Source organism: Nocardia sp. NPDC057668, from assembly GCF_042799795.1.
In the GTDB taxonomy this organism is placed as follows: Bacteria; Actinomycetota; Actinomycetes; order Mycobacteriales; family Mycobacteriaceae; genus Nocardia.
In genome coordinates, this window is the sequence record NZ_JBHVIC010000006.1 from 1 (window position 1) to 113,266 (window position 113,266).

The window sequence follows — 113,266 nt, forward strand, 5'->3', positions numbered from 1 at the left end:
CACTGACATTCATCGACACACTATTGAGTTCTCAAAGAACACACGCACACGGAACTTCGCGGGCTCTTTGTCCCGGTCGGTCTCCGTGGCTGCTTACATAGCTTAGCTCCTACCTCGCAGCAGAACCAAATCCGCTGGTCAGTTGAGCTAATGTGATCATCAGGCGCTCCTCGTACAACCTCGTTTCCCAGGCCCTTGGGGCTCCGGGTCGGTGTCCGTGTCGCTCTGACTTGGATAAAGTTACGTGTCGCTACGAATGAAGTCAAATCGGCTGGTCAGAGGCGCGTGTCGCGCGAAAACAGGCGGCGGGACACACTCGCCCGGGCCGCGGACCCGGAAAAGTTCGTGCGAATCGTGCAATCCTCGCGAATGGGCTTACCGATGCGCGTGCAGCGCGCACCCTGGGAGATGTGTACGTCTGCGATTCGTCGATCACGAGTGGCATTGTCGGCGAGTTCGCGGAGCGACTGTCCGACTCGGCCGATACGCGCTGGCGGGTGAGCTGGTTGCCCGGGCAAGTTTTCACGCGTGAGCAGGCGATGGCCGCGATCGAGTTGGTCGAACTCCTCTACGACCCCGCCCGGGCGAACGACACCGAACTACAGGCGAGCGTCGCGGCGGCCGCGACGACGCTCGGCATCCGCCCCATAGACGCGGCCGCCACGCTGTCCCAGCGGCACCCCAACCGCTGACGGAACGCACTCGACGGGCCGGCGCGACTCCCGGACGGCGAAGGACCCCCGGTCCGGAAACCGAGGGTCCTCGCGAATGCCGTTCCGGCGGTTGCCGTTTCAGGACATCAGAGCCCGGCGCGCTCGATGAACGTCATGACCGCCGCCTTGTCCTTGAACCCGGTGACGGCGATGTACAGGTTGGTCGAGGGGTTGAAGTACTCCATCGTGCCGCTGACGCTCTTGTCGTTGAAGCGGATCAACTTGCCGCCCTGCTCGGTGAGCCGATCGGGAAACTGCTTACGCCACAGCGCGGGCAGCTTGGACGGATCGGTGCTGATGTGCGCGAGCACCGCACGATCTTTGGAGGCGCCGTCGGTCAGACCGGCGATGAGCGCGTCCTTCTGCCCGATGTTGAAATCGGCGCCGGTGTCGAAGGCGTCGTCGTCGGTGTAGCCGGGCTTGGTGGTGCGGTTGAAGTTCGGGGCCACCGCCGAGCGCAGCGCCGCGGGCATGGCGTCGAGAATCGGCTGCACCTCGGCCGGCACCGCGGCGCCGGCCTTCGTGCTGGTGGTCGTGGTCGACTTCCCGGTGGTGGTCGTCTTCGAGGACTCGGTGGTGGCCGCGGGCGCGGCGGTCGTGGTGGGTTTCGCCGCGGTGGTGTCGGAGTCGTCGCCACCACCGGCTACCACCACGATCACGCCGATCAGAATCGCGAGGACCGCGACGGCGGCCACGCCGATCAGCACCACCGGCGGCTTCCCGCCGGGCGTGCCCTGCGGGTTCGGCGGCGGCTGCTGTCCCCACTGAGGTTGCTGCTGTTGCGGTGGCGCCCACTGCTGACCGTGCGGCTGCTGTGGCTGCCCGCCCGGGCCCGGCTGTCCCTGCCACTGCTGCGGACCACCCGGCCCCTGCGGCGAAAACCCTTGCGGCGGTGGCGATTGCGACGGGAACTGCGGTCGCGGTTGTCCGCCGTGGTTCGGCGGGACCTGCCCGTACGGACCGGAATTGCCCGGGCCGGGGCCCTGCGGTGGATAGGTCATGAGGTCTCCCCTCCTCTGTTCGAGCCAACTCCCCAGGCTCGACGTCCGGCCGGAGCGTACCCGCGTATCCGGCCCGCCACCACGCGGAAAGCCGGTCCACCACACGGTGAACCGGCTTTCGGAACGTGAAACTCGGAAGGTCAGCGCACGTTGTCGGTGCACTGCGAGACGACGAGGATGCCGGGCCCGCCCGAGGCGCTCATCGACGAAGGCCGGTAGGCAGCCTGCAGGGCCGCGCGCTCGGCATCGAAACGGGTCGCGCCGGTCCCCCGGAAGTAGGAGGGGTTCGAACCCGAGCTCTTCGCGATCGCGCCGCACCCGTCGACGAACCGAACCTCTACGGTGCAGTGCGCGTAACCGCACTCGCTCACCGCGTCCCAATCCGACTCCTGCCAGTTGGGGTAGTTGTAGGCGGTGCCCCAGGTCTCGGTGCCGTCGTCCCACTGCCCCAGCGCGATCGAGCCGTAGTAGCGCCCGTCCGGCCCCGGCTCGGCGCTCGCCGTCCCGGCGCCCGTAACCACACCCGCCGTCAACGCGACAGCGGCCATACCCAGGGCAACCTTGCCCATTGCGAACATCGTGAAAACTCCCCATCGAATTGGCTTCGTTTTGAAACCAGTTACAGATCCTGGCGATTCGATGCCCGATTTGTCCAATCAGTTCCCGAACCCCGACAGCAGCAGATCACAGGGCACCGACAACAAATTCCATTGGCGGCGAACACAACTCACGAGTAACCACAACGCCGAAGGCCGGCCCACCTTTCGGTGGACCGGCCTTCGGTCGTGTGCTGCGAGAACCGCGTCGATTCGGCGCGGACTATCGATCCGAGGGGATCAGAAGTCCATGCCGCCCATGCCGCCGGTCGGGTCGCCCGCGGGGGCGGCCTTCTCCGGCTTGTCGGCGACGACGGCCTCGGTGGTGAGGAACAGCGCCGCGATGGAGGCGGCGTTCTGCAGGGCGGAGCGGGTGACCTTGACCGGGTCGGCAACGCCGGCGGCCAGCAGGTCGACGTACTCGCCCGAATCGGCGTTCAGGCCGTGGCCGGCGGGAAGGTTCGAGACCTTCTCGGCGACGACGCCCGGCTCGAGGCCGGCGTTGAACGCGATCTGCTTCAGCGGCGCGGACAGCGCGACGCGAACGATGTTCGCACCGGTGGCCTCGTCGCCGGTCAGGGTCAGCTCGTCCAGGGCCGGGGCGGCCTGCACGAGAGCAACGCCACCACCGGCGACGATGCCCTCTTCGACGGCGGCCTTGGCGTTACGCACGGCATCTTCGATGCGGTGCTTGCGCTCCTTGAGCTCGACCTCGGTGGCGGCGCCGGCCTTGATGACCGCGACGCCGCCGGCCAGCTTGGCCAGCCGCTCCTGCAGCTTCTCACGGTCGTAGTCCGAGTCCGAGTTCTCGATCTCGGAGCGGATCTGCGCCACGCGGCCCTTGATGGCCTCCGGGTCGCCCGCGCCCTCGACGATGGTGGTCTCGTCCTTGGTGATGACGACCTTGCGGGCGGTGCCGAGCAGCTCGATGCCGGCGGTGTCCAGGGACAGGCCGACCTCTTCGCTGATGACCTCGCCACCGGTGAGGATGGCGATATCGGCGAGCATGGCCTTGCGACGGTCACCGAAGCCCGGCGCCTTGACGGCGATGGACTTGAAGGTGCCGCGGATCTTGTTGACCACCAGGGTGGAAAGGGCTTCGCCCTCGACGTCCTCGGCGATGATCAGCAGCGGCTTGCCGGCCTGGATGACCTTCTCCAGCAGCGGCAGCAGGTCCTTGACGGTCGAGATCTTCGAGCCGACGAGCAGGATGTACGGATCCTCGAGGGTCGCTTCCTGACGCTCCGGGTCGGTGACGAAGTAACCCGAGATGTAGCCCTTGTCGAAGCGCATGCCCTCGGTGAGCTCCAGCTGGAGACCGAAGGTGTTGCTCTCCTCGACGGTGATGACGCCTTCCTTGCCGACCTTGTCCATGGCCTCGGCGATCAGATCACCGATGGACGAGTCGCCGGCCGAGATGCCCGCGGTAGCAGCGATCTGCTCCTTGGTCTCGACCTCCTTGGCGGTCTCCAGCAGGCGCGCGGTGATGGCCGCGACGGCCTTCTCGATGCCGCGCTTCAGGCCCAGCGGGTTCGCGCCGGCCGCGACGTTGCGCAGGCCCTCGCGCACCAGCGCCTGGGCGAGCACGGTGGCGGTGGTGGTGCCGTCGCCAGCGACGTCATCCGTCTTCTTGGCAACTTCCTTGACGAGCTCCGCGCCGATCTTCTCGTACGGATCCTCGAGCTCGATTTCCTTGGCGATGGAGACACCATCGTTGGTGATGGTGGGGGCGCCCCACTTCTTCTCCAGCACGACGTTGCGGCCCTTGGGGCCCAGCGTCACCTTGACAGCGTCGGCCAGGGCGTTCAGACCCCGCTCGAGACCGCGGCGAGCCTCTTCGTCGTACGCAATTGTCTTGGCCATTGCGTTGAGATCCTCCAGATCAGGGGATTGACACGATCTGGCCAGGCTCGGTGCCCGCGACGGACGACCACAAGGGGCCTCACCGTCCCGACCTAGCACTCACAGGTCGGGAGTGCCAAAGCCATTTCTAGCACTCTCCCCCGGGGAGTGCAAGGTCGGGGCAGCGCGAAACGAGGTCTCGCTCCAACCTAACCGGGATAGCAGGGGGCCACCCCCGAACCCCGAAACAGACCCGGCGGCCCGGCCCCGGAGGGCGCGGTCCGTGTCTCTACCTGACCAAGCGGTCGTCGACCCGCAGGAGCAGCGCTATCAGAGCATCCGTGCGACGTTCCTCCGGCGTTCGCGGTTCCCCCTGCTCGACGTCGACGAGCTCGGCGTCATTGAGCAGGAGTTCGGCCTCGATTCGCATGATCGCGCGAATGAAGGCCGGTGCGACATCGGGTGGCAGGTCACCGTTCACTATGTAGCCGCCGTCCGGCGTGTCCTCGGTGGAGACATAGGAGAGCGCGCGCAGCAGATCCGCGCGCGTTTCCCCCGCAACCAGGTCGGAACCTTCGTCGTCCGCCATACGGATATCCTATCGGGCGCGCCCCAGGAGTCACGTGAGGCTGCCCCCGCAACTGCTATTTCACTTCCGGCACGCCCCCGGTGATCGAGGACAGCAGCGCCTCGACGTCCGCGGACACCGAGTCCTTGTCCAGGCCGAGCCCGGACAGCACGCCGGTCCCGTCCTCCACGTCGAGCAGCGCCAGCAGCAGATGTTCGGTGCCGACGTAGTTGTGGCCCAGCCGAAGTGCCTCGCGGAAGGTCAGCTCGAGGGTCTTCTTCGCCTGAGAGTCGAAGGGAATCAACGCCGCGATCTTGTCCGCGGCGGCGGGCAGCGCGGCGGTGGCGACCCGGCGCACCGCGTCGATGCTGATGCCCTTGGCGATGATGATCTGCACCGCAAGCGATTCCGGCTCCTTCAGCAGACCCAGGATCAGGTGCTCGGGAGTGATCTCGGCATTGCTCGCGTCGCGCGCCTCCTCCTGCGCGGCCACCACCACGTGCCGGGCGCGCGGGGTGAAGCGGGCGAAGCCCGCCTGCGGGTCGAGGGCGGCGGCCTCGGCGGCGTCACCCGGGCCCTTGGGTACGAAACGCTTCTGGGCGGCCTGTTTGGTGACGCCCATGCTGCCGCCGATGTCGGTCCAGGACGCGCCGGAGCGCCGGGCCTGGTCGACGAAATGGCCGATCAGGTGGTCGGCGAGTTCACCGAGGTGATTGGCCACGACCACGGCGTCCGAGAGCTGGTCCAGGGCGTTGTCGGGGCGGGCCTTCTTGATGCCGTCGATCAGATCGTCGAGGCGGAAAGGATTCGTCATGCGTCAACTGTAGGTTGACCATCTCTCAATGGTCAACCCTTAGTTGACGACGATCGAAAATTTTCCGGTCCTGCCCGTGGGGGCCGTCCGCGCCGCCCGTCAGGGACGAGCCGCCCAGCCCGCGCCGCGCACGATGCCCTCCTTGAACCAGACCGCCGGCCGCCCGGTGACCGCGCGGGCGGTGGGGGTGTCGTCGGGGTTCAGGAACTGGATGACCGCGTCGCGCCGGCCCAGGCTCAGGCACTGGAAGTAGTAGCGGAATTGCCGTGCGGCGGGCTCTTTCCCACGCAGGCGCGCGGTGATGGCCGTGGCCGCGTACTTGCCCGCGGGCAGCGCGGTGGCGCAGGCCATGCGCAGCTCGCGCTCGCCCGGACCCGTGACGACGGCGGCGTCGCCGACCGCGTAGATGTCCGGGTGCGCCACGGCGCGCAGGTCGTCGCCGACGAGGACGCGGCCCCGCGCGTCCACCGCCAGACCGGAGCGGGCGGCCACGTCGGGGACCGCGAAACCGGCGGTCCACAGGACCGTGTCGGCGGGCACGTGCGCGCCGTCGACCAGGTCGAGGCCGGTCGGTGTCACCGCGGCCACCTTCGCCCCGGCGTGCACGCGCACCCCGAGCCGGTCGAGCACCGCCCCGATGTGCCCGCGCGCCTTGGCCGAGAGCCAGGCCCCGGGCTCGTCGGCGCTGATCAGCAGCACCTCGAGGTCCGGCCGGGATTCGGCGAGTTCGGTCGCGACCTCGATGCCGGTGGAGCCGCCGCCCACCACCGCGACACGGCCGGACAGCTCCGGCGCCCGCCGCACATCCTCGGGCGTCGCCACCGTGTGGGCGTGCGCCGCGAGGCCCGGCACGCCGCCGGTGTCGGCCACGCTCCCCAGCGCGTAGACGAGCGAGTCGTAGGGCACCGGTTCGGCATCGGCCAGTTCCACCCGTTTCGCCTCCGGGTCGATCCGGGTCGCCCGTGCCTGTGTGAACTCGATTCCCTTGGGCTCCAGCAGTTCTCGAAGGTTCCAGCGCGGCACCTGCTGCCCCGCCAGCACCTGGTGCAGCCGCACGCGCTCCACGAGCTCGGCCCGGGCGTCGATCACGGTGACCCGCACGCCTTTCGCCCGCGCGGCCTGCCGCGCCGCCGCCAGCCCCGCGTATCCCGCACCCAAGACGACAATCCGATGTTCCCCGGTCATGGCCGACCCCTTTCGCTGGTCCGATACCACTCAGACGGGACAGCCCCGCGATCCCTGACAACCCGGGCCGTGTGCTGCGTCACGCCGACCGGCCCGCCCCGACCGCACGATGCGGCGGCGGGACCGCGTTGGTTCCCGCGAGGCCGACCGCCGACCGATGCCCGTTCCGATCGAACCGTCAGGCCGGGGGCGCGCCGGTTGCCTATTGATCGGTCCGGGTGAAGTACGCGAGTTTGTCGGGGTTCACGACCAGGCGCAGCGACGCGAAGTGGTCGGGGGCGAACTCGGCGGCGAGCACCAGCAGCACGACCCCGGGCGCGCGGGCGACCAGGGCCGGTGTGCCGTTGACGTTCTCGATGTCGACGCGCAGGCCCGGAACCGAGAACCGGAACAGGCCGACCAGGTAGCGGGCGACGCGGTCGGAGCCGACGACCGTGCGGCGGGCGGCGTTGACCTTGTCGCCGCCGTCGGCGACCGAGGTGATGTCGGCCGCGAACAACGCGCCGAGCGATTCCACGTCCCCGGCCTGCGCGGCGATCAGGAACTTCTCGAACAGCGCGCGGGCCTGCTCGGGCGCGGGCTCGAATCGGGGGCGCTCCTGCCGGACGTGCTGTGCCGCGCGGCGATAGAGCTGCTGGGAATTGGATTCGGTGAGGTCCAGCATGTCGGCGATCTCGCGGTGGGCGTACCCGAAGGCCTCGCGCAGGACGAAGACCGCGCGCTCGGCGGGGGTCAGGCGTTCCATCAGGGTCAGCATCGCCAGCGAGACCAGCTCCCGCTGTTCGGCCGACTCCAGCGGGCCCAGTTGGCCGTTGGGGGTCGCGACGGGTTCGGGCAGCCACGGGCCGACGTAGGTCTCGCGGCGGGCACGCGCCGAATCCAACCAGGTACGGCACAGATTGACCAGGATGGTGGTCAACCACGCTTCGGCGGAACGGATGTCGCCACGCTGACTCGCGTCCCAGCGCAGGTAGGTCTCCTGCACCGCGTCCTCGGCCTCGCTCGCCGACCCGAGCATGCGATAGCCCAGCGCGAACAGGCGCGGCCGATGTCGTTCGAATTCGGCCAGCCCCTCGGCATCCATCTGCCCGCCCCTCCTCGCGCTACGCGGTCGTTCGGGGACGATACGCCTGCGCCGAGCCCGGGTTCCGGTGACCATCCACACCTGCACACGGTGGCCCGCGCCGCCAACCACGCACCAACGGGCCACCAACGGCTCCGCCGGATTCGGCTGTCGCGCCGCGCCGTTGGATCATCGCGCCGGTCGGAAAAGCGCACGTGCGGTGCGCCGGGTGGACACGCGACGCTGGGCAGCGGGGCCGGGAATATGCGACTGCCGAGCCGTCTTCTCGGTGGTCCGGCGATGTGCCGGCAGCGCTTCGCGCACCGGCCACACAGCCGGGTCCAGCGCCCGCCGGAGCTGGAACTCCGCCGAGCAGGGGTGTGCCGCGCCGGGTCCCGCGAGGGCGTCCGACGCGCGGCAACACCGGATTATCGAGCGGTCGCGCCGATCGCGTCGGCCATCACCGCACCGGCCGAATTCGCTTCTCCGCACACGAGCTTGGCGGTGCTGAGCGCGACATTGGGGCTGCCCGCGAACTTGGAGCCGGGATTGGCCGCCAGCACCTGCTGGATGACCTGGATCTCGGTGTCGCCGTCGAGCTCACGGAATTCGCCACAGGTTGTCTGGGCGCCGTTGGGCGCGCTGTTCTTCTTGATCACGGTGGTCACCGGGGCGGCGGCCGGCGGCTCCACCGGCGGTGCGGCCGGGGTGGTGACCGCGGTGGCCGTGACCTGGGCCGCGGCGGCGGTGACCGAGGCGCTCTCGGACGTGCTCGCCGCACCCGTGGAAGTGTCCGAACCGCAAGCCGATAGGCCCAGTACCAGCGCGCCCGCCGCGAGGGCACCCACAAAGATCCGCTTCATACCCTGCTTTCCGAACTCTCCGCGATGTCTGCGCGCCGGACCCGCCCGGCGCTCGCAGCAGCGTACCCGGACCCGGAGGTTTCGTGCAGTGGCAGTTCGGAGCCCGCAAATTCCCGGCGATCGGGATCGAGAGCGACCGGAGCGCACCGGATGCCGGCGGCGGGCGACGCCGCCGATGCGCCCGGTCCCGGGGTCAGTTCAGCTGACCCCGCCAATCCGCGGGCACGCGCTCGCGCGGCCCGGGCACGCTCTGCTCCAGCGGATGGTGCTGCGGCGCGACCAGATCCGGGCCGTTGCCGTACATGTCGCCGCTCTCGTAGTTGTAGAACCAGCTCTCCCCCGGCTCGTAACTCTGCGCGAACGGGTGACCCGCGTCCTTGAAGTGCTTGGACGCGTGCTGCGAGGGTGAGCTGTCGCAGCACCCCACGTGCCCGCACTGCGCGCAACGACGCAGATGCAGCCACCAGCCCTGCGCGGCTTCGCATTCCACACACCCCGGGCCGCTGGGCGGGACCGTGGTATCGATGCCCTCGATCTGTTCCGACATCACTGACCTCCTGTTTCGGTGAGCGGCGGTGCCATGTCCTCGGACGCTTCCAGCGGCAGTCGCACGATGAACCGGGTGTCACCCGGCACGGACTGCACCCGGATGTCGCCGTGATGCTTGTTGACCACGATGCGGAACGAGATGTCCAGGCCCAGGCCCGTGCCCTCGCCGACCGGTTTGGTGGTGAAGAACGGTTCGAAGATGCGGGTCCGGATCTCCTCCGGCACACCGGGACCGGTGTCGCCGATCTCCACCGCGACGCATTCGCCGTCGCGGTAGGTGCGCACGGTCAGCGTGCCGCGGCCCGCCATGGCGCCGATCGCGTTGTCGATCAGGTTGGTCCACACCTGATTGAGCTCGGCGGCGTAGCAGGGCACCGGCGGCAGGGCCAGGTCGTACTCCTTGACGACCTCGATGTCGTCACCGAGCTTGCGGCCCAGCATGACCAGCGTGCTGTCGAGGAGTTCGTGGATGTCCACGACCTGGAACGGCGCGCGGTCCATCTGCGAGTACTGCTTGGCCGCGTTCACCAGCGTGGAGATCCGCGTGGTGGAGTCGGCGATCTCGTTCATGAGCAGTTCGGTCTCGACCGTGTAGTTGAGCCAGCGGATCGCGCCCTCGAAAACCGGTCCGTCACAGGCGGACAGGGTGCCCTTGACCTTCTCCAGCCAGTCGATGTCGAACCCGGCCTGCACGAAGTTGGCCGCGATGTCCCAGCCGAAGCTGATGCCATGGTTCTCCAGCCAGTCGCCGAGTTCGTCCTCGCGGTCGGCGGCTTCCAGCGGTGTCAGGATCGGGGCCTTGGCGACCTGGGCGGCGGCCTCCTCCTGCAGCTGCACCAGGTTTTCCAGGGTGGCCGAATCGAATTTGCCGTGCGCCATCATCTTCAGCTTGTGCCGCATCCCGGCGACGCGTTCGCGCAGCGAGGAGGTGGCGCGCACCGCGGCGGCGGCCGGGTTGTTCAGCTCGTGGGTCAGGCCCGCGGACAGCGAGCCCAGGGCGAGCAGCCGTTCCCGTTGCCCGATGCGCTCATTGGCGTTGCGGTTGCCGAAGAACACTCCTTCGAGCAGGTGGACCGCCATCGGGAACCAGTCCTGCATCATGGCGGAGAAGATCCCGGCGTCGAGCACGAAGAACCGCGACGGCCGGGTGACGTAGAACGAGCCCGAGTAGTGCTGATCGACCTTGTCGCCCATGTACGCCATCCACGCGCCCGAGTAGACGCCGCGGTGGTCGGTGCGAACGAGTTCGATCTCCTCTCCGCCCGACATCTTGGTCAGCCGGACCTCACCGTCCATTAGCACGTAGAAACAGGTGCCCGGATCACCCTCGCGGAAGACCAGACCCGGTTCGAAGCGCTCGACCCGGCCGTCCCGGCACAGCCATGCCAGCTGTTCGTCGTTCAGCTTCTCGAACAGGAACAGTTCGCGTAGTTCGTTCGGATCGCAGATCAGATTCGTTCCCACGGCACTCCTACTGTTTCGCCAGGTAGCGGTGGACCAGCATGACGGCCATCGCGCCTTCACCCACGGCCGAGGCCACCCGCTTGGCCGATTCCGAGCGGACGTCGCCCGCCACGAAGACCCCGGGCACGCTGGATTCCAGATGGTGCGGCGGGCGCGGCAGCTCCCAGCCCGCCGGGCGCGCGCCGTCGACCATGAGGTCGGGGCCGGCGAGCACGTAGCCCTTGTCGTCGCGGAAGACCACGCCGTCGAGCCAGTCCGTTTCCGGGGCCGCGCCGATGAACAGGAACAGCCGTTCCGCGTCCACCTTCTCCTCGGCCCCGGACGCGTTGTCCCGCACCACCAGGTGCTCGAGGTGATCGTCGCCGTGCGCGGAGACCACCTCGGTCCGGGCGCGCAGTTTGATGTTGGGGATCTGCTCGATCTGCTGGATCAGGTAGTGCGACATCGAATCCACCAGCGATTCCGCCCGCACCAGAATGTGCACCGTGCGCGCGTGCCGGGACAGGTACACCGCCGCCTGTCCCGCGGAGTTCGCGCCGCCGACGATGTAGACGTCCTTGTCCGCGCAGTCCGACGCCGCGGTCATGGCCGAGCCGTAATAGACGCCGCGACCGGTGAATTCGTCCACACCGGGCGCCGGATGATGCCGGTAGTTCACGCCGGTGGCGATGAGCACGCTGTGCGCGGCGATGCTGCCGCCGTCGGCGAACTTCACCACGCGCGCCGAACCGCACGCCTCCAGCGAGACGACTTCGCGTGCGGTGATGAGCTCGGCGCCGAATTTCACCGCCTGCCGCCTGGCACGGTCGGCCAGCTGCGCGCCGGAGACGCCGTCCGGGAAGCCGAGGTAGTTCTCGATGCGCGAGCTCTGACCGGCTTGACCGCCGGTCGCGGTGCGCTCAACCAGCACCGTGCGCAGGCCCTCGGAGGCGCCGTACAGCGCGGCGCCCAGCCCGGCCGGTCCGCCGCCGACCACGATGAGGTCGTAGAAGTCGCCGGAAGGATCGATGTTCAGCCCGACCGCGGCGGCCAGTTCCGAGTCCGACGGCATCGCCAGGACCTTGCCGTCGGAGTTGATGATGAGCGGGCACTGATCCTCGGTGGCGTCCGCGGCGGCGAGCAGGCGCGCGCCCTCGGGCTCGTCGACCTGGTACCAGCGATACGGCAATTGGTTGCGGGCCAGGAACTCCCGGACCTGCGAGCAGCGGGCGGACCAGCGATGGCCCACGACCTTGGTTTCGGTGACCGGCCGGTGCTCGTCCCCGCGCCACGCCTCGAGCAGGGCGTCGATGACCGGGTAGAGCTTCTCCTCCGGCGGATCCCACGGCTTGAGCAGGTAGTGATCGAGGTCGACGACATTGATGGCCTCGATGGCCGCGTCGGTGTCCGCGTAGGCGGTCAGCAGCACGCGCCGGGCGTAGGGGTGCAGGTCCATGGCCTGCTCGAGGAATTCGACGCCGTTCATGTTCGGCATCCGGTAGTCGGCGATCAATACCGCGACCGGCTGGCCGCGCAGTTTCAGTTCCCGCAGTACCTCGAGGGCATCGGCGCCGGATTCCGCGCGCAGGATGCGATAGTCGGCGCCGTAGCGGCGGCGCAGATCGCGAACCACGGCCCGGGAAACGCCCGGATCGTCGTCCACGCTGAGGATGGCCGGTTTGGCGGCAGCTGGTGAGGTCACCTAACGATTATGCGGCGGGGTGGCAAATTGGCCGGTCGCGACGCCGCCACCGGCTCAGATGCGATGGTGTTGAACAATATCGAGCTCGCTCGGGGTGAGTAGACGTTCCAGCTGTTCCTCGAGGGCCCCGTTGGTCTTGGAACGGCCCAGGCGGCCGTGGCGCTGCGGGGCGCCGGCGCGGGCTTCGGCGGGGAGGATCGGGACCGTCTTGGTCTTGCGGTGCAGGAGCGAGCGCAGTTTCACGGCCGATCACCTCACGTTTCCGTCGGAAGCAGGTGGCTGTGGTCTGTATTCAGGTCTATCCGACATTCTGCTCCGGCCATTACATTCGGCAGATCGGCAGCACCGGAATGTAATGCACTTGATCTTCAGTGTTCGGATCGCTGTTCGAATCCGCGATCTTGTTCGAAACCTGTTCGATTGCCGCGTGCCACATCGGCCGAACTAGGATGAGCGGTACTGATCGTCACACTCTCGGAGGCAGCGTTGCCGAACAAGTTGGAAGCCACCATCGATATCGCGGCAACGCCCGAGCAGGTGTGGAGCGTCATCTCGGATCTGAAGCGGATGCCCGAGTTCAGCCCGCAGTGCATTCGGATGCAGCCGCTGGGCAAGGTCAAGACCGGCACCTGGACCGTCAACCTGAACAAGGACGGCGCCAAGGTGTGGCCGACCACCTCGCGCATCGTGCGCTTCGAGCCGAATCGGGCGCTGGCGTTCCGCATGACCGAGAACCGCACGATCTGGAGCTACACCCTCGAGCCCACCGCCGAGGGCACCCGCGTGACCCAGCGCCGCGACGTGCCCAATGGCGTCACCTGGATCGTCCGCAAGGTCATCGACACCGCCCTCGGCGGTGAAGCGTCGTTCGAGGCGGCCCTGGTCTCGGGCATGAACGAAACCCTCGGCAAGATCAAGAAGTCGGTCGAGAAGTAGTTCTCGATGCGCCCGGCCGCGTGTGTTTTCCCGACCGGCCGGGTCCGGGTGCCCTAGGTTCGGCCTCATGCGACGACGACTTCTGGGTATCTGCGGCGCGGCCACCGGTCTCGCGCTGGTGTTGACCGGCTGTGGCAGTTCGGGTTCCGACGGTGATCGCACGGTCACCGTGGTCGGGAACGGCAAGGTGCAGGGCGTGCCCGATGTGCTCAACGCCGATCTCGGGGCCGAGGTGTCCGCGGCCGATGTGTCCAGCGCCGTGGACGGGGTGAACGCCAAGGCCGCCGCCATGAGCGCGGCCATGGTCACCGCCGGGGCCAAGAAAGAGGACATTCAGACCAGCGAGCTGTCGGTGCAACCCACCTACGGCCCGGAGGGCCGGACCATCACCGGCTACAAGGCCACCAACAACGTGCACATCGCGGTCCGGGATCTACCCAAGGCGTCAGCGATCCTGGACGCGGCGGTCAAGGCCGGCGGCAACGACACCCGCATCAGCTCGGTGGCCTTCGGCCTGGAGGACAACACCAAACTGCTGTCCGATGCCCGCGCCCGCGCCTTCGACGACGCCAAATCCCGCGCCCAGCAGTACGCGGACCTGGCCGGCGCGAAGCTGAAGGACGTCCGGACCATCAACGAGGGCGGCTCGGGCGGCGACTTCCCGGTCATGCGCGATGCCGCGCCCTCCGCCTCGGGTTTCAGTCTGGAACCGGGCCAGCAGACGGTGACGTTCACCGTCACCGTCGTCTGGGACCTCGGCTGACCCCGCGAAAGGGCAAGCGCTACTTCCAGTTCGGCATCGTCACGACCTGCGCCGCGTAGGACAGGCCCGCGCCGAAGGCGATGAGCAGGGCGGTGCCTCCGGGTTTGGCGTCGCCGTTGCGCAGCAGCGCTTCCATGGCCAGCGGAACCGAGGCGGCCGAGGTGTTGCCGGTCTCCTCGATGTCGTTGGCCAGCGCGCAGTGCTCGGGCAGTTTCAGCACCCGGGCCATGATCTCGATGATCCGGCCGTTGGCCTGGTGCGGGACCATCGCGTCCAGATCGTCCGGCGTCAGGCCCGCCCGCTCGATGGCGTCGCGGCACACCTTCTCCAAAGAGTGCGCGGCCCAGCGGAATACGGCCGTGCCCTCCATGGCGAGATACGGGCGCACGGCGTCGAGGCCCTGCTCGTCGATCTCGCGGAAGAATTCCATCCAGTCCTTGGTCTGGCGGATGGCGTGATGCTGGGTGCCGTCCGAACCCCAGACGGTCGGGCCGATGCCCGGTTCGTCGGAGGCGCCGACCACGACCGCGCCGGCGCCGTCGGCGAACAGGAACGCGGTGCTGCGATCGGCCGGATTGACAGCGTCGGTCAGCCTTTCGACGCCGATGACCAGCACGTTGCGCGCGGTGCCGCCCTTGACCAGATCCGAGGCCACCGCCAGCGCGTGGCAGAAGCCGGCGCAGCCCGCGGAGATGTCGAAGGCCGCGGCGGCCTCGAGTCCCAGCTCGGTGGCGATCTGCGGCGCGGCGGCCGGGGTGAGCAGCAGCCAGGTCGAGGTGGCGACGATGACGGCGTCGATCTCCCCGGCCGCTATCTCGGCGGCTTCGATGGCATCGCGGGCGGCCGCGCTGCTCATGCTGATGATCGTCTCGTCCGCGGACGCGAAGCGGCGGGTGCGGATGCCGGAGCGCGTCCGGATCCATTCGTCGCTGGAGTCGATCGGTCCGGCGACCTCTTCGTTGGTCACCACCCGGGCCGGGCGGTAGACGCCGAGGCCGAGTATCGCGGTGTGCTCTACCCCGCTGATCGAGGCAATTCGAGCAGCCATGGTGCTTCTCCTATGTACTGCGGGTCGATCATGACCTTCATCGGGCCCCCACCCGTGCGGAACGCCGTACACAGCCGGCGCGTAACTGAAACCGCAGACATGAGGCTCCCTCATATTAATCGTGAAAGACTCTCATGGGTGTGGGTTCGATCACAATTCGGACTAGGAGCTGCCCCGGTCACCCCCCGATCGCCCACGGAGGACACGAGTGGTGGACCACCTTCACGTAGTGTGTGAGCGCGGTGCTTTCCGCACCTACCCGCGCATGAAAGAGGAGCTTGTGGCCCGCCGTCCCACCCCGCCCGGCACTCCCGAAACCACCGGACTCGGCCATGTCGCCGATCTCGTCCGCCACGCCATCCCGCCGCTGCACCCGGCCGGTCTGCCCTTCGTGGCGGCCCCGCTGGCGGTAGCCGTGCTGGGTTTCCGGCGTAAGTGGGTGCGCCGCACGGGTCTGTTCGCCGCCGCCGCGACCGCCACGTTCTTCCGGCACCCGCATCGTGTTCCGCCGAACCGGCCCGGTGTCGTGGTCGCGCCCGCCGACGGCGAGGTCGCACTGGTCGACACGGCCGTTCCCCCCGCGGAATTGAACCTCGGTGATCAGCCGCTGCCCCGGGTGAGCATCTTCCTGTCCGTGCTCGATGTGCACGTGCAGCGCGCGCCCATCGCCGGCAGCGTGGAGAACATCGTCTACAAGAAGGGCCAGTTCCTCTCGGCGGACCTGCCCGAGGCCAGCGATGCCAACGAGCGCAACAGCCTGGTGCTGGTGACCGAGGGCGGTCAGCGCCTGGCGGTCATCCAGATCGCCGGTCTGCTGGCGCGGCGCATCATCTGCGAGCCCAAGGTCGGCGACAAGCTCACCATCGGCGACACCTACGGTCTCATCCGGTTCGGTTCGCGCGTGGACACCTACTTCCCGGCCGGTACGAAACTGCTGGTGGTGCCGGGACAGCGGACCATCGGCGCGGAAACGGTGCTGGCCGAACTGGTTTCGTGATGGAACAACTCGCGCCTGCGCCGATCGAGCGCCGCCGCAATCGCACCGTGCGCCTGCTCCCGAGCATGGTGACCATTCTCGGGCTCTGCTCGGGACTGTCCGCGGTCAAGTTCGCCATGGAGAACAACCTCGCGTTCGCGCTGGCGCTGATCGGCGCGGCCGCGATCTTCGACATGCTGGACGGCCGCATCGCCCGCATGCTCGACGCGACCACCAAGATGGGCGCGGAGCTGGACTCGCTGTCCGACGCGATCGCCTTCGGCGTCGCGCCCGCGCTGGTGCTGTACGTGGCCTTCCTCGAGGCCGACAGCGTCGGCTGGATCGTCGCGCTCATGTTCGCGGTCTGCATGGTGCTGCGCCTGGCCCGGTTCAACACCCTGATGGACGACGACTCCCGGCCCGATTGGCAGCGGGAGTATTTCGTCGGTGTGCCCGCCCCCGCGGGCGCGCTGATCGCGCTGCTGCCCATCGCGCTGTCGGTGCAGTTCGGCGACGGCTGGTGGGACAGCTTCCCGGTGGTCGCGGTCTGGGTCGTGCTGACCGGCCTGCTGTGCGTGAGCACGCTGCCGACGCTGGCGATCAAGTCGGTGTCGGTGGCTCCGCGCACCGCGCCGCTGCTGCTGGTGCTGGTGGCCCTGGCCGCCGCGCTGCTGGTGACCTACCCGCTGATCCTGATGATGGCGCTGGTGGTGCTGTACCTCGGGCACATCCCGTTCGCCGTGCACTCCGCCCGCTGGGTGGCCGCGCGCCCGGAGACCTGGGATCACAAGCCCGCCGAACGCCGCGCGCAGCGCCGGGCACAGCGCCGCCGCCCGATCGCGAGCATGTCCTCGGCGCGCCTGCGCCTGCGCCGCCCCGGCGGAAAGTTGTAGTCCCGAACCCGTTCGGACGCCCACGGTTTCGTGCCCTGTGCAGGGCTCGAACCGTGGGCGTTCGGTTTTCCGGGGCCGACACCCGACGGTGGCGCGCATATTTCCAGCACAATGGGTGCCGTGCCCGAACTCGCGCTGACCGCCCGGCTCAATTCCGCGCCCACCGACTCCCGACGGGGCCTGGTCCGACTGCATCCGGAGGCGCTGGCCGCGCTGGGCCTGCGGGAGTGGGACGGCATCGCGCTGGTCGGGGCGCGGCGCACCGCGGCCGTGGTGGCGGTCGCGCCGGCCGGGACCGCGCCCGGCACCGCCCTGCTCGATGACGTGACACTGTCCAACGCGGGTGTGCGCGAGGACGCCACGGTGGTCGTCTCGCCCGTGACCGTCTACGGCGCCCGCCAGATCTCGGTGACGGGTTCGACGCTGGCGACCGCGAGCATCCCGGAGCCGACCCTGCGCCAGGCCCTGCTCGGCAAGGTGGTCACCGTCGGCGACACGGTCTCGCTGGCCCCGCGCGATCTGGGCCCGGGTACCAGCAATTCCGCTGCCACCCAAGCACTCTCGAAGCTGTTCGGTTATGCCTGGACCTCGGAGCTGCTGACCGTGACCGCCACCGATCCCGCCACCGGGCCGGTGAGCGTGCAGCCCAACAGCGCGGTGGTGTGGGGACCGGGTGTGGCGGCCACCGATTCCCCGCGCGCGCTCATGGGCGACGACCAGTCCCAGGCGCCCGACCGCCTCGATCGGCCCGCCGCCGGTCCGCGCGCGGCCTCCCCCGCGCCGGTGTCGGCGGTCGCGGTGGCGGATCTGGCGGGGGTGCAGGCCCAGGCCGCCAAGCTGACCGAATGGCTGAATCTGGCCCTGGACGAGCCGGAGCTGCTCCGGACGCTGGGCGCGTCCTCGCAGCTGGGTGTGCTGGTGACCGGCCCGGCCGGGGTCGGCAAGACCACGCTGGCGCGCGCGGTGACGGGTGCGCGGCGGCTGGTGGAACTGGACGGCCCCTCGGTCGGGGCGACCGAGAGCGGCACCCGGCTGCGCGAGGTCGGCATGGCGGTGAGCGAGATCTGTTCGGGCGCGGGCGGGGTGCTGCTCATCACCGACATCGACGCGCTGCTGCCGGCCGAGCCCGAACCGGTGGCCACCCTCATTCTCGATCAGCTGCGCGCGGCGGTGGCCGCGCCCGCGGTCGCGCTGCTGGCCACGACGGCGCATCCGGCCCGGGTCGACGCCCGGCTGCGGGCCCCGGATCTGTGCGATCGCGAGGTGTCGCTGCCGCTGCCGAACGCGGCGGTGCGCGCCGCGCTGCTGGAGCAGTTGCTGCGCCCGATTCCGGCGGGGGAGCTGAAGCCCGCGGAGATCGCCGCGCGCACACCCGGTTTCGTCGCCTCGGATCTGGCCGCGCTGGTGCGCGAGGCGGCGCTGCGGGCGGCCGCGCGGGCCAGCCGGGAGCAGTCCGAGCCGATGCTGCGGCAGGAGGATCTGACCGGGGCGCTGGAGGTCATCCGCCCGCTGTCGCGGTCCGGGACCGAGGAATTGGCCATCGGCAGTCTGGGTTTGGACGACGTCGGCGACATGGTGGAGACCAAGCAGGCGCTCACCGAGGCGGTGCTGTGGCCGCTGCGGCATCCCGATTCCTTCGCCCGGCTCGGCATCGAGCCGCCGCGCGGGGTGCTGCTGTACGGCCCGCCCGGCTGCGGCAAGACGTTCCTGGTGCGCGCGCTGGCCAGTACCGGTCAGTTGAGCGTGCACGTGGTCAAGGGCGCGGAGCTGATGGACAAGTGGGTCGGCTCCTCCGAGCGCGCGGTGCGGGAATTGTTCCAGCGCGCACGCGATTCCGCGCCGTCGCTGGTGTTCCTGGACGAGGTGGACGCACTCGCGCCGCGGCGCGGGCAGAGCAGTGATTCGGGGGTGACCGACCGTGTGGTGGCGGCGCTGCTGACCGAACTCGACGGGGTGGAGCCGCTGCGCGACGTGGTCGTGGTCGCCGCGACGAACCGCCCGGATCTCATCGATCCCGCGCTGACCCGGCCGGGCCGGCTGGAACGGCTGGTGTTCGTGCCGCCGCCCGATGCCGCGGCGCGGGCCGAAATCCTGCGCACGGCGGCCAAATCCGTGCCGCTGGCCGAGGAGGTCGATCTCAAGAAGCTGGCGGTGGAGCTGGAGGGCTACTCGGCGGCCGATTGCGCGGCGCTGTTGCGCGAGGCGGCGCTGTCGGCGATGCGCCGCGATGTGGACGCCTGCGATGTGACGGCCGCGGACATGGCCGCGGCGCGGGCGGCGGTGCGGCCGTCGCTGGATCCGGTTCAGGTGGAATCACTGCGCGCGTTCGCGGCGCAGCGGGCGGCCTCCGGTTAAATTCGCGAGGTGCCCGGAATAGCGGCCGAATTGTCTGCCGGTCGTGCGGGAATTCGGCCCGCGGGGTTATTCGCGGGGCCGGAGAATCCGATCGGCAAACTAAATAGTTGGGGCGAGTCGGACCGATCGGTACGCCGTGTCACGGTATTTTCTCCCAGGTGAGACCGTATCAGGTAGCCACCGAGACGATCACGGTATTGGTCGCCACCACGGTCGCCGGCCTTTCACTCGCATTGCCGATCGACTTCGGCTGGACGTCGGAGTCTTCGGCGTTGCAACTGGATTTGATGGCCTACAGCCTGCCCAGAGCGGTAGGCGCCGGGGTGTTGGTCGGCATGATCGCCGCGGTGCTCATCACCACGCTCGGCAGCATCGTCACCGCGTGGGGTACCGCCCTCGCGGGGCTGGTGGTGCTGACCGCGAATCACCTCTACGGGCAGGCCGGGGAAGTCACCGCCTCCCTGTCCACGATGAACTTCATCGATTCGCTCGCGGGTGGTCTGGTCCTGGGCGCGCTCGGTTCGGCGGTGCTGCATCATCGTCTGCCCGCGTACGGCTGGACCTTGGGCGTATTGATCAGCGTGCTGCTCGGTTCGGTGAATCCGATGCCTTTCGCGGGCGAGGTGCTGGGCCGGAACTTCCCCAGCGCCTGGGAATCGCTGGATATGCCGCCGCTGTGGATGATCGAGGTGGCGCTGGTGCTGGTCGCCATCGGCACCCTGGCCAATCGCAATCGCGAACCCGCCGAACGGCCTTCGATCGAACTGCCGCTGGCGCCGGTGCTGGCGGCCGTGGTGCTGGTGCTGGTCACCGTGGCGAGCGCGGAATGGCTGTCGCGGCACGGTGACTCCCTCGCCTCGGTCGGGCTGGCGGTGGTCACCACCATGACCACCGCCGTCATCGCGGCCATGCTGCTGCCCGGCCGGGACGGCGAGATCGTGCTGGCGGCGGTGGCATTGAGCGCGGTGGGCTCGGCGGCGCTGGCCGCCGAACTGCCCGGGTGGGCCATCCCGACCGCGGTCGCGGTCGCGGTGCTGGGCATGTGGTACGGCAGCCGCAAGGGTTCGCTCATGATCCTGCTGCTGCTCCTGGTGGTGCTGGGGATGTTCACCGCGATCACCGCGGGCAGCCATCGCGCGTTCTTCACCGTCGGCGGCACCCTGGCCCTGTCCTGGCTGGTCGGGTACGGACTGACCGCGGCGACACCGCGTTACGTGCCGAGCCGGGTGCTGGGCACGCTCGTGCTGTTCATCCCCTCGGCGGTGCTGGGCCTGCGCGACTATTCCGCGCGCGGTCACTACGCCATGCAGGATTCGAGTCAGGCGGTGGTGTGCACGGTGACCCCGCAGGACGCCTCGGTTCCGGCGTGGACCGGCGTGCTGGTCGCGATCGGCTGCATCGTCGGATTGCAGGTGCTGCGCCGCGGCCGCCCGCTCACCGAGAAGCCGGAGTCCGCCGAGGGCGCAGCGGTTTCCACCGACGAGGAGTGAGCCCGCGCGCCGATCAGGCGCGCACTGCCGCCGGCGCGGCGGCGGGGACGGGTGTCTCGGCGAACCAGGCGCGGTAGAACGCCCAGACGTACGCGCCGAACACCCCGAGGATCACGATGCCCGCGGACACCGGGTTCTCGGCGATCGGCACCGACAGGTAGCGGTAGGCGATCAGCAGGGCCGCGAACAGCGCCGCGCCGCCGCCGACCAGATTGATCCGGGTCCGGTCCCAGCCGCGTTCGGGCGCGCGCAGCGCCGATTCCACCGCGAGCAGCAGCACCGCGCCCGCCACCAGATCGGCGCCGTAGTGGTAGCCGAAGCCGAGGGTCGCGCCGAGGGTGGCCAGCAGCCAGAAGGTGCCGCCCCAGCGCAGCCAGTTCGGGGCGCGCGAACCGTCGGCGTCGCGGCGGGAGTGGATGAAGATCGACAGCGCCCAGGCGGTGTGCAGCGAGGGCATGCAGTTGCGCGGGGTGATGGTGTCGAAGGGCAGCGCGCCCGGCGTGAAGTCGATGGGCGGCACCACATTCGGCCAGTAGTCGCCGAGGGAGAAGGCCTTGCCGTCGACGCCGTACACGAACATGGGCCCGACGACGGGGAAGATCACGTACACGATCGGGCCGACGAGCCCGATCACCAGGAACGTGCGCACCAGGTAGTGCGAGGGCCAGACGCCGGTGCGCTGTACCCGGCGCAGCTGCCAGATGGTCACGATCATGGCGGCGACCGGAAGTTCGATGTAGACCCAGTGCAGTACCGCGTAGAGCACGGGACCGGCCCATTCCACGAACTGCCCGACCACCCAGGAGGGGTTGCCCAGCGCGTGGTCGACGAGCACCACGTGCTCGTCCAGCACGTCGGGTCCGGCGATCATGGTGAAGTACAGCCAGACCTCGGCGACCTTGCTGGACAACGTGAGCAGGATGCCCAGCGCCGCGGCGTGCAGGGCGTTGGCGCGCTCGACGCCGTGCCAGCGCCAGAACGCCAGCGCCACGATGGCGGTGAGCACGATCACAGGACCGTTGCCCAGGGCCAGCGGTCCGCCGGTGAGGGTGCGCACGGCCTGGTAGGCCAGATCGATGCCGAGGGCCGCGCCGAGCGCGATGCCGCGGCGGCGCCACGAGAGCCCGACCAGCGCGAGGCCGAGTCCGGCCCAGGGCACGGTCACCGAGCGCGGGGTGCCGACGTAGTCGTAGAGCAGGCTCTGCAGGGGGCCGACGAAATCGTTGCGGGATGCGACGACCTGAAGTGCGATGAGCAGCAACAGGATCGCGGTCAGGCCGACGACGATCCGGACACGCCTCGACGGCACCCACATCCGGCCCCCGCCCACCCCACCGCCCGATTCGGGGCGCGGATCGTCGAGCAACACCAAGCCATAGTAAACGTCGCATGAACGGTGCGTTCCATCTGCCCGGGTGCCCGGCGAACGTTCGCGACCGGCCGGGCCGCGAACGCCGGGTGGCGGATCCGGGCCGGGCCGCCGGGGTGGAGCGGCCGCTAGGTGTTCAGTTCCTTGACCAAGGAGTCGACGACCGCGACCAGATCGCCCTGGGCGGCCGCGGCCACCCGGCGCTGGCGCTGGTAGGAGGCCCCGCGCTTGGGAATGTCCGCGACCATGGCGAGTTCGTTCTCACAGCCGAGGCTCTTGGCGGTGGGTTCGAGCCGGTTGAGCAGTTCCATCAGGTCGTCGGTGACCAGGCGCTCGTTGCTCGCGGCGTCGGTGATGATGATCGCGTCCAGACCGTATCGGGCGGCGCGCCACTTGTTCTCCTGCACGTGCCACGGCGGAATGGTCGGCATGGTCTCGCCGGCTTCGACGCGGCGGTCGAGATCGACCACCAGGCAGTGGATCAGCGCGACCAGGGCCGCGAGTTCGGTGCGGCTCGGGGTGCCGTCGCAGACCCGGACCTCGATGGTGCCCCACTTGGGCGCGGGGCGGATGTCCCAGTGCATGCCGCCGATCTGTTCGAACACACCCGTTTTCATCTGGTCGTGTGCGAAACCCTCGAACTGGGACCAGTTTTCGAACTGGAACGGCAGTCCGGCGGTGGGCAACTGCTGGAACATGAGCGCGCGATTGCTGGCGTAGCCGGTGTCCACCCCCGCCCACATGGGCGAGGAGGCCGAGAGCGCGAGCAGATGCGGGTAGGACAGCAGCAGGCTGTTGAGGATCGGGAAGACCTTCTCCGGATGCGAGATCCCGACGTGCACGTGCACGCCCCAGATCAGCATCTGGCGGCCCCACCACTGGGTGCGCTCGATGAGTTCGTCGTAATGCGCACTGCGCGTGAGCTGTTGGGTCGACCACTGGGCGAACGGGTGGGTGCCCGCGCAGAACAGGTCCACGCCGAGTTCGTCGGCGGCCCGGCGCACCACGTCCATGGTGCCGGACAGCTCGTCGACGATCTCGCCCACGGTGTCGTGCTTGCCGGTGACGAGTTCGACGGTGTTCTTCAGCAGCTCCTTGGTGATCTGCGGATGACCGTCCCAGGCCCGCAGGTCACCGCAGGCCTCGAAAACCGCTGCGGCGGTGTTGGACAGATCACGCGTCTGCTTGTCGACGAGTGCGACTTCCCACTCCACGCCGAGCGTGGGCCGGGGCGAACTATTGAAGTGGACCTTCGAACTGCCTGCCCCGGCCATATCTCACCTTGCGTTATGCGATGACGCCGCAAGCGGCCCGTGCACCCGCGTCCCCGGTCGCCTGAGTCTCGGCGTCGGGTCCGGTGGCACCGCCGGGCTGCGTGTAGCGGCTCGGAATATTGCCGAAGTTGTCCGCGCTCGCGTGGATGATCAGGGCCTTGCCCTTGAGCTCCTCCAGCGTGACGGAATCGGTGGTGGTGGTCAGTTTCGCCGTGCCGTCCGACCGCACCGAGAGAGAGGTGAGGTCGCCGCTGGCGGGCTTGGCGTTCTGGTCACCGACCTGCAGGTGGCCGCCCGCGGAGAGGAAATCGCCCGCAGGGCCGCCGGTGGGCGCGACGGAGTTCGCCTCGCACTTGCCGATCTGGTGGAAGTGCACGCCGTGGAAACCGGGCTTGAGGCCGCGGGCCTCGACGGTGATCTCCAGGTGCCCGCCGACCTTGCCGATGGTGACGGTGCCGACGGCCTGGCCGTTGGAGTCCTTCAGCGTGGAGCTGACGGATTCGGTGGCAGGCGCGCCGCCGTGGTCACCGCCGCCGCCGTGTCCGCCGGTGTCGCCGGCGGGCGCGGGGGAACTGGTGAAGACCGGCGGGGTCGTCCCCTTGACGTCACTCGATTCCTGGCTGGCGGTGCAGCCTGCGAGAGCGAACGCCGCGACCGCGAGCACGGGGGTCACAGTCCGCCAGGACGGGCGACGAGTTGTGGACGGGGCCATCGGGGGAACTCCTTTACGAGTCCGAGTTTACGGAAAGCTGGGTGAACATGATTGCCACTCGGTCAAGATGATGCCAGAGGCGTGACCTCTGCCCGCGCAGGGGCTGGCCGGGTGTTCACTCGGTCGCCGTGCGCGCGTGCCGTCTCCCGCGAGAGCTGCTCAGTTGCCCGTGACGATGATGATGATTCCCGTGGGCGACGCCGACAAACCCGGAATGCGCGGTTCGGCGGTCGCGCCGATCTCGCTCGCGATGGCCAGCGCGGTGGCCTTCTCGGCGGGCGAACTCCCGTAGTACACCGTGGTATTGGGGATGGAACCGGCGCCGTAGTTGCCGGTCTCGGCGACGTTCCAGCCGCCCGCGGTGAGCTGGTTCGCGGTCTTGGCGGCCAGTCCGGCGACCATGCTGTTGTTGTAAACCCGTACGGGGATCGACTTGTCGACCGCGCCGCCCGCGGGCGCGGTGGTGGTGACCGGCGGCGGGGTGGTCACCGGCGCAGTGGTCTCCGGGGTGGTCGCCGGCGCCGGCGGCGTGATCGTGACCGGCGGCACCGCGGACGAAAGATTAGGCGCCACAGTGGCACTCGGCACGACCGTGGTGGTCTCGGGTGCGGCGTCGGTGGTCTCGGAGTCCGAACTCGACAACGACATCGCGCCCAGTCCGGCGAACACAATGGCCAGCGCGATCAGCACCATGGCCAGAGCCCGCAGCGGCGGACCGCCGGCCGGCGTATTCGGATTGCTCACGATGTGGAGCCTAATCGTTGGGGGCGCTCATCGCCGGTATCGGGCAAGCCTGTATCGGGACCGACCGTAGCGGCACCGCCTGCGCCGGCGGCGGTGAAATCCGAATCCCGGTTCACACCTGGAATCCGAGACGGCGTGCGGCTCTGGTCTTCTGGCGACTCGCGCGCAACCGCCGCAGTCGCTTCACCAGCATGGGGTCCGCGGCGATGGCCTCGGGCTTGTCGACGACCGCGTTCAGCACCTGGTAGTAGCGGGTGGGCGAGAGATCGAAGAGTTCGCGGATCGCTTCCTCTTTGGCCCCCGCGTACTTCCACCATTTGCGCTCGAAATCCAGGATGTCGAGCTCGCGTCGCGAGAGGCCGTGCGCGCCATCCGCTTCGGGGGCGATACCGCTGGCCGCGATGTCCGCGCTGACGGAAGGGCCTTCCCCGCTAGCGGAAATGTCCCGTGCCGCTGCGCTGTCCATAGTGCTCCCTCGCCGAGTGGTCACCAGACGAATATGGTGCTTGTACGTCGCCGCCCATTCAACCACGCGGCCGGGGGTTCCCAGCGCGTACTGCTCGGCGTGTTTCTGTGATTCAACCCCGGCGTGTCGCTCCCGGAATCGATCCGTCTGGTTTGCCGGAAAGCATCCCCCGAGCCACCGACAACAGGTCCCGAACGCGGCGCGGCAACCACCCAGTACTGTGTGTGACATGGCTATTCTCCCGATCGTCATCGTCGGCGACCCGGTTCTGCACAACCCGACCGAGAAGGTCACGCAGACCCCCGAGGAACTGGCCGAGCTGATCGCGGACATGTTCGACACCCTCGATGCCGCGCACGGCGTCGGCCTGGCCGCGAATCAGGTCGGGGTGCCGCTGCGACTGTTCGTCTACGACTGCCCCGACGAGGGCCCGGACGGGGCCATGGTGCGCCGCCGCGGCGTGGTCGTGAATCCGGTGCTGGAGACCTCCGAGATTCCCGAGACCATGCCCGATCCCGATGACGACGAGGAGGGCTGTCTCTCGGTACCGGGCAAGCAGTTCCCCACCGGCCGCGCCACCTGGGCCAAGGTCACCGGCACGGACGAGCGCGGTGAGCCGGTCGAGATCGAGGGCTCGGGTTTCTTCGCCCGCATGCTGCAGCACGAGGTCGGTCACCTCGACGGCTTCCTGTACGTCGACGTGCTCATCGGCCGTCATGCCCGCGCCGCCAAGAAAGTGATCAAGCGCGCGGGCTGGGGCAAGCCCGGCGACAGCTGGGTGCCTGGCACCGTGCCGGACCCCTTCGGGCATGACGACTGATTCCGGGCCGTCCGCCGGGGAGCATCCCGCCGACGCACCGCTGCCACCACTCGGACGCCGGGTGGTGGTGCGCTATCGGCTGCCCGAGGGGTACCCCCAGCCGCTCACCGATGTGATCGGCGAGCTGACCGCGACCGATCCGCTGACCGTGCGCACCGCCGACGGCCAGGTGGTCTCGGTCGCCCGGGACCGGGTCGTGGCCTGGAAGGAACTGGGCCCCAGGCCCATTCGGACGAGTGAGATCCGCGCACTGGAGGCCGCCGCCGCCGACGGCTGGCCCGGATCGCAGCGCGCCTGGATCGACGGCTGGCTGCTGCGCGGCGGGCAGGGCTACACCGCCCGCGCCAATTCCGCTGTGCCGCTGGGCAGTTCCGGTAATCCGGCGCTGGCTTCGGCGGAGACGCTGCACCGCATCGGCGAGTGGTACACCGCGCACGGGCTGCCGCTGCAACTGGTGCTGCCCGATCGGCTGGCCCCGGTGCCCCTGGACTGGCGGAGCTGGGGCGAGACGGTGGTGCTGGCCCTGGACATCGAGACGTTCGTGCTGCCGCCGGGCGTGCCCATGGTGCGCATCGCCGCCGAGCCCGACGGCGGCTGGCTCTCGGTGCACCGGCATCGCGGCGGGGACGCCGGCATCGGCAGGCCCCCGGTGGTGGAGGTGCTGACCGCGGTGCGCGACGGTGAATTGGGTTTCGCCACCCTGGGTCTGCCCACGCCCCTGGCCATCGGCCGGGCGGCGGTGACCACCGCCCCGGACGGGCGGCGCTGGGTCGGGCTGAGCTGCGTGGCGGTCGCGGACGGGCATCGCAGGCACGGGCTCGGTTCGCTGGTGTGCGCCGAGCTCATCCGGTGGGGTCATGCGCGGGGGGCGACCCACGCCTATGTTCAGGTGGCGGCGGAGAACACGGCCGGGCTGGCGCTGTACCGCGAGATGGGGTTCCTGGACCACCATCGCTACCGGTACGCCGCGCCCTGATCCCGGGCGCACTCCCCCGCCGGGCCGCGGCCCGGTGTGAACCGGCGTTTTCCGAAAGACACCCGTATCGAAAGGCTTTGCTGTGCGGCTCGCGACCTGGAACGTGAATTCGATTCGCTCCCGGCAGGATCGGGTGCTGGCCTGGCTCGATCGCAACGACATCGACGTGCTCGCCATGCAGGAGACCAAGTGCAAGGACGAGCAGTTCCCGTTCGAGGCGTTCGAGGCGGCCGGGTACGAGGTCGCGCACGTGGGGCACAGCCAGTGGAACGGGGTGGCGATCGCCTCGCGGATCGGGCTGGACGACGTGGAGATCAATTTCCCGGAGCAGCCCGGCTTCGACAAGGACGCGGGTGAGTCGCTGCTGAGCACGCCGGTCGTCGAGGCGCGGGCGCTCGGCGCGACCTGCGGCGGGGTGCGGGTGTGGAGCCTGTACGTGCCGAACGGGCGCGCCCTGGCCGATCCGCACTACGAGTACAAGCTGGAATGGCTGGCGGCGCTGCGTGCTTCGGGCGCGCGCTGGCTGGCGGAGCGGCCGGACGCGCAGATCGCGCTGGTCGGTGATTGGAACATCGCCCCGACCGATGCCGACGTGTGGTCGCCGGAGTTCTTCGAGGGCAAGACCCACACCTCCGCGCCGGAGCGGGCGGCGTTCGAGGCCATGGTCGAGACCGGCTACCGCGATGTCATGCGGCCGCTGCACCCGGGTCCCGGCATCTACACCTACTGGGATTACACCCAGCTGCGCTTCCCCCGCAAGGAGGGGATGCGCATCGATTTCATCCTCGGCTCCCCAGCCTTCGCCGCTCGCGTCACCGACGCGAACGTGGACCGCGAGGAGCGAAAGGGCAAGGGCGCCAGCGATCACGCGCCGGTCTTCGCCGACCTCGCGGACTGACACCACTCCGCATCAGACCGGACGCGCCTTGATCGCGTCGCGCGAGATGAACACGTCGTACGTCCCGTGCACCGCGATCACCGCATTGCCGTTGGCGGACTTGACGAACGGCCTGGTGTACCAGGTCTCGTCCTTCATGTCCTCGAAGAAGTCGCGGTCGCCGCCGTTGAGGAAGATGTGGTTCTGCTTGGTGGCGACGCCGTCCAGGCGCTGCCCGTACAGCCGGGTGACCTTGTAGCCGGCGTTGAAGCCCAGCGCGTTCACCCACGGCTCGAGTTCGACGATGTTGGCCTGCAGCACCCACATGTCGCCCTCGACTTGATATTTCAGCCGCTGCTCGTCGTGCTCCTTGTCCCCGAACAGGGTCAGATCGACGTCGAGCAGATGCTCCTGCCCGGCCACCGGTGTCACCACGATGTGCGCGGCCTTCACCTCCCCCGTGAGTCCGAGGAACATCTGCAGCAGCGTGGTGACCCAAAGGATCACCGCGGCAACGAGAAGCAGCGAGACCGCGCCCATGCCGCGCCCGAGCAGAACTCGGAACCCGACCTGGCGAGCCTTGACGAGCGCGGTACCGATGAGGGCGATCGCCGCGACGACGAGCACCAGCAGCAGGATCTGAATCCAGCCGAATGTCACGGGAAAGACCATGCGGTAGTTGTACCCCGTCAGCGGGGCCCAACACAGCTGGTCACCAACAGAAACAGCGTGTCCCCCGGCAAGCCCCCGGACACGCCGAACTGACACGCACCCGGTAATGAGAAACCCGGATAAGTCACCCCCGAATCCCCCCTCCCCCTACACATTCCGCCCCGTCCCCGGACGACTTCCACTCCACGGGCGTCATTCCCCCACTACGCAATCCGGCCCCGCACCAAAGGTGCGGGGCCGGGAGACCACAGAGAGCTAGAACGCAGCCTCGTCGAGCTTCATGATGTCGTTGTCGACGTTCTCGACGATCGTGCGGACGCCGGCGAGCAGCGGGAGCTTGTTCTTCGCGAACCAGGACGCCACCGCGACCTTGCCGGTGTAGAAGTTCCGATCCTTCTCCGCCGCACCGGCGTCCAGCGCCGCCGCGGCGATGGCGGCCTGCTCCAGCAGTCGCCAGCCGATGACGAGATCGCCCACCGCGTACAGGAACCGGACCGAGCCCAGGCCGACCTTGTACAGTTCCTCCGGGTTCTGCTGCGAAGCCATGAGGAAGCCGGTCAGCGCCGCCGCCATGGCCTGCACGTCGGCCAGGGCCGCGCCCAGCAGCCCGCGCTCGACCTTGAAGCGGTCCGGGCCGCTCTCGGCGAAGGTGTTGATCAGGCCCGCGACGTGCCCGAGGGCGACGCCGTTGTCGCGAATGATCTTGCGGAAGAAGAAGTCCTGCGCCTGGATGGCGGTGGTGCCCTCGTACAGCGAGTCGATCTTGCAGTCGCGGATGTACTGCTCGATCGGGTAGTCCTGCAGGTAGCCCGAGCCGCCCAGGGTCTGCAGCGATTCGGTCAGCATCTCGTAGGCGCGGTCGGAGCCGCAGCCCTTGACCAGCGGCAGCAGCAGATCGTTGACCCGCTCGGCGGTTTCGGCGTCGACGCCGTAATTCGCCTGTGCCACATCGGCGTTCTGGTACGAGGCGCAGTACATGTAGAGCGCGCGCAGGCCCTCCGCGTACGCCTTCTGGGTGGCCAGCGACCGGCGCACGTCGGGGTGGTGGGTGATGGTCACGCGCGGCGCGGCCTTGTCGGTCATCTGGGTCAGATCCGCGCCCTGCACGCGCTGCTTGGCGTACTCGAGGGCGTTCAGGTATCCGGTGGACAGCGCGCCGGTGGCCTTGGTGCCCACCATCATCCGCGCGTTCTCGATGACCTTGAACATCTGCGCGATGCCGTTGTGGATGTCGCCGACCAGGTAGCCCACGGCGGGCAGATCCTTGCTGCCGCCGAAGGTGATCTCACAGGTGGGCGAGGACTTGATGCCCATCTTGTGCTCGACGCCGGTGACCAGCGCGCCGTTGCGCGCGCCCAGGGCCATGGTCTGGGGGTCGAACAGGAACTTGGGCACGATGAACAGCGACAGGCCCTTGGTGCCGGGCCCGGCGCCCTCGGGGCGGGCCAGCACCAGGTGCAGGATGTTGTCGGCGGTGTCGCCGACGTCGCCGCCGGAGATGAAGCGCTTGACGCCCTCGATGTGCCAGGTGCCGTCGGGCTGCTGCACGGCCTTGGTGCGGCCCATGCCGACGTCGGAGCCGGCGTCGGGTTCGGTGAGCACCATGGTGCCGCCCCAGCGGTTCTCCCAGGCGTGCGCGCCCCAGCGCTTCTGCTCGTCGGTGCCCTCGTCGAAGATCACCTTGTGCATGAGCGGGCCCATGTTGAAGAAGGAGGCCGAGTTGTTGGCGGCCACGATCATTTCCTGGATGCCCCAGATGAGGGCGTTGGGCGCGGGCACGCCACCCATCTCCTCGGACATGCCGAGCCCGGAGTACCCGGCGTCGTTGACCGCGGCGACGGTCTTGCGCAGCAGGTCGGGAACGGTGATCTCGTACTTGGCCGGGTCGAATTCGACGGGGGTGCGGTCGCCCTCCACGAAGGATTCGGCGACCGGGCCCTCGGCGAGGCGCAGCGCCTCGGTGAGCATGTCGCGGGCGGTCTCGCTGTCGAGATCGCCGTAGGCGCCCTGATCCAGCAGCGCACCGATTCCCAGTACCTCGAACAGATTGAACTCAATGTCTCTCAAGTTCGCCTTGTAATGGGACACGGACTGGCCTCCTAGCCGAAGTTCGAGTTGTCGAAAGAAGGCTGCCGTACGTTCGTTCCGCTACGCAACCGTAGGTAGCAGTACCCCAGGTCACACCGGGTGGCTACCGCACAGCGAACGAACCCCGGTTAACCGGGAACCGACCCGAGCAGCCTCGATAGCCGATCGGCCCGACGATTCACGGTTACCGGGCACGGCGGCTCAGGCGGTCGGTTGCGCGGCCCTGCCGTAGCGCTGTTTGGCCTCGGCGGGGGTGACCGTGACCGGATTCACGGGCACGCCCGCGCTCAGGTGCTGACCCAGCAGCCTGCCCGTCATCGGCCCGATGAAATTCTTGGCGACCTTGAGTTCGAGCTTGTCGTTCGCCAGCGCCCGCATGGCCGTGCGCACCGCGGGCGGATATGCCTTGTCCACCACGCCGGGCTGATCGAAACCGCCGGTGCGGCGCATCCACTCGGGCAGCGTGGCGATGGCCGCGGGCGCGACCAGGCGGCTGCCCGACCACAGCTTGAAGCCCTTGTCGCGCGGGGTGAAGAGCAGGTAGTGCATGCCCTCCCAGGCCCGCTCGGAGCAGGACAGCTTGGGCCGCACGCGCGCGAAGTATTCGCGCACCTCGGCGCGCGAGGTGGGCACGTCGGCGGGTCTGCAGGTCTGCAACTCGGCCGCGACGACGCATTCGGCCCAGTACCGCCGCTCCTCGTCCTCGCTCAGCGGCCCCGGCCCGTACATCTCGTAGCACTTGAGCACCGAATGCCAGCCGGTGACGTGGATCCACAGCTGCGAGTCGGGATTGTTTGCGCTGTAGCGCTTTCCGCCGATCGGCTCGATGCCGGTGGCCTTGGCGTGCACCCGCATGAGGTGATCGGAGGCCTCGACCGCCATGCGGCTGTCGCCGACGGCGGCGATGAGGAAGTAGGCGAAGGTGTGGTCCAGGCGCCCGCGCGGATCGCTGTAGATGCCGCCCACGTCGGCCACCGCCGCGGTCAGATCCGGATCGAAGTGCTCGAGCACCACCGAGCGCTGGAAGCCGATGAGCGCGGTGGGCGCGGTCCAGACCTTCCAGGTCGGCGAATCCGGGCCGAAGAACCCGTAGTCCACCTCGCGGACGGTGCGCGCGGGGGCGTCGAACTGCGGACGAGAGATCGCTGCCTTCATTGTCGGCCTGCTCCTTTGCAGTATTCCCCGGTGCACTGGGCGAACAGCGCACCGGGAAGCCGTGTTTCATTCATCAACGTAGAATTTGCTGTGTCGGATTTGTCGGGTTAGCGAGTTTGCTTGCGAGTCTCGCAGGGCCGATCAGGGATTCATGGCGTACACGCCCGAAAGACCCCTGACCAGCTTCACGACCGCCTCGAAACGGGCCGGTGACGGCACCGGACGCCGCACGAGATCCAGGGCGCGGGTCTGCTGCGCCTTGGTCGCGGAGGGTTTGCCGTGCAGGGTCACCGCGTGCCCGGAGACATCGCGCACGAACAGATCGAAGAGCTGATCCAGCACCGCCGGATCGGTGCCCTCGATCTCGGCCTGCTCGAGGATCAGCTGGGCGTAGGGGATCACCGTGAAGAGCTCGCCGAGCCCGAACAGGAAGTCCACGTCGGCCTGTTGCGCGGCGGTCGGGGTGGCCACCGCGAGCAGGGTCTGCAGCGCCTGCGCCTGCTCCAGGAACACCGCCACGTTCGGGACGTGGGCGAAGCGGCGGAAGATCGGCCGCCAGTCCTGGAATCGGATCCGGCCCAGACCGCTGCTCGGGCCCTGCCGGAACAGGAACTCGTCATCGGCGGAGTCGCGGCGGGTCGGTACGGGAGCGTATGCGGCGCTGTCGAATTCGGACTTCAGCCGCGGCACGGCCTTGCTCGCGGGCCCGGTCGCGCGGCGGCTGGTCCAGCTCAGCGCGTCGGATACGCCGCGCACCAGTCCCTTCGGCGCCGCGCCCGCGCCAGGCAGGTAGCGCAGCGCGGCCAATCCGGCGTCGGCGGGGTGGAACATGTAGTTGGGCATGAACTTCAGCGACAGGGCCATGTTCACGTGCACCGTGCCCTCCAGGCGCGGCAGTCCGAACATGGGCGGCAGCGCCATGGAGAAGTAGGTGTCGTTCTCGAAGCCGCGCGCGGCGATGACGTCGGCGAGATCCTCGAACAGCTGCTGGCCGTTGCGGGTGACCGACATCTTCTCGATGGCGTTGAACAGCAGGTAACGGCGGTCGCCGGGACCCGCGGAGCGCATGTAGTCGATGGCGCGCTCGCTGTAGAGCTTCATGCCGATCAGCCGGGCGTAGTTGTCCGCCAGCAGCGCCTTCACCTGGGGGAACTCGGTCACGTTGTGGCCGAACAGCATTCGGTTCTCGGCGTGCGTGACGCCCTCGTACATCGCGTGCTCGCAGGCGCCGACCGCGCCGAAGCCGAGGTTGAACTTGCCGACGTTGACGGTGTTCATGGCGGCGTCGAAGGCGCCGCGGCCGGTGTGCAGGATGTCGGACTCGGCGACCGGGTATTTGTCGAGATCGAAAGCGGCCACGTACATCTGGGAGTCGACGACGTTCTTGCGGAGCTTGTAGTTCTTGTGCCGGGAGTCCGCGGCGAAGAACAGGTAGCCCGAGTACTCCTCGTCGGTCATCTTCCGCAGGAAGTCCGAGCTGTCGATGATGGGTTTGTCCGAGCGCCGGCCGAAGACCGACACCATGCTCGCCTGGTTGCCGTTGCCGATGTAGTACTTGCCTCCGGTGGCGGTGTAGCCCCCGCGCGCCTTGGGCTCGAGCACCATGTCGGTGGAGTAGACGTCCGCGCCGTGGTCCTGCTCGGACAGCCCGAACGCGAAGATCTCCCCGGAGTCCAGATCGGCGGCGGCGCGCGCCTTGGCCTGCGCGTTCGCGCTCTGCCAGATCGGCCCGAGGCCCAGGATGGTGACCTGCCAGACGTACCAGTACTGCATTCCGTAGAAGCCCAGGATCTTGCTCATCATGGCGATGCGCGCGGTGTCCCAGCGCTTGTTCGGGTCGCCGTTCGCCTCGGCCGCCGGGGTCAGGAAGGTGGCGAAGACCCGCTCCCGCTTGATGAAGTCGAGGAACTCCGAGTACCAGACGCGATCGCGCGCGTCCGCCAGCAGACGCGCCTTGCCCCGGGCCTCGAACCACTCGACCGTGGCGCGCAGCAGCCGGCGGGTCTCGGCGTCGAATTCCGCGAACTCGTGGGTCTTGGGATTGAACAAGGTCTGCGTCATCTCTCGTCTTTCCTCCGGCCGGGGCGTCCGGTGCGCCGCCTCTTTCCTTCGTGAATGTAGCATTTTTATTCGCGCGTGTAGGAAATGATCTCGCAACGCGACGGGCATCCGAAGGCCACATACCGGACGGCCTGCTCGGGACCGCTCCCGACCTGCTGATCCGTCCCCCGGATTCGCTGCTATGGTCGGTGCTCATGGGCACCGAATCGGCTGTACGACCCCGCCAGCGTGCACGGCATCTGGGGCCCGAACGCCGCCGTCCGCAGGTGCTCGACACCGCGCTCGAGATAGCGGCCGGGGACGGCATCGCCGCGGTCACCATCGCCGCGGTGGCCGATCGGATGAAGGTCACCCGCCCCGTGGTCTACGCCTGCTTCGCCGATCGCGTCGAGCTCATCGAGGCGCTCATCCAGCGCGAGGAATCGCTCATGCTGGCCGGGGTGCTGCAAGCCCTGCCGCGCCGGCGGGTCGAGGCCGACGAGGCGGTGTTCGTCGAGGGCTTCCGCGCGCTGCTGCACGTGGCCACCGCGCGCCCCGACGGCTGGCGGCTGCTCTACGGCAATCCCGATCCGGCCGTGGTCAAGTCGTTCGGCCGCGGCCGCGATCTGGCGGTGGAGCGCTGCACCCGGCGCCTGCGCCCGACGCTGCGGGCCTGGGGCACCAGCGACGCCGAGCAGAAGCTGCCCGCCCTGGTGGAGCTGTGGGTGTCGGCCGGTGAGGGCGCGGTGCGCACCATGCTCGGCGATCCCGGCGACTGGACCCCCGACACCCTGGGCGAGTTCGTGGGCGCCGCGGTGTTCCGGGCGCTGCGGCACGCCTGAAACGCGGCCCGGCCGGCAATCCGGTGGCTACGATGGGGATCGACCATCAGTCAGCGGGAGACGGCGATGACGTTCTATCGGCAGGTGGGGGTGGTGCCGCCCAAGCGGCATACCCAGCATCGTGATGAGCAGGGCAGGCTCTTCTACGAGGAGCTGATGGGTGAAGAGGGCTTCTCCGGCGACTCCTCGCTGCTCTATCACCGCGGATTGCCGACCGCCATCGTCGATTCCACCGTCTGGGCGCTGCCCGATCAGCGCACGTTCCCCAATCATCCACTGCGACACCGGCATTTGAAGCTGCACGAGCTGTTCCCCGCCGCCGCGATTGCCGAGACCGACGTGGTGACCGGCCGCCGCCTGATTCTCGGCAATGCCGACGTCCGCATCTCCTACGTGGCCGCCCTGCGCGAATCGCCGCTGTACCGAAACGCCATCGGCGACGAACTGGTCTACATCGAAGCCGGGACCGGCGTGGTGGAGACGGTCTTCGGTGCGCTGCGCGTGCATCCCGGGCACCACGTGCTGCTCCCGCGCGCCACCACCCACCGATGGCTGCCCGACGGACCGGAACCCTTGCGCGCCTACCTGATCGAGGGCGCGGGCCACATCACCCCGCCCCAGCGCTACCTGTCCAGATACGGTCAGCTGCTGGAGCACGCCCCCTACTGCGAACGCGACCTGCACGGCCCCGCCGCACCGCTGCTGGCGACCGGGGACGACGTCGAGGTGTTCGTCAAGCATCGCCCGGCCGGTGAAGTCGTCGGGACCCGAATGGTCTACGCGCAGCATCCTTTCGACGTCACCGGCTGGGACGGCTGCCTGTACCCGTTCACCTTCGACATCGCCGATTTCGAGCCCATCACCGGCCGCGTGCACCAGCCGCCGCCCGCGCATCAGGCGTTCGCCGGGCAGAACTTCGTGGTCTGCGACTTCGTCCCCCGCAAGGTGGATTACCACCCGCTCTCGATCCCGGTGCCCTACTACCACTCGAACGTGGACTCCGACGAGATCATGTTCTACTGCGGCGGAAATTACGAGGCGCGCAAGGGTTCCGGGATCGGCCAGGGTTCGGTGTCGGTGCATCCCGGCGGCTACGCGCACGGCCCGCAGCCCGGGGCCTACGAGCGCAGCATCGGCCTGGAGTTCTTCGACGAACTGGCCGTCATGGTGGACACGTTCCATCCGCTGCAATTGGGCGCGGCGGCCCTGGCCTGCGAGGACCCGGGCTACGCGTGGACCTGGTCGGGGCGCGGCCCCGACTCGGCGTGGATCTGACAGCTCGGATTTCGACGGCAACACAATCGGTGGATCGACAGCGGCGAGTGGGTGGGAAGGTGCAGGGGTCATGAGCAGTCGCGTACGTATCGAGGTGCCCGAGGACTCGGGTTTCGGCCTCGCCCATCTGCCCTACTGCGTCTTCCGCCCGCTCGGTGGCGAGCCGCGGGTGGGCGCGCGGCTGGATGATTCGGTCATCGATCTCGCGGTGGCGCTGGACGATCCCATGTTCGCCCGCTCCAGCCTGAACGCCTTCATGACGCAGGGACCGCAGTGCTGGCGCGAGGTCCGCGAGCGGGTGCGCACGGCGGCCGAGGCCGAATTGCCCGCGGCGGCCGTGCATTCGGTGTCCGCGGTGCGCCTGGAACTACCCGTGGAGATCGGCGACTACGTCGACTTCTACGCCAGTCTCGACCACGCCACCACCATGGGCGAACTGCTGCGCCCGAATGGCGAAGCGCTGCTGCCGAATTGGCGGCATCTCCCGGTCGGCTACCACGGCCGCGCCGGCACCGTGGTGGTGTCCGGCACCGAGATCACGCGCCCCAGCGGGCAGTACCGGACCGATTCCGGCGCACCGGATTTCGGCCCGAGCCGGCGGCTGGACATCGAGGCCGAACTGGGATTCCTGGTCGGCGCGGGCTCGCCGCTGGGCAGCCCGGTGCGCACCGCCGATTTCGACGCGCACGTCTTCGGGGTCGCGCTGGTCAACGACTGGTCCGCGCGCGACATCCAGGGCTGGGAGGGGCAGCCGCTGGGCCCCTTCCTGGGCAAGTCGTTCGCGACCACGCTCTCGGCCTGGGTGACCCCGCTGGACGCGTTGAGCGCGGCGCGGATTCCGCTGCCCGCGCAGGAGCCGCGCCCGCTGCCCTATCTCGGCGGTGACCTCTGGGGCCTGGACATCGAGGTCCGGATCGACTGGAACGGGCAGCGCGTGTCCGCTCCCCCGTTCGACCGCATGTACTGGTCCCCCGCGCAGTTGCTGGCCCATATGACGGTGAACGGGGCTTCCACCCGCACCGGCGATCTGTTCGCCTCGGGCACCGTCTCGGGGCCGGCGCGCGAGCAGCGCGGCTCGCTCATGGAGATGAGCCGGGGCGGCAGCGAACCCATCGATCTGAACGGGGTGCGGCGCACGTTCCTGGAGGACGGCGACGAGGTGAGCATCTCCGCCGTCGCCCCGGCGGCGGGCGGCGGCACGCTGAGCCTCGGTGAGGTGCGCGGCCGAATCGCCGGGTGATAGCGGCCCGGCATGGGCATGACCATGGTCACTGGGGATCGCTAGAGCCAGAAGTTGAACGCTACCGTTCCGAAGTCAGAAGACCTCGGAGGGTGCGCGTCAATGTTGACCAGTCTTGCCCGGATCGCCATGGCACGGCCGCGCGCCGTCCTGGTGGCCGCACTGTTGCTGATGATTCTTTGCGGCGGCTTCGGCGCCACCGCGAAGTCGCATATGGTCGGCGGCGGCTACCTCACCGGTGAGCTGGAAGCGGTGCAGGCCAATCAGTTCATGGCCGACAGCTTCCCGGACGGCAACCCGAACATCATCGTGATGATCACCTCCGAGGGCGGGGTGAACAGCCCCGAGTCGCGCGCCGAGGCGCAGCGCATCACCGATCTGCTCACCGCGGACCCCGAAGTGACAGGCGTGCAGTCCTATTGGACCAGCACCGCCGCGCGGCCCGATCTGGCCGCGGGACTGCGCAGCAAGGACAGCAAGCGCGGCCTGATCATGGCCACCCTCGAGGGCACCGACAACGAGGTGCAGATCGCCGCGAACGCCCTGAGCGCCGAGCTCAACGGCGACCGGGACGGCGTGCAGGTCCGCACCGGCGGCATGGCCGGCACCTTCGCCGACATCAACCGCCAGGTGGAGAAGGATCTGCTGGTCTCTGAGGCCATCGCCATCCCGATCACGGCGGTGCTGCTGGTGCTGGTGTTCGGCAGCGTCGTCGCGGCCATGCTGCCGCTGGCGGTGGGACTGTTCGCGATCGCGGCCACGCTCGGCATCCTGCGCCTGCTCACCATGGTCATGGACGTGTCGCTGTTCGCGCTGAACATGACCAGCGCGCTGGGTTTCGCCCTGGCCATCGACTACAGCCTGTTCATCGTGAGCCGGTATCGCGAGGAGATCGCCGCGGGCCGGGATCCCAAGGCCGCCATCGCGCGGGCGGTTCAGACGGCCGGGCGCACCGTGGTGTTCTCCGGTCTGACCGTGGCGCTGGCGCTGGCCGCGCTGGCGGTCTTCCCGCAGCCGTTCTTCAAGTCCTTCGCCTACGCCGGGGTCGCGGTGGTGCTGGCGGCGGTCGCGGCGTCGGTGGTGCTGCTGCCCGCCGCGCTCATGCTGCTCGGCGATCGGATCAACGCGTGGGATCTGCGAAAGCCGGTGCGCCGCCTGCTCGGTCGCGGCGAGAGCGCGCCGAAGGCTCCGCAGGACAGCTTCTGGTACCGCCTGGTGAGCGGGGTCATGCGCCGGGCACTGCCGGTCTCGCTCGTCACCGGCGCGCTGCTGCTGTTCGTCGGATCCCCGTTCCTGTCGGTGCATTTCGGCACCCCCGACGATCGGATGATCGGCACCTTCGCCTCCAGCCGCCAGGTCGGGGACGCGCTGCGCTCGGACTTCAACGCCGACATGGCCTCCAGCGCGGTCGTGGTGCTGCCCGAGTTCCACGGCTCGGCCGAGCAGATCGGCGCGTACGCCAAGGCGCTGTCCGCGGTGCCGGGCGTGCCCGCGGTGCTCTCCAGCGACGGCGTGTACATGAATTCGGCCAAGATGGCCCCCGGCATCGCCGCGATGGCCGGGCCGCACGGGGCCTACCTGTCGGTGGGCACCACCGTCGCGCCGTATTCGCAGGAGGGCGAGGATCAGCTCGCGGCGCTGCGCGCGGTGCAGGCGCCGGGACCGGTGCTCTTCGGCGGCGCGGCCGCGCTGAACGAGGACACCATGGACTCGGTGATCGATCGGCTGCCGCTGGCGGGCGCGATCATCGCGATCATCACCCTGATTCTGCTGTTCCTGTTCACCGGCAGCGTGGTGCTGCCGTTCAAGGCGCTCATCCTCAACGCGCTGTCGCTGACCGCCACCTTCGGCGCGATGATCTGGATCTTCGAGGACGGGCACCTGTCCGGGGTGCTCGGGTTCACCCCCACGGGCAGCACCGATCTGTTCATGCCGGTGCTGATGTTCTGCATCGCCTTCGGGATGTCCATGGACTACGAGGTCTTCCTGCTCTCGCGCATTCGCGAGGAGTGGCTGGCCTCGGACCGCACCAGCGCCGCCAACACCCATTCGGTGGCGATGGGCGTGGCCCGCACCGGCCGGATCTTCACCGCGGCAGCGGGTTTGATGGCCGTGGTGCTGCTCGCGGTGGCCACCTCCGAGGTGACCGCGATGAAGCTGTTCGGCATCGGCCTGGCCCTGGCGGTCATCGCCGACGCCACGGTGATCCGCGGTCTGCTGGTCCCGGCCCTGATGCGCCTGATGAGCACCGGCAACTGGTGGGCCCCCAAACCCCTGGCCGCGCTGCACAAGCGGATCGGCCTGGAGGAGGAGGCCCCAGAAGCTGCTGCCGCGCAGCCGGTTCCGGAGCCGGCTCTCGCAAAATAGGCCCCCGGGCGGGCAGCCCGCGCACCGGCCCGCGCCGGATCGCGGGCCGCGGCAGTGCACCCGGTGACCCGATAATCCGGGGCAGCGCGGCGAGGGTTCGAAACGATACCTTTCAACTTCATCTCGGCTCCGCCCGACCGAACCGAAGACACCGAGGTCTCGAATGAACAAGCGCATTGCCGGCATCGCCCTCGCGGGCGCCCTGCTCGTTCCCGCCCAGCTGGCCGCGTCCGCGGCGGCGACCGCCGCCGCACCGCAGGCCGCGAGCCCGATCGGCTCGTCGGACTACGGCTGCACCTCGTCCCAGCCGCCCTCGTGCAACCCGGCGTTCCTGTCGCTGCTGTACTCGCTGCTGTCCGGATCGGGCAGCCTGTCGTCCCAGGGTGTCCCCGCCAAGTAGCAGCGCCCCGGCGCGAAGGACGCGGCCCCGGCGCCTCACGCCCCCGAATACGCGGGCCGATCCGAAAGGATCGGCCCGCGTTGCGTTTTCCGGTGCTAGCGCGCGGCCTGCCGGCCGACGTCCACCACGATGACGAAGCGGGTCAGATCCGCCGTGAGGGTGTCCACGCTGTCCGGATCGCCGCCGTCGTCGTGATGGTTCAGCCAGTCGGTGACGAGTTCGAACATGCCGCCGATGGTGGCCAGGCTCAGCGCCAGATCCTGCCGTTCGGTGAGCGCCGCCTGCCGCGGCCACTGGCTCGCCAGGAAGGCCGCCGACCAGCGCCGGTTGCTGCGGCGCTGCGCCTCCACCGCGGGCGAGATGCCGCCCGCCTCCCCGAAAGTCACCTTGGCCAGCCGTGAATCGTCGGCGATGGCGTGCACGAAAGCCTCGACCACCAGCGGTAACCGGTCGCGCCACGCCAGCTCCGCGGTCTCGGCGGCGGCCCGCGCGACGCGCTCCTGGATGTCGTGCGTGATCTGCAACAGCAGCGCGGTGTAGCAGGATTCCTTGCTGTCGAAGTGGTCGTAGAAGCCTTTGGTCCCGACGTACGCCGCCTGACAGATCTGCTCGATCGAGGTGCCCGAATAGCTTTGCCTGGCAAAGAGTTCGGTGGCGGCGGTGAGCAATTGGCGGCGGCGCTGGGCGCTGCGCTCCTCGGCGTCGAGGCCGCGGATACGGCGCCGCACGGGTACCCGGTCCGGTGCCGCGGCTGGGTTGCTGCGGGTCATGCCCACAGATTAGCGGCGAGCGTTTCAGAAAGACATCTAGTTGGCAACCGGTCACCGCACCGCACCGCGCGGGCGGGCGCGTCCCGGCGCGGACTCCACGAAACCGCACTTCGGCGGCCGTGCCCGGGGGATTCCCGGGCACGGCCGTCCGGTTTGCGCGGGTATCGGCCGGTCCTCGCGGGTAGGTCTCGCGGGTTCCGGACGCCCGGTAAGGTCGGCTGCGGTAATCACTGCCAACGGGGGCTCGCACCAGCGGGCTGAGAGGACGGCTAGCCGCAAGGCGTCAGGGCCGTCGACCGTATGAACCTGACCGGGTAATGCCGGCGTAGGGAGGATTCTTTTTCATGTCGAATCGTGCCACCGGGACGTCCGCGCCCGTAGACACCGTGACCACCGGCCCCATCCAGGGCAGCGTCAAGCACTACGAACTCGTCGAGTCCGACGGGGTGACGCTGCGCATTCCGGTGCGCCGGGTCAATCTGACCAATGGCGAGCATTTCGACCTGTACGACACCTCGGGCCCGTACACCGACGACAACGCGGTGATCGATCTCGAGGCCGGGCTGCCGCGCACCCGCGACGCCTGGACCAAGCCCGACGTGCCGGGCCCGCGCACGCAGCTGGCGTGGGCGCGCGAAGGGATCGTCACCGCGGAGATGCGTTTCATCGCCGCGCGCGAGGGCGTCGAGCCCGAGGTGGTGCGCGAGGAGGTCGCGGCCGGTCGCGCCGTGATCCCGGCGAATCACAATCACCCCGAGTGCGAGCCGATGATCATCGGCAAGAAGTTCCTGGTGAAGATCAACGCCAATATCGGCAACTCGGCCGTGAGCTCCTCGATCTCCGAGGAGGTCGAGAAGATGGTGTGGGCGACCCGCTGGGGCGCGGACAACATCATGGATCTGTCCACCGGCAAGAACATTCACGAGACCCGCGAGTGGATCCTGCGCAACTCCCCCGTCCCGGTCGGGACCGTGCCGATCTACCAGGCGCTGGAGAAGGTGAACGGCGATCCCACCAAGCTGACCTGGGAGATCTACCGCGACACCGTGATCGAGCAGGCCGAGCAGGGCGTGGACTACATGACCGTGCACGCGGGCGTGCTGCTGCGCTACGTGCCGCTCACGGCCAAGCGCGTCACCGGCATCGTCTCGCGCGGCGGGTCGATCATGGCCGCGTGGTGTCTGGCGCATCATCAGGAATCGTTCCTGTACACGAACTTCCGTGAACTCTGCGAGATCCTGGCGAAGTACGACATCACCTTCTCCCTGGGTGACGGTCTGCGGCCGGGGTCCATCGCGGACGCCAACGACGAGGCTCAGTTCGCCGAACTGCGCACCCTCGGCGAGCTCACGAAGATCGCCAAATCCTATGGCGTGCAGGTGATGATCGAGGGTCCCGGTCACGTGCCCATGCACAAGATCGTGGAGAACGTGCGGCTCGAGGAGGAGCTGTGCGAGGAGGCGCCGTTCTACACCCTGGGCCCGCTCGCGACCGACATCGCGCCCGCCTACGACCACATCACCTCGGCCATCGGCGCGGCCATCATCGCGCAGGCCGGCACCGCCATGCTCTGCTACGTCACGCCCAAGGAGCACCTGGGCCTGCCGAACCGCGACGACGTGAAGGTCGGCGTCATCACCTACAAGATCGCCGCGCACTCCGCGGATCTGGCCAAGGGCCACCCGCACGCCCAGGACCGCGACGACGCGCTCTCCAAGGCGCGCTTCGAATTCCGCTGGCACGACCAGTTCAACCTGTCGCTGGACCCCGACACCGCCCGGGAGTACCACGACGAGACCATGCCGGCCGAGCCGGCCAAGACCGCGCACTTCTGCTCGATGTGCGGTCCGAAGTTCTGCTCGATGCGGATCTCCGCCGACGTGCGCGAGTACGCCGAGAAGCAGGGGCTCACCGACGTGGCCGCCATCGAGGCGGGCATGGCGGAGAAGTCGGCCGAGTTCGCCTCGACCGGCGGCAAGGTGTACCTGCCCGTCGTCTCCTGATCGGCGACATCGATATCGACCGCGGCCCATCGGATTTCACCGGTGGGCCGTTGTCGTTGCCACCGGCCGTGCGCCCACCGGCACGATCCGGCTCAGCGCCGCTGCCAGCGGTGGGCGAACTCGTCCGGGGCGGGTGGCGGGCCGGGCAGGTCGCCGGTGGTGGCGAGTCCGTCCACGAGCAGCGCCAGCACGCGCCGGCGGAGCTGGGCGGTGCGCTCGGGATCGGGCAGGGTGATGGCGGCGCAGGATTCGAGGATCAGGCCCACGTCGGCGACCGTCGCGGCGGGACGCAGCCGGCCCGATTCGTGTGCGCGGCGCAGGATTTCGGAATTGAGCGCGCCGGCTCGCTGGATGTCCGGCAGGATCGAGTCGTCCGGGGTGAAGGTCCCCGCGAGGTGCGTGGTCAGCGAGTGCACGTCCGCGTCCACGACCCGCTCGAGGAAGCCCACGAACCCCCGCCAGCCGTCGGAGTCTTCCAGCGCCGCTTCGGCTTCGGTGTTGTAGCGGCGCAATCCGTCATAGCAGAGGGTGCGCAGTAGATCCTCCTTCCCCGGATAGCGGCGGTACAGGGCGCTGATGCCCACCCCCGCGCGTTCGGCGACCGCGGAGATGGGGGCCTTGGGATCGGCCAGGAACACCTCGCGCGCGGCGGCCAGGATGAGTTCGTCGTTGCGGGCGGCCTGCGCCTTGCGACCGGGCAGTCCGCGCTGAACTGGGGTTTCGGAAACTTTCGGCATGAATCCACAATAGCACTTGAACGGAACGATCTGTTCCGCTATCGTTGGAAACAGAACGAAACATTCCGTTCCAACCGAGGAGATCGACATGAGCAACACCGCCGCCATCAAGCCCTTCCGCATCGACGTCCCCCAGGCCCGGCTGGACGATCTGGCCGATCGGCTGCGCCGGACGGTGTGGCCGCAGGAACTCCCCGGTGTCGCCGACGCCTACGGCGTGCCGAACCAGCGGGTGCGCGAGCTCGCCGAGTACTGGCTGGAGTCCTTCGATTGGCGGGCGCTCGAGGCGAAGCTGAACTCGTACCCGCAGTTCACCACCGAGATCGAGGGCGAGGACATCCACTTCCTGCACATCCGCTCCGAGCGCGCCGACGCGACGCCGGTGATCCTGACCCACGGCTGGCCGGGCTCGATCCTCGAATACCTCGACGTGATCGAACCGCTCACCGCGCCGGCCTCGGACGCCGATCCCGCCTTCCACCTGGTCATCCCGTCGGTGCCCGGCTTCGGGTTCTCCGGCCCCACCCGCAGCACCGGCTGGAGCCGCTACCGCACCGCCCACGCCTGGGTCGAGCTCATGGACCGTCTCGGCTACGAGCAGTACGGCGCGATCGGGAACGACGGCGGCTCGATGATCTCCCCGGAGATGGGCCGCATCGCCCCGGACAAGGTGATCGGAGTCCATGTGACGCAGCTGTTCTCGTTCCCGTCCGGCGATCCGGCCGAGATGGCGGACCTGTCCGAGGAGGACATGGCCGGGCTGGCGATCCTGCAGTGGTTCCACGAGAACAAGATGGCGTTCAACATGCTGCACAGCCAGCAGCCGCAGACCCTGGCCTTCGCGCTCACCGATTCCCCGGTCGGCCTGCTGGGCTGGAACTCCCAGCTCTTCGGCGAATCCCTGGACGCCGACTTCATCATCGGCAACGTCGCGATCTACTGGCTGACCGGCACCGCGGGTTCCTCGATCCGCTTCTACTACGAGGACGCCCACACCGCCGAGCACCCGCAGGGACCGACCACCGTGCCGACCGCGCTGGCCATGTTCAAGGGTGATTTCCAGTCGATCCGCCGCTTCGCCGAGCGGGATCACAAGAACATCGTGCGCTGGAATTCCTACGACGCGACCTCGGTGCACGGCGGCGGCGCGAACGACGCGGCGGGGCACTACGCCGCGCACGAGGCGCCGGAGGTGCTGATCGCCGACATCCGCGAGTTCTTCGCCCAGCTCGGCTGAGCTGTCCGCATTTCACGAGACCCGCAACCCTCCGGGGGCGCGGGTCTCGCGCGTTCTCCCCCTCGTTCGTGCGCGAGCGTCTCCCGTATGTCCGCGAGACGCACGGCGATGGTTCCGCGCGGGCTCCGTTGGTGTACTGGATTCAGCGAGTTACCAACGGATTTCACCAGGAGAACACAATGCGTATCGCACTTTTCGGAGCCACCGGCACCCTCGGCCGCGTCGTCCTGACCAAGGCTCTCGAGGCCGGTCACGAGGTCACCGCGCTCACCCGCAACGCGGACAACATCACCGTCTCCCACGAGCGGTTGCGCGTGGTGGTCGGCGACGTACTGGATCCGGCGGCGGTGGAGCGGACGGTGCTCGGCCAGGAGGCCGTGCTGGTCTGCCTCGGCGCCGGGCGCAAGGGCGTGGTTCGCGCCGAGGGTACGCGAATCATCATGGCCGCCATGGAGCGCGCGGGCGTGAAGCGGCTCGTCTGCCAGTCCACCCTGGGCGCGGGCGACAGCCACGGCAACCTGAACTTCCTGTGGAAGTACATCCTGTTCGGCCTGCTGCTGCGGCCGGCGATGGCCGACCACAACGTGCAGGAGGACTACGTGCGGGCGTCGAATCTGGACTGGACCATCGTGCGCCCCAGCGCTTTCACCGATGGACCGGCCGAGGGCGCCTACCGCCGGAATTTCGGGCCGGACGAGAAGGGGCTGACGCTGAAGATCTCTCGCGCCGACATCGCGGATTTCCTCGTCGAACAGCTCACCGACACCACCTACGTGCGCCGCACGCCCGCCATCTCGAATTGAGTTCGAGATCGGCGATGTGGCCGAGCCGGGGTATCGACCCCCGGCATCGGCGATGGGCAGTGCCGGTCTCCGCTCACGCGCGGCGACCGGCGCGTCCCGCCCCGGGTCAGGCGTGGTCGTGCGCCGCGCCCCAGGACGGGAACGGGTCGGCGTATCCGGCCCAAACCATCGGCCCCGCGGCCATTTCCGCGTCGGTGAGCAGGGCGGAGTTCAGCAGATCGCGCACGTGCGGGCGATCCAGCTTCACCCCGATGAACACGATCTCCTGCCCCGGCGGCATATCCAGCGCCGACCAGTACGCGCCCGCCTCGAAGGTCAGGTTCGGCCCGGCCTGCGACCAGATGGCGGCCAGGTCGGCGCGGGTCGCGAGCCAGAAGAAGCCCTTGCTGCGCAGCAGCCGCTGCATCTGGGCGAGTGCGGTTTCCAGTCGTTCGGGATGGAAGGGCCGGTCGGCGGTGAAGGTGATGCTGCTGATGCCGTATTCCTCGGTCTCGGGCGTATGACTGCCCGCGAGCTCCTCGTCCCAGCCCTCGTACTGCGCCGCGATGTCGGGGTTGTAGCGGCCGGTGCCGAGCACCTCGGACAGCTCGACGACCCCGTGCGCGGCGTGCACGATGCGCGCCTGTGGATTGAGCCTGCGCAGCATGGCTTCCACGGTGCCCACCGCGTTGCGGCTCACCAGGTCGGTCTTGTTGAGCACCAGCACATTCGCGAACTCGACCTGATCGACGAGCAGGTCCGCGATGGTCCGCGCGTCACCCTCCCCCGCCTGCATGGCCCGGTCCGCGAGGGCCTGTCCCTTGACGACCTCGGCCAGGAACGTCGAGGCATCGACCACGGTCACCATGGTGTCCAGCCGCGCCAGCTCCCCCAGGGTGAAGCCGTCCTCGAACTCCCACTCGAAGGTCGCCGCCACCGGCATGGGCTCGGAGATCCCGGTCGATTCGATGACGAGCTGGTCGAACCGCCCCTCCCGCGCGAGCTTCCCCACCGACTCGAGCAGATCCTCCCGCAGCGTGCAGCAGATGCACCCGTTGGTCAGCTCGACCAGCTTCTCCTCGGTCCGATCGAGATGCCCCTGCCCCGCGACGAGCGCGGCGTCGATGTTCACCTCGCTCATGTCGTTGACGATGACGGCGACCCGCCGCCCCTCCCGGTTGGCCAGGATGTGGTTGAGCAGGGTGGTCTTACCCGCCCCGAGAAAGCCGGAAAGCACGGTCACGGGCAGCGGGGCGGGGGCGGGGGCTGAAGTCATCTTTACATGATAATGATTTTCATTAGCGTTAGAGAGTCGGGGGTGCTCATCGATCCCGCAGCGGTTCACGACACCTCACCTCCCCCGCGCCGCTCACGCAGTTCCAACAGGTAGCGCCGCAGTAGACAGCGCCCGCCCCAGCAGTCCGGCGGGTGCCGGTCCAGCAGATCGTCGATGTCGCGATCGGACATGGCCGCGTACGCACCCGGGCGCGCATGCCAGGCCGGATGACCGTCCGGTGATTGCGCCGAATCCTGCTGCGGCAGAGCCGTTTCACGGCGTGGATACGGCGATCGAGCGAAATAGGGGTTCGTCACAGCCGATCACACCCCCCGCACGATTCCGGCCCGATGCCTTCCTCGATGCCACCGTCCCCCACCCCCGGCCGCGGGGACGTAGAGATGTCCCCCGCCGCCGATGCTGTCGAGTCGGAGGAGTCTGACCTCGCCGCCGGCCCGGATCCCCAGAAACCCCCAGACGGTAACGGCAACGCACAACATAACGAGCCCTACGAGCACGCAAGTCTCCCAAGACATATCGAATCACCCCATTCGAATTCCGCTGCTGCGATATCGGGACGAAGTCGGCGGTTCAGATGCAACTCCACCGCCCGCCGCCTACTCCAGTAGACACCCGAACCAGCTTTTCTGAACCGTTCACAGCGTGATGCAGAACGAATATGATGGGCGCACAGTTTGAACATGCACGTTCTGTGCACTCACGAAATGTGCACGCACACACTGCACCTGAACAGTTCGAAGCACACGCAGATAGCGAGGCTAACGAAATGACAGGATCGACAGTCTCTCGAAGGGCCTTCGGAAACCTCATTCGCGAACTGAGAGACCGCGCCGGAAAGACGCTGCTGGCAGCGGGTTTGGAGGCCGAGGTGTCACGCATGACCATCCAGCGCATGGAGGACGGTTGGGCAACAAAGATCAGCACCATGCAGCTCGGAAGCCTGCTCGACTTCTATGGAGCCGACGCCGGTAGTCGCAGCGAGGCTCTCGCCCTCTGGGGTGAGGTCAGGGAACAGGCGAAAGTCGAAAGGCTGCAAGGAAATTCCAAGGGATTTTGGAAGTCTTACACCGATCAGATCGCTCCGAACTTCCCAAAGTTTCTTCGTCTGGAGTCCATCGCCGAGTCTGTAATCACGTACCAGCCGACCATGATCCCCGGCTTACTGCAAACACCCGGGTACCGCCGCGCCATCATCTCCATCAACGAACCCGGTTTGTCCGCAGTCGATATGGAGCGCCGCCTCGAGCTAACCGAGAAGCGAAAGCTCGTCCTCGACACAGGATTTCAGCTGGAAGCGTTTATTTCCGAGGCGGTTCTCTGCCATCTGCCGGGCGACTTGGCCGTGATGGCTGACCAGCTCCGAAATCTGGCGGAGATAGGAGGAACGGTGCGGCTCAGGGTGGTTCCGTTCCGAGCCGGGCCTCATCGCGGGCTGACGATGCAAGGCTTCTCCCTGCTGCAGTTCCCCGACAGTACACACGGCATGCCACTGCCCCCGGTCGTATTCGCCGAAGGAGCGCTCGGCAGCACGTTCCATGAGCATGAGGAGGAGCTCTCCGAATATCGCGAGGCGATCGAGAACCTCCGGACGGTAGCGTTGTCCGAGGAGGGTTCCAGAGACCTCATGCTTCGAGTTGCGAAGGAGTACGCGGCGTGAACAAGCCGAATACAGGCGACTGGTACAAGTCCAGCAGGTCCGAAGGCGGCAAGCAGTGCGTGGAGGTCTGCCACGCCGAGGGCCGCACCGGCGTACGCGACAGCAAGGACCCCGGTGGCCCCGAGCTGTGGTTCACGCCCGGCGAGTGGACCGCGTTCGTGGACGGAACCACGAACAGCGAGTTCGACTGCCGCTGAACAGCTTCGGTGGGATCCGGCTGCATCACTCCGCTCGATACCGTGTGCCCCGCTACCGCCGGTTCGGGCGTCTGCGCTCGAGTTTGGTCCAGCCGGTCCAGCCGCGGTCGGCCAGCAGCTCGACCAGCCGGCGGGCAGGTGGGGCGGCGTCGAACGCCAGGGTGTCGAGGAGGCTCGCCAGGGACGGCTCGATCTCACCGCCGACGTAGTCCTCGCCCTGTTCGTCGGCCAGCACCGTGAGGTAGGCGGCCATCTTGTCGACCAGGGCGACCAGCGTCCGGTCGTCGCCGGGGCGGTCGAGAGCATCGCTCAGGGTCAGGTAGAAGTCGACGAGCGGTGTCTCGGCGATCTGCTCGCGCTTGCGGGCGATCAGGACCGGGACCCGCTCGGGAGCGCAGGCGGCCAACGGAATCCAGCCGTCGCGTTCGATCCGGATGATCCGCTCGTCGACGCCCAGCGCCCGCAACCGGTCGAGGAACTCGACCACGTCCGTCGGCAGCACCAGGCTGTCACCGGCCGCCAGGCGGGCGATCCGCTCGCGATGCCGCTGCCGCTGCCGGATCTCGGCCCGCAGCCGCGCGTCGATCTCCGCGATGGCCGCGGTGAACTCCTCCGGGCCGGCCCGCAGCAGCTCTTTCACGCGCGCGAGCGGTACCCCGGCCACGGCGAGAGTCCGGATCTTGATCAGTTCGACGACGGCTTCCGCACCGTACCGGCGGTAGCCCGAGTGGTCTCGTTCCGGTTCCGGCAGCAGCCCTTTGGCGTGGTAGTGCCGCACCGCGCGCACCGTCACCCCGGCGTACGACGCGAGCTCGCCGATCGTCAGCATCGGGCCAGTCTCCCCGAGACGGGAACCGCTCGGGGCTGTCACCCGGTTGGCTGAGTACGCGTATTCCGGATGATCCGGGCGATGTCCGTGGCGTGGGTGACGACCAGCGCGTGCGTGGCATCGAGCCACGACGTGGAAATATCCGGCCGCTCGCGCACGAGCCGCTCGACGCCGGCCCGCCACAGCCGATTGTGCCGCGGTACCCGCCCCGCACCGCTGCCACCGGCCATCGAGGTCGACATGATCATGTGGATCGGGCGGTCGATCCTGCGATACCGGTCGAGGATTCCGGGCCCGGCCACATCGATGTCCAGATCGATCCCGGACCGGAGCACGTCCAGCTCGAGATTGAGATCGAGGATCTCCCGCGCTGTGAGTCGCACCTGACGCGATGTGCCGCAGGCGGTCTCGCGCTCCGCCGCCAGGTGTTCCCACATCGTGCGCAACTCCGGCAGGTCGGCCGCGGTGATGAACGGTGCGGGTATCGGGTTGGCCCCGTCGATGAGGACCAGCTCCCCGACGGCGTCGGGATGCTCGGCGGCATAGTGCACGATCAGGTCCGCGCCGTACGAGTGGCCCGCGAGCACGGGCGTCTCGGTCAGACCCAGATGTCCCACCTCCGCCATCACGGCGGCGAAATCGCCGAGGAAAGCCTCGAAACAAGGCCGGTCGACCGCCGGGGAAAGGCCGTGGCCCCGCAGGTCGAAGGTCATGACATCGAAGTCACGCCGCAACAGCTCGATGAGTTCGCCCAGCTCGCCCTGTGTCGAGCTCAGACCGGGACAAAAAATGAGGGGTCGCCCGTCGCCCCCGCGCGACACCGGGATCGCGACCCCGTCGCGCCGGACCATGAATTGATCGGTTTCCGTAGTCATGCCGACCATGCTGAATCGTTGACCCAGCGTCAGGGTCAACCATCGGGTCGACATCGAACCACCGCTGATTTCCACTGCCCGGCAACGATGAATGTGCCTCTGCGCCAGCGGATCTCGCGGGCGTCACCAGATCACGACGTGAGGCTCCGCACAGACGCCCGACCCGATCGGACCAACTCTTCGGTAGATTCTGGTCGTGAGCAAGCTGCGAGAACTGCAATTCAGTGCGGTGACGACATTTCAGCGCTACATCGGCAACCCGGTCGCGGGGCGGCTACCGATTCAGACCTTGCTCGAGACAACGGGGCGCAAGAGCGGTCAGCCCAGGATCACGCCGATCGGGGGCCGCCGAGACGGCAGCTCGTTCTGGCTCGTTTCCGAGTTCGGCGAGAAATCCCAGTACATCCGAAACATTCAGGTGGACAACCGTGTTCGGCTGCGCCTGCGTGGCCGGTGGTACTCCGGCACCGCGCACGTGGTGCCCGGCGACGACGCCCGGGCGCGGCTGCGTGAGCTGCCGCGCGCCAACAGCACGGTCGTCCGAGCACTCGGCACCGATCTGCTGTCCGTCCGCATCGATCTGGACTGATCCGCCCACCGCGGCCGGCCCGTCGCTCAGTAGGCCGCGATGGCCGCGTCGAGAGCGGTCTGCAACTCCTCGCGGACCAGGGCGGTGATGTCGGCGGGCTCGGCGGGCAGTTCGCCGACCGGCCTGCGGAAGTAGAAGCTGGCCGACCGGACATCCGCCGTGCTCAGGTGAACGGCGGGATCCGCCCGGGGTCCGTAGCTGAGCCCGAGATTGACCAGCACCGGGTTCGCGCCGAGTTCGCGGGCCCGGCCGACGACGTGGCCGATGCCGCCGCCCAGTTCCTGCACCCGCGTGTGGTCGACGTAGTTGCAGGTCCCCTCGGGAAACAGGGCGATGCTGTCGCCGCGTGCCAGGACCTCCGCGCAGGTGTCGATCAGCCGCCCCGACGCGGCGTTGACCGGGGAGTTGTCATGGTCCCTGCTGCGAAACACGGGCATGGCGCCCATCATGTCGAGCTTGCCCCGCATCTTGGGGTCGGCGAAGACCTCGTGTTTGGCCAGCACCCGGGTGTGGCCGATGACGGGCCGCAGCGGACTGCGCCAGGCCGCCGCGCTCACCGTGTAGGGGTCCTTCTCCGACAGGTGATTGATCGAGATGATCAGCGGCCGCCCCGCGGAGATGAAGTCCCGCAACTCTTTCCGCGCCCCGTCCGCGTAGCTCACCCGCGGCTGGAAGCGACGCCCGAGCAACCAGTACGCGGCTTTCGCTCCCAACAGATTCTGCCGGTGATCGCGGTAGTAGTCGTACACGGCGTCGAAATTTTCCAGGGCGACCTCGGGCGGTTCCATGCCCACAGCGTATCTCCGGCATACCCCGGCCGGGGATGCCACGGCTACCGCGCCCACGGCACCCACCAGCGCAAAGGCTACCGGCCTACAGCCCCAGGGCCTCTTTGCACGCGGCGATGAACGGATCGATTCCGAGCGGCGCTTCGTTCGCCGGGCCCGGGTTGCCACCGATGAAGGCCGCGCACCCACCGGCCTGCCGCACCTCGGGCCGGAGTTCGGCCGCGTTCTCGGCCAGCCAGTCCACATACGCCCCGTAGGTCATGGTGATGGCCCCGTCCCCGGAATCCACGATTACCGTGTCCCGGTCATACGCGCGCGCCTGCGCGCCCCCGGCTCCGGCGACAACCGCGACGGCCGCGAGCACTCCGGTGACAACCAGCTTCATGAGAATCTCCCCCTTCGATGCCGATCCGGTCGAGAGCGACCGGGTCGGCGGCAAACGACGAATCCGCTTGCGGTACAGAAGCTAACAGCACGCACCGACACCCGGACCCTTGGTCGTCGCCGAATTACGCGCGAGGGCCCCAGATCGCAACCACCCTGCCCTCATAGGGCACCCACTGCACACGGGTCGGAGCTTCGCCGCCGAACGCCGAAGGGGCGACGAAGGCCTTACACCCTTCCAGACTCTGTCCCTGACTCAATGCCCTGAACTCGTCCGGCCGCACCGCCGGACATTCCTTTTCCACACCGGATTGCGTGCCGAACCCGGAGTACAGCGGCGGGTTGATGGTCACTTCCCCCAGGCGATTCCGGCCCGCCTCGACAACGAAATGGGTGCCCACGTCGGCGCCGGCAGAAGTACGGGTCAGGCGGTAGCGAACGTAGTAGGGCGTGCCGCTGGTAACCGGGGAATTCGACATCGTGTAAACGAGCCCGTCGAGATCCGAGGTCGTACCCCGCTCGATGCTCAGGACCGCGATTCCCACCGTGCCGTCGATCAGTGACACCGTCACCGATTCCCCGAATTTCAGCTTCTCCGTGACTTCCTGTTCGCACCCCGACAATACGAACGCACACCCCGCGACGACAACCGCGGCGCCACAACGCAACCCACTCATGGTCGGCCATTCTGCCAGCCGAGCGCCGCCTTCCAGCCGAGGCCGGGAAACGCTCGCCATTGCCCGCGGCTCGGGCGGTTCTCGCAGCCGGCGCGACTGCCCGATGCCCCACCCGCAACCTGAAAAATGGGGGCTCGGAACTCACTCGACGGGGTTCGGTGACCTCATTTACGATCTTGATGGCGATCACCGGGTCGCGCTGTTATCCCATGATTGGAATTCCCTTGCTCGTCACGAAGATCGCCGCGGGGCTCGCCACCGCGGTCGCCGCTGTTCTGTTCGCCGCCCCCGCTTCGGCATTGCCGTCGGCAGAGCTCGCACCCATCGCGGGGCCCCACAATTACGGCCCGCTGCAGGACGCGCATTTCGGGTTCCTGATCGTCCAGCACGATGGAATTCAGGTGCTTCCCGACCTCATCTCGGATTTCGCGGGCATCGCCGAGGGCGGCCATGCCGTCTGCGAACTACTCACCGACGGCGTGACGAAGCACGATCTGGCCGACTTTCTGAGCGATGGGCCCGGCGATTTCGGCTCGGCGCTGGCGTTCGTGAACGCCGCCGAGACCGCCTATTGCCCCGGCTGATACCGGCGAAAACAACCACGCGGCGGGCCGCAGATCAAACCCGAGCCGATCCAAGGCCCGGCCGAAACGCATCGACATACCGAATTGCGCGCGACCCTACTTATCGGGCACTATCGCGCCGAGTCGGCGTGCACACACCCGCCCGCGTCGAGCCGTCCCCCAACCCACAGCCCACCCACGAGCCGACGAAGCAGAAGACTACGGTGCGCGGCCGGCCGCAGTGCTCGCGTGGACGACGCACTCCCTCGACTACCGACCGGCGGCCAGCACCGCCGCGAGCCCCCGGCGCAGATCCTCGACGAAATAGCCGGGGACCTCCAGGGACGGGAAATGCCCGCCGGTATCGGGTGCGTTCCAGTGGACTATCCGGCGGAAGCGTTCCTGCGCCCAAGGGCGCGGGCACTTTTCGATATCGTGCGGATACACGCTGAGCGCGGACGGGACCTCGACCCGGAGGCCGGGATCGAACGTGTTTATGCCGCCGTGGCTTTCGTAATAGATGCGGGCGGCGGACGCGCCGGTCCGCGTCAGCCAGTACAGGGTCACGTTATCGAGGAAGCGATCCATCGAGATCGTCTCGAACGGGCTGTCTTCGGTGTCGGTCCACTCGGCGAACTTGTCGAGGATGAAGGCGAGCAGGCCGACCGGCGAATCGACGAGCGAATAGCCGATCGTCTGTGGCCGATCCGCCTGCAACTTCGCGAACGCCGCACGCGGGCCGGTCCAGAATTCACGGGTCGTCTCGACCCAGGCGCGCTCGGCCGTCGTCAGCCCGTCCATTGTGAGACCGGGCGGCGCCTGCGGGGTCAGCGTATGGATGCCGAGCACGCGCTCCGGGAACCTCGCGCCGAGGACCGTGGTGATCACGCCGCCCCAATCGCCCCCGTGGGCGAGGAACTCGGGGTAGCGGAGCCTGTCCATCAGCTCCACCCAGGCCGACGCGATCTTTCCGATCCCCCACCCGGTGGCGGCCGGTCTGTCGCTGTACCCGAAGCCCGGCAGCGACGGGATCACGACGTGGAACGCCGGTGCGCCCGCATCCGCCGGATCAGCCAATTCGTCTGCCACATCTACGAATTCAGCGATGCTCCCCGGCCACCCGTGCGTCACGATCAGCGGAACGGCGTCGGCGCGCGGCGACCGTCGATGCAGGAAGTGGATACCCACACCGTCTATGACCGTGCGGAATTGGCCGATTCGGCCGAGGCGGTCTTCGAAGGATCGCCAGTCGTACTCGGTACGCCAGTAGTGCACGACATCGACGAGATCGGCGAGCGGAACGCCCTGCGCCCACCGACCGGGACCGGCACCGCGCACCGTCTCGGCCTCCGGCAACCGCGCCGCCGCCAATCGAATTCGCAGATCGTCGAGGTCGGCGTCGGTCGCGCGGGTGTCGAATGGTTGCACGCCGATATGGCCGAGTGCGGGCATGAGACCTCCAGATTCTCGCGGCAATACGTGCGAAGTCGAATCCGGACCGCACTACCCGGCTTTCGCGCCGCTAACGCGCCAATGACAAGCATCACTCCCCGCCGAGCGGATCTCGGGCGGGCCATCTGCCCGATCCGGTGAGGTGTCGAGACCACGAAACCGGGGGCCATCGAACAGCAATGAAACAACAGCGTTTCTTTTAGTCTCACTGCTCATGTTCACCATTGCCCGAGCGGCCGCCTCCGGGCTCGCGCCGCTTGCCGTGCTCGCCGCGCCGCTGTTTCTGTCCCCCGACGCCGCCGCCGAAGTCAGCGCCATCGACATCGAGACGCTCGTGAGCGATATGGGCCGGTGCGGCCATGCGAACACGGCCTGCAGCATCTCGGTCACAACCGTCGGCGCGGATCGAGAAGCCCCGGTGACCCTGTCGATCAACGGCGTCGCCCTCGGCCAGCGGACCCCGGCCGTTCACGATCCCAAGGATGGCAGGACCTGGGCGTCGTTCAACTGGGTGCCCGACCGCGCGGGCGTCTACGAGGTGACCGCCACCCAGGGCCCCTCGACCCTGACCAGGACCTTCGACGTCTGCCCCACCTACCGAGGCAGCGGCTCCGCGGCGTCCTACACCTGCGATCTGGTGAACACCGGATCCGACAGCGGCTCTTCACCTCTCGCCGTGGCCCTGATCACCGGCTCCGCGAGCCGGTGATCAGCTGACCGTCCGCCGAGATCGACCGCGGGCCTGCCACCGCGTTCGCGTCGCCCTCACGACACGTCGAGTCCCGGATTCGCGGCGATCGACTCGAGCAGCGCCCACGACACCGGCTCGTCGGCCGCGGCGACGGTGGAGGTGACCTCGATCTGCGTCCCGGACGGCCGGGTGACGGTCACGGTGCGCGACCCACGCATCGTGAGCGCCGACGACGCCGGCCCCGATACCCCGTAGCGCGACTCCCGGCTCGCGAGCACCGCACCGTCCGCGAGCCGCCGCGAGGTCATGCCGTCGTCGGGCGAATCCTGCTGCGGGAGCGACTGTCCGGTCGTGATCTGGATGCTCAGCAGCGCGTCTTCGCCGGGTTCCCCCGTCCGGACCACCTGGCACAGCCCGCCCCAGTCGGCGGGCAGCAGCGCACCCAGCGGTCGGTCGACGCGCAAGCCGTCGAGCGGAATCGCGGCCAGCACGGCGTTCATGCGGCGCGCCCGGGCCTCGTCGATCTCCGGGGAACGATCCGGTCCGGTGATGCACCTGCCGGGCGGATCGGGTGTGCCGGGCGGAATCGGAACGGTCACGCGCAGCCCCGGGGTCGTGACGATCGTGACGAGTTCGTCGACGGTGAGCGGGACGGCCGCCGCGCGGCCGGCGGCCTCGTCGGTGGCATTCGCGCTCGCGACCGTCCCGTCCGGCAGGTAGGCGGTGGCGGTCCGGGACAGAGTGCGAACACGATTCATCTCGTACCAGGTGTCCTGGACATCGACGACCGTGCCGTCGGCCAGGGCGCGCCGCTCGTCGAGAGCGCCCGCGACGCACGGCGGCACCGGCCGGGCGGACTGCCGCACGGCCACCCGCAGCGCGCCCGCGCGGTCGCCGCGCAGCACCGTGGCGCGCGCGTCGGTTTCGCTGCCGAACTCGTCCCGCCGCGAGTCGTCGCCGAGGATCGGCTGGAACACCAGCGAAGCCCGCGGCGAGGCGAAGGCGATCTCGGCATCGGCGGGCAGCGCCGCGCGCAGAGCGTCGGTCATGGCCATCGCCCTGCGCCCGGAGAACCACGGATAGGCCGGGTTGTCGTAGCCCTCCTGGACGCCGAAGACCACGCCGGACAACCCTCCGTCCCGAGGCGGCTCGACGATGTCACACCCTGGAATCCGCACCGGAAACTGCACCGGCGGAGTGACATAGGAGTTGTCGGCGGCCTGCGGCGCACTCTCCGGCGTCGGGCCGAACAACAGCCCCGCAACCCCGTAGGCGGCCGCGACGACCACCACACATGTCAGCACCACCTTCCGATGGCTGACGGTCCCGTCCGGGTCTTTTCCCACGTCACGCACTCTGCTACCCGTTCGAGATCGAAGTAAGGTCCGGCCCGCGCTCCTGCGCAGAACCGTCCAGCGCCTTGCCCGGCCACCGCTCCTGCGGATGGCAGGCAAACCACAGCAAACTGTCGAACTCGCACCCCGGCCCGTTACACCGGAGCCCTCCCACCGGAACGGCGAGCCCCGGCCGCCTAGGTAATCGCCGGGGCCTCGGCCTGCAAGGCATCGGGAATGGCGGCGAACGCCGCGTGGAGACCGGTGACGAGCGCGGATCGCCCGCCGGCGCCGTCGGCGGCGACCCAGCCGCGCCCGGCGATGCTCCAGGCGGTGGTGGTCAGCTCGGCGAGGATGCGGGGGCGCAGATCACCGGCGGCGAGCGCGAGCTTCGCCGAAAGCTGCTCTGTCACTTCTGTTTCCACACCCGAGCGCGCGTAGTCGACATAGCCGAGCAGGCTGGGAGCGGTCAGGATCAGGCCGCGGGTGGCGATGTAGCGCTCATCCCAGTCGTCGGGGAGCGCGGTAGCCGCGTCGGTGAGGACGTCGCGTAGGGCGGTCAGGATCGGACCGGCGAGTTCCCGCGCGGCCAGGAGCTGGAGATACCCGGCCCACAGCTCGGTCTCGGCCTCGACCGCCACCGCCTCCTTGGTCGGGAACTGCCGGAAGAACGTGCTGCGCGAGACCTCCGCCGCCTCGACGAGTTCCTCCACCGTGGTTGCGGCGAAACCCTTCTCGGTGAACAGCGTCAGTGCGGCGTCCGCCAGGGCGCGGCGGGTGCGGATCCGCTTGCGCTCACGCAGCGGCAGGGCGCGGTCGTCCGAAGGCATGACGCGATCCTAGCGCGAGAAGGATCTCAGGCCCGAAAGAAACTCGGTCCAAATAGATACTTGCGCACTTTTGAGACTCAGTGTCAGAATCATTCACGACAGCGAGCACCAACTCGAAAAGCAGGAGATCGCCATGAGCACCACCACCGCCCCGACCACCCTGAACCCCGCGGTCATCGGCCAGGCCGAGAAACACCACACCGCGGTTCTGGCCCGCGCACTGGCGGGCACCACCCTCGACGAGAAGCGGTGGATCGTGCTGAACCAGGCCCTCGCCGCAGGTGAACCGGTCGAGCGGGACGCCCACATCGCCCGGGTCGCCGCGATGACCCGGTGGGCAGGCGCCGACGTCGAGACCGCCGTGAACGCATTGCTGGCCGACGCCCTGCTGACCACCGCACCCGGCGGACTGCTCGAGCCCACCGACACCGGCAAGGCCGTGGTGGGCAAGGTTCGCGCCGAATCCGGCGCGATCGTCAACGCCGCCTACGGCGCGGTCGCACCCGAAGATCTGGCCACCGCGGCCCGCGTCCTGGCCACCATCACCGCCCGCATGGCCGAGGAATTGGCCCGCGCATGAGTCGAATTCGCCACCGGCCCAGCGCTTTCACGAGCACGGGCCGACGGCGCATGACCACCGCGCCGGGGTTCGCCCGTTCGCGGAGAGAAGGTTTCACGAGATGAACAGCAGAACAACCGCCGTCGGCGCAGCGGTCTCGGTCATCGGTGCGGCATTGCTGCTCGCCGGTTGCGGTGGAACCCCTGCCGAGGACGGGTCGCCCACGAGCAGCATCGCGGCAACCCAATTCGCTTCGGCCCCCGCTACTTTGACGCCATCGATCATCGGCCAGGCCGAGAAACACCACACCGCGGTTCTGGCCCGCGCACTGACAGGCACCACCCTGGACGAGAAGCGGTGGATAGTGCTGAATCAGGTCGGCGAGCCGGTCGAGCGGGCCGCCCACATCAACCGGGTCGCCGGATTGACGCGATGGTCGCCCGCCGAAGTCGAAACGGCCCTGGACGCGCTGCTCGCCAAGGCTCTACTGACGAACACACCCGACGGCAGACTCGAACCCACCGCGGCCGGCACGGCCGTGGTGAGCAAGGTTCGCGCCGAATCCGGCGCGATCGTGAACGCCGCCTACAGCGCCGTCGCACCCGAAGACCTGGCCACCGCGGCCCGGGTTCTCACGGCCATCACCGCCCGCATGGGCCAGGAATTGGCTCACGGGTGAACCGAAACGCCATCGTGCGTCCACGGCCGAGGTCGGCGCTCGGGCGCAGGATCGCCGGACCCCGCGCTCACATCGGCGGAGTTCCGACACTCCACCCGCGGCGTCCGGCCGGCTGCCGACGGAGCCGGAGCCGGTGGACCTCGGGGCCGTCAGCCCGCCACACGCACGGGTCAGAAGCTGCCCGTGCTGGGCTCTTCGACATAGGGGTTGCCGGTGTCGTTGCAGCCGTTGGTATTCGGATCCCCAGGCGGGGGCGGCGGGGTGCCGGGCGCGGCGGCGACGGTATTCACCGTGAGGGTTACCGATGCCTCGTTCGCGGTCGCGACGATGGTGTGCGTACCCACGGTCGCCGGAACCCATCGGATCACCTTGTCCACAGCCGGAAACGCCCTGCTCGAGCCGGTCGAGTCCTTGTTACCCGCCCGCCAGTAGGCGGCGAAGCACTGACCGTTGTCGGTGAACACGACCCGGTTGGCGGCGTCCGCACCGCCCTGCCCCGGCATGGGGTTGATGTGATACTCGACCCCGGTCACATAGCCGCCGGGCGGGGGCGACTCCAGGTTCAGGGCGAGCTGGGTGGCGGCGGTCGCGGACGGGGCCATCGCGACCACCATCGTCGCCATGAAAGCCCCTGCGCCCCAAACAATCCGTCGCCTCGGCATACTGTTCGAACTCATCTCTCACTCCGGTTTCCCCCCTGAGATCAGGGTCGCCGAACGCTAACACCCGCAGCTAGTGAAACGTTGCGATTTCAAAAAGCCGCGAGTGTGCGGGCCCGATGTCGCGCCGATCCGCGACCACCGCCGGGAGATGCCCGGTAACTCCTGTTTCGCCTGCGCGTAGGGTCGCAGGCGTGAATCTCTTGCCACTCACACCCGACGGGCAGACGCCGGTGCGCGCGCTCACCATCGCCGGCACCGACTCCGGCGGCGGGGCCGGCATCCAGGCCGACTCGCGGACCATGGCGCTGTGCGGCGTGCACGCGTGCGTGGCGGTGGCCGCGGTGACCGTGCAGAACACGGTGGGGGTCAGCGGTTTTCACGAGATCCCGCCGGAGATCGTGGCCGCGCAGGTGCGGACAGTGGTGAGCGACATCGGGATCGGCGCGACCAAGACCGGGATGCTCGCCTCGACCGGGATCATCGAGGCCGTCGCCGCGGTCTGCCAGGAGGTGGGCATCGGGCAGGCCGGTGAGATTCCGCTGGTAGTGGACCCGGTCGCGGCCTCCATGCACGGGGATCCGCTGCTGCACGCCTCCGCGCTGGACGCCCTGCGCGACACCCTGATCCCGCTCGCGACCGTCATCACCCCGAACCTCGACGAGGTGCGCCTGCTCACCGGCATCGAGGTCGTCGACGACCCGACCGCGCGCAAGGCCGCCGTCGCGCTGCACGCGCTCGGCCCGCGATGGGCCATCGTCAAGGGCGGGCACCTGCGCACCTCCGCGGTCAGCACCGATCTGCTCTTCGACGGCGACACCTTCCACGAACTCACCGCCCCGCGCATCGCCACCGGCAACGACCACGGCGGCGGCGACACCCTGGCGGCCGCCATGACCTGCGCTCTCGCCCACGGCTATTCGGTCCCCGAAGCCTTCGCCTTCGCCAAGGAGTGGACCCGCCGCAGCCTGGCCGCGTCCTACGACCTCGGCGCGGGCCACGGCCCGGTCTCCCCGCTGTGGCGCCTGCACACCGACCCGCAAGGCAACGAGATCTAGCCGGCGTCACCTACGCCCGGACCGCCCGCACAGCCGTGAACACCCGGGCTCCCAGGAACCTCCCAGCTGTGACGCAGGGTCGGCCCAGTGTGGTCCACCAGGTTGGTGATCATGACCGACACAGCGACCGCCGTCCGGGCGGCGGAACCAGCAGGGGCAGTGACCGCGCCCGTCGTGGACGTGGTCGTGCCCGTGTACAACGAAGAGCGCGATCTCGGGCCGTGCGTGCGCAGGCTGCGCGAATTCCTGGACCGCAGCTTCCCGTTCACGGCGCGAATCACCATCGCGGACAACGCGTCCACCGACTCCACCCTCCAGGTGGCCGCGCATCTCGCGCGGGAACTGGCCGGCGTGCGCGTGGTGCACCTGGACCGCAAGGGGCGCGGCCGGGCGCTGCGCCAGGTGTGGCTGGACTCGGACGCACAGGTCGTCGCCTACATGGACGTCGACCTCTCCACGGATCTGAATGCCCTGCTGCCGCTGGTCGCGCCGCTGGTCTCCGGACATTCGGACGTCGCGATCGGCACCCGGCTGGCGTCCTCGTCGCGGGTGGTGCGCGGGCACAAGCGCGAATTCATCTCGCGCTGCTACAACCTGATCCTGCGCACCTCGCTGCAGGCCAAGTTCTCCGACGCCCAGTGCGGGTTCAAGGCCATGCGCGCCCCCGTCGCCCGGGTGGTGCTGCCGCTGGTCGAGGACGGTGAGTGGTTCTTCGACACCGAGCTGCTGGTCCTGGCCGAACGCATCGGGCTGCGCATTCACGAGGTGCCGGTGGACTGGATCGACGATCCGGACAGCCGCGTGGACATCGTCGACACCGCGCGCAAGGATCTGCTCGGCATCTGGCGGGTGGGTCGCGCCCTGGCCGCCGGGCGACTGCCCATCAACGAACTGCGCGCCGCCGTCGGCCGCGAACCGCTGGTCGAGGGCGTCCCCCTGGGAATGGTCGGCCAGCTGGTGCGCTTCGGCATCGTCGGCGTCGCCTCCACCCTGGCCTACCTGCTGCTCTACCTGCTGCTGCAATCGTTCACCGGCGCCCAGGCCGCCAACTTCCTGGCCCTGCTCATCACCGCCGTCGGCAACACCGCCGCCAACCGCGCCTTCACCTTCGGCGTGCGCGGCGCGACCCGCGCGGTCTCCCACCAACTCCAGGGCCTGGCCATCTTCGGCGTCGGCCTCCTGCTCACCAGCGGATCCCTGTTCGCCCTGCACCATTGGGCCCCGAACGCCTCGATCCACCTCGAACTCCTGGTCCTGATCGCCGCCAACCTGCTGGCGACACTGACCCGCTTCGTCGGCCTGCGCTGGGTGTTCCGCCAGGCGGACAACCGCGCGACGGCGGTCACCCGATGACGGCCCGGCGAGATGACCGCGCCGAAATCCTCGGCACCACGATCAACTCGCTGCCGGCCTCCCGCCGGCCCCGCACCTTCGCGGCCGTCGGCCACGGGATTCTGCCCGCCTGGGCGACACGCGGCACCGAGTCGCGAATCCCCACTGCCGCACCCCCGTCGCGCACGGGTTCGTCCACGTCGACAGCCCGCCCGGCCGCACTTGCCCCCGGGGCGAAAGCACCGCAGCCACCGGGCACGGCCGAACCCGAGCCACCCGCCGCTACCCCGCCGACCGCGATCCCCGCGAGCACCACCGGACACGCCGAGGAGGCGAACGATGACAACACTTCTCGCTGAACGAGCGCCGACCGCGGCGACCGACCTCGAGCGGCGGACGCCCCGCTGGGAGTACCCGGCGCTGGCGGTACTGCTGATCGGAACGGCGGTCGCCTACCTGTGGAATCTTTCCGCCAACGGCTGGGCCAACTCGTTCTACGCCGCCGCGGTGCAGGCGGGGTCGGTGTCGTGGAAGGCGTTCTTCTTCGGCTCCTCCGACGCCGCCAACTCGATCACGGTGGACAAGACGCCGCTGTCGCTGTGGCCGATGGAGCTCTCGGTTCGAGTGTTCGGACTGTCGAGCTGGAGCATGCTGCTGCCACAGGTGCTGATCGGCGTGGCGTCGGTGGCGCTGCTGTGGGCGACGGTGCGGCGGAACTTCGGCGCGAGCGCGGGACTGCTGTCCGGGCTCGCACTGGCGCTGACTCCCGTTGCGGCGCTGATGTTCCGGTTCAACAATCCCGACGCGCTGCTGGTGCTGTTCATGGTCGCCGCGGCCTGGGCCATGACCCGCGCGGTCGCGGACGGCCGCTGGCGGTGGCTGCTGCTGACCGGCGGCTTCATCGGACTGGGCTTCCTGACCAAGCAGCTCCAGGTCCTGCTGGTGGTGCCCGCACTGGCGCTCACCTACCTGATCGCCGGCCCGCCGAAGCTGGGTAAGCGCATCGCGCAGCTGTTCGCCGCGGGCGGCGCGATGCTTGCCGGCGCGGGCTGGTGGGTACTCATCGCCGAGCTGTGGCCCGCCGACGACCGGCCGTACTTCGGTGGCTCGCAAAACAATTCGATCATCGAACTGACCCTCGGCTACAACGGCCTGGGCAGGCTCAACGGCGAGGAGTCCGGCAGCGTCGGCCCCGGCGGGGAACTGCCCGCGGGCGGGAACGGCATGTGGGGCAGCACCGGCATCGGGCGGCTGTTCGAGCCCGCGCAGGGCGGTCAGATCGCCTGGCTCATCCCGGCGGCGCTCCTGCTGCTCGTCGCGGGACTCGTCCTGCGCGGCCGGTCCGCCCGGACCGATCCGCAGCGCGCGGCCCTGATCCTGTGGGGCGGCTGGCTGCTGGTGACCGGACTGGTCTTCAGCTTCATGAAGGGCATCTTCCACCAGTACTACACGGTGGCCCTGGCCCCGGCGACGGCCGTGCTGGCCGGCGCGGGCGCGGTCCTGCTCTGGCGTGAACGCGAACGGCTGTGGGTCCGCGCGACCCTGGCCCTGACGGTCGGCGCGACCGTCGCGACGGCGTGGATGCTGTTGTCCCGCAGCAGCTCCTTCCAGCCCTGGCTGCGCTGGACGCTGCTCGCGGCCGGGACCGTCACCGCCCTGGCGCTGCTGGTCCGCCTGCCCCACAGGCTCGAACTGGTCGCGGCCGCGGCGGCGGTGCTGATCGGCCTGGCCGGCCCCCTGGCCTACACCGCCGACACCCTCGCCACCGGCCACGCCGGGCCGATCCCGTCGGCGGGACCGAATGCCAAGGGCGGCTTCGGCTTCGGACCCGGCGGCGGACACGGTCCGGGCGGTGGCAACCGCGGCGACGGCGGCAACGGTCCGGGCATGCCGCCCGGCAACGCCCGCGGCACGATGCCCGGCGGCCCGATGGACGGCAACGGGAACGCCACGCCCAACGGCACGACGAGCGACGCGCCGACCAGCGCGAACCGTTCGGAGAACCGGATGGGCGGCGCGGCAGGCGGTCTCATGTCCGCCAGCACCCCGGGCGCAACCCTGACGGCCCTGCTGACCGCCGAGGGCGACGAGTACACCTGGGTCGCCGCGACCGTCGGCTCGAACAGCGCCGCCGGCTACCAGCTCGCCACCGAACTCCCGGTCATGCCGATCGGCGGGTTCAACGGCAGCGACCCCTCCCCCACTCTGGCGCAGTTCCAGCGGTACGTCGCCGACGGCGAGATCCACTACTTCCTCGGCAGCGGGGAGAACGGGATGCGCGGCGGCCAGTCGAACACCAGCTCCGAGATAACCGCCTGGGTAACAGAGCATTTCACCGCGCAGGAGGTCGACGGCGTCACCGTCTACGACCTCACCGCACCGAAGAGCTGACCCGCTCACGAACGCGCCCGCTTCCCCTCGGGAGGCGGGCGCGGCGGGCCGTGGAAATCAGTTGTAGACGCTGCCGGTGCCGGGGCTCTCCCACGCCGGGCCGATACTCCCGGAATCGAAGCTGCCGACGTTCACACTCCCGGTATCGATACCGCAGCCGTCCGATTTCGGCTGCTCGACGGGGGTGACGCCGTCGGGCGTCGGGGCGACGGTCACGGTGATCGACACCGAGTCCGACCCGCGGCGCGCCAGCAGCGTGTGGGTTCCCGCGGTGGACGGGACCCAGAAGATGCCGGCCCCGGCGGGGGCCTGGCCGCCGTACGAGTTGATGAGACCGCTTCCGACGCAACGGCCGTTGTCATAGAAGCTCACGTGCCGGCCCGCGCTGTCGCCGGGCGTGGGAGACACCCCGATGCTGTACTTGCCACCGACGTACAGGGCCTGCCCGGGGTCGGTGACGGACCGGACGGCCAGGTTGGCCAGCCCAGCCGACGCCGGGGCCGAGGTCACCGCGACGGCCACCGATGCCATGACGAATACCGCCGTCCCCCAGCCGATTCGACTCGAACCATTGCTTACTCGCATCCACCCACTCCTGCCAGAACTACGTCGGGTCGCCGTGGACGATAGTTCTCCACCCCTCCGAAATTCTGGTGTTTCAAACATGCTGGGGGACACCACTTCTCGGGGCAGTCGAATCGGGGGCGCCGGTCCGCCGGGCGCTGCCGGAACGCACGAACCCGCCCGAATCGACCACGCGAAAACGAGCGTGCCCGCCTCCGTTCGGAGGCGGGCACGCTCGCGGTGACAACCGAGTCAGGCCAGGCCCCACGCCTGCAGCAGGTAGGTGATGTTCGCGGCCAGGGCGGTGACCGAGTTCGCGAGGTTCAGGGCGGCAGAGCCGAGGTCGATAATGGGCACAGCGGATCCTTCGTTCGATACGTACTGGGATTCGTTACCCAACGTAAGTTCCTGGGCAACGGTCCAGCAATGTGACGGATCACCTATAACGGCCGGTCAGGGGCGATTCTCGCCACTCCAAAACCGCGCTATGACGGGCGTCACTCTCTTACCCTGGTAGACGGCAACACCGGACGATCCGATCCAGGGACTGTCGTCATGAACGAATTTCTTCTGCCCCTCACCGATGAACGCCGCGAAGCCTTCTGGCGTCGCGTCGGCTGGAGCCCGGACCTCCCGGAGCGCGAACGCAAGAGCATCGAGCTGCGCTGGGATGACGAATACATAGAGATGGCAGAGGTTTACGGCTGGTAGGAACCCTCGAACACCGCCCGCGCGGCAGCACCGCCCGCGCGGTAGCGGACCCGCCGGATCAGCGCTGCGCCTCCAGCGCGGTATGCAGGGTGGCCGCCCACTGCTGCACGATCTCCTTGCGGCGCAGGGAGTCATCGGTCAGCACGTCGGCCAGACCGAGTCCGCGCGCGAGGTCCATGGTCGCCTGAACCAGGTGGTGCGCAACGGGGTTCGCGTCGTCGACGCCGAGCGCCTCCACCGCCATCCGATGCGAGACGCGACCGAATCGCGCTTCCATCGGCAGGATTCGCTCGCGCAGCGCCGGGTCGGCGGCGGCATGCGTCCACACCTGGAGCGCGGCCTTGAAGAACGGAGTCGTGTAGCCCTCGACCAGGGCGGTGACCACGGCCTCGGTGCGGCCCACGCCCTCGGCCACCTCGCCCAGGGCCAGGGCGTCGGCCTTGGACTGGTCCATGCGGGTGTCGAACATGAAGTCCAGGGCGGCGGTGATCAGATCCTCGCGGGTGGGGAAATGATGCTGCGCCGCACCCCGGGACACCCCGGCCCGCTCGGCCACCACGGCGACCGTCGCCGCCGCCCAGCCCGTCTCGGCCAGGCAGTCGATGGTCGCCTCCAGCAGCCGCTGCCGGGTGGCCCGGCTGCGGTCCTGCTTGGGTTCGTGGGGTGTGGCCATGGTGGCTATTCTGCCCAGCTCGGTGGACGCTTCTGAAAGAAGGCCGTCATGCCCTCGATCACATCGGCGGTGCCGAAGAAGCTGCCCGAGCGCTTGGCCAGGGTGTCGGCCTGGCGATCGAACTCCGCGAGAATGGGCGCGGAGGTGAGGCGCTTGCTCTCGGCGAGCCCCTGCGGCGAACCTTTGCGCAGGTCGGAACGCAACCGCTGAACCGTGGCGGCCGGATCATCGGCCGCCACGGTGATGAGCCCGGTGCGCTCGGCCTCGGCGGCGTCGAAGGTTTCGCCGGTCTGGAAGTAGCGCGCCGCCGAACGCGGGGTCATGCGCGGCAGCAGGGTCAGCGAGATGACGAACGGGGCCAGGCCCAGGCGGGCCTCGGTGAGCGCGAAGCTGCTGCCCCGGCCGGCCACGACGATGTCGCACCCGGCGACCAGGCCCATGCCGCCGGCCCGGACGTTGCCGTCGACCTGCGCCACCACGGGCTTCGGGAGCTCGAGGATGCGGCGCAGCACCGCGACCATCCAGCCGGTCCGGATGTCCGCCGCGGCGGCCGGATCGGCGTCGATGGCCTCGCGCAGATCCGCACCGGCGCAGAAGGTGTTGCCGGTGTGGGTGAGCACCACCCCGCGCACCGCGCTATCGGCGGCGGCTTTTTCCAGGCCCGCCAGCAACTCCGTCACCAGCCGGGACGAGAGCGCGTTGCGATTGTGCGGGGAGTCCAGGGTCAGCACGGCGAAGCCGTCGTCCTGGACCTCGTAACGCACGAACGGCGCGTCGGGGGTGGTCTCACTCATTCAGCTCTCCTGAATCTCGTTGTCGCGCAGAACTATTGCCCGGGTATCAGTACGACCGGGGCAGGCCGAGCGAATGCTGCGCCACGAAGTTGAGCACCATCTCCCGGCTGACCGGGGCCACCCGGCCGATGCGCGCGGCCGCGAGCATGCCCGCCAGGCCGACGTCGGAGGTCAGGCCCGCGCCGCCGTGGGTCTGGATCGCCTGGTCGAGCGCTTTGATACTCGCTTCTGCCGCAGCGTATTTCGCCATGTTGGCGGCCTCGGCGGCGCCGAAGTCGTCACCCGAGTCGTACAGGTGCGCGGCCTTCTGCATCATCAGCTTGGCCAGCTCCAGCTCGATCTTCACCTGCGCCAGCGGGTGCGAAATGCCCTGGTGCGCACCGATCGGCGTCTTCCAGACCGTGCGCTCCTTGGCGTAGGCCACGGCCTGATCGATGGCGTAGCGGCCCATGCCGACCGCCATCGCCGCACCCATGATGCGCTCGGGATTCAGACCCGCGAACAGCTGCCCCAGCGCGGCGTCGGCCTCGCCGACCAGCGCGGTCGCGGGCAGGCGCACATCGTCGAGGAAGAGCGTGAACTGGTTGTCCGGCTCGATGATGTCCATCTCCTGCTTCGTCTTCACGAAGCCGGGGGCGTCCACCGGGACGATGAACAGCGCGGGCTGCAGCTTGCCGGTCTTGGCGTTCTCGGTGCGCGCCACGATGAGCACCGCATCGGCTTGATCGACACCGGAGATGTAGATCTTGCGGCCGGTGAGCAGCCAGTCCTCGCCGTCGCGGCGGGCGGTGGTGGTGATCTGGTGCGAGTTCGAGCCCGCGTCCGGCTCGGTGATGCCGAAGACCATCTTGGCCGAGCCGTCGGCCAGCTTGGTCAGCCAGTGCTGCTTCTGCGCGTCGGTGCCGTACTTGCTGATGATGGTGCCGCAGATGGCGGGCGAGACCACCATGAGCAGCAGACCGCAGCCCCGAGCGGACAGCTCTTCCTGCACCAGCGCGAGCTCGTAGATGCCCGCGCCACCGCCGCCGTACTCCTCGGGCAGGTTGACGCCCAGGAAGCCGAGCTTGCCCGCCTCGTTCCACAGCTCGTCGAACGGTTCGTTGCGACGGGCCTTGGGTCCGGCGTAGTCGCGGAAGTTGTACTTGGCGGCCAGCTTGGACACCGCGTCGCGCAGCGCCTTCTGTTCCTCGGTTTCGACGAAGCTCATTGCCTACTCCTGGTTTTCGCTGTCTTCGGATTCCGCCTGGACCACGGCGAGTACCGCGCCCACTTCGACCTGCTGCCCCGCGGTCACGTTGAGTTCGGTGAGAATGCCCGCGGCGGGCGCGGCGATGGTGTGCTCCATCTTCATCGCCTCCAGCCACAGAATGGGCTGGCCCTTCTCGACCCGGTCGCCGACCGCCGCCGCGACACGGATGACCGCGCCCGGCATGGGAGCCAGCAGCGAGCCCTCGGCGACCTGATCGGCCGGATCCTCGAAGCGCGGGAGCCGGCGCGCCGACACCGGGCCGAGCGGGGAGTCCACCGCCACCAGATCGCCGTAGCGGGCCACGGCGAAGCGGCGGCGCACCGGCCCGCGCTCCCCCGGAACCAGCAGGGTCACCGAATCCGGTGTGGCCTCGATCAATTCGAGCCCGTCGAAGCCGTCGACCGCGAGCCCGGTCCGGGTGATGCGGTATCGGACCTCGTGCTTACCGCTGATGCGGCTCTCATACGACTTGGACTGCGGCTGCGAGGGCAGATTGCGCCAGCCGCTGGGCACCCCGGACCCGGCCCGGGCGGCCCGGCGATTGGCCGCGGCGTCCGCGAGCGCGGCCGCCACGATGGACAGCGCCTCATCGCCTTCCGAGGCCAGCGGCGCGGCGAGCGCGTCCAGGCCGTGGGTGGCGAAGAACGCGGTGTCGGTGTCACCCGCCAGGAACGCGGGATGCCGCAGCACCCGCACCAGCAGATCGCGGTTGGTGACCAGACCGTGAATCTTGGCCCGCTGCAACGCCGATGCCAGCAGGTGCGCGGCCTCGTCCCGGGTCTCGGCGAAGGAGATGACCTTGGACAGCATGGGGTCGTAGTGCACGCCCACCAGCGAACCGTCCACCACGCCGGTGTCCAGGCGTACGCCCGGCTCGGTCAGCACGGTGAATTCGCCGATGGTGCCCGGGATCTCGAGCTTGTGCACGGGACCGCTCTGCGGCTGCCAGTCGTGCGCGGGGTCCTCCGCGTACAGGCGCACCTCGATGGAGTGCCCGCGCATGGCCGGCTGGGTGGCGGGCAGCGGGCGACCGGCGGCGACCTGCAGCTGCAGGCGCACCAGATCCAGGCCGGTGACCTGCTCGGTGACCGGATGCTCCACCTGCAGGCGGGTATTCATCTCCAGGAAGAAGAAGTCGCCCTTCTCGTCGGCCAGGAATTCGACGGTGCCCGCACCCTCGTAGCCGATGGCCTCCGAGGCCAGCCGGGCCGCCTCGAACAGCCGCGCCCGCATGCCGTCGATCTTCTCGACCAGCGGGGACGGGGCCTCTTCGACGACCTTCTGGTGGCGGCGCTGGATCGAGCACTCGCGCTCGCCGACCGACCACACGGTGCCGTGCTGATCGGCCATGACCTGGACCTCGATGTGACGTCCGGTCTCGAGGTAGCGCTCGCAGAACACCGTCGGATCGCCGAACGCGGAGGCGGCCTCGCGGGCCGCGCCCTCGATCTGTTCGGTCAGCTCCGAGAGCTCGCGCACCACGCGCATGCCGCGCCCGCCGCCGCCCGAGGACGCCTTGATCAGCACCGGCAGCATGTCGGCGGTGACCTCGGCCGGATCCAGCTGCTTGAGCACCGGGACACCGGCGGCGTCCATCATCTTCTTGGACTCGACCTTGGAGCCCATCTGCTCGATGGCCTGGACCGGCGGGCCGATCCACACGAGCCCCGCCGCGATGACGGCCTTGGCGAATTCGGCGTTCTCGGAGAGGAATCCGTAGCCGGGGTGGATGGCGTCGGCGCCCGCGGCCAGCGCGGCCTCGATGATCAGTTCACCGCGCAGGTAGGTCTCGGCCGGGGTATTGCCCGGCAGCCGGATGGCGGCGTCGGCCTCGGCCACGTGCGGGGCGGCGGCATCGGCGTCGGAGTAGACCGCCGTCGTGCCGATACCCATGCGGCGACAGGTCGCGAACACCCGCCGCGCGATTTCGCCGCGGTTCGCGACGAGAACGTTCGTGATCTCCATACCGGCACTCACATTCGGAAGACGCCGAAGCCCTCGGCGCCCTTGATCGGGGCATTGTGGATGGCGGACAACGCCATTCCCAATACCGTGCGGGTGTCGCGCGGGTCGATGACGCCGTCGTCGTACAGGCGGCCCGACATGAACATGGGCAGCGACTCGGCCTCGATCTGCGCCTCGATCATGGCGCGGATACCGGCGTCGGCCTCGGCGTCGAAGGGAATGCCCCGGGCCTCGTTGGCCGCGCGGCCCACGATGGAGATGACACCGGCCAGCTGCGCACCGCCCATGACGGCGGATTTCGCACTGGGCCAGGCGAACACGAAGCGCGGGTCGTACGCGCGACCGCACATGCCGTAGTGGCCCGCGCCGTAGGACGCGCCCATGAGCAGCGAGATGTGCGGCACCTTGGAGTTGGAGACCGCGTTGATCATCATCGCGCCGTGCTTGATGATGCCGTTCTCCTCGTATTCCTTGCCCACCATGTAGCCGGTGGTGTTGTGCAGGAACAGCAGCGGGGTGTTCTTCTGATTGGCCAGCTGAATGAACTGGGCCGCCTTCTGCGCCTCTTCACTGAAGAGCACGCCGCGCGCGTTGGCCAGAATGCCGACCGGATAGCCGTGCAACTCGGCCCAGCCGGTGACGAGGCTGGAACCGTACAGCGGCTTGAACTCGTCGAAATCCGAGCCGTCGACCACGCGGGCGATGACCTCGCGCGGATCGAAGGGGATCTTGAGATCGGCCGGGACGATGCCCGACAGCTCGTCCTGGTCGTACAGCGGTTCGATGATCTCGGTGACCGGACGCGCGGCCGGGCCCTGCTTCTTCCAATTCAAGCGGCGAATGATGGAGCGTCCCAGGCGAATCGCGTCCTGCTCGTCGACCGCGAGGTAGTCGGCCAGGCCCGATACGCGCGCGTGCATCTCGGCCCCGCCGAGGGATTCGTCATCGGTTTCCTCGCCCGTCGCCATCTTCACCAGCGGCGGACCGGCCAGGAAGACCTTGGAGCGCTCCTTGATCATGACCGTGTAGTCGGACATGCCGGGGATGTACGCGCCGCCGGCGGTCGAGTTACCGAAAACCAGGGCCACCGTGGGGATTCCGGCCGCGGACAGGCGAGTCAGGTCCCGGAACATGCGCCCGCCCGGGACGAAGACCTCCTTCTGCGTGGGCAGGTCGGCGCCGCCGGACTCGACCAGGCTGATGCAGGGCAGCCGGTTCTCCATGGCGATATCGTTCATGCGCAGCGTCTTGCGCAGCGTCCACGGATTCGACGTGCCACCGCGCACGGTCGGATCCGGCGCCACGATCATGCACTCGACGCCCTCGACGATGCCGATGCCCGCGATGACGCTCGCGCCGACGTGGAAGTCACTGCCCCAGGCCGCCAGCGGGGCCAGCTCCAGGAACGGGGAATCCTCGTCGATGAGCAGCTCGATGCGCTCGCGCGCGGTCAGCTTGCCGCGCTTGCGATGCCGCGCCACCTTTTCCGGGCCGCCGCCCCCGATGTTCTTGGCGTACTCGGCCTCGACCTCGCCGAGCTTGATCGCCATCGCATCGGCGGCGGCCTGATACTCCGCCGAGGCCGGGTCTACGTTCGTGCGCAGAATACTCAAGACTGGAACCCCAATCGCTTTGCCGCCAGGGCGGTCAGGATCTCGTTGGTGCCGCCGCCGATACCGAGGATGCGCACATCCCGGTACTGCCGCTCCACCTCGGACTCGCGCATGTAACCGAGGCCGCCGAACAGCTGCACGGCCTGGTGCGCCACCCATTCGGCCGTCTCCACCGCGGTGTTCTTGGCGAAGCACACCTCGGCGATCAGATCGGTCTCCCCGCCGGCCGCGCGCTCGGCGATGTGGCGGGTGTAGACGCGGGCGACATCGATGCGGCGCGCCATCTCCGACAGCGTGTTCTGCACGGACTGGCGGCTGATGAGCGGACGGCCGAACGTCTCGCGGTCGCGGGTCCAGGCCAGGGTCAGGTCCAGGCAGCGCTGGGCCTGCGCGTAGGCCTGCACGGCCAGGCCGACCCGCTCGCTCACGAAAGCATTGGCAATCTGCGCGAATCCGGAGTTCTCCGGGCCGACCAGGTTCGAGACCGGCACGCGCACATCGACATAGGACAGTTCGGCGGTGTCCGAGGCCAGCCAGCCCATCTTGTCCAGCTTGCGGCTGACCGTGAAGCCGGGCGTGCCCTTCTCCACCACGAGCAGCGAAACCCCGCCCGCGCCATCGCCGCCCGTGCGGACCGCGGTGACCACGTAGTCCGCGCGCACGCCGGAGGTGATGTAGGTCTTGGCGCCGTTGACGATGTACTCGTCGCCGTCGCGAACGGCTTTGGTGGTGAGGTGACCGACGTCGGAACCACCGCCGGGTTCGGTGATGGCGAGCGAGCCGATCTTCTCCCCTGCCAGGGTCGGCTTGACCCAGCGCTCGATGTGCTCGGCGTTGCCGGTGGCGGCGATATGCGGGACCGCGATGCCGCAGGTGAACAGCGAGGCGAAGAGCCCGCCGGAACCGCCCGCGTAATGCAGTTCCTCGCACACGATGGCGGCGTCGATGGCGTCGCCGTCCGAACCGCCGACGGCCTCGGGGAACTGCACCCCGAGCAGGCCCAGCGCACCGGCCTTCTTGTGCAGCTCACGCGGGATCTCCCCGTCGCGCTCCCAGTCGGCGAGGTACGGGAGCACCTCGCGCTCGGCGAATCCGCGCACGGTGGCGCGCAATTCGCGACGCTCGGGGCTTTCCCACAGATTGACGTAGCTCACAGCAGCTCCACGGGGATCTCGATGTGGCGAGCCCGGAGCCATTCCCCGAGCCCCTTGGCCTGCGGATCGAAACGGGCCTGATAGGCCACGCCCGCCCCGAGCAGACCCTCGACGATGAAGTTCACGGCGCGCAGGTTCGGCAGCACGTGCCGGGTGACGGGCAGGTCGGCCGCCTCGGGCAGCAGGGTCCGCAGCGTGTCCACGGTCAGGGCGCCGACCAGCCAGCGCCACTGCTCGTCGGTGCGGACCCAGACGCCGATATTGGCGTTGCCGCCCTTGTCGCCGCTGCGCGCCAGGGCGATCGTGCCCAGCGGGACGCGCCTGGTCTCGCCTGCCGGAAGCGGTTCGGGCAGTGCGGGTTCGGGCACGTCGGCCAGTTCGAGGGTCTCGCCCGCGGGCGCGATGTCGACCGTGCGGCCGTCGGCGAGCACCGCGGTGTGCGGAACTTCCTTGGAGTCCACGTAGCCCGGGGTGAACACCCCGTAAGGACCGCCGTTGCCGGGCAGTGAGGTCAGCGAGAAGCCCGCGTAGCTGGCGAGCGCCAATTCCACGGCGACACTGGAGAATCCGCGGCCGACCTTGTTCGGATCCGGGTCGCGCACCACGCAGCGCAGCAGCGCGCTGGCCTGCTCCTCGGTCTCGGCGTCGGGACGATCCAGCCGGGCCAGGGTCCAGTCCAGCTCGGCCGGGCGCACCGGCAGCCACGACTCCAGCTGCCGTTGCGCCAGTTCGGCTTTGGCCTCGATGTCCAGGCCGGTGAGAATGAACTCCATCTCGTTGCGGAAGCCGCCGATGGTGTTGATCGAGACCTTGGTGGTGGGCGGCGGCGCTTCGCCGGTCACCCCGCTGATCAGCACCCGGTCCGGGCCGTCCTGGGTGAGCGCGATGCTGTCCAGGCGGGTCGTCACATCGGGTCCGGCGTAGCGCGCGCTCTGGATCTCGTACATGAGCTGGGCCTCGACCGTGTCGACGGTGACCGCGCCGCCGGTGCCGGCGTGCTTGGTGATCACGGTGCCGCCGTCGCGGCGGACCTCGGCGATCGGGAAGCCGGGGCGGTTCAGGTCGGCGATCTCGGTGAAGAACGCGAAGTTGCCGCCGGTGGCCTGGGTGCCGCATTCGATGACGTGCCCGGCGACCACCGCGCCCGCGAGCGCGTCGTAATCGGTTCGGCCCCAGCCGAAGTGGGCCGCGGCCGGTCCGACCACCAGCGCGGCGTCGGTGACGCGGCCGGTGACCACGATGTCGGCGCCGGAGTTCAGGCATTCGGCGATGCCCCACGCGCCCAGGTAGGCATTGGCGGTGAGCGGGGCCCCGAGCCCGAGTTCGCTCGCGCGCGGCAGCAGATCATCGCCGGTGACGTACGCGATCTTCGGTGCGAGACCGAGCTTCTCCGCCAGTTCGCCGACGCGCTGCGCCAGGCCGGCGGGGTTGAGGCCGCCCGCGTTGACCACGATGCGCACGCCCCGGTCCAGGGCGACACCGAGATTGTTCTCGAGCTGGCGCACGAAGGTCTTGGCGTAGCCGAGGTTCGCGTCCTTCATGCGGTCGCGGCCCAGGATGAGCATGGTGAGCTCGGCAAGGTAGTCGCCGGTGAGCACGTCGAGCTGCCCGCCCTCGAGCATCTCCCCCATGGCGCTCATCCGGTCACCGTAGAAACCGGAACAGTTGCCGATCCGAATGAGCTCCGGGTCGTCGGCGAGCTGACTCATGACTGGGCCTCCCTGTGCACCCGCGCGCGGCGCGGCGTCATCGCCGCGTTCCGAACAAGGGTCACATCGGCCCGGAAAAAAATCAAGCCTGCGTGCTTGTTAATTGCCGAAGGGCCGAGCCTGGCCGCCGATCTCCCCCGGTCGGGGACATAACGGAGATTTCCGGCACCAATCCGCCCGGCCCGCGGCGGTCGCGCCCGAGCGAGCAGGCAGACTCATCCCGTGACGATTCTGATGCTGGCCCTGGCCGGATTCCTGCTCGGCGGCGCCTACTCGCTGTGGAAGACCTCGCGGCCGCTGGCCTTCGGACTGGTGAGCCTCGCGGTGCTCGCGGCCCTGGGCGCGTTCCTCTGGCGCTGACGGGCGTTCCGGGGCACAGGACGGCGGCACGGGAATCCGAGCCGCCCACCTCGCCGAAGTCCGGCTACTCGGCTTCCAGGCGATAGATGCGCAGGTCTTCCGGCACGCCGCTGAGCGGGGCCGCGAAGAAGCTGCGGCGATAGAGCTTCACGCCGAACCCGAGCTGTTCGAGGGTCTCGGCCGAGAGCTTCTCCAGGGTGACCGCCGACAACATCGTGTTGCCGTTGCCGCCCGCCGCCATGACCCGGGCCGCGATGGTGACGTCCACGCCCAGCCAGTCACCGCCGATCTCGCGCGGGGAGCCGGTGTGCAGACCCATCCGCATCTGCGGGCGGTAGCCGTCGATGGAGACGCCGGCCAGGTTCTCCTTGGCCGCGACCGCCGCCTGCAACGCGCGATCGGCCGAGGGGAACACGGCCATCAGGCCGTCGCCCATGCGCTTGATGACCTGGCCGCCGCGCTCGGCGACCGGCGGCTCGATGGCCTTGGCGACCCGGCGCAGCAGTTCCAGGGTGGCCTCGTCGCCCGCGGCGAGCGACCAGCTCGAGAACGCCACCAGGTCGGTGAACATGATGGTGACGTCCTGCGGGCCGCGGCCCTTGCCGACCCGTTCCAGCATGGCCTGCCACACCTGCAGCGCGCCCAGGCCCAATTCCTTGGCCGCGCTCGGCGAATCACCGAGCGCTTTGTCCGCGGCGCGGGCCACCGCTCGCGCGCCGCCCGGGCCCGAGACCGAGAGCGGATCGCCGAACGCCGGATCGCCGGGCAGATTCTCCCGGGCCTTGCGAATGACGCCGATCAGATCGCCGCGCTGATTCGCGGCGTTGACCAGGGCCGAGAGCTGACCCGGGAAGCGCGCGCCCGACCTGCGGCGGCCGGCTTCGGAGCCGTCTTCCAGCACGTCGTCGGCCAGTTCGGCCGGGGTGAGCGGGATGACCACATCGCGGTCGATCTTGCGGGGCTCGCGCCCGCGCGCGCCGTTGAAACCGCGCGACCGGCTGCGATCGGTCCCCAGTCCCTCCGTGCGGGACGCGTCGGACGCGTCGTCGCCACCTTCGGAGGGTCGTTCGCTCACGCGGAGAGCGTATCTCAGCCCTTGATCGCCGGATGGATGAATGACCGCCACCTGACACCTCCCGATCGGTTCGAGCGGCCACATCTTTGGACCCGCCGATTGTTTGAGTGCTTTGGTTGCTGTTGCGATGCTACCCATGCCCAATTGGCGGGGCCAGAAACTACGCGCCCCCTGCGACGGTATTCACATCCTGTTCATCCGGCGGGATGGGCGGCCCGGAACGGCACCGGCCCGATGCGAGATTTCGCATCGGGCCGATGTGCCGCCGATCCGGGCAGTGGCCGGCGGCTCCCTGGGCAGGGTCTCTACGCGTCGCGCTTGTTCACCATGAACAGCGCGGCGCCGAACACGATCGCCACGAAAGCGGCGAAGTACACCAGGCTGCCCCATGGGCCCCAGTGCCAGTTGATACCGGTGATGTCCTCGGTCTGGCCGACCGTGTAGAAGCGCGAGGCGTTCTGGAAAGGCATGAACGCGCCCACATTTCGGCCGAAGCTGCCGAAGACGCTGAGCAGCGTCTCGAGCACGGTCGGCAGCAGGATGACGATGGACACCGCGGCCGCGGTCTGCCGGACGAGCACTCCGACGCCGATCGCGAACAACACCGCGAGGAAAGCGTAGACGGGTACGCCGTAGAGCCCGCGAACGGTGTCCGCGTTCAGCACGAGCAGGTCGGCGTCCGAGCCCGCGATCACCTTTGCCAGGCCGAAGGCGAGCAGGCTCAGCACCCCGATGAGCACCGCGCCGAAGACTCCGATGAGCACAGCCTTGGTGACCAGAACCTTATCCCTGGCAGGGGTTGCCAGAAATGTGCTGCGGATGGTTCCGAAGCGGTATTCACTGGTGACCGCGAGCGCCGCCATGATCATCAGCACCAGGACGCCGAAGCCGCTGACACCGCCCAGGGCATTCGTCAGGGTCAGCGAGTCCTTGCCGAAGATCGCGCCGAGCGCGGCGAAGCCCAGGCCGAGCACCACGATCACCGCGGTGCACCACCACGGCGAACGGGTCGAGGTGAGCTTGATACGTTCCGCTGCGAGCACGCCCATCAGAGCGCACCTCCCATCACCTGGTCGAAGCCTGCACCGTGGTACTCCACCGCACCACCGGTCATCCGCATGAACGCTTCCTCGAGCGAGGCCCGCTGCGGGGACAGCTCGAACAGCGTGATGTCGTGCGCGCCTGCGAGTTTGCCGACCACGTCGCTGGTCACCCCGGCCACCACCAGCGCCGCGCCCTCGGCGTCCGCGCCGTCCTCGCGCACGGTCATCCCGTTCGAGGTGAGCAGGCTGCGCAGCTGGTCCAATTGCGGACTGCGCACGCGCACAGACTGTTCCGAGGAGCGCTCGATGAATTCCTTTGTGCTGACATCGGCCATGAGCTGCCCGCGGCCGATGACGACGAGATGCTCGGCGGTCTGCGCCATCTCCGAGAGCAGATGGCTCGAGACCAGCACCGTGCGGCCCTCGGCGGCCAGGCGCTGCATGAAGCGGCGGATCCACAGGATGCCCTCGGGATCGAGGCCGTTCACCGGCTCGTCGAACAGCAGCACCTTCGGGTCGCCGAGCAGCGCGCCGGCCAGGCCCAGGCGCTGGGACATGCCGAGTGAGAAGCCGCCCGCGTTCCGGTTGGCGACCTCGGCGAGGCCGACCAGGCGCAGCACCTCCTCCACGCGCGCCACCGGAATGTCGTTGGACGCGGCCAGCCAGCGCAGATGCGCCCGGGCCGAACGGTTCGGATGCACCCACTTGGCATCCAGCAGCGCGCCCACCGATTCGAGCGGGCGCAGCAGATCGCGATACGGCTTACCGTCGATGAGCGCGGTGCCGGAGGTCGGCTCGTCCAGACCCAGAATCATGCGCATGGTGGTCGACTTGCCCGCCCCGTTCGGGCCGAGAAAGCCGGTCACCTGCCCCGGGCGGACCGTGAACGACAGATCCGACACAGCGACGGTTTGCCCGTAGTGTTTGGTCAGGCCCCTCAGTTCGATCATGGGGACCAGTCTTCCCCAACTCTCGTGCTCGCACTATCGACCCGAGGTCGCGCTTCGGATACGCCTCGAGGATGACCCGGGCGGGGAAAGCCCCCGGACCGACCCCCGGAAGAACCCGGAGCCGAACCGAGAACGGCGCTGACGAGTCAATGGTCACGGCGACAGGCTGGTGCGCCGGCTGTTCACTCCGGGCTGACGACACGGAAACCTGGCTAGCGCAGGTGGACCCGACTCGCGGCGGAACGTAGCAGCAATCGAGACCGCACCGGTGTGACCACCCGGCCGGGGTCGCGTGCTCGCCCGGACGCCGCGTGAATGTCCTGCGCGCCGCCCAGACGGGAGTCAGAGCTCGGGCGACGACGCCTGGGCCCAGAAGCGTTTCGGAATGCGGCCCGCCGCGCGAGCCAGGCGGCCCGCCTCCACGGCGTGCGCCATGGCCTTCGCCATCGCGGCGGGTTGGCGGGCGCGGGTCACCGCGGTCGCGAGCAGGACCGCCGAGCAGCCCAGTTCCATCGCCAGGGCCGCGTCGCTGGCGGTGCCGATGCCGGCGTCCAGGATGACCGGGACGTTCGCGGCGGCCACGATCATTTCGATGTTGTGCGGATTGCCGATGCCCAGGCCGGTGCCGATGGGCGAGCCCAGCGGCATCACCGCGGCGCAGCCGATGTCCTCCAGGCGGCGCGCGAGCACCGGATCGTCGTTGGTGTACGGCAGCACGATGAAGCCATCGTCCACCAGTTGCTCTGCGGCGGCGACCAATTCGATGGCGTCGGGCAGCAGGGTGCGCTCGTCGGCGATGACCTCGAGTTTGACCCATTCGGTGCCTAGGGCCTCGCGCGCGAGCTGGGCCGTGAGCACTGCCTCGGCGGCGGTGCGACAGCCCGCGGTGTTGGGCAGCGGGGCGATCTCGAGCTTCTTCAACAGGTCGAGCACGCCGGTGCCGCCGGCGGCGTCCACCCGGCGCATGGCGACCGTGGTCAGCTCGGTGCCCGAGGCGACCAGGGCCTCCTCCAGCACCGAAAGGCTTTCCGCGCCACCGGTGCCCATGATCAGCCGGGAACCGAACTCGCGGCCCGCGATGACCAGCGGATCACCGGCGCTAGCCACCCTGCACCGCCGTGAGCACCTCGAGCTCCCAGCCGCGCTCGACCGGCTCGTCCCACCGCGACTTCGGGAACAGCGCGCCGTCCACCGCAACCGCCACGCCCTGGCAGGGCAGGTTCAGCGCCTCCAGCACCGCGCGCACCGACGGCGCTTGCGCGAATTCGTGCTCCTCACCGTTGACGGTGATGGCGACCGGGATAGCGGTCATCGGGTTCCTCCTGGGTGGATCGGGGCGGACGGGACGGACCGTGGGGATTGCGTGCCGGACCGGGTGAAGCGTCCCGGGTCCGCGGCACGCGCGGCGGGCAGGACGGATCCGGCGAGCAGCTCGACCACCGCGTCGGCGGTGACCGGGACGCCGAGAATCCCGTTGCGGCCGTGTCCGGTCGCGGCGATCACGCGCTCGTCGAGATACCCGATGAGCGGCAGGTTGTCCGGCGAGCCGGGCCGCGAACCCGCTGTGGCCTCGGCGAATTCGTACTCGCCGATGCCGGGGAAGATCGCTTCCGCGTCGGTGATGAGGTCGCGCACGCCCGCCACGGTGACGGCGGTGTCGAAGCCCGCCTCGTACTGCGTTGCGCCCAGCACGATTCCGTCACCGCGCGGCACCAGGTAGATGGGCCTGCCGTGCACCCGCGCCCGAATCACGTGCCGCGGCTGCGGCGGCGCGCTCGGCCGCCGCCGCAATCGGAGTATCTCCCCCTTGACCGGTCGCACGGGCAGGCCCGGCCACAGGTCTGCCGAGGCGGCCCCGGCCGCGAGCACGATGCGATCGTGGGGAAGCTCGCGCAGCACCAGAGCACCCGGCGTTACCCCGGCACCGGCAGCGTCCGGGCCACGGGCGAAGTCGACCCCCCTTGCAGAGTTTTCGGCGGTGGCGGTTGCCCTGCCCCCGGCGAGGTTCACGTCACCGGCAACCGGCTCGGCCACGATGCGTTCGGTCCGGAACTCAACCCCCGCCCGCGCACACGCGCTGCGCAGGGCGGCGACCAGGGCGCGGTTGTCCACCGCGGGTTCGTCGGCGGCCAGCAGTCCGGCGCGGACCGTCCGGCCCAGCCCCGGTTCCGCCGCGCGGATTCCCGCGCGATCCAGCAGGCGCAGGCGCTCGGTTCCGGGCGTGCCGATCGCGGCCGGCGCACCGTCCCGGGTCGGTGGGTTCGCTTCCGCGGATGGCCCGGGCTGCCCCGTCGTGGCGGCCGAGATCGCTCCGGGCGCGGGTCGCGGGCCGGTTCCCGAGGTGGCCGCCGACGCTGTCGCCGCTGCGGGCGAAGAAGGGATCACGTCGCCGCCGGACAACGAAACCCCTTCCGTCACAGCCGAATCGGGTGCGGCCGCGACGGTGGCGTCCGGGAAGCCGGGCAGCTCGTGCGCGTTGACCCAGTCGGCGACGGTGCGCAGGTCGGCGGCGTCTGCGCTGTCCAGGGCCACGGTCAGGGTTTCGCGGGCGGTGAAGAGTTCGATGCCGGTGACCGCGGTCAGGCGGGCGGCGAAGGCGGGCCAGCGGGCCAGGGAGGCCGCGCCGAACTCCAGGGCCGCGTCCTCACCGGGCCAGCCCTCGGACAGGGGTGCGAGCATGCCGCCCGCGACCCAGGACGCCCCGGCGCCGATCGCGGGATCGAACAGCGTGACCGTCCAGCCCGATTCGGCGGCCCGCCATGCGATCGAGAGACCGATCACACCGCCGCCGACGACGGCCAGAGTCCGCATCCGCTTCCACCTCACCAATGCCCGGGGAACAGCCCCGGGGCCTGCACTGACAGCGAACACGAGCGCTCAGGTCGCGTTCTTCGAACGACCGCATCACGCATCAGACGCGGCTGCGTTTCGTTTCGCCCCACCAAGGTATCGCGACTAGCGTCGAGCCCGTGCAACCCTCCCACCCGAACAGGCCCGCATCGCCGCGGGAACGCCTGGCCGCGGCCCGGCTGTACCTGTGCACCGACGCCCGTCGGGAGCACGGTGACCTGGCCGCCTTCGCCGAAGCCGCGCTCGCAGGCGGCGTCGACATCATTCAGCTCCGGGACAAGGGTTCGCCGGGCGAGCAGCAGTTCGGCTCGCTCGAGGCCAAGGCCGAACTCGGGGCCCTGGCCGAACTGAAGGCCGCCGCCCGCAGACACGGGGCGCTGGTCGCCGTCAACGACCGCGCCGACATCGCCCTTGCCGCGGGCGCCGACGTCCTGCACCTGGGCCAGGGCGACCTACCGCCCTGGTACGCCCGCCGCATCCTGGGCCCGGACGTGGTCATCGGCCGCTCCACGCACAATCGCGCGCAGGCCGGACTGGCCGCGATCGACGAGCACATCGACTACTTCTGCACCGGCCCGGTCTTCGCCACCCCGACCAAACCCGGCCGCCAGGCCGCCGGCATCGATCTGGTGCGCTCCACGGCCGATTCCCACACGAGACGCCCGTGGTTCGCCATCGGCGGCATCGACGACGAACGCCTGCCCGAGGTCCTGAACGCCGGTGCGACCCGAATAGTGGTGGTACGCGCGATCACTCACGCCCGCGACCCCGAGGCCGCCGCCCGCGCCCTGAAGCAGCGCGTCCTGGACAACACCGGCTACTGAGCGCCCGAGACCAGGACCGCACACGACTCCGAGCTGACAACGGGCGCCAACGACCGCTCCCGTCGCGTCAGTGCACTCGACAGCGCTCCGGGCGATCGCCGGTCAGGGCACCGGGTCCAGGCGGATCGGGACGCCGTTCAGGTGCGACATCCCGGCCAGGCGTTCGACATCCGGGAGGGCGCTGGACATCAGGTCGTTCACGTTCGCGCCGCCCGCGGCATTTGCCCGCTGCCAGCCTCCGCGGTGACCCCAGCCGTGCGGGATGGCCACCGTGCCCTCGGTCATGTCCTCGGTACAGCGGGCGACGAGCTCGATCGAGCCGTGCGGCGAGGTGACCCGGCAGCGGTCGCCGTCGGAAATCCCGGCCACCGCCGCGTCTTTGGGGTTCACCCGGGCCGCGTGCTCGCGATCACCGCGCATGAGCGGTTCCACGTTGTGCATCCAGGAGTTGTGCGACTTGATCTCGCGCAGGCCGATCACGCGCAGCGGAAAGGCCGGATCGACCGGCTCCGGGGTGAGCTCGCTCAGCTCGGCGCGAATCTCCGGCGGCGCGAGATGCACTCGCCGATCCCGGTGCCGGACCACGTGCCCGAGCACGCCGGTGGTGATGTGATCGGCCAGCACCACCCCGTGCGGATGACGGCGCAGCATCTTCAGGCTCAACCCGTTGCGGCGCAGGCCGAATCGATCACCGTAGGGCCCGACGCGCAGGGCCAGATCCACCAGCAGCCGCGGCGTCGGGCGGGCAGAACCGCCGCCCGGTAGCCGACGCCGCAGCGCGCTCCACAGGCGGCCGGTGGCCTCGGGCCCGATGACGAAGGGCTGCACCCCGATTCGGGTGGCTATGTCGTCGATGATGCGCCATTCCTCGCGGGCCTCGCCGTCCGGTTCCAGCACCCGCTCGGTGTACTGCGTGTACGGCGTCGGCGCGAGCGCGGTGAAGGGCAGCGGAATGTCGTCGCGTTCCAGGAAGGTCGTCGCGGGCAGGATGTAATCGGCGGTGCGATTGGTCTCGTTGACGTACAGGTCGATCGATACGAAGAGGTCGAGATGCGGTAGGGCGTCGGCCAATTCGCGGCCGTTGGGCAGCGAGGACACCGGATTGCCCGCGGAGGTGAACAGCGCCCGCAGCTGCCCCGGCCCCGGTGTGGTGATCTCCTTGGCCATGATGGCGGCGGGGAAGGTGCCGAGCACATCCGGGAAATCGCCGATCCGCGACCTCGATTTTCCGTATCTGATCAGGCCGAGCCGGGCGTTGAGCTCGGACACCGCCACCAGCTCGCGGCCGAACACCGAACCGCCCGGCACGTCGAGATTGCCGGTGACCAGCGCCAGCGCGTCGATGAGGAAGGCCACCAGGGTCGCGTGCCGTCCCAGGCAGGTGCCGGTGCGCCCGTAGACGGCGGCGGTGGTGGCCCCGGCCAGGTCCCGGGCCAGCGTCCGCACCCGATCCGGGTCCAGGCCGGTGATCGCGGCGGTCGATTCGGGAGTGAAGCGGGCCACCGCGTCCCGCAGTTCGGCGACCTGGGCGGCCTGTTTCCGCAGCGCGCGCTCGTCCGCCAGGCCCTCCGCGAAGATGACCTGCAGCAGGGCCGCCAGCAGCCAGGCATCGCTGTCCGGGCGCACCCCGACGTGTTCGAAGAGCCGGGCGGTCTCGGTCCGGCGCGGATCCACGACCACCACGCGCCCACCGCGTTTGGTGATGGCGGTGAGCCGGTCCCGGATGCGCGGAGCGCTCATGGCGGAGCCGTGCGAGACGAGCGGATTCGCGCCGAGCATGAGCAGGAAGTCGGTGCGATCCAGATCCGGCACCGGCACCGTGGTGAGCGAGCCGTAGAGCAGATGGCTCGCGACGAAGCGGTTGTTGATGTCCTGGGAGCCCGCCGAATACACGTGCCGCAGCCCGGCGGCCAGCTGAAAACCGACCAGCCACAGCGTATGCGAGTAGGAGAACGAGGACGGATTGCCGAAATACCAACCGAGGCTTTCGCGCCCGTGCTCGCCGATGACGGCGCGCAGCCGACCGCCGATGTCCTCCAGGGCCGCGTCCCAGCTCACCCGTTCGAAGCCGTTCTCGGTGCGGCGCAGGGGATATCGCACCCGATCCGGATCGTTCTGCACCTCGGTGAACGCGATCCCCTTGGGACAGGCGTTGCCACGCGAGAGCGGGTGCTCCTTGTCCGCGCGCAGCCGCACCAGCTTTCCGTCCTCGACGGTGGCGATCAGGCCGCAGAGCGGCTCGCAGATCCGGCAGTAGGTGGGAACCTCGCGCGTGCTCACGCCCTCAAGACAACACCTGCGCGAGAGTGAGGAACAACACATTTCCGGCCAGATCGGCGGCGGCCGCCGCGCCGGACGCGGGCTCGGCGGCCCCGATCCGGGCGGTGCGCGCCGCACCGTCGCCACCGCGCCCGTTGCCGCCGGGCAGCAACCACAGGAAACCGCCGTCGGCCAGGTCCAGGGTCCGGGGCAGGGCCGCGGCCACCGCGCCGGGATCGTCCACCCCGTCCAGGCTCACCTGGGTCGGGATCGCCCGCAGCGCCGGCCACGCGGCCGCGAACCCCGGGTGCAGCAGGCGCGCCTCGACCTGGTCCTCCGGGATCCACGCCAGTTCGCGACTCTCGATATTGCCGCGCAGCTTCAATCGCTGCGCGCTGTCGGCGACGACCGTCGTATAGGTCCAGCCGCTGGGGGCGGTCGAGGTCACCCGGGACCCGCGCACCCGGATCGCGCCCGCGGTGATGCCCGCTTCCTCCTCGGCCTCACGGACCGCGGCGTGCACACTGGTCTCGTGACTGTCCCGAGCTCCGCCGGGCAGCGCCCAGGTGCCGCCCTGATGACTCCACGCCGCGCGATGCTGCAACAGCACCGCCGATCCGCCGTCGGCGAGCGGGGCGCGCAGCAACAGTCCAGCGGCGCCGAAACGACCCCAGTGGCGGGTGCCATCGGGGCTCTTCGACCAACCGTCGCCGTCACCACGCATACGTCAAATCCCATCGTCGGTCCCCGTCGCGCACGCCGCCGGGTCTTCCCGCGTCACGGCACGGGTACATCCACAATAAGCTCATCCGACAGCAAGTAGTCGTTCGTACGAATTCGGTCAGTGGGAGGTGAGCATGGCTCGCACCGAGCAGCTACGGCTGGACGAGCTGTCCCCGCGCGCCGCGGCCGCCGCCGTCCGGAAACGATTCGCCGCCACCGAGTTGCGGTTCTTCGTCCGGTCCTCGCCCGCCAAACTGCTCGCCGTCGGGTTGCTGCTGCTCGGTTTGTGCGTGACGGCGGGCGCGGTCACCGCGACCGCGGTGACCGACCGGCAACACGCACTGGACGTGCTGCTCGACGAATCCGAAATAGACGCGAATTCCGCGCAGCGGCTCTACACCTCGCTCTCGGTCGCCGACGCCTCGGCCGGCACCGCCTTCATCTCCGGCGGGCTCGAACCCAAACCGGTGCGCGACCGCTACAACCAGGCCCTGGGCGAGGCGGCCGCGGAATTAGTGACGCAGTCCAATCGCAGTGGGGACGACGCGGATTCGTACCTGCGCACCGGGATCGCGACCGGGCTGCCGGTGTACAGCGGGCTCGTCGAGACCGCGCGCGCCAACAATCGCAGTGAGCTCCCCGTCGGCGCGGCGTACCTGAGCGAGGCGTCCAATCTCATGCAGGCGACGCTGCTGCCGATGGCCGCCGAACTGCAGGCGCATCGCGCCGCCGCCATCACCTCCACCCAGCGCAGTCACGTGCGCCCGCCCTGGCCGGCCATCGTGCTGCCGCTGCTGGTGGTCGCCGCCCTGCTGGCCGCGCAGTGGTTCCTGTTCCGGCACTGGCGCCGGGTGCTCAACCCCGGATTGCTGCTGGCCACGACGACCATGGTGGCGCTGCTGTCCTGGACGGTCGTCGCGGGCGTGTTCTCCGCGGTGGCGACCACGCATTCGCGCGACGACGGCAGTGTGCCGACCGCGGCGCTCACCCAGAGCCGCATCCTGGCCCAGCAGGCGCGCACCGCCGAGACCCTGAAACTGGTGCGGCGCGACGCGGGCACCGAATACGACCGCACCTACGACGCCGCCATCACCCGGTTGAGCTCGATTCTGTCCGGCTACGCCGACGACCGGCCCGGCGCGGCGCAGGTGCGGACCGCGAACGACGCCCTGGGTCGCTGGCGCGCCGCACACCAGCGCATGAACGAGGCCCTGTCCAAGGGCGATTTCATCGGGGCGGGCGCGGTGGCCACCGGACCGGGCACGAACGACGCGGCGGCCCAGGTGGACGCGCTGGACCGGGCCCTGGCCGACGGAATCGGTGATGCCCGGGACACGCTGCGGGACAACACCTCCCAGGCAGCCCGTGCCCTGGACCTGCTCGGACCCGGCGCGCTGGTGCTGAGCACCGCTGCCGCCGTCTTCGTGGCGGCGGGTCTGTGGCCGCGACTACGGGAGTACCGATGAGCCGAAGACGACTACGCCGGAACGAGATTCCCGGCTCGGGGCCGGACACGGACACCCGCCCGGCCGTGCTCGCCGGACCTCCCGCCGCCCCCAAGCCGCGGACGGTGGCGACCATGGTGGCCGCGGCGGCCGCGGTGACGCTCGTCGCCGGGTGCGGATCGGACTCCGCTCCCCCGCCGCAGAGCACCCGCGTGCCCAGCTACGTGGAGCCGCCGCTGCCCTCGGGCGCCATTGCCGCGCAGACGCATTCGGCGCTGCCGCCGGTGAACGAGACCTGCGCCGACCCGACCGCGAGCCTGCGCCCGTCCTTCGCCAAGGACGGCGCCAACGTCAGCGCCATCCGGGCCCGCGGCCGGCTGCTGGTCGGGCTCGATCCGGGCAGCAATCTGTTCAGCTTCCGCGATCCGACGACCGGCGCGCTGGACGGCTTCGACGTCGACATCGCCCGGGAACTGGCCCGCGATCTGCTCGGTGATCCCGAGCTCATCGAGTACCGCATCCTCGGCTCGGCCGACCGCGAACGCGCGCTGCAGGAGCGCACCGTCGACGTCGTGGTCAAGACCATGACCATCACCTGCGACCGCGCCGAGCACGTGTCGTTCTCCACCTCGTACCTGCAGGCGCACCAGCGCGTGCTCACCGCCAAGACCTCCGGCATCTCCGGCCTCGGCGATCTGGCGGGCAAGCGGGTGTGCGTCGTGCGCGGCACCACGTCGCTGGACCGCATCCGGCGCGAACAGCCCGCCGCCTCGATCCTGACCGTACCCAGCTGGGCGGACTGCCTGGTCGTGCTGCAGCAGCGCCAGGTGGACGCCATCAGCACCGACGACACGCTCCTGGCCGGGCTCGCGGTCCAGGATCCGATCACCCACGTAGTCGGCCCCGACCTGAGCACCGAGCAGTACGGCATCGGCATGCCCAAGGGCGCGGACGATCTGGTCCGCCACGTCAACGCGACCCTGGAACGCATTCGCTCCGACGGCACCTGGACCCGCGTCTACGAACGCTGGCTGGCAGCCCCCCTCGGCGACGCCGCGGTCCCCCCGCCACCCCGCTACCGGGACAACGCATGAACGGCACCGAACCCCACACCCCCGACCCCGCCGAGCACGAGACCGCGGCCGCCCCCGCAACCAGCCGCTCCGAGGACCCCGGTCCCGCAACCCAATTCACCGAGCGCACGAACGAAGCGCCGGACACGGGTGGCACGCCGGTGTCCGATCCCGCCTCCGCCGGGCCGGCGATACAGGCGACCCCGCGCACAACGCAACGCCCCGGGCAGGACGCACCGCCCCCGGCCACGCGGGCAACCCAACGATCCTCGAACAGCGAACCCGACGCGGTATCACCGCCCAACCACGAAACCGCCCCTGCACCAGACGATTCCGCCCCAACCTCCGGCGGCACAGCGGGAGAGACGACCCCGGGCACAGCGAAACGGCAGGAGCAGTACGCACCTGGCCCGGCCACCCGGGCGACACAGCGATCCATGGACGACGAAGCCGAGGCAGTGTCACCGCCGAACCAGCAAGACGTGACCGCGCGGGACGATTCCGCATCGGCCTCCGGTGGCCCGGCAACACAGGCCACCTCGCGCGGGGCCGAGCTGCCGGACGGGGACGCAGCCGGTCCTGCCACCGGGGCCGCACAGCGACTCACGGACGGCGAAACCGAGGCGGCAGTACCGAACCGGGGTGGGGCGGCCGCGGCAGGCGACGCCGCTCCCGCAGCCGGTGGACCGGCGACCCGGGCCACCACGCGCGCGGCGGAGCTTCCGGACCTGAACGTATCCGGCCCCGCCGCCGAGAACGCTCCGCCCGGGGGCGGGCTGCCGGGATTCCGGTGGCCCGCCGAGGGCGAGAGCGCGGACTCCGGGGGCGGCGAGAACACCGGGCGGGGAACGGCTCCGGACAGCGGGGGGCGGTCCGAGGGGGAGGCGCGGACACCTACCCGGCCGTCGCAGCGCACCGCGCGGCTGGCGCGGCCGCGGCCGCTGGTGCGGCGGCTGGGGGCGGGGCTGGTGCCCATCCCGGCGGTGGAGCCGGTCGAGCCCGAGCAGGCGGTGCTGGCCGATCCGGTCGTGTCGCAGGGTCGCCGATTCTGCTGGCGCTGCGGGAAACCCGTGGGCCGGGCGATGGCCGGGCAGCCGGCGAAGACCGCGGGCACCTGTGACACCTGCGGCGCCGCTTACGATTTCCGGCCGTCGCTGTACCCGGGCGATCGGGTGGCCGGGCAGTACGAGATCCAGGGCTGTATCGCGCACGGCGGGCTGGGCTGGATCTACCTGGCCATCGACCGCAATGTGAGCGACCGGTGGGTGGTGCTCAAGGGCCTGCTGCACTCGGGCGACGCCGAGGCGCAGGCGGTGGCGCTGGCCGAACGGCAGTTCCTGGCCGAGGTGGCGCACCCCAGCATCGTCAAGATCCACAACTTCGTGGAGCACCCCGGACCGGACGGCTCCCCCGTCGGCTACATCGTCATGGAATACGTCGGCGGGCATTCGCTGCGCGATCTGCTCGACCAGTACAGGCGCCCGCAGCGCATGCCGATCGCCGAGGCCATCGCCTACGTGCTGGAAGTCCTGCCGGCCCTGGACTACCTGCATTCGGTGGGCCTGGCCTACAACGACCTCAAACCGGACAACGTCATGATCACCAGCGACCGGGTGGAACTCATCGACCTGGGCGCGGTCGCGCAGTTCGAGGCGTACGGAAACCTGTACGGCACCAGGGGTTTCCAAGCGCCGGAGATCGCCCGCACCGGACCGACCGTGGCCTCGGACATCTACACCGTCGGCCGCACCCTGGCGGTGCTGACCCTCGATCTGCCCATGGAGAAGGGCGCCTACGTCGAGGGCATCCCCGAGCCCGAGTCCCAGCCGGTGCTCGCCCGGCACGAGTTCTTCCACCGGCTGCTGCTGCGCGCCACCGATCCCGACCCGGATCGGCGCTTCGGCACCGCGCGGCTGCTGAGCAGTCAGCTCATGGGCGTGCTGCGCGAGATCCTGGCGCTGGAGACCGGGAACGAACACCCGCAGCTGTCCACGCTGTTCAGCCCCCCGCGTACCAGCTTCGGCACCGCTGAGGTCATCGCCCAGACCGACGGCATCATCGACGGCGTCCACCGCGACACCCTGCTGCGCCCGCGCGAGGTGATGGCCGCGCTGCCCGTCCCGATCATCGATCCGGCCGACCCGTCCGCGCCGCTGCTGGCCGGTGCGGCGCACCCCGAACCCCGGCACGCCCTGGACGAACTCCGCCACGCCCGCCAGCGCACGGCGGCCGAACCCGGCGGCGCGCCCGCCACTTTCGACCTGGAGGTCACCCTCGCCGAAGCCCGGGCCCACCTCGACCTGGACGAACCCGCGGCCGCCCGGGTACTGGTGGACCGGCTCGGGGCCGAAACGCAGGAGCCCGGCGACTGGCGGGTGGACTGGTACCTGGGCATGACCGAACTGCTGGAACAGGAGTACGAACGCGCCTTCGAGCACTTCGACGCCGTCCTGCAGGCCCTGCCCGGTGAGATCGCGCCCAAACTCGCGCTCGCCGCCACCGCGGAACTCGTTCTCCAGCACTGGGATTCCCCCGATCCCGAGGAATGGCGGGCCTACGCGGAGAACTACTACGCCACCGTCTGGCGGACCGATCGCGGGGTGGTCAGCGCGGCGTTCGGCCTGGCGCGGCAACTGGCCGCCGCCGATGACGTCGCCGGCGCGGTGCGCGCCCTGGACGAGGTGCCCCCGGCCTCCCGGCACTACTTCGAGGCCCGCATGACGGCCGTGCACATGCTGCTGACCAGCGCGCCGGTCGCCGACCTCGAGGAGTCCACCCTGCACGTGGCCGCCGCCCGGGTCAAAGCGCTGCCGACGGGCGAGAGCCGCACCGCGCAGTTGCGCGTCATCGTGCTCGGCACGGCGCTGGGCTGGTTGCAGGCGGGCCGCACGCCGCGCACCGCGGACGCCACCCTGCTGGGCGCGCCGTTCGGCGAACGAGAACTGCGGCGCGGCATCGAGATCGGCCTGCGCGGACTGGCTCGGTCGGCGCCCGGCCGCGGCCACCGCTACGCGCTGGTGGATCTGGCCAACGCGGTGCGCGCGAAGTCCTGGTTCTGACGAACAGGTAATGGCGCGGGCACTGTTCGCCTGCCCGCGCCATTACCGGCTCGTTGACCGGATACCCGTACGGCGCACCGCGGTGGACCCCGGGGGCAGCCGGGGTCCGGCGGGACCGACGAGGGCGGGTCCCTGCCGCGGGGGTGCTACACGGAATCCGGGGGACCGGCTGACGCCGGCCCGGGACCTACTGTGCCAGAGCGATTGCGAGCAATTGGTGAAGGGGGTTCACCACACTCATCCGACCAGGTCGGCGGCCGCCCGGGCGATGGCGAGTTCTTCGTTGGTCGGCACCACGAGCACGGCCGTCTCCGCGCCCGCGGGCGAGATGTAGCGGGCCGAGCGGTCTTTCGCCGCGTTGCGCTCGGGGTCGACCGCGATGCCGAACCGCTCCAGACCGGCCAGCGCGGCGGCGCGCACCGCGGGGGCGTTCTCCCCCACCCCGGCGGTGAAGGTGATGGCGTCCACCCGGCCCAGCTCGACCAGGTAGGCGCCGATGTAACGGCGCAGCCGGTGGATGTAGACCTCGAACGCGAGTCGCGCTGCGGCGTCCCCGGATTCGATGAGGCCGCCCAGCTCCCGGAAGTCGTTGACGCCGGACAGTCCCTTGAGCCCGGACTGCCGATTCAGCAGCGCGTCCACGTCGTCCACGTCCATGCCCGCGGTGCGGATCAGGTGAAAGATGATGCCGGGGTCCAGATCACCCGAGCGGGTGCCCATGACCAGACCCTCCAGCGGGGTCAGGCCCATGGTGGTGTCCACGGCCCGGCCGCCCCGGATCGCCGAGGCCGAGGCCCCGTTACCCAGGTGCAGCACAATCTGATTCAGCTCGCCGGGCTCCCGGCCCAGGAACTCGGCGACCCGCCCGGAGACGTATTCGTGCGAGGTGCCGTGGAAACCGTAGCGCCGCACCCCGTGCGCGGCGGCGACCTTCGCGTCGATGGCGTAGGTCTTGGCGGCCGGGGGCAGACCGTGGAAGAAGGCCGTGTCGAACACCGCGACCTGCGGGACGTCGGGCAGCAGGGCGCGGGCGCTCTCGATGCCGACCACGTTGGCCGGATTGTGCAGCGGGGCAAGGGCGGACAGTTCGGTGATGGCCGCGACGACGTCGTCCGTGACGAGCGTCGGCTCGTAGAAGACCTCGCCGCCGTGCACCACGCGGTGCCCGACCGCGCCCAGCCCCTCGTCGGCCAGATCATGCCCGCTCTCGGCGAACAGGCCGAAGACCAGGCGCAGCCCGGCGGCGTGATCCGGGACTTCGCCGTCGTGCTCGAAAGTCCGGCCGTCGCTGCGGTGTTCGATCGTCGGCGACCCCTCGGCCACCGGCTCACCGATCCGCTGCACCATGCCGGAGGCGATCACCTCGGCCGAAGCCGCGTCCAGCAGTTGGTACTTGATGGACGAGGACCCGGAATTGATCACCAGAACCTTCACAGCGACTCCCTCTCGACCGGCTCCCGCACAACTGTTTCCCGTATTTCCCGCACAACCGTTCCCCGCGTGAGTTTCTTCCGCGCTATCCGCCGGGTCCTACGACGCGGATTCCTGCTGCGCCTGAATGGCGGTGATCGCAACGGTATTGACGATGTCGGCGACCAGCGCGCCGCGCGAGAGGTCGTTGACCGGCTTGCGCAGACCCTGCAGCACCGGCCCGATCGCCACCGCGCCCGCGCTGCGCTGCACGGCCTTGTACGTGTTGTTGCCGGTGTTGAGGTCCGGGAAGATGAAGACCGTGGCCTGCCCGGCCACCGCGGAATCGGGCAGCTTGGTGCGCGCCACGGTCGGCTCGATCGCGGCGTCGTACTGAATCGGGCCCTCCACCAGCAGTTCCGGGGCCCGCTGCTGCACGAGCTTGGTGCCCTCGCGCACCTTCTCCACATCGGCGCCCGAACCGGATTCGCCGGTCGAGTAGGACAGCATCGCGATCCGCGGATCGATGCCGAACTGGGCGGCGGTGCGCGCGGAGGAGATGGCGATGTCGGCCAGCTGATCGGCGGTCGGATCCGGCACGACGGCGCAGTCGCCGTAGGCCAGCACCCGGTCGGCCAGGCACATCAGGAACACGCTCGACACCGTGGAGACGCCGGGCGTGGTCTTGATGATCTCGAAGGAGGGGCGGATGGTGTGCGCGGTGGTGTGCGCCGCGCCGGACACCATGCCGTCGGCGACCCCCATGTGCACCATCATGGTGCCGAAATACGAGATGTCGCCCATGGTTTCGCGGGCGCGGTCGACCGTCATGCCCTTGTGGGCGCGCAGGCGCGCGTATTCCTCGGCGAACTCGTCGCGCAGCGGGCAGGTACGCGGATCCAGCACCTCGGCGGCCTCGATGTCCACGCCGAGTTCCGCGGCCCGGCCGCGCACGGCGGCCTCGTCACCCAGGATGGTGAGATCGGCGATCTTGCGCTGCAGCACCCGCCCGGCGGCCCGCAGGATGCGATCGTCGTCGCCCTCGGGCAGCACGATGCGCTTGCGGTCGTTGCGCGCGCGCTCGATGAGCTGGTACTCGAACATCTGCGGGGTGACGATGTTCGGGATGGGAATCTCGATCTGCCGCAGCAGTTCCCGGCCGTCGACCCGCTCCTCCATGAGCGCCAGCGCGGTGTCCACCTTGCGGATGCTGGACAGCGAGACCCGCCCGCGGGTGTGCACCGCGGCCTTGGCGGTCTCGAAGGTGCCCAGATCGGTGGCCAGGATCGGCAGTCTGGGCTTGAGGCCGCGCATCAGCCGGGCCACCGACTCCGGCGGCTTCATGCCGCCGTTCATGATGATTCCCGCCAGCGACGGGAAACCTTCCGCCTCATGGGCGTTCACCATCGCCAGCAGCACGTCCGAACGGTCGCCGGGGGTGATGACCGCGACGCCTTCGCTGAGCCGCTCCAGAATGTGCTCGATGGTCATGCCGCCGATGATCACGTCCAGGGCTTCGCGGTGCAGCAGTTCCGGGTCGCCGCTGTAGATCTCGCCGCCGATGGCCGCGCACAGCTCCTCCATGGTGGGGGCCTGCAGCAGCGGCACCTCCGGCAGGGTCCAGGACGGCACGGCGCACGCCTTGCGCAGCGCCTCGGTGTCGGCCTCGAGTTGCTCGGGCGCACAGCGATTGGCCACCACGGCCACCAATTTGGCGTGCTCGGAAACGAGTTCGGTGCGGCACAGCTCGACCAGCTGGGCCAGTTCGGCCGGGGTGCGGCCCAGCCCGCGCACGACCAGCAGCACGGGCGCGCCGAGGTTCACCGCGATGCGGGCGTTGAAGCGCAGTTCGCTGGGGCTGGCGACGTCGGTGTAGTCGCTGCCCAGGATGAGCACGGCATCGCACTGTTTGGTCATGGCGTGATAGCGCATGACGATCTCGCTGATGGCCGCGTCCGGGTCGGCGTGCACCTGCTCGTAGGTGACGCCGATGGACTGCTCGTAGTCGTCATCGGCGGTGGAGTGCTCGAGCAGCAGTTCGAGGATGTAGTCGCGCTCGGTGGCCGAGCGGGTGATGGGCCGGAACACCCCGACCCTGGGTGTGGTGGCGGCCATCGCCTGCAGCACGCCGAGTGCCACCGTCGACTTGCCGGTGTCGCCCTCGGGCGACGCGATGTACACACTGGAGACCGGTGCAGCAGCCATGATCCAGAGCCTACCGACCGTTAAGTCCCGATTCGGGCGACTATGGCACGCAGGTGTCGCGTGCCACAGCCCCGAACGGCCGCGCGAACGATCAGAGCGCGCGCAGGCGCGGCGCCAGATCGCGCTGGAACAGATCCAGGAATCGCCGCTGATCGTGACCCGGCGCGTGGAACACCAGGTGGTTCAGGCCCGCGTCCAGGTACGGCTTGATCAGCTCGACGGCCTCGTCCGGATCGCTGGCCACGATCCAGCGCTTGGCGATCTGCTCGATCGGCAGCGCGTCGGCAGCGGCCTCCATCTCGATGGGATCGGTGATGGAGTGCTTCTGCTCCGCGGTCAGCGAGAGCGGGGCCCAGAAGCGCGTATTCTCCAGCGCCAGTGCGGGATCGGTGTCGTAGGAGATCTTGATCTCGATCATCCGGTCGATGTCCTCGACCGTGCGCCCGGCCTTGGCCGCGCCCTCGGCCACCGCGGGCATCAGCTTCTCGGTGTACAGGTCCATGCCCTTGCCCGAGGTGCAGATGAAACCGTCGCCGGCGCGACCCGCGTACCGGGCCACCAGCGGGCCGCCCGCCGCGATGTAGACCGGGATGCCGCCCTTGGGCACGTCGTAGATCGACGCCCCGACGGTCCGGTAGTACTCGCCGTCGAAGTCGACGCGATCACCCGTCCACAGCGCGCGCATGAGATCCACCGACTCGCGCAGGCGCGCGAACCGCTCCTTGAACTCCGGCCATTCGCCCTGGTACCCGGTGGCGATCTCGTTGAGCGCCTCGCCGCTGCCGACCCCGAGCATGATTCGCTCGGGGTACAGGCAGCCCATGGTCGCGAACGCCTGCGCGATGACCGCCGGGTTGTAGCGGAAGGTCGGGGTCAGCACGGAGGTGCCGAGCTGAATGCGCTTGGTGCGCTCGCCCACCGCGGCCATCCAGGCCAGGGAGAAGGGCGCGTGCCCGCCGTTGTGCCGCCAAGGCTGGAAATGATCGCTGACGGTGGCGCTGTCGAGGCCGTGCTCCTCGGCCGCCACCGCGATCTCCACCAGTTCCCGCGGGCCGAATTGTTCCGCCGACGCCTTGTATCCGAGTTTGAGGTCTGTCACCGCGCCACTCCTGTCGCCTTGTTGCGCTCGTTGTGCGGGCCAACCTCCCGCTGCCGGCCGCCCGGGACGCGACGTTGTCGTCGCGCCGGGCGGCTTACCTTCGCACGATAGTTCCGCCCCGGGCCCCGGTGTGCCGGGGGTCGCACCCGAGTGCTGCAACCGGCGCGGTCAGCGACCGTATTCCGGCTGCCGCACCTGGCGATTCGCCGTCGGCGACAGGTCCGGCCGTCGCTCCCGCGCCGCGGGCTGCCGAAATATCGCACGGTCGGCGGCAAGAGTGAAGAACGAGACAAAACCGGCCGCGCACGGGCGCAGCTACGCGGGGGCAAATTAGACTCGGGTCCGTGACCTCCACCGAAGAGCCGATCCTGTCCTATCTCACCGATATGGACGGCGTGCTGGTGCACGAGAACCACATGGTGCCCGGCGCCGACGAGTTCCTGGCCGAGTTGCGCGCCAACGAGATTCCGTTCCTGGTGCTCACCAACAACTCCATCTACACCGCCCGCGATCTGCAGGCCCGCCTCCGGCACACCGGCCTGGAGATCCCCATCGAGTCCATCTGGACCTCGGCGCTGGCGACCGCGACCTTCCTCAACGACCAGCGACCCAACGGAACCGCCTATGTCGTGGGCGAATCCGGGCTCACGACCGCACTGCACGAGATCGGCTACGTGCTGACCGACAGCGAGCCGGACTACGTGGTGCTCGGCGAGACCCGCACGTACTCGTTCGAGGCCATCACCACCGCCATCCGGCTGATCTCGGCGGGAGCGCGCTTCATCGCCACCAACCCCGACGCCACCGGCCCCTCGCGGGAGGGCATCCTGCCCGCCACCGGGTCGGTCGCCGCGCTGATCACCCGGGCCACCGGCAAAGAGCCGTACTACGTGGGCAAACCCAATCCGCTGATGATGCGCTCGGCGCTGCGCCGCATCGACGCACACTCGCAGTCCACGCTCATGATCGGCGACCGGATGGACACCGACATCATCTCCGGGCTGGAAGCCGGACTGCGCACGATCCTGGTGACCACGGGCATCTCCACCCACTCCACGGTGGAGCAGTACCCCTACCGGCCCACCGCGATCCTGCACTCGGTCGCCGATCTGATCGGTAAGACCAAGGCGCCCTTCGACGCCTGAGGGTCGGCCGCCGGGCGGCGCCTAGCTCGGCGGCCGGGGCTGCTCGGCTTCGAGAGCGTCCAACGCCGCGGAGAGCGTGGTGAGCGCGTCGACGATCTCGGCGAAGCGCTCGCGACCCAGCCGCGCGCCCAGTCGCGCCGAGATGTCCGCGTGCTGCGGGTGAATCCGGCGCACCGCCTCCCGACCGGCATCGGTGGCGGCCACGAGTTTGGCGCGCCGGTGCAACGGATTCGGCCGATACTCGGCGAAACCCTTGTCCACCAGCAGATCCGCTATGCGCTGCACGCTCTGGCGCGTGATACCCATCGCCCGCGCGATGCCGGCCACCGGCAGCGGCTCGCGCAGCACCGCGCCCAGCACCTGCCACCAGGCGGCGGTGAGCCCGGCCGGCCCGGCCAATTCCTCTGCGATGGCGAGGAATTGGCCGTTGAGCTTGAACGAGGTGATGGCCGCCGTACTGAACAGTTCCTGTTCGGGGCTCGTCATTGCTGTTCCCGTCGTGCGGAGGGTCTCCCCTAGGTGGTGGCGGCCGCCGCGCGGCTCTGTTCGTAGTCGGCCAGCGCGAAGAAGCCGGCCGGATCATTGTGGCCGTAGAGCCGATGCCAGGCGTCGAGCACGTGCGGTTCGAAGATGTCGAGCCGCGCGAAGATGGCGTGCGCGAAGTCGACCGGGGTGATACCGCTGGCGGTGATGAGATCGGCGTCGATGACCGCGGGCTCGTAGACGAAGCCCTTGCCGCCCGAATACTCGGTCATGGCAAGGTATTCCGCCGCGTTGCTGGTGTGCTTGCGCTCGTCGAGCAGCCCCTCGACCGCCATGCCCCAGGTCGCGCCGCAGATGGCCGCGACCGGAACCCCCGCCGCCAGGAACTCGCGCGCCGTGCGACCGAAGGCGGCCAGATCGCCGCGCTCCCAGGTCTCCGAACCGGGCAGGATCAGCATCTCGCTCATCGCCGGGGTCAGGTCGGCCAGCGTCAGGTCGGGCGTGACGCGCAGCCCGCCCATCGAGACCACCGGATCGGCGGTGAGCCCGACGGTGCGGACCTGCCAGGCGCCGGGCTCGCGGTGCCACAGCGTGCGGTTGATATGCGCGGTGGCGTGCCCGACCTCCCAATCGGCGAAGGTGTCGTAAACGGCCAGGTGCACTGTCTTTGCCATGACAGTATCCTGTCATGTTTGACAGGATGCTGTCAATACTCGAGGCGTGAATCGCCGCAACCTGCGGAAACATCCCACTGGAACGGCGAAGGGGCCGGAACCCTGACGGATCCGGCCCCTTCGGCCCGACTGTTCGAGCGGATCGGCTCGAGGCTTTCGCCGGCGGATCAGCCCAGCGCGCGATCCAGATCCGCGATCAGATCCTCGACGTCCTCGAGGCCGATCGAGATGCGCACCACGCCATCGGTGATACCGATGGCCGCGCGTCCCTCCGGGCCCATGGCCCGGTGCGTGGTGGTCGCCGGATGCGTGATCAGCGTCTTGGCATCGCCGAGGTTGTTCGAGATGTCGATGATCCGCAGCCCGTTCAGCACCTCGAACGCACGCTTCTTGGCCGCCTCCGGCGCCGCCTTCAGCTCGAAGGTCACCACCGTTCCGCCGCCGGACATCTGCGCCTGCGCCAGGTCGTACTGCGGATGCGACTTCAGGAACGGGTACTTCACCCAGGCCACCGCCGGATGCTGTTCCAGGAACTCCGCGATGCGCAGCGCCGAGTCGTTGGACTGGCGCACCCGCAGCGGCATGGTCTCCAGACCCTTGAGCAGCGTCCAGGCGTTGAACGGGCTCAGCGCCGGACCCGTATGGCGCATAAGGTTTTTCACCGGGCCGTCGATGTACTCGTGCGAGCCCAGGATCGCGCCGCCGAGCACCCGGCCCTGACCGTCGATGTGCTTGGTGCCGGAGTAGACCAGCACGTCCGCGCCGAGCTCGAACCCGCGCTGCAGCAGCGGGGTCGCGAACACGTTGTCCAGCACCACCTTCGCGCCCGCGGCGTGCGCCAGATCCACCACCGCGCGCACGTCCACCAGGGACTGCATCGGGTTGGACGGGGTCTCGAAGAACACGGCCTGGGTCGGCACCGAGAGCGCCTCGGTCCACTGGTCCAGATCCTCGCCGTCGACGAAGATGGTCTCCACGCCCCAGCGCGGCAGGATCTCGTTGGCCACCACGAAGCAGGAGCCGAACAGGCTGCGCGCGGCGACCAGGCGGTCACCGTTGCCCAGCAGCGCGGCCAGGGCGGTGAAGACCGCGGACATGCCGCTGGCGGTCGCGAAAGCCGCTTCGGCGCCGTCGATCAGGGCCAGCCTGTCCTCGAACATGGCGACCGTGGGATTGCCGTAGCGCGAGTACACGAAGTGCTCGATATCGCCGGTGAAGGACGCCTCGGCGGCCTCGGCGCTCTCGTAGACGAAGCCCGAGGACAGGTACAGCGCCTCGGAGGTCTCCTCGAAACCCGAGCGCCGCAGACCGCCGCGCACACTGAGCGTGGCCGGGCCGACGCCCTCGGGCAGCGGCTTGTCGAACGCGCCACCGGTGATCATGACTGCCTCCACGGAAGTCCGTCCGCGCGCCAGCCCTCGACGCCGCGGTGTCCCTGCGCGTCGAGCGCGCCCTCGAAACCCTCGAGCACATTGAACGAAGGAGCCAGCCCGAGCGCGGTCGCCGCGGTGGCCGCCCCGATGGAGCGCTGCCCGGAACGACAGATGAAGATCACCGGCGCGTCCGAGTCCGCGGCCCGATCGGCCAGCACCTCGCGGAGCTGATCGACGAACCGGGCATTGCGCGCGCCGCTGGTGTCGACCCATTCGATCAACGCCGTCGGGCGGCCGATGCCGCTGGTGTCGGGCACGCCCACGAAACGCCATTCGGCTTCGGTGCGCACATCCACCAGCACCGCATCCGGGTTGTCGCGCAACAGTTCCCACGCCTGCGTCGGCGTGATGTCACCCGCGTAGCTCACTTCGAACCTCCTGTGAATCCGCACTTGCCGCACCGTTGCCCGATGCGCGGCCAGGTCGTCACCCGGAGCACCCCACCGCGGAGGAGGGTTGCCGACCAGCCAGCCGGGGCTTGGCGCTGGTACTCATGACCTGGGTTGAGATTGACCGACATGTGGCCTCACTGTCAAACCATGATCCAGGTCAGGAATTGCACACCAGCCAGGCGCCGTCGTTCTTGGTGAAAGTCCAGGTCGAGGTGGAATCGCGGTCGTCCGAGCGCCAGGTCACCTGGGCCGTGGCGCGCTCACCCTCGATATTGGTGTCGGTCACCCGCACAATCGTGGATTTTCCGGCCTTTTCGCCCTCCGCCGGACGCATCGGGGAGCGCTGTTCGTCGAAGCCGGGGCACGCGGTCGACGGATCGAGGACGTCGGTGCCGCTGCGGGATTCGATGAAATTTCGGGCGGCGATGCCCAGCCGGTCCTTGTCTGTGACATTCTTCTCAGCCGGCGACAGCAGCGCCGACGCCACGATGCCGATCACCACCAGAACCGTGATGCCGATGGCGATCAGGAACGGCAGCATGGTTCTGGACTCGCGCTGATCGATGCGTTCGGGCTGGTCCTCGTCCTCGCTCATGACTTGATCATGCCTGGTCGAGACGGGTGTCCCGGCGGCGACACCGGCCCGCGCGCGGGGAGAGCATTCCCACAGTTCACCGCACCGGCGCGGGGAGTGGCGGCCGCCACCGATAGAATCGGCGCAATTCCCCCGCGAGGCCGGGAATGGCAGTACAGAGCAGCAACGCTGCAGCTTCGGGGGCCGTAGGGTGGTTCACTCGAAGCCAGGGCGTCAACTTAGCCTAAGCTAAGAACGACGGCTGAGACTTGACGGCAAGATAGTTTTCGACCAAAGGGTGCGCGAAGAATGACCGAACAGCTTGCGGGAACCGATGCAGCGACCCGCCCGCTTCGCATTGCGATCGTGGGCGCGGGCCCGGCCGGAATCTACGCCGCCGACGCGCTGATGAAGTCCGATACCCCCGCCGGTTTCGACGGGGTGAGCATCGACCTGTACGAGCGCATGCCCGCGCCGTTCGGTCTGATCCGCTACGGCGTCGCGCCCGATCATCCGCGCATCAAGGGCATCATCACCGCCCTGCACAAGGTCCTGGACAAGCCGCAGGTCCGCCTGCTCGGCAACATCGACTACGGCGTCGACATCACCCTGGAAGACCTGCGCTCGTTCTACGACGCGGTCATCTTCTCCACCGGCGCCAACGCCGACCGCGCGCTCGAGATCCCGGGCATCGACCTGGACGGCAGCTTCGGCGCGGCCGACTTCGTCTCCTGGTACGACGGCCACCCGGACGTGCCCCGCGAATGGCCGCTGCACGCGGAGAAGGTCGCGGTCCTGGGCGTCGGCAACGTCGCCCTCGACGTCGCGCGCGTGCTCGCCAAGACCGGCGACGAACTGCTGCCGACCGAGATCCCGCCGAACGTCTACGACGGTCTCAAGGAGAACAAGGCCGTGGAGGTGCACGTCTTCGGGCGTCGCGGTCCCGCGCAGGCCAAGTTCACCCCGCTCGAGCTGCGCGAGCTGGATCACTCCCCGACCATCGAGGTCATCGTCGATCCCGAGGACATCGACTACGACGAGGGTTCCGAAGCCGCGCGCCGCCACTCCAAGCAGGTCGACATGATCTGCAACACCCTCGAGCAGTGGGCCATCCGCGACGTCGGCAACCGCCCGCACAAGCTCTTCCTGCACTTCTTCGAGAACCCGGCCGAGATCCTGGGCGACGCCGACGGCAAGGTCGTGGGCCTGCGCACCGAGCGCACCGCCCTGGACGGCACCGGCAACGTCAAGGGCACCGGCGAGTTCAAGGACTTCGACGTCACCGCGATCTACCGCGCCGTCGGGTACCTGTCGCAGAACATCCCCTCGCTGCCCTTCGACGAGCAGGCGGGCACCGTGCCCAACGAGGCCGGTCGCGTGCTCGGCAACGAGGACGCCGACGGCGCCGAGCGCTACGTGCCGCAGACCTACGTCACCGGCTGGATCAAGCGCGGCCCGGTCGGCCTCATCGGCCACACCAAGGGCGACGCCAACGAGACCATCGCCTGCCTGCTCGACGATGTCGCGAACTTCGTCCCGGCCCCCAAGCCGGAACTGGACGCGGTCACCGAGTTCCTCGAGGGCAAGGGCATCCCCTTCACCACCTGGGCCGGCTGGTACCGCCTCGACGCGCACGAGCGCGCCCTGGGCGAGCCCGAGGGCCGCGAGCGCGTGAAGGTCGTCGAGCGCGAGGACATGCTGCGCGCCAGCGAGCCGGACAAGGTTTCCTGATCCACCGCTTCCCGGACGCAGTTTCCTGACCGCCTGACCTGGCCGAATCCGCCAGGTGGACAAGGTCTTACGCACTTGTCACCTTCTCGAGGCATGCTGATCAAGTGTTCGATGCCCATGTCCACATCATCGATCCGCGGTTCCCGCTGATCGAGAACGAAGGCTACCTACCCGACCCCTACACCATCACCGACTATCGGCGGCGCATGTCGCGCTACGACATCGACGGTGGTGCGGTGGTCAGCGGGTCCTTCCAGGGCACCGATCAGAGCTATCTCCGGGCCGCCCTCGCCGAACTGGGCGAGGGCTGGGTCGGGGTGACCAACCTCGACGTGGACGCCACCGACGCGGAGATCGTGGATCTGGACCGCGCGGGGGTGCGGGCGCTGCGGTTCAACCTCAAGCGCGCGGGCGGGGACATCGTCGGGCTCACCATGCTCGCGCTGCGCGCCTTCGATCTGGTCGGCTGGCACGTGGAGCTGTACATCGACGGCTCCATGCTCGGCTCGCTGGAACCGGTCATCACCAAACTGCCCAGGCTGTCGATCGACCACATGGGCATGTCCGACGAATGCCTGCCGTATCTGCTGAACCTGGTCGATCGTGGCGCCAAGGTGAAAGCGTCCGGCTTCGGGCGGGTGTCGATGGACGTGCCCTCGGCGCTGCGCAAGATCCACGCGGTCAGCCCCGAGGCGCTGATGTTCGGCTCCGATCTGCCCGGAGCGCGGGCCGGGCGGCCGTTCCGCAACACCGATATCGACCTCATCGCCGAGACCGTCGGCGGCGATCTGCACCGGGTGCTCGAGGACAACGCGCGCGCCTTCTACCGGCTGCCGGTCAAGACGCGGCCGCTCGAGGATCCGGCCCCGACCCGGCCGCTGCACGGACCCGACGCGCCGACGCTGCGGCTGCATCGCTCCCAGCTGCCGAAACCGCCGGCGCAGGACACGATTCCGTTCCGCCGGATCGAGCGCTGACCGAATTCGGCGCTCGCACCGGCGGATTCGACCGGACAGCTTCGGCCGCATCGGTCCGACGGCTTCCGACCGGCTCGGTCAGACCGCGACGGCGGCGACCACCCAGATGCCCGCCGCGAGCAGCGCGCCGAACAGCTCCACCAGCATCGAGAGCCCGACGCCCTTGAGCGCGTGCACCGTCGACTGCCAGGCCGGCTGTTGCACGCGCAGCCGCTGCAGCTCCGAAACGTAGACGCCGACAACGAATCCCAGGAACAGCCCGATCACCGGCACCACGAAGAAGCCGATGATGCCGAGCACCGCGCCCAGGATCAGCGAACGGCTCGGCACCCCGGCCTCGCGCAGCTTCGCACCCGGCCAGGTGTACTTGATGATGCCGCTGATGACGAGAAACGTTGTGCAGACCGCGAATACGGTCCAGGCGGTGGCCCCGCCGGTCATGACCGCCCAGACCAGGATCGCGGCCAGGATGAGAATCACCCCGGGCAGGATCGGCACGATGACCCCCAGCAGGCCGATCAGAATCGCGAGGCCGACCAGCACCTCACCCATTGCGCTCAACTTACGGTCCTCCAGGCTCGTGGTTACCCGCATTGTCGCCCAGCACGGGCGTCCCTGTCCGGGCAAAGTCGGCGAAGTAACCGGACGACCTGGGCGAATAGCCGCGGGGCCGAATTGTGGCGGCACTCACCACGGGAGCCCGCGCGGCTATTGTCATACTGTCAACACGTGCGGCCAGAGCCGGCTCGCACAGGGATCGACGATGAACCGAGGTAGGGCGTGAGCACACCATCCACCGCCAAGCAGGGCCCGCTCGCGGGTGTCCGCGTAGTCGAATTGGCCGGTATCGGCCCGGGCCCGCACGCGGCGCTGCTGCTGGCCGACCTCGGCGCGGATGTGGTGCGGGTGCAGCGCCCGAACCAGCTGCCCGGCCAGATGGAGCGCCCGCAGTGGCGCGGCCGGACCATTGTGGAGGCCAACCTCAAGGATCCGGCGCACATCGAGCAGGTGCTCGACCTCATCGAGAAGGCCGACGTGCTCATCGAGGGCTTCCGGCCCGGCGTCACCGAGCGCATGGGCCTGGGCCCGGACGCCGCGCTCGAGCGCAATCCGCGCCTGGTGTACGGCCGCATGACCGGCTGGGGTCAGTACGGCCCGATGGCCGACCGCGCCGGGCACGACATCAACTACATCTCGCTGACCGGCGTGCTCAACGCCATCGGCCGCAAGGGCGAGCGCCCGGTGCCGCCGCTCAACATGGTCGGCGACTTCGGCGGCGGTTCGATGTTCCTGGTGTTCGGCATCCTGGCCGCGCTGGTGGAACGGCAGAACTCGGGTAAGGGCCAGGTCATCGACTCCGCGATGATCGACGGCTCGCTCGCGCTCTCGCACATGATCTGGGGCATGAAGGGCATGGGCCTGTGGTCGGACGAGCGGGGCACCAACCTGCTCGACACCGGCATGGCCTTCTACGACACCTACGAGACCTCCGACGGCAAGTACATGGCGGTCGGCTGTATCGAGCCGCAGTTCTACGCGGAACTGCTGAAGGGCCTGGAGATCGACCCCGAGGGCCTGCCCTACCAGATCGATCCGAACGGCCAGGACCAGCTGCGCAAGCTGTTCACCGACAAGTTCAAGACCAAGACCCGCGACGAGTGGTGGGCGATCTTCGAGCACACCGACGCCTGCACCACCCCGGTGCTCACCTTCACCGAGGCCGAGCAGAACCCGCACATCCAGGCCCGCACCGGCCTGATCGAGATCGAGGGCGTGGTGCAGCACGCGCCCGCCCCGCGCTTCTCGCGCACCCCGGCGGGCACCCCGACCCCGCCGCCGACCGCGGGCACCCCGATCGACAGCGTCTGGGCGGAGTGATGATGCTCCCGCGGGCCTGATCGGCCCCGCGTGAAACGCCGAGCGGCGGCGCCCCGAAAGGGCGCCGCCGCTTCGCTTTTCGAGCAGACGGGAATTACGCGGCGGGCTCGACGAGCTGGATGTCGAGCTCGATCGCGATCTTGTCGCTGAGCATCGCCGACGGCAGGCCGGGGGCGACGTTGAAGTCGCTGCGCTTGATGGTGCCGGTGGCGCTGAAGCCGGCGTGCTTCTTCTGGTCGCCGGCGAAGACCTCGACGCCGCCCCACTCCACGTCGAGGGTGACGGGCTTGGTGATGCCGCCGATGGTGGCCTCGCCGGTGACCTCGAACTCCTCGGCCAGGTCGACGGGAGCCGGGACACGGAAGACCAGGGTGGAGAGATTCTCCACATCCAGGATGTCGGCGCTGCGCACGTGGTTGTCGCGGGCCTCGTTGCCGGTGTCGAAGGAGTCGAAGTAGATGGTCGCCTCGATGGCGGCCTTACCGGCCTCGTCGACCACGAAGCCGGTCTCGAAGCGGTTGAAGCGGCCGCGTACCTTGGAAATCCCCAGGTGGCGGACGGTGAAGTTCACGGAGGAGTGGTGGGCGTCCAGTTCCCAGGCGCCGGGTGCGAGGGTGGTCTGCTCGGAAGTGGTCATGACGATCAGTCAAGCGGACCTCAGTCCGGTTAGCCACACCTTCTTGATCCTGGTACTGACAGGGCGGGGATAACGACACCCGGACAAGGCACCATGGTGAGGTGTCCAGATCCGAATTCGGTGAGTTCCTCATCGCGCGCCGCGGCCAGTTGCAGCCCGAACAGGTGGGCCTGCCCGCGGGCCGGCGCCGGCGTACGCCCGGACTGCGCCGCGAAGAGGTCGCCGCGCTCGCCGGGGTGAGCGCCGACTATCTGGCCCGCCTCGAACAGGGCCGCGACACCAATCCCTCGATGGCGGTCCTGGGCGCGCTCTCGGACGCGCTGCGGCTGGACGAGGTCGAACGGCATCATTTCGGCAAACTCGCCATGGGCATGGAACAGAAGGCGTCCTGCCCCAAGAGCGGGCAGGCCGGGGAAGAGGTCTCCGAAACCCTGCGCGCGGTCATCGACGCCCTGCACCCGACCCCCGCGTTCGTGCTCGGGCGCTGGCTCGACCTGCTGGCCACGAATCCGGCCTGGCGCGACCTGGCCGAGCCGATCGGCATGTTCGACGCCGCGGCGCACAACAATCTCGCCTACTACGTCTTCGCGCACCCGGACGCCCCGCGCTACTTCGGCAACTGGGCCGAGGCCGCCGACGTGATCGTCTCCGCGCTGCGCAACGCCCAGGCCCGCTTCGCCGACGACGAGACGCTCGAGGCGCGCATCACCGACCTGCAGCGCTACCCGGAGTTCGACCGGCGCTGGCGCGAACACCGGGTCACCGACTACCGCTCGCATCGGCTGCGCGTCGAGCATCCGCTGCGGGGCACGCTCGAGATCGAAGTCGAGACCCTGGACCCGGCCGCCGACCAGAGTGTGAACGTGTGGCTGGTGGATCGCCGGCAGGTGCACGCCCCGGCCCTGCGGCTGGTCAACGAGTAACCTTCCCGGCGTGGCGGCGGGTTGCCACCGGTGTGTCGCCTGATCCGGGACTATTTCGGGTGCCGTTCGTTTCCCCCGCTCACCAATCACCTGCGATCTACAGTTGATTCATGGCTCGGAATTGGCCGATGGTCGAACGTGAGCACGAACTCGAAACGATCACCGCGGCGCTGACCGGGAACGACTTCGTCGGAGCCGTCCTCACCGGCGACGCCGGCGTCGGGAAGACCACACTGGCACGGCTGGCCACCGGCGCGGTCGGCGCGGCCAACGGCAGCAAGATTCGCTGGGTCGCCGGAACAGAATCGGCCCGCAGCATCCCGCTCGGGGTCTTCGCGCACATGGTCGGGGTGTCCGCCGCGCACGACCCCGTCACCTTCATGGCCGCCGCCCGCGAAGCGCTGCTCGCGGACGGGCACACCGTCATCGGCGTCGACGACGCGCACCTGCTCGATCAGCTCTCCGCGACCCTGCTGCTGCAGCTGGCCATCGACAAGGCCGCACGCGTGGTCGCCACCGTGCGCAGCGGCGTGCCGGTGCCGGACGCGGTGACCTCGCTGTGGAAGGACGGGCATCTGCTGCGAATCGACCTGTCCCCCTTCACTCAACGTCAGAGCGTGGAACTGGTGGAGAACATGCTCGGCGGGCAGTTGGAGGGGCTCTCGGCCAATCTCATGTGGGAATCCTCCGGGGGGAACGCGCTTTTCCTGCGGCACCTGGTGGAGGGCGCGCTGGAGGCGGGCAGCCTGCGGCAGGTCAAGGGCGTGTGGCAACTGCGCGGGCGGGCGGCCGTCACCTCGGAATTGGCAGCGCTGCTGGAGGATCGGGTGGAGCAGCTGCCCGGCACGGTGCTGCGTGTGCTCGAACTGCTGACCTTCTGCGAACCCATCGACCTGGACGTGCTGTCCGAAATCGCGGGCGAGGAGGCGGTGGAGGCGGCCGAATCACGCGGTGTCATAAGGATCGCCGAGCACGATCACCAGCTGCTCGTGCGCTACAACCACCCGCTGTTCGGCGAGGTGATCCGGCGCAGGCTCGGCATCGCCTCCGCGCGGCGGCTGCGCGGGCGGCTGTACTCCTCGCTCAAGGAACGGCCCATCAACTCCGCCTCCGATCGCATCCGGCTGGCCGAATTGGCTTTGGACAGTGACAAATCCGCCGATCTGGAGCTGTTCGAGGCCGCGGCCGCCGACGCCATCGGATTGGCGAATCTGCCACTGGGCGAACGCTTCGCGCGTGCCGCGGTGGAACGACGGGGCGGGGTCGAGGCCGCCGACCTGCTGGCCCGGGCCCTGCTGTGGCAGGGCCATCGCATCGAGGCCGAGCGCACCTTGGCCGTGTTCGACCCCGACCTGCTCGACGAGGTGCAGCTGGCGCGCTGGGGCAGCACCCGCGTCTCGAATCTGCTGTGGTCCATGGGCGATGCCGATCGTGCCGACGAGGTGCTCACCTCGGTGCGCAGCCGGGCCACCCATCCCAAGGTGGTCGCCACCCTCGACGGCCTGGCCTCGGCCTGCGCGGTCAACGAGAACAAGCTGGAGGAGGCCGTCGCCTGCGCCGAGCCGGTGATGGCGGCCCCGGACGCACCGCCGTGGGCGGTGTGGTGGGCGGCGTTCGGGGGCGGGCTCGCGCTGGCGCTCATGGGTCGCGGTGACGCGGCGCGGCGGTACGCGGCGCGCGGGCACGCGGTGGAGTCGCACATCGACGGGCTCAATCAGTTCATGTCCACGCACGCGGAGGTGCTGGCGCTCACCTTCACCGGTGACATCGACGCCGCCAGGCGTTGTGCCAGTAGCCCTTACACGTATTCCTCGCCCGGGCAGTACCTCGCGTGGGGCATGACCAAGATCCTGCAGGGCACCGTGGACGTGGCGCAGGGGCAGTTCCCGCGCGGCATCGACAATCTCGAACAGGCGCTGGCCGCGCTCACCACCGAGGGCGCGGCGGCCTGGATGTTCCCCGCCAGACTCCGTCTCGCGGAAGCGTATTCGGCGCTGGGGCGCGCCGGGGAGGCGGCCGAGTCGATCGCCGCTGCGGCGGAGCGGGGCGGGCGGCACAGCGCGGTGTACGAGCCGCAGTTGGAGATCGCCAGGTCCTGGCAGGCGGCGGCCGAGGGTACCGCGACGCCCGCGATCCGGCTGGCCCTGGGCGCGGCGGACGCCGCGGCGCGTGCGCAGCAGCACGCCATCGAGGCGATGGCGCTGCACACCGCCGCGCGTTTCGGCGACACGAGCGTGGCCGGGCGGCTCGCGGACCTGGCGGCCCGGGTGGACGGGCGGCTGGTGCAGGCTCAGGCTCGGCACGCGGTCGCCGTCGCGGCCCACGACGGGGCCGGATTGGACGCCGCCGCAGCGGAATTCGAGCGGATCGGGGTGCTGCTGTCGGCCGCCGACGCCGCGGCGCAGGCCGCGTCGGCGCACGAGCGCGCGGGTGACCGGCGGCGGCTGCTGGAATCGGCGGCGGCGGCCAACCGGCTCGCGGCGGCGTGCGGCGGGGCGAGCACGCCCGCGCTGCGGCAGTCCGCGCAGCCGTTGCCGCTGACCTCCCGCGAGCGCGAGATCGCGAATCTGGTGGTGGCCGGGCTCTCGAATCGGCAGATCGCCGACCGGCTGACGGTGTCGGTGCGCACGGTGGAGGGGCACCTGTACCGCGCGTGCATCAAGCTCGACGTCACCGATCGGGAGGCGCTCGCGGAGCTCATGCGAAGCGGGTCGTCTTCCGGCAAACGCCAGGGTTCCTAGGGCTCCGCGGCCGAGAAAAGGCCACTGCCAGCAACTTTGAAATATGTCTCGAGACTGCACGTCAGGTGCCGGGAGCTCGAAATCGGCTCTGGAAGCACCGGTTTCTCATCAGCCCCGCGCACCCTGCGCGTCGGCGACTTCCTGACCGAGGTTCCCGACAACATCCTGAACCCGGTCAACGACGCGGCGGCCGGCTTCGAGGCCGCGGTCGCCACCCGGGGCAGGTCGATCGGCATCGACCCGAGCCGCTCGGACAAGATCGCCGCCGGGGCCTGGGCGGCCGCGAACCTCTGATCGACCGGCCGCCCCGCTCCGCCGCCCGCACCGGACCGTCCGGCCGTATCAACCCGCACCCCAGCGGTTTCCACAGTCGCGCACAGCCTGTTGACGACTGTGGATACCGTGCGGCGCGGTCGCACTGTTCGCCCCGCGCACGCGGTCCACAGCCTGTGGGCGGTTCGGGACGACCCGAGCCGCGCGCCGCAGAGCCCGCCCGCCGATTACACGGGCCACGAAAGCACTTACCGGCGTGCGGTTTTCGGCCTTCCGCACCCGCTGACCACAAAGGCCATGAATCCACAGCCTGTGCACTCCACGCAATGAACGCCCGTCGCGCTCCACGGCGATATTCCACAGACATCCACACGCTGTGCGGAGTTCGGACCCACGTCGAGCAGGTCGAAGTCCCGTCGCTGTCCACAACTACACACAGGCTGTGCGGGATTGGGGATGAACCAGGTGAATCACGTTGAGGCGGGCGCGAACACAGAAGGCCACTTCGCGGCCACGCACAGACGTGACGTCGAGCAAGTGCGTGGTCGGCCACAGCTTTTGGCGGGCGGGCTGCGACATGGACCGCCTCTTCGCCCGATTCTCGAGGCGAAAGAGAAGAGGCCACCGCGGTCTTCACGCGGCCCGTAGGCATTTGCGGACGCACAGCATGAGTGGTGCGGGGGGTTCGAAGGCCCGGGGGAATGAGCGGGCGGATTACGTCGGCGAGCGGGGCGGGCAGGTTCGAGGGCGGGCGGTCCGCTTCCTCCTCCGATTTTCTCGTGGTGGCGCAGGAGGGACCACTGCGGTCTTCACGCGGCCCGCGAGCGCGGGGGCACGCACAGCATGGGTGGCGCGAGGTTTCGAAAGGTTGGGGATTCGGGCGGGCGGGGGGCCAGGATGGGGGTATCGATGCTGGTCAGGGTGGTATTTGACCGGTTTGGGAGTGGTGTCCGCTTGCTTGGGGACCGGTGTGGGTGGTTTCGGGGCGGTGGGTGGAACCTGATGAGAGGGTGGTGAACCGGCGTGAGTGGTCGGTATCTGGAAGTTCGTTCCCGCGTTCGGCGGTTCATGGCGCTTAGCTCGCTTCCGCTGGCCATGGCGGTGGGCTGTTCGAGCGCCGGGGAGCCGGTGGAGGTGGCCGCGCCGCGTACCGGGGCGACGGGAACGGGGCTGCCGCAGGGGGATACGGCCCCGGATCGGGGGGCACAGCCGTCGGCGGCGGACGGCCTACAGCCGCCCGGGGTCACGGGGGCGGGCGTACCCGCTTCTCCCACAACCGGTTCCGGTTCGGCGCAACCCGGGGTCGCGGCCGCGCCCGGGGTGCGAGTTCCGGCGGCGGGCGAGCGCGCGGACCGGCCGGCGCAACCCGGGGTCACGACCCCGGGCCGGCTGCCGCGACTGCTCGAGGCCATGCCCGACTACCCGGTACCCGCCAACTACCGCCCGATTCCCGATGCGTCGGTCCCGGCTCCGCCCATCGACTGGCAGTCCCTGCACGCGCCCGTCCCCGTCGAGCCGGTCGCTCCCATCGCGCCCCCGCCGCGCACCCTGCGCCTGGGCGACTTCACCTCCCCCGTCCCGGAGAACCTCCCCGACAACGTCCTCGACACCGTGAACGGCATCGCCGCGCACGCCGAGGCCGCCATCGCCACCGGCGGCCAGTCCATCGGCCTCGCGCCCGGGCGCGCCGACAAGGTCGCGGCGGGCATCGTGGCGGGCGCGGCCATCGGCGTCGTCGGCGCGGGCATCCCGGCCGCCATCGCGGGCGCGGCCGTCGGCGCCGCGGTCGGCGCGGGCATCGGCTTCGGCGTCGCCATCGCGGGCACCCCGGCGGGCGCGGCCCTGGGCGCGGCCGTCGCGGGCGTTCCCACCGGTGGCGCGGCCGCCGTTCCCGGCGCGGTCGCGGGCGCTCTCGCCGTGGCGGGCACGAGCACCGCGGTGGGCGCGGCCATCGGCGCCGCGGTCGGCGGCATCGGCGCGGGCCTGGGCGCGGCCGCCCTCGGCGGCCTCGCGGGCGCGACGGTCGGCGGCGTCATCGGGGCCAACGTCTGAGACCGGCCCGGGGTGCGCACCCCGTCCACGAGAACGCACCCGCACCGAAGAGTCTGGTTCGGTGCGGGTTTCGTCCCCATCCCCAAACCTCCACAGGCGCGGCCGGACACGCGGCAGGTCAGAAGAGGGTGGGTTCGCCGAAGCCGGGGGTGCGTTCTATCTCGAGGAGGGTTTGTTTCGTGGTCACGCCGCCGGGGGCGGAGAAGCCGGTCAGAGCGTTGTCGGCGGCGAGCACCCGGTGGCAGGGGATGATCAGGGGAATCGGGTTGCGGCCCAGGGACTGACCCACCGCCTGGGCCCCGCCGGGAGCGCCTATCCGGTTGGCCACCTGGCCGTAGGTCAGGGTGTGGCCGGGCGGGATCGCGCGGGTGATCGTGTACACCGCGTTGTCGAAATCGTTGATCGGGCTGGTGTCCAACGGAATCCAGGCCAGATCGTCGAGTTCGCCGACCAGGTGGGCGCGAATCTTCTCGATGGTCGCCGCCATCTCGGGGGTCGGTTCGGCTTCGCGGACATCGAAGACGCGGTGCCGGCGCAGGATGTATTTCCGCACGGCGGCCGGATCCGGCTCGGGGAGGGCGAAACGCAGCACCCCGGCGGGGCTCCAGGCGAGGGCGCAGACGCCGATCGCGGTATCGAAGAGCGCCGCCGAGGCGAGCGGGCGGTCCGGCTGGGACATAGGGCCAGTGTGCACGCGCGGACCGACAATTCCACTATTCAAAGGCCAGTTAGCTAGAACTGGACTGTTTCCTGACGGCACGGCACGGCGGCAATGTCCGGTAGCCCGGGCCGCCGCCGGTCCGGCCGCGGCGCGGCGGCCGGGACACCGCGCTCCTGGTGCGCGGCGACAGCGGCCAGGTCGGCGTACTGCCGAGCCCCGTCGTACTCCCCGACCGACCAGTCCGACATCGGAGCGTGCGGCCGATAGCGCTCCAGCAGAATGCCCCATCGTTCACCGGGCTTGGGGGCGTACCGGTGAACGATCCCGGCGAAAGCGGCGACAACCAGGAAAGAGGCGAGCAGAGCGTTCATGACTCCATGGTGATCCGGTCTGGACTTGAAGAAAATATCCAGTGCCCCGATACTGGCCTTTATGGCCATTCGAGTAATCGGCGCCGCGAGCCTGACCCGCGACCTGGGCCGCTGGCGGCACGACGAACCCGGCGCCCCCGCGACGGACAACACCCGCCGCGCCACCCGCCCCGCCTACGTGGCGCTGGCCGAGAGCATCCGGCTGCTCATCCACGACGGCCGCGCCCCGCTCGGTGTCGCCCTGCCCAGCGAACGCGACCTGGCCACCACCCTCGACGTCAGCCGCACCACCGTCACCTCGGCCTACGCGCTGCTGCGCGAGCACGGCTACCTGATCAGCCGGCAGGGTTCGCGCAGCACGGTCGCCCTGCCGCAGACCGTCGTGCACGACGGCACCAAACCCGCGCGCAGCCTGCTCGCCATGATGGCCCAGCCCGAGCTGCCCACCATCGACATGACCTACGCCGCCATGGCCGCCCCCGCGGAGATGACGGACGCCTATACCGCAGCGCTGCAAGGACTTCCGACCTACCTCGGCACGCACGGCATGGACCCGGTCGGCATGCTCATGCTGCGCGAGGCCCTGGCCCGCCGCTACACCGAGCGTGGCCTGCCGACCGAGCCCGACCAGATCCTGGTCACCCTCGGCGCGCAGCACGGCCTGCGCCTGCTGCTGAACGTGCTGACCACCCCCGCCGAACGGGTGCTGATCGAACACCCCTCGTACCCCAACGCGATCGAGGCCATTCGCGATGTCGGGGCGCGCCCGGTCCCGGTGCCGCTGCGCCCGGACGGCTGGGATCTGGACGGAATCCGCAGCGCGGCAAGGCAAACCGCGGCCAGTGTGGCCTACCTGGTGCCGGACTACCACAATCCCACCGGCCTGCTGCTCGGCGCCGAGGGCCGCGCGGAACTGGCCGCGATCGCCCGCGAGACCCGTATGACCGTGATCGTGGACGAGTCGATGGTCGACCTGCATCTCACCGATCACGAGATCATGCCGCCCGCCGCGTCCTTCGCCCGCGGC

At 69.3% G+C, this 113,266-nt stretch carries 106 protein-coding genes and 2 riboswitches (1 of these 108 cut by a window edge); of the genes, 43 read left to right on the forward strand and 63 right to left on the reverse strand.

What is annotated here, in order from left to right; translation table 11 throughout:
* The first annotated feature begins 410 nt into the window (after positions 1–410).
* Positions 411–692, forward strand: a complete 282-nt coding sequence (locus ACFVBH_RS30700; RefSeq protein WP_354988153.1) for a hypothetical protein — start codon at positions 411–413, stop codon at positions 690–692.
* A 107-nt stretch (positions 693–799) separates the two neighbouring features.
* On the opposite strand, the gene ACFVBH_RS30705 is transcribed toward ACFVBH_RS30700, so the two are convergent.
* From ACFVBH_RS30705 to ACFVBH_RS30760, 12 genes are all read right to left on the reverse strand, one after another.
* Entirely contained in the window at positions 800–1,714 is a 915-nt protein-coding gene (locus tag ACFVBH_RS30705; RefSeq protein ID WP_379006984.1) for a hypothetical protein, read from the reverse strand.
* A gap of 140 nt (positions 1,715–1,854) precedes the next feature.
* Positions 1,855–2,283, reverse strand: coding sequence for a DUF4189 domain-containing protein (locus ACFVBH_RS30710; RefSeq protein WP_354988151.1), 429 nt, complete (start codon positions 2,281–2,283; stop codon positions 1,855–1,857).
* A 267-nt stretch (positions 2,284–2,550) separates the two neighbouring features.
* Entirely contained in the window at positions 2,551–4,173 is a 1,623-nt protein-coding gene (groL, locus tag ACFVBH_RS30715) for a chaperonin GroEL (RefSeq protein WP_354988150.1), read from the reverse strand.
* A gap of 268 nt (positions 4,174–4,441) precedes the next feature.
* Positions 4,442–4,741, reverse strand: coding sequence for a hypothetical protein (locus tag ACFVBH_RS30720; RefSeq protein ID WP_354988149.1), 300 nt, complete (start codon positions 4,739–4,741; stop codon positions 4,442–4,444).
* A gap of 55 nt (positions 4,742–4,796) precedes the next feature.
* Positions 4,797–5,534, reverse strand: a complete 738-nt coding sequence (locus tag ACFVBH_RS30725) for a Clp protease N-terminal domain-containing protein (protein WP_379006989.1) — start codon at positions 5,532–5,534, stop codon at positions 4,797–4,799.
* Positions 5,535–5,633: 99 nt separating this feature from the next.
* Positions 5,634–6,719 carry an NAD(P)/FAD-dependent oxidoreductase gene (locus ACFVBH_RS30730; RefSeq protein WP_379006992.1) on the reverse strand — a complete coding sequence of 362 codons (1,086 nt, stop codon included), beginning with the start codon at positions 6,717–6,719 and terminating at the stop codon, positions 5,634–5,636.
* A 202-nt stretch (positions 6,720–6,921) separates the two neighbouring features.
* The gene (locus ACFVBH_RS30735; RefSeq protein WP_379006994.1) at positions 6,922–7,803 is read right to left on the reverse strand and encodes an RNA polymerase sigma-70 factor; all 882 of its coding nucleotides are present in this window, start codon (positions 7,801–7,803) and stop codon (positions 6,922–6,924) included.
* 407 nt (positions 7,804–8,210) lie between these two features.
* Positions 8,211–8,645: a hypothetical protein gene (locus ACFVBH_RS30740; protein WP_354988145.1), complete on the reverse strand. Its 435-nt coding sequence runs from the start codon at positions 8,643–8,645 to the stop codon at positions 8,211–8,213.
* Positions 8,646–8,838: 193 nt separating this feature from the next.
* Complete coding sequence (locus ACFVBH_RS30745) at positions 8,839–9,192, reverse strand: UBP-type zinc finger domain-containing protein (RefSeq protein WP_354988144.1); 354 nt, start codon at positions 9,190–9,192, stop codon at positions 8,839–8,841.
* Positions 9,192–10,658 (reverse strand): ATP-binding protein, encoded by a 1,467-nt coding sequence (locus ACFVBH_RS30750; protein ID WP_354988143.1) that lies wholly within the window; start codon positions 10,656–10,658, stop codon positions 9,192–9,194. The genes ACFVBH_RS30745 and ACFVBH_RS30750 overlap by 1 nt, the downstream gene beginning before the upstream one ends.
* 7 nt (positions 10,659–10,665) lie before the next feature.
* A complete protein-coding gene (locus ACFVBH_RS30755) occupies positions 10,666–12,339 on the reverse strand; it encodes an FAD-dependent oxidoreductase (protein WP_354988142.1) in 1,674 nt (557 codons plus the stop codon).
* 54 nt (positions 12,340–12,393) lie between these two features.
* A complete protein-coding gene (locus ACFVBH_RS30760) occupies positions 12,394–12,582 on the reverse strand; it encodes a hypothetical protein (protein ID WP_354988141.1) in 189 nt (62 codons plus the stop codon).
* Positions 12,583–12,825: 243 nt separating this feature from the next.
* Between ACFVBH_RS30760 and ACFVBH_RS30765 the strand changes: the two genes are divergently transcribed.
* Positions 12,826–13,275 (forward strand): SRPBCC family protein, encoded by a 450-nt coding sequence (locus tag ACFVBH_RS30765; RefSeq protein WP_379006996.1) that lies wholly within the window; start codon positions 12,826–12,828, stop codon positions 13,273–13,275.
* Positions 13,276–13,342: 67 nt separating this feature from the next.
* Complete coding sequence (locus ACFVBH_RS30770) at positions 13,343–14,038, forward strand: SIMPL domain-containing protein (protein ID WP_354988139.1); 696 nt, start codon at positions 13,343–13,345, stop codon at positions 14,036–14,038.
* A 19-nt stretch (positions 14,039–14,057) separates the two neighbouring features.
* On the opposite strand, the gene ACFVBH_RS30775 is transcribed toward ACFVBH_RS30770, so the two are convergent.
* Positions 14,058–15,086: a beta-ketoacyl-ACP synthase III gene (locus ACFVBH_RS30775; protein ID WP_379006998.1), complete on the reverse strand. Its 1,029-nt coding sequence runs from the start codon at positions 15,084–15,086 to the stop codon at positions 14,058–14,060.
* Between the two features lie 280 nt (positions 15,087–15,366).
* Between ACFVBH_RS30775 and ACFVBH_RS30780 the strand changes: the two genes are divergently transcribed.
* The 4 genes from ACFVBH_RS30780 to ACFVBH_RS30795 all read left to right on the forward strand — a co-directional run bounded on the left by ACFVBH_RS30780 (position 15,367) and on the right by ACFVBH_RS30795 (position 20,800).
* Positions 15,367–16,083 (forward strand): phosphatidylserine decarboxylase, encoded by a 717-nt coding sequence (locus ACFVBH_RS30780; RefSeq protein ID WP_379007814.1) that lies wholly within the window; start codon positions 15,367–15,369, stop codon positions 16,081–16,083.
* Complete coding sequence (pssA, locus tag ACFVBH_RS30785) at positions 16,083–16,955, forward strand: CDP-diacylglycerol--serine O-phosphatidyltransferase (RefSeq protein ID WP_354988137.1); 873 nt, start codon at positions 16,083–16,085, stop codon at positions 16,953–16,955. The genes ACFVBH_RS30780 and pssA overlap by 1 nt, the downstream gene beginning before the upstream one ends.
* Positions 16,956–17,075: 120 nt before the next feature.
* Positions 17,076–19,310 (forward strand): AAA family ATPase, encoded by a 2,235-nt coding sequence (locus ACFVBH_RS30790; RefSeq protein ID WP_379007000.1) that lies wholly within the window; start codon positions 17,076–17,078, stop codon positions 19,308–19,310.
* 158 nt (positions 19,311–19,468) lie between these two features.
* Positions 19,469–20,800: a hypothetical protein gene (locus ACFVBH_RS30795; protein WP_354988135.1), complete on the forward strand. Its 1,332-nt coding sequence runs from the start codon at positions 19,469–19,471 to the stop codon at positions 20,798–20,800.
* A 13-nt stretch (positions 20,801–20,813) separates the two neighbouring features.
* On the opposite strand, the gene ACFVBH_RS30800 is transcribed toward ACFVBH_RS30795, so the two are convergent.
* The 5 genes from ACFVBH_RS30800 to ACFVBH_RS30820 form a co-directional block, all read right to left on the reverse strand.
* Entirely contained in the window at positions 20,814–22,169 is a 1,356-nt protein-coding gene (locus tag ACFVBH_RS30800; protein ID WP_379007003.1) for a DUF5933 domain-containing protein, read from the reverse strand.
* Positions 22,170–22,297: 128 nt separating this feature from the next.
* Positions 22,298–23,443: a glutamate--cysteine ligase gene (locus ACFVBH_RS30805; RefSeq protein WP_354988134.1), complete on the reverse strand. Its 1,146-nt coding sequence runs from the start codon at positions 23,441–23,443 to the stop codon at positions 22,298–22,300.
* Between the two features lie 13 nt (positions 23,444–23,456).
* A complete protein-coding gene (locus tag ACFVBH_RS30810; RefSeq protein ID WP_354988133.1) occupies positions 23,457–24,155 on the reverse strand; it encodes a superoxide dismutase family protein in 699 nt (232 codons plus the stop codon).
* Between the two features lie 159 nt (positions 24,156–24,314).
* Entirely contained in the window at positions 24,315–24,899 is a 585-nt protein-coding gene (locus tag ACFVBH_RS30815) for a LytR C-terminal domain-containing protein (RefSeq protein ID WP_354988132.1), read from the reverse strand.
* Between the two features lie 112 nt (positions 24,900–25,011).
* Positions 25,012–25,365, reverse strand: coding sequence for a DUF3263 domain-containing protein (locus tag ACFVBH_RS30820; protein WP_354988131.1), 354 nt, complete (start codon positions 25,363–25,365; stop codon positions 25,012–25,014).
* Between the two features lie 229 nt (positions 25,366–25,594).
* Here ACFVBH_RS30820 and ACFVBH_RS30825 point away from each other — a divergent pair, with 229 nt between their 5' ends.
* The 3 genes from ACFVBH_RS30825 (at position 25,595) to ACFVBH_RS30835 (ending at position 28,059) form a co-directional block, all read left to right on the forward strand.
* A complete protein-coding gene (locus ACFVBH_RS30825) occupies positions 25,595–26,185 on the forward strand; it encodes a peptide deformylase (protein WP_354988130.1) in 591 nt (196 codons plus the stop codon).
* Positions 26,175–27,161, forward strand: a complete 987-nt coding sequence (locus ACFVBH_RS30830; protein WP_354988129.1) for a GNAT family N-acetyltransferase — start codon at positions 26,175–26,177, stop codon at positions 27,159–27,161. The genes ACFVBH_RS30825 and ACFVBH_RS30830 overlap by 11 nt, the downstream gene beginning before the upstream one ends.
* 82 nt (positions 27,162–27,243) lie before the next feature.
* Positions 27,244–28,059: an exodeoxyribonuclease III gene (locus tag ACFVBH_RS30835; RefSeq protein WP_354988128.1), complete on the forward strand. Its 816-nt coding sequence runs from the start codon at positions 27,244–27,246 to the stop codon at positions 28,057–28,059.
* A 12-nt stretch (positions 28,060–28,071) separates the two neighbouring features.
* On the opposite strand, the gene ACFVBH_RS30840 is transcribed toward ACFVBH_RS30835, so the two are convergent.
* From ACFVBH_RS30840 to ACFVBH_RS30855, 4 genes are all read right to left on the reverse strand, one after another.
* Entirely contained in the window at positions 28,072–28,710 is a 639-nt protein-coding gene (locus ACFVBH_RS30840) for a hypothetical protein (RefSeq protein ID WP_379007010.1), read from the reverse strand.
* A 255-nt stretch (positions 28,711–28,965) separates the two neighbouring features.
* A complete protein-coding gene (locus ACFVBH_RS30845) occupies positions 28,966–30,798 on the reverse strand; it encodes an acyl-CoA dehydrogenase (protein WP_354988126.1) in 1,833 nt (610 codons plus the stop codon).
* Between the two features lie 201 nt (positions 30,799–30,999).
* On the reverse strand, positions 31,000–31,953 hold the full coding sequence (locus tag ACFVBH_RS30850) for an oxygenase MpaB family protein (protein WP_354988125.1): 954 nt from the start codon (positions 31,951–31,953) through the stop codon (positions 31,000–31,002).
* A gap of 141 nt (positions 31,954–32,094) precedes the next feature.
* Entirely contained in the window at positions 32,095–34,014 is a 1,920-nt protein-coding gene (locus ACFVBH_RS30855) for an acyl-CoA dehydrogenase family protein (protein WP_379007014.1), read from the reverse strand.
* A 194-nt stretch (positions 34,015–34,208) separates the two neighbouring features.
* On the opposite strand from ACFVBH_RS30855, the gene ACFVBH_RS30860 reads away from it, so the two are divergent.
* The 5 genes from ACFVBH_RS30860 (at position 34,209) to ACFVBH_RS30880 (ending at position 40,117) form a co-directional block, all read left to right on the forward strand.
* A complete protein-coding gene (locus ACFVBH_RS30860; RefSeq protein WP_354988123.1) occupies positions 34,209–34,835 on the forward strand; it encodes a TetR family transcriptional regulator in 627 nt (208 codons plus the stop codon).
* A 66-nt stretch (positions 34,836–34,901) separates the two neighbouring features.
* Positions 34,902–36,110 carry a homogentisate 1,2-dioxygenase gene (locus tag ACFVBH_RS30865; protein ID WP_379007016.1) on the forward strand — a complete coding sequence of 403 codons (1,209 nt, stop codon included), beginning with the start codon at positions 34,902–34,904 and terminating at the stop codon, positions 36,108–36,110.
* Positions 36,111–36,180: 70 nt separating this feature from the next.
* Positions 36,181–37,350: a fumarylacetoacetase gene (fahA, locus tag ACFVBH_RS30870; RefSeq protein ID WP_379007019.1), complete on the forward strand. Its 1,170-nt coding sequence runs from the start codon at positions 36,181–36,183 to the stop codon at positions 37,348–37,350.
* Positions 37,351–37,452: 102 nt separating this feature from the next.
* A complete protein-coding gene (locus ACFVBH_RS30875; protein ID WP_379007022.1) occupies positions 37,453–39,717 on the forward strand; it encodes an MMPL family transporter in 2,265 nt (754 codons plus the stop codon).
* Positions 39,718–39,880: 163 nt separating this feature from the next.
* A complete protein-coding gene (locus ACFVBH_RS30880; protein ID WP_354988119.1) occupies positions 39,881–40,117 on the forward strand; it encodes a hypothetical protein in 237 nt (78 codons plus the stop codon).
* Positions 40,118–40,212: 95 nt separating this feature from the next.
* Here the strand turns inward: ACFVBH_RS30880 and ACFVBH_RS30885 are convergent, their stop codons facing one another.
* Positions 40,213–40,887, reverse strand: a complete 675-nt coding sequence (locus ACFVBH_RS30885) for a TetR/AcrR family transcriptional regulator (protein WP_379007026.1) — start codon at positions 40,885–40,887, stop codon at positions 40,213–40,215.
* Between the two features lie 226 nt (positions 40,888–41,113).
* A riboswitch (TPP riboswitch) is annotated at positions 41,114–41,236 on the forward strand.
* Between ACFVBH_RS30885 and thiC the strand changes: the two genes are divergently transcribed.
* Complete coding sequence (gene thiC / locus ACFVBH_RS30890) at positions 41,232–42,890, forward strand: phosphomethylpyrimidine synthase ThiC (protein WP_379007029.1); 1,659 nt, start codon at positions 41,232–41,234, stop codon at positions 42,888–42,890. It overlaps the preceding riboswitch by 5 nt.
* Before the next feature lie 92 nt (positions 42,891–42,982).
* Here thiC and ACFVBH_RS30895 read toward each other — a convergent pair whose 3' ends face one another.
* Entirely contained in the window at positions 42,983–43,627 is a 645-nt protein-coding gene (locus ACFVBH_RS30895; RefSeq protein WP_379007031.1) for a TetR/AcrR family transcriptional regulator, read from the reverse strand.
* A gap of 88 nt (positions 43,628–43,715) precedes the next feature.
* On the opposite strand from ACFVBH_RS30895, the gene ACFVBH_RS30900 reads away from it, so the two are divergent.
* Positions 43,716–44,864, forward strand: coding sequence for an epoxide hydrolase family protein (locus tag ACFVBH_RS30900; protein WP_379007033.1), 1,149 nt, complete (start codon positions 43,716–43,718; stop codon positions 44,862–44,864).
* A gap of 179 nt (positions 44,865–45,043) precedes the next feature.
* On the forward strand, positions 45,044–45,667 hold the full coding sequence (locus ACFVBH_RS30905) for an NAD(P)-dependent oxidoreductase (RefSeq protein ID WP_379007036.1): 624 nt from the start codon (positions 45,044–45,046) through the stop codon (positions 45,665–45,667).
* Positions 45,668–45,773: 106 nt separating this feature from the next.
* Here the strand turns inward: ACFVBH_RS30905 and ACFVBH_RS30910 are convergent, their stop codons facing one another.
* Both ACFVBH_RS30910 and ACFVBH_RS30915 read right to left on the reverse strand, forming a co-directional pair.
* Positions 45,774–46,922, reverse strand: coding sequence for a GTP-binding protein (locus ACFVBH_RS30910; RefSeq protein WP_379007038.1), 1,149 nt, complete (start codon positions 46,920–46,922; stop codon positions 45,774–45,776).
* Positions 46,923–46,987: 65 nt separating this feature from the next.
* The gene (locus tag ACFVBH_RS30915) at positions 46,988–47,239 is read right to left on the reverse strand and encodes a hypothetical protein (RefSeq protein ID WP_354988112.1); all 252 of its coding nucleotides are present in this window, start codon (positions 47,237–47,239) and stop codon (positions 46,988–46,990) included.
* Between the two features lie 470 nt (positions 47,240–47,709).
* Between ACFVBH_RS30915 and ACFVBH_RS30920 the strand changes: the two genes are divergently transcribed.
* Together ACFVBH_RS30920 and ACFVBH_RS30925 are read left to right on the forward strand one after the other, a co-directional pair.
* Entirely contained in the window at positions 47,710–48,600 is an 891-nt protein-coding gene (locus ACFVBH_RS30920; RefSeq protein WP_379007040.1) for a helix-turn-helix domain-containing protein, read from the forward strand.
* Entirely contained in the window at positions 48,597–48,797 is a 201-nt protein-coding gene (locus ACFVBH_RS30925; protein ID WP_354988110.1) for a DUF397 domain-containing protein, read from the forward strand. Before ACFVBH_RS30920 ends, ACFVBH_RS30925 begins: the two co-directional genes overlap by 4 nt.
* Positions 48,798–48,849: 52 nt before the next feature.
* On the opposite strand, the gene ACFVBH_RS30930 is transcribed toward ACFVBH_RS30925, so the two are convergent.
* Together ACFVBH_RS30930 and ACFVBH_RS30935 are read right to left on the reverse strand one after the other, a co-directional pair.
* Positions 48,850–49,626: a MerR family transcriptional regulator gene (locus tag ACFVBH_RS30930; protein WP_379007044.1), complete on the reverse strand. Its 777-nt coding sequence runs from the start codon at positions 49,624–49,626 to the stop codon at positions 48,850–48,852.
* 38 nt (positions 49,627–49,664) lie between these two features.
* Positions 49,665–50,501 (reverse strand): alpha/beta fold hydrolase, encoded by an 837-nt coding sequence (locus ACFVBH_RS30935; protein WP_379007047.1) that lies wholly within the window; start codon positions 50,499–50,501, stop codon positions 49,665–49,667.
* Positions 50,502–50,697: 196 nt separating this feature from the next.
* Here ACFVBH_RS30935 and ACFVBH_RS30940 point away from each other — a divergent pair, with 196 nt between their 5' ends.
* Positions 50,698–51,090, forward strand: coding sequence for a nitroreductase/quinone reductase family protein (locus tag ACFVBH_RS30940; protein WP_379007050.1), 393 nt, complete (start codon positions 50,698–50,700; stop codon positions 51,088–51,090).
* Between the two features lie 26 nt (positions 51,091–51,116).
* On the opposite strand, the gene ACFVBH_RS30945 is transcribed toward ACFVBH_RS30940, so the two are convergent.
* The 3 genes from ACFVBH_RS30945 to ACFVBH_RS30955 form a co-directional block, all read right to left on the reverse strand.
* Complete coding sequence (locus ACFVBH_RS30945; RefSeq protein ID WP_379007052.1) at positions 51,117–51,878, reverse strand: lysophospholipid acyltransferase family protein; 762 nt, start codon at positions 51,876–51,878, stop codon at positions 51,117–51,119.
* An 85-nt stretch (positions 51,879–51,963) separates the two neighbouring features.
* Positions 51,964–52,263, reverse strand: a complete 300-nt coding sequence (locus ACFVBH_RS30950) for a hypothetical protein (protein ID WP_379007054.1) — start codon at positions 52,261–52,263, stop codon at positions 51,964–51,966.
* 124 nt (positions 52,264–52,387) lie between these two features.
* The gene (locus ACFVBH_RS30955; protein WP_354988104.1) at positions 52,388–52,939 is read right to left on the reverse strand and encodes a hypothetical protein; all 552 of its coding nucleotides are present in this window, start codon (positions 52,937–52,939) and stop codon (positions 52,388–52,390) included.
* Between the two features lie 179 nt (positions 52,940–53,118).
* On the opposite strand from ACFVBH_RS30955, the gene ACFVBH_RS30960 reads away from it, so the two are divergent.
* Positions 53,119–53,523, forward strand: a complete 405-nt coding sequence (locus tag ACFVBH_RS30960; protein WP_379007059.1) for a DUF732 domain-containing protein — start codon at positions 53,119–53,121, stop codon at positions 53,521–53,523.
* A gap of 249 nt (positions 53,524–53,772) precedes the next feature.
* On the opposite strand, the gene ACFVBH_RS30965 is transcribed toward ACFVBH_RS30960, so the two are convergent.
* Positions 53,773–54,954, reverse strand: coding sequence for an epoxide hydrolase family protein (locus ACFVBH_RS30965; protein ID WP_379007062.1), 1,182 nt, complete (start codon positions 54,952–54,954; stop codon positions 53,773–53,775).
* A gap of 214 nt (positions 54,955–55,168) precedes the next feature.
* On the opposite strand from ACFVBH_RS30965, the gene ACFVBH_RS30970 reads away from it, so the two are divergent.
* Positions 55,169–55,663, forward strand: coding sequence for a hypothetical protein (locus tag ACFVBH_RS30970; protein WP_379007064.1), 495 nt, complete (start codon positions 55,169–55,171; stop codon positions 55,661–55,663).
* A gap of 56 nt (positions 55,664–55,719) precedes the next feature.
* On the opposite strand, the gene ACFVBH_RS30975 is transcribed toward ACFVBH_RS30970, so the two are convergent.
* Both ACFVBH_RS30975 and ACFVBH_RS30980 read right to left on the reverse strand, forming a co-directional pair.
* Entirely contained in the window at positions 55,720–56,991 is a 1,272-nt protein-coding gene (locus tag ACFVBH_RS30975; protein WP_379007066.1) for a hypothetical protein, read from the reverse strand.
* A gap of 185 nt (positions 56,992–57,176) precedes the next feature.
* Positions 57,177–57,809 carry a TetR/AcrR family transcriptional regulator gene (locus ACFVBH_RS30980; protein WP_379007069.1) on the reverse strand — a complete coding sequence of 211 codons (633 nt, stop codon included), beginning with the start codon at positions 57,807–57,809 and terminating at the stop codon, positions 57,177–57,179.
* Positions 57,810–57,942: 133 nt separating this feature from the next.
* Here ACFVBH_RS30980 and ACFVBH_RS30985 point away from each other — a divergent pair, with 133 nt between their 5' ends.
* Both ACFVBH_RS30985 and ACFVBH_RS30990 read left to right on the forward strand, forming a co-directional pair.
* A complete protein-coding gene (locus ACFVBH_RS30985) occupies positions 57,943–58,389 on the forward strand; it encodes a hypothetical protein (protein WP_379007072.1) in 447 nt (148 codons plus the stop codon).
* Positions 58,390–58,489: 100 nt separating this feature from the next.
* Positions 58,490–59,047, forward strand: coding sequence for a hypothetical protein (locus tag ACFVBH_RS30990; RefSeq protein ID WP_379007074.1), 558 nt, complete (start codon positions 58,490–58,492; stop codon positions 59,045–59,047).
* Positions 59,048–59,217: 170 nt separating this feature from the next.
* On the opposite strand, the gene ACFVBH_RS30995 is transcribed toward ACFVBH_RS30990, so the two are convergent.
* Positions 59,218–59,670: a hypothetical protein gene (locus ACFVBH_RS30995; protein ID WP_379007076.1), complete on the reverse strand. Its 453-nt coding sequence runs from the start codon at positions 59,668–59,670 to the stop codon at positions 59,218–59,220.
* A 230-nt stretch (positions 59,671–59,900) separates the two neighbouring features.
* On the opposite strand from ACFVBH_RS30995, the gene thiD reads away from it, so the two are divergent.
* The 3 genes from thiD (at position 59,901) to ACFVBH_RS31010 (ending at position 64,487) form a co-directional block, all read left to right on the forward strand.
* Positions 59,901–60,764 (forward strand): bifunctional hydroxymethylpyrimidine kinase/phosphomethylpyrimidine kinase, encoded by an 864-nt coding sequence (gene thiD / locus ACFVBH_RS31000; RefSeq protein ID WP_379007078.1) that lies wholly within the window; start codon positions 59,901–59,903, stop codon positions 60,762–60,764.
* A gap of 111 nt (positions 60,765–60,875) precedes the next feature.
* A complete protein-coding gene (locus tag ACFVBH_RS31005; RefSeq protein WP_379007081.1) occupies positions 60,876–62,117 on the forward strand; it encodes a glycosyltransferase in 1,242 nt (413 codons plus the stop codon).
* Between the two features lie 318 nt (positions 62,118–62,435).
* On the forward strand, positions 62,436–64,487 hold the full coding sequence (locus tag ACFVBH_RS31010; RefSeq protein WP_379007084.1) for a glycosyltransferase family 39 protein: 2,052 nt from the start codon (positions 62,436–62,438) through the stop codon (positions 64,485–64,487).
* 57 nt (positions 64,488–64,544) lie between these two features.
* Here the strand turns inward: ACFVBH_RS31010 and ACFVBH_RS31015 are convergent, their stop codons facing one another.
* A complete protein-coding gene (locus ACFVBH_RS31015; protein WP_354988091.1) occupies positions 64,545–65,072 on the reverse strand; it encodes a hypothetical protein in 528 nt (175 codons plus the stop codon).
* A 534-nt stretch (positions 65,073–65,606) separates the two neighbouring features.
* Here ACFVBH_RS31015 and ACFVBH_RS31020 point away from each other — a divergent pair.
* Positions 65,607–65,762: a hypothetical protein gene (locus ACFVBH_RS31020; RefSeq protein WP_354989574.1), complete on the forward strand. Its 156-nt coding sequence runs from the start codon at positions 65,607–65,609 to the stop codon at positions 65,760–65,762.
* 58 nt (positions 65,763–65,820) lie between these two features.
* Here the strand turns inward: ACFVBH_RS31020 and ACFVBH_RS31025 are convergent, their stop codons facing one another.
* From ACFVBH_RS31025 to ACFVBH_RS31055, 7 genes are read right to left on the reverse strand one after another with little or no spacing between them, the layout of a single operon-like run.
* Positions 65,821–66,435 (reverse strand): TetR/AcrR family transcriptional regulator, encoded by a 615-nt coding sequence (locus tag ACFVBH_RS31025; protein ID WP_379007087.1) that lies wholly within the window; start codon positions 66,433–66,435, stop codon positions 65,821–65,823.
* A 5-nt stretch (positions 66,436–66,440) separates the two neighbouring features.
* Positions 66,441–67,229 carry an enoyl-CoA hydratase family protein gene (locus ACFVBH_RS31030; protein ID WP_379007090.1) on the reverse strand — a complete coding sequence of 263 codons (789 nt, stop codon included), beginning with the start codon at positions 67,227–67,229 and terminating at the stop codon, positions 66,441–66,443.
* Between the two features lie 46 nt (positions 67,230–67,275).
* Entirely contained in the window at positions 67,276–68,436 is a 1,161-nt protein-coding gene (locus ACFVBH_RS31035; RefSeq protein WP_354989571.1) for an acyl-CoA dehydrogenase family protein, read from the reverse strand.
* Positions 68,437–68,439: 3 nt separating this feature from the next.
* Entirely contained in the window at positions 68,440–70,443 is a 2,004-nt protein-coding gene (locus tag ACFVBH_RS31040) for an acetyl/propionyl/methylcrotonyl-CoA carboxylase subunit alpha (RefSeq protein WP_379007093.1), read from the reverse strand.
* Between the two features lie 8 nt (positions 70,444–70,451).
* Positions 70,452–72,056: an acyl-CoA carboxylase subunit beta gene (locus tag ACFVBH_RS31045; RefSeq protein WP_379007096.1), complete on the reverse strand. Its 1,605-nt coding sequence runs from the start codon at positions 72,054–72,056 to the stop codon at positions 70,452–70,454.
* On the reverse strand, positions 72,053–73,210 hold the full coding sequence (locus ACFVBH_RS31050) for an acyl-CoA dehydrogenase family protein (protein ID WP_354989568.1): 1,158 nt from the start codon (positions 73,208–73,210) through the stop codon (positions 72,053–72,055). The genes ACFVBH_RS31045 and ACFVBH_RS31050 overlap by 4 nt, the downstream gene beginning before the upstream one ends.
* A complete protein-coding gene (locus tag ACFVBH_RS31055; RefSeq protein ID WP_379007100.1) occupies positions 73,207–74,919 on the reverse strand; it encodes an acyclic terpene utilization AtuA family protein in 1,713 nt (570 codons plus the stop codon). Before ACFVBH_RS31055 ends, ACFVBH_RS31050 begins: the two co-directional genes overlap by 4 nt.
* A 222-nt stretch (positions 74,920–75,141) precedes the next feature.
* Between ACFVBH_RS31055 and ACFVBH_RS31060 the strand changes: the two genes are divergently transcribed.
* Complete coding sequence (locus tag ACFVBH_RS31060) at positions 75,142–75,279, forward strand: hypothetical protein (RefSeq protein WP_354989566.1); 138 nt, start codon at positions 75,142–75,144, stop codon at positions 75,277–75,279.
* A 64-nt stretch (positions 75,280–75,343) separates the two neighbouring features.
* Here the strand turns inward: ACFVBH_RS31060 and ACFVBH_RS31065 are convergent, their stop codons facing one another.
* The 6 genes from ACFVBH_RS31065 to ACFVBH_RS31090 all read right to left on the reverse strand — a co-directional run bounded on the left by ACFVBH_RS31065 (position 75,344) and on the right by ACFVBH_RS31090 (position 81,158).
* Entirely contained in the window at positions 75,344–76,192 is an 849-nt protein-coding gene (locus tag ACFVBH_RS31065) for an adenylate/guanylate cyclase domain-containing protein (RefSeq protein ID WP_379007817.1), read from the reverse strand.
* 467 nt (positions 76,193–76,659) lie between these two features.
* Positions 76,660–77,403 (reverse strand): ABC transporter permease, encoded by a 744-nt coding sequence (locus tag ACFVBH_RS31070; protein WP_354989565.1) that lies wholly within the window; start codon positions 77,401–77,403, stop codon positions 76,660–76,662.
* Positions 77,403–78,347 carry an ATP-binding cassette domain-containing protein gene (locus ACFVBH_RS31075; RefSeq protein WP_354989564.1) on the reverse strand — a complete coding sequence of 315 codons (945 nt, stop codon included), beginning with the start codon at positions 78,345–78,347 and terminating at the stop codon, positions 77,403–77,405. The genes ACFVBH_RS31070 and ACFVBH_RS31075 overlap by 1 nt, the downstream gene beginning before the upstream one ends.
* A gap of 342 nt (positions 78,348–78,689) precedes the next feature.
* Complete coding sequence (locus tag ACFVBH_RS31080) at positions 78,690–79,454, reverse strand: thiazole synthase (RefSeq protein ID WP_354989563.1); 765 nt, start codon at positions 79,452–79,454, stop codon at positions 78,690–78,692.
* Positions 79,447–79,659, reverse strand: coding sequence for a sulfur carrier protein ThiS (gene thiS / locus ACFVBH_RS31085; RefSeq protein WP_354989562.1), 213 nt, complete (start codon positions 79,657–79,659; stop codon positions 79,447–79,449). Before thiS ends, ACFVBH_RS31080 begins: the two co-directional genes overlap by 8 nt.
* Positions 79,656–81,158, reverse strand: a complete 1,503-nt coding sequence (locus tag ACFVBH_RS31090) for an FAD-dependent oxidoreductase (RefSeq protein ID WP_379007104.1) — start codon at positions 81,156–81,158, stop codon at positions 79,656–79,658. The genes thiS and ACFVBH_RS31090 overlap by 4 nt, the downstream gene beginning before the upstream one ends.
* A gap of 158 nt (positions 81,159–81,316) precedes the next feature.
* On the opposite strand from ACFVBH_RS31090, the gene thiE reads away from it, so the two are divergent.
* Positions 81,317–82,021, forward strand: a complete 705-nt coding sequence (thiE, locus tag ACFVBH_RS31095) for a thiamine phosphate synthase (protein ID WP_354989561.1) — start codon at positions 81,317–81,319, stop codon at positions 82,019–82,021.
* 102 nt (positions 82,022–82,123) lie between these two features.
* Here thiE and ACFVBH_RS31100 read toward each other — a convergent pair whose 3' ends face one another.
* Positions 82,124–84,301 carry a molybdopterin-dependent oxidoreductase gene (locus tag ACFVBH_RS31100; RefSeq protein ID WP_379007107.1) on the reverse strand — a complete coding sequence of 726 codons (2,178 nt, stop codon included), beginning with the start codon at positions 84,299–84,301 and terminating at the stop codon, positions 82,124–82,126.
* 4 nt (positions 84,302–84,305) lie between these two features.
* The gene (locus ACFVBH_RS31105; RefSeq protein ID WP_379007111.1) at positions 84,306–85,004 is read right to left on the reverse strand and encodes an NUDIX domain-containing protein; all 699 of its coding nucleotides are present in this window, start codon (positions 85,002–85,004) and stop codon (positions 84,306–84,308) included.
* A gap of 133 nt (positions 85,005–85,137) precedes the next feature.
* Between ACFVBH_RS31105 and ACFVBH_RS31110 the strand changes: the two genes are divergently transcribed.
* The 3 genes from ACFVBH_RS31110 to ACFVBH_RS31120 all read left to right on the forward strand — a co-directional run bounded on the left by ACFVBH_RS31110 (position 85,138) and on the right by ACFVBH_RS31120 (position 90,580).
* Positions 85,138–86,469, forward strand: coding sequence for a hypothetical protein (locus ACFVBH_RS31110; protein ID WP_379007113.1), 1,332 nt, complete (start codon positions 85,138–85,140; stop codon positions 86,467–86,469).
* A gap of 113 nt (positions 86,470–86,582) precedes the next feature.
* Positions 86,583–87,542 (forward strand): glutamate ABC transporter substrate-binding protein, encoded by a 960-nt coding sequence (locus tag ACFVBH_RS31115; RefSeq protein WP_379007819.1) that lies wholly within the window; start codon positions 86,583–86,585, stop codon positions 87,540–87,542.
* A 416-nt stretch (positions 87,543–87,958) separates the two neighbouring features.
* A complete protein-coding gene (locus tag ACFVBH_RS31120; RefSeq protein WP_379007115.1) occupies positions 87,959–90,580 on the forward strand; it encodes a tetratricopeptide repeat protein in 2,622 nt (873 codons plus the stop codon).
* Between the two features lie 237 nt (positions 90,581–90,817).
* Here the strand turns inward: ACFVBH_RS31120 and ACFVBH_RS31125 are convergent, their stop codons facing one another.
* The 3 genes from ACFVBH_RS31125 to fgd form a co-directional block, all read right to left on the reverse strand.
* On the reverse strand, positions 90,818–92,014 hold the full coding sequence (locus ACFVBH_RS31125) for an acetate kinase (RefSeq protein WP_354989557.1): 1,197 nt from the start codon (positions 92,012–92,014) through the stop codon (positions 90,818–90,820).
* 96 nt (positions 92,015–92,110) lie between these two features.
* Positions 92,111–94,195, reverse strand: coding sequence for a phosphate acetyltransferase (pta, locus tag ACFVBH_RS31130; protein WP_354989556.1), 2,085 nt, complete (start codon positions 94,193–94,195; stop codon positions 92,111–92,113).
* Positions 94,196–94,286: 91 nt separating this feature from the next.
* The gene (fgd, locus tag ACFVBH_RS31135) at positions 94,287–95,294 is read right to left on the reverse strand and encodes a glucose-6-phosphate dehydrogenase (coenzyme-F420) (RefSeq protein WP_354989555.1); all 1,008 of its coding nucleotides are present in this window, start codon (positions 95,292–95,294) and stop codon (positions 94,287–94,289) included.
* 344 nt (positions 95,295–95,638) lie between these two features.
* On the opposite strand from fgd, the gene ACFVBH_RS31140 reads away from it, so the two are divergent.
* Positions 95,639–96,439, forward strand: a complete 801-nt coding sequence (locus ACFVBH_RS31140) for an HAD-IIA family hydrolase (protein WP_354989554.1) — start codon at positions 95,639–95,641, stop codon at positions 96,437–96,439.
* Between the two features lie 21 nt (positions 96,440–96,460).
* Here the strand turns inward: ACFVBH_RS31140 and ACFVBH_RS31145 are convergent, their stop codons facing one another.
* The 5 genes from ACFVBH_RS31145 to ACFVBH_RS31165 all read right to left on the reverse strand — a co-directional run bounded on the left by ACFVBH_RS31145 (position 96,461) and on the right by ACFVBH_RS31165 (position 100,016).
* Positions 96,461–96,925: a MarR family winged helix-turn-helix transcriptional regulator gene (locus tag ACFVBH_RS31145; protein WP_379007119.1), complete on the reverse strand. Its 465-nt coding sequence runs from the start codon at positions 96,923–96,925 to the stop codon at positions 96,461–96,463.
* Positions 96,926–96,954: 29 nt separating this feature from the next.
* Positions 96,955–97,596, reverse strand: coding sequence for a DJ-1/PfpI family protein (locus tag ACFVBH_RS31150; RefSeq protein ID WP_379007121.1), 642 nt, complete (start codon positions 97,594–97,596; stop codon positions 96,955–96,957).
* A 167-nt stretch (positions 97,597–97,763) separates the two neighbouring features.
* The gene (locus ACFVBH_RS31155) at positions 97,764–98,978 is read right to left on the reverse strand and encodes an O-succinylhomoserine sulfhydrylase (protein WP_379007123.1); all 1,215 of its coding nucleotides are present in this window, start codon (positions 98,976–98,978) and stop codon (positions 97,764–97,766) included.
* Positions 98,975–99,397, reverse strand: coding sequence for a rhodanese-like domain-containing protein (locus ACFVBH_RS31160; protein WP_354989550.1), 423 nt, complete (start codon positions 99,395–99,397; stop codon positions 98,975–98,977). The genes ACFVBH_RS31155 and ACFVBH_RS31160 overlap by 4 nt, the downstream gene beginning before the upstream one ends.
* A gap of 15 nt (positions 99,398–99,412) precedes the next feature.
* Positions 99,413–99,528, reverse strand: a riboswitch (SAM riboswitch).
* 50 nt (positions 99,529–99,578) lie between these two features.
* Complete coding sequence (locus ACFVBH_RS31165) at positions 99,579–100,016, reverse strand: hypothetical protein (RefSeq protein ID WP_354989549.1); 438 nt, start codon at positions 100,014–100,016, stop codon at positions 99,579–99,581.
* A 288-nt stretch (positions 100,017–100,304) separates the two neighbouring features.
* On the opposite strand from ACFVBH_RS31165, the gene ACFVBH_RS31170 reads away from it, so the two are divergent.
* Both ACFVBH_RS31170 and ACFVBH_RS31175 read left to right on the forward strand, forming a co-directional pair.
* Entirely contained in the window at positions 100,305–101,726 is a 1,422-nt protein-coding gene (locus ACFVBH_RS31170) for an FAD-dependent oxidoreductase (RefSeq protein WP_354989548.1), read from the forward strand.
* Positions 101,727–101,830: 104 nt separating this feature from the next.
* Positions 101,831–102,703 carry an amidohydrolase family protein gene (locus tag ACFVBH_RS31175; protein ID WP_354989547.1) on the forward strand — a complete coding sequence of 291 codons (873 nt, stop codon included), beginning with the start codon at positions 101,831–101,833 and terminating at the stop codon, positions 102,701–102,703.
* A gap of 78 nt (positions 102,704–102,781) precedes the next feature.
* Here ACFVBH_RS31175 and ACFVBH_RS31180 read toward each other — a convergent pair whose 3' ends face one another.
* Positions 102,782–103,255 (reverse strand): DUF456 domain-containing protein, encoded by a 474-nt coding sequence (locus ACFVBH_RS31180; RefSeq protein WP_379007129.1) that lies wholly within the window; start codon positions 103,253–103,255, stop codon positions 102,782–102,784.
* A 228-nt stretch (positions 103,256–103,483) separates the two neighbouring features.
* Between ACFVBH_RS31180 and ACFVBH_RS31185 the strand changes: the two genes are divergently transcribed.
* A complete protein-coding gene (locus ACFVBH_RS31185; RefSeq protein WP_379007132.1) occupies positions 103,484–104,581 on the forward strand; it encodes a CaiB/BaiF CoA transferase family protein in 1,098 nt (365 codons plus the stop codon).
* A gap of 94 nt (positions 104,582–104,675) precedes the next feature.
* On the opposite strand, the gene ACFVBH_RS31190 is transcribed toward ACFVBH_RS31185, so the two are convergent.
* Positions 104,676–105,218: a YceI family protein gene (locus ACFVBH_RS31190; protein WP_354991770.1), complete on the reverse strand. Its 543-nt coding sequence runs from the start codon at positions 105,216–105,218 to the stop codon at positions 104,676–104,678.
* Positions 105,219–105,319: 101 nt separating this feature from the next.
* Between ACFVBH_RS31190 and ACFVBH_RS31195 the strand changes: the two genes are divergently transcribed.
* From ACFVBH_RS31195 to ACFVBH_RS31210, 4 genes are all read left to right on the forward strand, one after another.
* Entirely contained in the window at positions 105,320–106,141 is an 822-nt protein-coding gene (locus tag ACFVBH_RS31195; protein ID WP_379007135.1) for a helix-turn-helix transcriptional regulator, read from the forward strand.
* 110 nt (positions 106,142–106,251) lie between these two features.
* A complete protein-coding gene (locus ACFVBH_RS31200; protein WP_379007137.1) occupies positions 106,252–108,882 on the forward strand; it encodes a LuxR C-terminal-related transcriptional regulator in 2,631 nt (876 codons plus the stop codon).
* Positions 108,883–108,918: 36 nt separating this feature from the next.
* Positions 108,919–109,176 (forward strand): hypothetical protein, encoded by a 258-nt coding sequence (locus ACFVBH_RS31205; RefSeq protein ID WP_379007139.1) that lies wholly within the window; start codon positions 108,919–108,921, stop codon positions 109,174–109,176.
* A 1,047-nt stretch (positions 109,177–110,223) separates the two neighbouring features.
* Positions 110,224–111,207, forward strand: a complete 984-nt coding sequence (locus ACFVBH_RS31210; protein ID WP_379007141.1) for a hypothetical protein — start codon at positions 110,224–110,226, stop codon at positions 111,205–111,207.
* A gap of 118 nt (positions 111,208–111,325) precedes the next feature.
* Here the strand turns inward: ACFVBH_RS31210 and ACFVBH_RS31215 are convergent, their stop codons facing one another.
* Complete coding sequence (locus tag ACFVBH_RS31215) at positions 111,326–111,886, reverse strand: methylated-DNA--[protein]-cysteine S-methyltransferase (RefSeq protein ID WP_379007143.1); 561 nt, start codon at positions 111,884–111,886, stop codon at positions 111,326–111,328.
* A gap of 53 nt (positions 111,887–111,939) precedes the next feature.
* Positions 111,940–112,239 carry a hypothetical protein gene (locus ACFVBH_RS31220; protein WP_379007145.1) on the reverse strand — a complete coding sequence of 100 codons (300 nt, stop codon included), beginning with the start codon at positions 112,237–112,239 and terminating at the stop codon, positions 111,940–111,942.
* Positions 112,240–112,300: 61 nt separating this feature from the next.
* On the opposite strand from ACFVBH_RS31220, the gene ACFVBH_RS31225 reads away from it, so the two are divergent.
* A protein-coding gene (locus ACFVBH_RS31225; RefSeq protein ID WP_354991610.1) for a PLP-dependent aminotransferase family protein crosses the window boundary here: on the forward strand, positions 112,301–113,266 show its 5' portion. Its footprint extends 531 nt past the window's final position; 966 of the gene's 1,497 nt are visible here — the first part of the coding sequence; its start codon is at positions 112,301–112,303; its stop codon lies off the right edge, out of view.

What these genes read in the sequence shown, in the direction of transcription:
- ACFVBH_RS30705 (WP_379006984.1), bottom strand. Translation starts at nt 1,714, where the DNA reads ATGACCTATCCACCGCAGGGCCCCGGCCCGGGCAATTCCGGTCCGTAC.
- ACFVBH_RS30960 (WP_379007059.1), top strand. Translation starts at nt 53,119, where the DNA reads ATGGCGATCACCGGGTCGCGCTGTTATCCCATGATTGGAATTCCCTTG.
- ACFVBH_RS30935 (WP_379007047.1), bottom strand. Translation starts at nt 50,501, where the DNA reads ATGACTACGGAAACCGATCAATTCATGGTCCGGCGCGACGGGGTCGCG.
- fahA (WP_379007019.1), top strand. Translation starts at nt 36,181, where the DNA reads ATGAGCAGTCGCGTACGTATCGAGGTGCCCGAGGACTCGGGTTTCGGC.
- ACFVBH_RS30805 (WP_354988134.1), bottom strand. Translation starts at nt 23,443, where the DNA reads ATGGCCGGGGCAGGCAGTTCGAAGGTCCACTTCAATAGTTCGCCCCGG.
- ACFVBH_RS31110 (WP_379007113.1), top strand. Translation starts at nt 85,138, where the DNA reads ATGGCTCGCACCGAGCAGCTACGGCTGGACGAGCTGTCCCCGCGCGCC.
- ACFVBH_RS30770 (WP_354988139.1), top strand. Translation starts at nt 13,343, where the DNA reads ATGCGACGACGACTTCTGGGTATCTGCGGCGCGGCCACCGGTCTCGCG.
- ACFVBH_RS31015 (WP_354988091.1), bottom strand. Translation starts at nt 65,072, where the DNA reads ATGCGAGTAAGCAATGGTTCGAGTCGAATCGGCTGGGGGACGGCGGTA.
- ACFVBH_RS30720 (WP_354988149.1), bottom strand. Translation starts at nt 4,741, where the DNA reads ATGGCGGACGACGAAGGTTCCGACCTGGTTGCGGGGGAAACGCGCGCG.
- ACFVBH_RS30745 (WP_354988144.1), bottom strand. Translation starts at nt 9,192, where the DNA reads ATGTCGGAACAGATCGAGGGCATCGATACCACGGTCCCGCCCAGCGGC.
- ACFVBH_RS31020 (WP_354989574.1), top strand. Translation starts at nt 65,607, where the DNA reads ATGAACGAATTTCTTCTGCCCCTCACCGATGAACGCCGCGAAGCCTTC.
- ACFVBH_RS30885 (WP_379007026.1), bottom strand. Translation starts at nt 40,887, where the DNA reads ATGACCCGCAGCAACCCAGCCGCGGCACCGGACCGGGTACCCGTGCGG.
- ACFVBH_RS30725 (WP_379006989.1), bottom strand. Translation starts at nt 5,534, where the DNA reads ATGACGAATCCTTTCCGCCTCGACGATCTGATCGACGGCATCAAGAAG.
- ACFVBH_RS31120 (WP_379007115.1), top strand. Translation starts at nt 87,959, where the DNA reads ATGGACGACGAAGCCGAGGCAGTGTCACCGCCGAACCAGCAAGACGTG.
- ACFVBH_RS31220 (WP_379007145.1), bottom strand. Translation starts at nt 112,239, where the DNA reads ATGAACGCTCTGCTCGCCTCTTTCCTGGTTGTCGCCGCTTTCGCCGGG.
- ACFVBH_RS31055 (WP_379007100.1), bottom strand. Translation starts at nt 74,919, where the DNA reads ATGAGTCAGCTCGCCGACGACCCGGAGCTCATTCGGATCGGCAACTGT.
- ACFVBH_RS31105 (WP_379007111.1), bottom strand. Translation starts at nt 85,004, where the DNA reads ATGCGTGGTGACGGCGACGGTTGGTCGAAGAGCCCCGATGGCACCCGC.
- ACFVBH_RS31165 (WP_354989549.1), bottom strand. Translation starts at nt 100,016, where the DNA reads ATGAGCGAGGACGAGGACCAGCCCGAACGCATCGATCAGCGCGAGTCC.
- ACFVBH_RS31040 (WP_379007093.1), bottom strand. Translation starts at nt 70,443, where the DNA reads ATGGAGATCACGAACGTTCTCGTCGCGAACCGCGGCGAAATCGCGCGG.
- ACFVBH_RS30900 (WP_379007033.1), top strand. Translation starts at nt 43,716, where the DNA reads ATGAGCAACACCGCCGCCATCAAGCCCTTCCGCATCGACGTCCCCCAG.
- ACFVBH_RS30820 (WP_354988131.1), bottom strand. Translation starts at nt 25,365, where the DNA reads ATGGACAGCGCAGCGGCACGGGACATTTCCGCTAGCGGGGAAGGCCCT.
- thiS (WP_354989562.1), bottom strand. Translation starts at nt 79,659, where the DNA reads ATGACCGCTATCCCGGTCGCCATCACCGTCAACGGTGAGGAGCACGAA.
- ACFVBH_RS30930 (WP_379007044.1), bottom strand. Translation starts at nt 49,626, where the DNA reads ATGCTGACGATCGGCGAGCTCGCGTCGTACGCCGGGGTGACGGTGCGC.
- ACFVBH_RS30860 (WP_354988123.1), top strand. Translation starts at nt 34,209, where the DNA reads ATGGGCACCGAATCGGCTGTACGACCCCGCCAGCGTGCACGGCATCTG.
- ACFVBH_RS30950 (WP_379007054.1), bottom strand. Translation starts at nt 52,263, where the DNA reads ATGAAGCTGGTTGTCACCGGAGTGCTCGCGGCCGTCGCGGTTGTCGCC.
- ACFVBH_RS30850 (WP_354988125.1), bottom strand. Translation starts at nt 31,953, where the DNA reads ATGAAGGCAGCGATCTCTCGTCCGCAGTTCGACGCCCCCGCGCGCACC.
- ACFVBH_RS30905 (WP_379007036.1), top strand. Translation starts at nt 45,044, where the DNA reads ATGCGTATCGCACTTTTCGGAGCCACCGGCACCCTCGGCCGCGTCGTC.
- ACFVBH_RS30945 (WP_379007052.1), bottom strand. Translation starts at nt 51,878, where the DNA reads ATGGAACCGCCCGAGGTCGCCCTGGAAAATTTCGACGCCGTGTACGAC.
- thiC (WP_379007029.1), top strand. Translation starts at nt 41,232, where the DNA reads ATGTCGAATCGTGCCACCGGGACGTCCGCGCCCGTAGACACCGTGACC.
- ACFVBH_RS31210 (WP_379007141.1), top strand. Translation starts at nt 110,224, where the DNA reads ATGGCGCTTAGCTCGCTTCCGCTGGCCATGGCGGTGGGCTGTTCGAGC.
- ACFVBH_RS30965 (WP_379007062.1), bottom strand. Translation starts at nt 54,954, where the DNA reads ATGCCCGCACTCGGCCATATCGGCGTGCAACCATTCGACACCCGCGCG.
- ACFVBH_RS30840 (WP_379007010.1), bottom strand. Translation starts at nt 28,710, where the DNA reads ATGGTCTTTCCCGTGACATTCGGCTGGATTCAGATCCTGCTGCTGGTG.
- ACFVBH_RS30875 (WP_379007022.1), top strand. Translation starts at nt 37,453, where the DNA reads ATGTTGACCAGTCTTGCCCGGATCGCCATGGCACGGCCGCGCGCCGTC.
- ACFVBH_RS30810 (WP_354988133.1), bottom strand. Translation starts at nt 24,155, where the DNA reads ATGGCCCCGTCCACAACTCGTCGCCCGTCCTGGCGGACTGTGACCCCC.
- ACFVBH_RS31200 (WP_379007137.1), top strand. Translation starts at nt 106,252, where the DNA reads ATGGCTCGGAATTGGCCGATGGTCGAACGTGAGCACGAACTCGAAACG.
- ACFVBH_RS30865 (WP_379007016.1), top strand. Translation starts at nt 34,902, where the DNA reads ATGACGTTCTATCGGCAGGTGGGGGTGGTGCCGCCCAAGCGGCATACC.
- ACFVBH_RS30710 (WP_354988151.1), bottom strand. Translation starts at nt 2,283, where the DNA reads ATGGGCAAGGTTGCCCTGGGTATGGCCGCTGTCGCGTTGACGGCGGGT.
- ACFVBH_RS31010 (WP_379007084.1), top strand. Translation starts at nt 62,436, where the DNA reads ATGACAACACTTCTCGCTGAACGAGCGCCGACCGCGGCGACCGACCTC.
- ACFVBH_RS30955 (WP_354988104.1), bottom strand. Translation starts at nt 52,939, where the DNA reads ATGAGTGGGTTGCGTTGTGGCGCCGCGGTTGTCGTCGCGGGGTGTGCG.
- ACFVBH_RS30825 (WP_354988130.1), top strand. Translation starts at nt 25,595, where the DNA reads ATGGCTATTCTCCCGATCGTCATCGTCGGCGACCCGGTTCTGCACAAC.
- ACFVBH_RS31030 (WP_379007090.1), bottom strand. Translation starts at nt 67,229, where the DNA reads ATGAGTGAGACCACCCCCGACGCGCCGTTCGTGCGTTACGAGGTCCAG.
- groL (WP_354988150.1), bottom strand. Translation starts at nt 4,173, where the DNA reads ATGGCCAAGACAATTGCGTACGACGAAGAGGCTCGCCGCGGTCTCGAG.
- ACFVBH_RS30895 (WP_379007031.1), bottom strand. Translation starts at nt 43,627, where the DNA reads ATGCCGAAAGTTTCCGAAACCCCAGTTCAGCGCGGACTGCCCGGTCGC.
- ACFVBH_RS30730 (WP_379006992.1), bottom strand. Translation starts at nt 6,719, where the DNA reads ATGACCGGGGAACATCGGATTGTCGTCTTGGGTGCGGGATACGCGGGG.
- ACFVBH_RS31155 (WP_379007123.1), bottom strand. Translation starts at nt 98,978, where the DNA reads ATGATCACCGGTGGCGCGTTCGACAAGCCGCTGCCCGAGGGCGTCGGC.
- ACFVBH_RS30855 (WP_379007014.1), bottom strand. Translation starts at nt 34,014, where the DNA reads ATGACGCAGACCTTGTTCAATCCCAAGACCCACGAGTTCGCGGAATTC.
- ACFVBH_RS31070 (WP_354989565.1), bottom strand. Translation starts at nt 77,403, where the DNA reads ATGGGCGTGCTCGCAGCGGAACGTATCAAGCTCACCTCGACCCGTTCG.
- ACFVBH_RS30920 (WP_379007040.1), top strand. Translation starts at nt 47,710, where the DNA reads ATGACAGGATCGACAGTCTCTCGAAGGGCCTTCGGAAACCTCATTCGC.
- ACFVBH_RS30910 (WP_379007038.1), bottom strand. Translation starts at nt 46,922, where the DNA reads ATGACTTCAGCCCCCGCCCCCGCCCCGCTGCCCGTGACCGTGCTTTCC.
- ACFVBH_RS30740 (WP_354988145.1), bottom strand. Translation starts at nt 8,645, where the DNA reads ATGAAGCGGATCTTTGTGGGTGCCCTCGCGGCGGGCGCGCTGGTACTG.
- ACFVBH_RS31090 (WP_379007104.1), bottom strand. Translation starts at nt 81,158, where the DNA reads ATGCGGACTCTGGCCGTCGTCGGCGGCGGTGTGATCGGTCTCTCGATC.
- ACFVBH_RS30970 (WP_379007064.1), top strand. Translation starts at nt 55,169, where the DNA reads ATGTTCACCATTGCCCGAGCGGCCGCCTCCGGGCTCGCGCCGCTTGCC.
- ACFVBH_RS31170 (WP_354989548.1), top strand. Translation starts at nt 100,305, where the DNA reads ATGACCGAACAGCTTGCGGGAACCGATGCAGCGACCCGCCCGCTTCGC.
- ACFVBH_RS31180 (WP_379007129.1), bottom strand. Translation starts at nt 103,255, where the DNA reads ATGGGTGAGGTGCTGGTCGGCCTCGCGATTCTGATCGGCCTGCTGGGG.
- ACFVBH_RS31190 (WP_354991770.1), bottom strand. Translation starts at nt 105,218, where the DNA reads ATGACCACTTCCGAGCAGACCACCCTCGCACCCGGCGCCTGGGAACTG.
- ACFVBH_RS30980 (WP_379007069.1), bottom strand. Translation starts at nt 57,809, where the DNA reads ATGCCTTCGGACGACCGCGCCCTGCCGCTGCGTGAGCGCAAGCGGATC.
- ACFVBH_RS31025 (WP_379007087.1), bottom strand. Translation starts at nt 66,435, where the DNA reads ATGGCCACACCCCACGAACCCAAGCAGGACCGCAGCCGGGCCACCCGG.
- ACFVBH_RS31115 (WP_379007819.1), top strand. Translation starts at nt 86,583, where the DNA reads ATGGTGGCCGCGGCGGCCGCGGTGACGCTCGTCGCCGGGTGCGGATCG.
- ACFVBH_RS31145 (WP_379007119.1), bottom strand. Translation starts at nt 96,925, where the DNA reads ATGACGAGCCCCGAACAGGAACTGTTCAGTACGGCGGCCATCACCTCG.
- ACFVBH_RS30880 (WP_354988119.1), top strand. Translation starts at nt 39,881, where the DNA reads ATGAACAAGCGCATTGCCGGCATCGCCCTCGCGGGCGCCCTGCTCGTT.
- ACFVBH_RS31005 (WP_379007081.1), top strand. Translation starts at nt 60,876, where the DNA reads ATGACCGACACAGCGACCGCCGTCCGGGCGGCGGAACCAGCAGGGGCA.
- ACFVBH_RS30735 (WP_379006994.1), bottom strand. Translation starts at nt 7,803, where the DNA reads ATGGATGCCGAGGGGCTGGCCGAATTCGAACGACATCGGCCGCGCCTG.
- pssA (WP_354988137.1), top strand. Translation starts at nt 16,083, where the DNA reads ATGGAACAACTCGCGCCTGCGCCGATCGAGCGCCGCCGCAATCGCACC.
- ACFVBH_RS30985 (WP_379007072.1), top strand. Translation starts at nt 57,943, where the DNA reads ATGAGCACCACCACCGCCCCGACCACCCTGAACCCCGCGGTCATCGGC.
- ACFVBH_RS31215 (WP_379007143.1), bottom strand. Translation starts at nt 111,886, where the DNA reads ATGTCCCAGCCGGACCGCCCGCTCGCCTCGGCGGCGCTCTTCGATACC.
- ACFVBH_RS31150 (WP_379007121.1), bottom strand. Translation starts at nt 97,596, where the DNA reads ATGGCAAAGACAGTGCACCTGGCCGTTTACGACACCTTCGCCGATTGG.
- ACFVBH_RS30830 (WP_354988129.1), top strand. Translation starts at nt 26,175, where the DNA reads ATGACGACTGATTCCGGGCCGTCCGCCGGGGAGCATCCCGCCGACGCA.
- ACFVBH_RS30995 (WP_379007076.1), bottom strand. Translation starts at nt 59,670, where the DNA reads ATGGCGACGATGGTGGTCGCGATGGCCCCGTCCGCGACCGCCGCCACC.
- ACFVBH_RS30775 (WP_379006998.1), bottom strand. Translation starts at nt 15,086, where the DNA reads ATGGCTGCTCGAATTGCCTCGATCAGCGGGGTAGAGCACACCGCGATA.
- ACFVBH_RS31035 (WP_354989571.1), bottom strand. Translation starts at nt 68,436, where the DNA reads ATGAGCTTCGTCGAAACCGAGGAACAGAAGGCGCTGCGCGACGCGGTG.
- ACFVBH_RS30990 (WP_379007074.1), top strand. Translation starts at nt 58,490, where the DNA reads ATGAACAGCAGAACAACCGCCGTCGGCGCAGCGGTCTCGGTCATCGGT.
- ACFVBH_RS31075 (WP_354989564.1), bottom strand. Translation starts at nt 78,347, where the DNA reads ATGATCGAACTGAGGGGCCTGACCAAACACTACGGGCAAACCGTCGCT.
- pta (WP_354989556.1), bottom strand. Translation starts at nt 94,195, where the DNA reads ATGGCTGCTGCACCGGTCTCCAGTGTGTACATCGCGTCGCCCGAGGGC.